General features: G+C 62.1%; 117 protein-coding genes, 1 tRNA gene and 1 pseudogene (2 of these 119 running past the window's edge). 62 read left to right on the top strand and 57 right to left on the bottom strand.

What is annotated here, in order from left to right; all coding sequences use genetic code 11:
- The 4 genes from ACZ41T_RS05785 to ACZ41T_RS05800 all read left to right on the top strand — a co-directional run.
- On the top strand, positions 1–895 hold the 3' portion of the coding sequence (locus ACZ41T_RS05785; RefSeq protein ID WP_464923527.1) for a TRAP transporter large permease. The gene continues 503 nt to the left of window position 1, outside the view; only the last 895 of its 1,398 coding nucleotides appear in the window; its start codon lies off the left edge, out of view; the stop codon is at positions 893–895.
- Between the two features lie 100 nt (positions 896–995).
- Entirely contained in the window at positions 996–1,322 is a 327-nt protein-coding gene (locus tag ACZ41T_RS05790; RefSeq protein WP_464923528.1) for an FKBP-type peptidyl-prolyl cis-trans isomerase, read from the top strand.
- A gap of 96 nt (positions 1,323–1,418) precedes the next feature.
- Positions 1,419–3,710, top strand: a complete 2,292-nt coding sequence (locus tag ACZ41T_RS05795; RefSeq protein ID WP_464923529.1) for a YgiQ family radical SAM protein — start codon at positions 1,419–1,421, stop codon at positions 3,708–3,710.
- Positions 3,711–3,751: 41 nt separating this feature from the next.
- A complete protein-coding gene (locus tag ACZ41T_RS05800) occupies positions 3,752–4,063 on the top strand; it encodes a DUF2288 domain-containing protein (RefSeq protein ID WP_464923530.1) in 312 nt (103 codons plus the stop codon).
- 236 nt (positions 4,064–4,299) lie between these two features.
- Here the strand turns inward: ACZ41T_RS05800 and mprF are convergent, their stop codons facing one another.
- Positions 4,300–6,882 carry a bifunctional lysylphosphatidylglycerol flippase/synthetase MprF gene (mprF, locus tag ACZ41T_RS05805; protein WP_464923531.1) on the bottom strand — a complete coding sequence of 861 codons (2,583 nt, stop codon included), beginning with the start codon at positions 6,880–6,882 and terminating at the stop codon, positions 4,300–4,302.
- A 247-nt stretch (positions 6,883–7,129) separates the two neighbouring features.
- Here mprF and ACZ41T_RS05810 point away from each other — a divergent pair, with 247 nt between their 5' ends.
- The 3 genes from ACZ41T_RS05810 (at position 7,130) to ACZ41T_RS05820 (ending at position 10,362) form a co-directional block, all read left to right on the top strand.
- Positions 7,130–7,426, top strand: a complete 297-nt coding sequence (locus tag ACZ41T_RS05810; RefSeq protein WP_464923532.1) for a DUF1840 domain-containing protein — start codon at positions 7,130–7,132, stop codon at positions 7,424–7,426.
- A gap of 358 nt (positions 7,427–7,784) precedes the next feature.
- Positions 7,785–9,896: a copper-translocating P-type ATPase gene (locus ACZ41T_RS05815; RefSeq protein WP_464923533.1), complete on the top strand. Its 2,112-nt coding sequence runs from the start codon at positions 7,785–7,787 to the stop codon at positions 9,894–9,896.
- 253 nt (positions 9,897–10,149) lie between these two features.
- A complete protein-coding gene (locus ACZ41T_RS05820) occupies positions 10,150–10,362 on the top strand; it encodes a hypothetical protein (RefSeq protein WP_464923534.1) in 213 nt (70 codons plus the stop codon).
- A 33-nt stretch (positions 10,363–10,395) separates the two neighbouring features.
- On the opposite strand, the gene ACZ41T_RS05825 is transcribed toward ACZ41T_RS05820, so the two are convergent.
- Complete coding sequence (locus ACZ41T_RS05825; RefSeq protein WP_464923535.1) at positions 10,396–10,836, bottom strand: helix-turn-helix domain-containing protein; 441 nt, start codon at positions 10,834–10,836, stop codon at positions 10,396–10,398.
- A 409-nt stretch (positions 10,837–11,245) separates the two neighbouring features.
- The gene (locus ACZ41T_RS05830; protein WP_464923536.1) at positions 11,246–12,121 is read right to left on the bottom strand and encodes an Lcl C-terminal domain-containing protein; all 876 of its coding nucleotides are present in this window, start codon (positions 12,119–12,121) and stop codon (positions 11,246–11,248) included.
- Between the two features lie 735 nt (positions 12,122–12,856).
- Here ACZ41T_RS05830 and pgm point away from each other — a divergent pair.
- The 22 genes from pgm to ACZ41T_RS05940 all read left to right on the top strand — a co-directional run bounded on the left by pgm (position 12,857) and on the right by ACZ41T_RS05940 (position 40,238).
- Positions 12,857–14,467 carry a phosphoglucomutase (alpha-D-glucose-1,6-bisphosphate-dependent) gene (pgm, locus tag ACZ41T_RS05835; RefSeq protein WP_464923537.1) on the top strand — a complete coding sequence of 537 codons (1,611 nt, stop codon included), beginning with the start codon at positions 12,857–12,859 and terminating at the stop codon, positions 14,465–14,467.
- Between the two features lie 38 nt (positions 14,468–14,505).
- Entirely contained in the window at positions 14,506–17,052 is a 2,547-nt protein-coding gene (glgP, locus tag ACZ41T_RS05840; protein ID WP_464923538.1) for an alpha-glucan family phosphorylase, read from the top strand.
- Positions 17,053–17,393: 341 nt separating this feature from the next.
- Positions 17,394–18,746 (top strand): alpha-amylase family glycosyl hydrolase, encoded by a 1,353-nt coding sequence (locus tag ACZ41T_RS05845; protein WP_464923539.1) that lies wholly within the window; start codon positions 17,394–17,396, stop codon positions 18,744–18,746.
- Positions 18,733–19,947 carry an acetate/propionate family kinase gene (locus tag ACZ41T_RS05850; protein WP_464923540.1) on the top strand — a complete coding sequence of 405 codons (1,215 nt, stop codon included), beginning with the start codon at positions 18,733–18,735 and terminating at the stop codon, positions 19,945–19,947. The genes ACZ41T_RS05845 and ACZ41T_RS05850 overlap by 14 nt, the downstream gene beginning before the upstream one ends.
- Before the next feature lie 3 nt (positions 19,948–19,950).
- Complete coding sequence (locus ACZ41T_RS05855; protein ID WP_464923541.1) at positions 19,951–22,317, top strand: phosphoketolase family protein; 2,367 nt, start codon at positions 19,951–19,953, stop codon at positions 22,315–22,317.
- A 210-nt stretch (positions 22,318–22,527) separates the two neighbouring features.
- Positions 22,528–22,833, top strand: coding sequence for a hypothetical protein (locus ACZ41T_RS05860; RefSeq protein WP_464923542.1), 306 nt, complete (start codon positions 22,528–22,530; stop codon positions 22,831–22,833).
- Positions 22,834–23,001: 168 nt separating this feature from the next.
- Entirely contained in the window at positions 23,002–23,364 is a 363-nt protein-coding gene (locus tag ACZ41T_RS05865; protein WP_464923543.1) for a SpoIIAA family protein, read from the top strand.
- Positions 23,365–23,482: 118 nt separating this feature from the next.
- The gene (locus tag ACZ41T_RS05870) at positions 23,483–26,560 is read left to right on the top strand and encodes a plasma-membrane proton-efflux P-type ATPase (protein WP_464923544.1); all 3,078 of its coding nucleotides are present in this window, start codon (positions 23,483–23,485) and stop codon (positions 26,558–26,560) included.
- Between the two features lie 93 nt (positions 26,561–26,653).
- A protein-coding gene (locus tag ACZ41T_RS05875) for an IS3 family transposase (RefSeq protein ID WP_464923545.1) occupies positions 26,654–27,738 on the top strand; the annotation gives its coding sequence in 2 pieces (ribosomal slippage) (positions 26,654–26,906 and positions 26,906–27,738; 1,086 coding nt in all).
- 262 nt (positions 27,739–28,000) lie between these two features.
- Positions 28,001–29,347, top strand: a complete 1,347-nt coding sequence (locus ACZ41T_RS05880) for a DUF2254 domain-containing protein (RefSeq protein ID WP_464923546.1) — start codon at positions 28,001–28,003, stop codon at positions 29,345–29,347.
- A 141-nt stretch (positions 29,348–29,488) separates the two neighbouring features.
- A complete protein-coding gene (locus ACZ41T_RS05885; RefSeq protein ID WP_464923547.1) occupies positions 29,489–31,069 on the top strand; it encodes a mechanosensitive ion channel domain-containing protein in 1,581 nt (526 codons plus the stop codon).
- A 114-nt stretch (positions 31,070–31,183) separates the two neighbouring features.
- Positions 31,184–32,635, top strand: coding sequence for a F0F1 ATP synthase subunit beta (atpD, locus tag ACZ41T_RS05890; RefSeq protein ID WP_464923548.1), 1,452 nt, complete (start codon positions 31,184–31,186; stop codon positions 32,633–32,635).
- Positions 32,625–33,014: a F0F1 ATP synthase subunit epsilon gene (locus tag ACZ41T_RS05895; RefSeq protein WP_464923549.1), complete on the top strand. Its 390-nt coding sequence runs from the start codon at positions 32,625–32,627 to the stop codon at positions 33,012–33,014. The genes atpD and ACZ41T_RS05895 overlap by 11 nt, the downstream gene beginning before the upstream one ends.
- Positions 33,007–33,345 carry an AtpZ/AtpI family protein gene (locus ACZ41T_RS05900; RefSeq protein ID WP_464923550.1) on the top strand — a complete coding sequence of 113 codons (339 nt, stop codon included), beginning with the start codon at positions 33,007–33,009 and terminating at the stop codon, positions 33,343–33,345. The genes ACZ41T_RS05895 and ACZ41T_RS05900 overlap by 8 nt, the downstream gene beginning before the upstream one ends.
- Positions 33,338–33,649: an N-ATPase subunit AtpR gene (locus tag ACZ41T_RS05905; RefSeq protein WP_464923551.1), complete on the top strand. Its 312-nt coding sequence runs from the start codon at positions 33,338–33,340 to the stop codon at positions 33,647–33,649. The genes ACZ41T_RS05900 and ACZ41T_RS05905 overlap by 8 nt, the downstream gene beginning before the upstream one ends.
- Complete coding sequence (locus ACZ41T_RS05910) at positions 33,639–34,334, top strand: F0F1 ATP synthase subunit A (protein ID WP_464923552.1); 696 nt, start codon at positions 33,639–33,641, stop codon at positions 34,332–34,334. Before ACZ41T_RS05905 ends, ACZ41T_RS05910 begins: the two co-directional genes overlap by 11 nt.
- A 31-nt stretch (positions 34,335–34,365) precedes the next feature.
- On the top strand, positions 34,366–34,647 hold the full coding sequence (locus ACZ41T_RS05915; protein ID WP_464923553.1) for a F0F1 ATP synthase subunit C: 282 nt from the start codon (positions 34,366–34,368) through the stop codon (positions 34,645–34,647).
- 3 nt (positions 34,648–34,650) lie between these two features.
- Positions 34,651–35,469 (top strand): F0F1 ATP synthase subunit delta, encoded by an 819-nt coding sequence (locus ACZ41T_RS05920; RefSeq protein WP_464923554.1) that lies wholly within the window; start codon positions 34,651–34,653, stop codon positions 35,467–35,469.
- Complete coding sequence (locus ACZ41T_RS05925) at positions 35,453–37,060, top strand: alternate F1F0 ATPase, F1 subunit alpha (RefSeq protein ID WP_464923555.1); 1,608 nt, start codon at positions 35,453–35,455, stop codon at positions 37,058–37,060. Before ACZ41T_RS05920 ends, ACZ41T_RS05925 begins: the two co-directional genes overlap by 17 nt.
- Positions 37,057–37,959 (top strand): F0F1 ATP synthase subunit gamma, encoded by a 903-nt coding sequence (locus tag ACZ41T_RS05930; RefSeq protein ID WP_464923556.1) that lies wholly within the window; start codon positions 37,057–37,059, stop codon positions 37,957–37,959. The genes ACZ41T_RS05925 and ACZ41T_RS05930 overlap by 4 nt, the downstream gene beginning before the upstream one ends.
- A gap of 79 nt (positions 37,960–38,038) precedes the next feature.
- Positions 38,039–39,298 (top strand): cation:proton antiporter, encoded by a 1,260-nt coding sequence (locus ACZ41T_RS05935; protein ID WP_464923557.1) that lies wholly within the window; start codon positions 38,039–38,041, stop codon positions 39,296–39,298.
- 52 nt (positions 39,299–39,350) lie between these two features.
- Complete coding sequence (locus ACZ41T_RS05940) at positions 39,351–40,238, top strand: ADP-polyphosphate phosphotransferase (protein WP_464923558.1); 888 nt, start codon at positions 39,351–39,353, stop codon at positions 40,236–40,238.
- Positions 40,239–40,535: 297 nt separating this feature from the next.
- Here ACZ41T_RS05940 and ACZ41T_RS05945 read toward each other — a convergent pair whose 3' ends face one another.
- Together ACZ41T_RS05945 and ACZ41T_RS05950 are read right to left on the bottom strand one after the other, a co-directional pair.
- Positions 40,536–40,931, bottom strand: a complete 396-nt coding sequence (locus ACZ41T_RS05945; protein ID WP_464923559.1) for a DUF302 domain-containing protein — start codon at positions 40,929–40,931, stop codon at positions 40,536–40,538.
- A gap of 182 nt (positions 40,932–41,113) precedes the next feature.
- Positions 41,114–42,382, bottom strand: a complete 1,269-nt coding sequence (locus ACZ41T_RS05950; RefSeq protein WP_464923560.1) for an EAL and HDOD domain-containing protein — start codon at positions 42,380–42,382, stop codon at positions 41,114–41,116.
- Here ACZ41T_RS05950 and ACZ41T_RS05955 point away from each other — a divergent pair.
- A complete protein-coding gene (locus ACZ41T_RS05955) occupies positions 42,374–42,649 on the top strand; it encodes a hypothetical protein (RefSeq protein ID WP_464923561.1) in 276 nt (91 codons plus the stop codon). The genes ACZ41T_RS05950 and ACZ41T_RS05955 overlap by 9 nt on opposite strands.
- Before the next feature lie 88 nt (positions 42,650–42,737).
- On the opposite strand, the gene ACZ41T_RS05960 is transcribed toward ACZ41T_RS05955, so the two are convergent.
- The 3 genes from ACZ41T_RS05960 to glpK all read right to left on the bottom strand — a co-directional run bounded on the left by ACZ41T_RS05960 (position 42,738) and on the right by glpK (position 46,398).
- Entirely contained in the window at positions 42,738–42,866 is a 129-nt protein-coding gene (locus ACZ41T_RS05960; protein WP_464923562.1) for a hypothetical protein, read from the bottom strand.
- Between the two features lie 350 nt (positions 42,867–43,216).
- Positions 43,217–44,851 carry a glycerol-3-phosphate dehydrogenase/oxidase gene (locus tag ACZ41T_RS05965; protein ID WP_464923563.1) on the bottom strand — a complete coding sequence of 545 codons (1,635 nt, stop codon included), beginning with the start codon at positions 44,849–44,851 and terminating at the stop codon, positions 43,217–43,219.
- The gene (glpK, locus tag ACZ41T_RS05970) at positions 44,848–46,398 is read right to left on the bottom strand and encodes a glycerol kinase GlpK (RefSeq protein ID WP_464923564.1); all 1,551 of its coding nucleotides are present in this window, start codon (positions 46,396–46,398) and stop codon (positions 44,848–44,850) included. The genes ACZ41T_RS05965 and glpK overlap by 4 nt, the downstream gene beginning before the upstream one ends.
- Before the next feature lie 454 nt (positions 46,399–46,852).
- Between glpK and ACZ41T_RS05975 the strand changes: the two genes are divergently transcribed.
- Genes ACZ41T_RS05975 through ACZ41T_RS05990 form a run of 4 tightly spaced genes read left to right on the top strand, consistent with a single transcriptional unit; the run spans position 46,853 to position 51,012 of the window.
- The gene (locus tag ACZ41T_RS05975) at positions 46,853–48,127 is read left to right on the top strand and encodes an ABC transporter substrate-binding protein (RefSeq protein WP_464923565.1); all 1,275 of its coding nucleotides are present in this window, start codon (positions 46,853–46,855) and stop codon (positions 48,125–48,127) included.
- A 5-nt stretch (positions 48,128–48,132) separates the two neighbouring features.
- Positions 48,133–49,032, top strand: a complete 900-nt coding sequence (locus tag ACZ41T_RS05980) for a carbohydrate ABC transporter permease (protein ID WP_464923566.1) — start codon at positions 48,133–48,135, stop codon at positions 49,030–49,032.
- Between the two features lie 3 nt (positions 49,033–49,035).
- Entirely contained in the window at positions 49,036–49,875 is an 840-nt protein-coding gene (locus tag ACZ41T_RS05985) for a carbohydrate ABC transporter permease (RefSeq protein ID WP_464923567.1), read from the top strand.
- 42 nt (positions 49,876–49,917) lie between these two features.
- Positions 49,918–51,012, top strand: coding sequence for an ABC transporter ATP-binding protein (locus tag ACZ41T_RS05990; RefSeq protein WP_464923568.1), 1,095 nt, complete (start codon positions 49,918–49,920; stop codon positions 51,010–51,012).
- Between the two features lie 181 nt (positions 51,013–51,193).
- Here the strand turns inward: ACZ41T_RS05990 and ACZ41T_RS05995 are convergent, their stop codons facing one another.
- The 4 genes from ACZ41T_RS05995 to ACZ41T_RS06010 form a co-directional block, all read right to left on the bottom strand.
- Positions 51,194–52,399 (bottom strand): SNIPE associated domain-containing protein, encoded by a 1,206-nt coding sequence (locus ACZ41T_RS05995; protein ID WP_464923569.1) that lies wholly within the window; start codon positions 52,397–52,399, stop codon positions 51,194–51,196.
- Positions 52,400–52,590: 191 nt separating this feature from the next.
- Positions 52,591–53,853, bottom strand: coding sequence for a hypothetical protein (locus ACZ41T_RS06000; protein ID WP_464923570.1), 1,263 nt, complete (start codon positions 53,851–53,853; stop codon positions 52,591–52,593).
- A 405-nt stretch (positions 53,854–54,258) separates the two neighbouring features.
- Positions 54,259–54,882 (bottom strand): 2-polyprenyl-3-methyl-6-methoxy-1,4-benzoquinone monooxygenase, encoded by a 624-nt coding sequence (gene coq7, locus ACZ41T_RS06005; protein ID WP_464923571.1) that lies wholly within the window; start codon positions 54,880–54,882, stop codon positions 54,259–54,261.
- Between the two features lie 79 nt (positions 54,883–54,961).
- Positions 54,962–56,050, bottom strand: a complete 1,089-nt coding sequence (locus ACZ41T_RS06010; RefSeq protein ID WP_464923572.1) for a TRAP transporter substrate-binding protein — start codon at positions 56,048–56,050, stop codon at positions 54,962–54,964.
- A 90-nt stretch (positions 56,051–56,140) separates the two neighbouring features.
- Between ACZ41T_RS06010 and glyA the strand changes: the two genes are divergently transcribed.
- The 3 genes from glyA (at position 56,141) to ribD (ending at position 59,051) form a co-directional block, all read left to right on the top strand.
- Entirely contained in the window at positions 56,141–57,385 is a 1,245-nt protein-coding gene (gene glyA, locus ACZ41T_RS06015; RefSeq protein WP_464923573.1) for a serine hydroxymethyltransferase, read from the top strand.
- Positions 57,386–57,509: 124 nt separating this feature from the next.
- Positions 57,510–57,959, top strand: coding sequence for a transcriptional regulator NrdR (gene nrdR, locus ACZ41T_RS06020; RefSeq protein WP_464923574.1), 450 nt, complete (start codon positions 57,510–57,512; stop codon positions 57,957–57,959).
- The gene (gene ribD / locus ACZ41T_RS06025) at positions 57,960–59,051 is read left to right on the top strand and encodes a bifunctional diaminohydroxyphosphoribosylaminopyrimidine deaminase/5-amino-6-(5-phosphoribosylamino)uracil reductase RibD (RefSeq protein WP_464923575.1); all 1,092 of its coding nucleotides are present in this window, start codon (positions 57,960–57,962) and stop codon (positions 59,049–59,051) included. It begins immediately after the preceding gene.
- On the opposite strand, the gene ACZ41T_RS06030 is transcribed toward ribD, so the two are convergent.
- The 3 genes from ACZ41T_RS06030 to ACZ41T_RS06040 are packed head-to-tail and all read right to left on the bottom strand — an operon-like array spanning position 59,048 to position 62,033.
- Positions 59,048–59,743, bottom strand: coding sequence for an anaerobic ribonucleoside-triphosphate reductase activating protein (locus tag ACZ41T_RS06030; RefSeq protein WP_464923576.1), 696 nt, complete (start codon positions 59,741–59,743; stop codon positions 59,048–59,050). The two genes, ribD and ACZ41T_RS06030, sit on opposite strands and share 4 nt — an antisense overlap.
- A 44-nt stretch (positions 59,744–59,787) precedes the next feature.
- Entirely contained in the window at positions 59,788–59,979 is a 192-nt protein-coding gene (gene nrdD / locus ACZ41T_RS06035) for an anaerobic ribonucleoside-triphosphate reductase (RefSeq protein WP_464923577.1), read from the bottom strand.
- A gap of 23 nt (positions 59,980–60,002) precedes the next feature.
- Positions 60,003–62,033, bottom strand: coding sequence for a ribonucleoside triphosphate reductase (locus tag ACZ41T_RS06040; protein WP_464923578.1), 2,031 nt, complete (start codon positions 62,031–62,033; stop codon positions 60,003–60,005).
- A 131-nt stretch (positions 62,034–62,164) separates the two neighbouring features.
- Between ACZ41T_RS06040 and ACZ41T_RS06045 the strand changes: the two genes are divergently transcribed.
- Genes ACZ41T_RS06045 through ACZ41T_RS06055 form a run of 3 tightly spaced genes read left to right on the top strand, consistent with a single transcriptional unit; the run spans position 62,165 to position 64,191 of the window.
- The gene (locus ACZ41T_RS06045; protein WP_464923579.1) at positions 62,165–62,620 is read left to right on the top strand and encodes a hemerythrin domain-containing protein; all 456 of its coding nucleotides are present in this window, start codon (positions 62,165–62,167) and stop codon (positions 62,618–62,620) included.
- Positions 62,621–62,628: 8 nt separating this feature from the next.
- Positions 62,629–62,871, top strand: a complete 243-nt coding sequence (locus ACZ41T_RS06050) for a DUF2249 domain-containing protein (RefSeq protein WP_464923580.1) — start codon at positions 62,629–62,631, stop codon at positions 62,869–62,871.
- Positions 62,872–62,904: 33 nt separating this feature from the next.
- A complete protein-coding gene (locus tag ACZ41T_RS06055) occupies positions 62,905–64,191 on the top strand; it encodes a hypothetical protein (RefSeq protein ID WP_464923581.1) in 1,287 nt (428 codons plus the stop codon).
- A gap of 34 nt (positions 64,192–64,225) precedes the next feature.
- On the opposite strand, the gene ACZ41T_RS06060 is transcribed toward ACZ41T_RS06055, so the two are convergent.
- From ACZ41T_RS06060 to ACZ41T_RS06085, 6 genes are all read right to left on the bottom strand, one after another.
- Positions 64,226–65,077, bottom strand: a complete 852-nt coding sequence (locus tag ACZ41T_RS06060; protein WP_464923582.1) for a universal stress protein — start codon at positions 65,075–65,077, stop codon at positions 64,226–64,228.
- An 11-nt stretch (positions 65,078–65,088) separates the two neighbouring features.
- Complete coding sequence (locus ACZ41T_RS06065; RefSeq protein WP_464923928.1) at positions 65,089–66,564, bottom strand: SulP family inorganic anion transporter; 1,476 nt, start codon at positions 66,562–66,564, stop codon at positions 65,089–65,091.
- Positions 66,565–66,843: 279 nt separating this feature from the next.
- Positions 66,844–67,449, bottom strand: a complete 606-nt coding sequence (locus ACZ41T_RS06070; RefSeq protein ID WP_464923583.1) for a TetR/AcrR family transcriptional regulator — start codon at positions 67,447–67,449, stop codon at positions 66,844–66,846.
- A 137-nt stretch (positions 67,450–67,586) separates the two neighbouring features.
- Positions 67,587–67,790 carry a YgaP family membrane protein gene (locus ACZ41T_RS06075; protein WP_464923584.1) on the bottom strand — a complete coding sequence of 68 codons (204 nt, stop codon included), beginning with the start codon at positions 67,788–67,790 and terminating at the stop codon, positions 67,587–67,589.
- 76 nt (positions 67,791–67,866) lie between these two features.
- Positions 67,867–69,015, bottom strand: a complete 1,149-nt coding sequence (locus tag ACZ41T_RS06080) for an OmpP1/FadL family transporter (RefSeq protein WP_464923585.1) — start codon at positions 69,013–69,015, stop codon at positions 67,867–67,869.
- Between the two features lie 27 nt (positions 69,016–69,042).
- Positions 69,043–69,525, bottom strand: a complete 483-nt coding sequence (locus tag ACZ41T_RS06085; protein ID WP_464923586.1) for a hypothetical protein — start codon at positions 69,523–69,525, stop codon at positions 69,043–69,045.
- Positions 69,526–69,954: 429 nt separating this feature from the next.
- Between ACZ41T_RS06085 and ACZ41T_RS06090 the strand changes: the two genes are divergently transcribed.
- Complete coding sequence (locus tag ACZ41T_RS06090; protein WP_464923587.1) at positions 69,955–71,199, top strand: nitronate monooxygenase; 1,245 nt, start codon at positions 69,955–69,957, stop codon at positions 71,197–71,199.
- 36 nt (positions 71,200–71,235) lie between these two features.
- Here ACZ41T_RS06090 and ACZ41T_RS06095 read toward each other — a convergent pair whose 3' ends face one another.
- Positions 71,236–71,643, bottom strand: coding sequence for an Rrf2 family transcriptional regulator (locus ACZ41T_RS06095; RefSeq protein ID WP_464923588.1), 408 nt, complete (start codon positions 71,641–71,643; stop codon positions 71,236–71,238).
- Positions 71,644–71,746: 103 nt separating this feature from the next.
- Between ACZ41T_RS06095 and ACZ41T_RS06100 the strand changes: the two genes are divergently transcribed.
- Genes ACZ41T_RS06100 through ACZ41T_RS06110 form a run of 3 tightly spaced genes read left to right on the top strand, consistent with a single transcriptional unit; the run spans position 71,747 to position 73,751 of the window.
- A complete protein-coding gene (locus ACZ41T_RS06100) occupies positions 71,747–72,001 on the top strand; it encodes a DUF2249 domain-containing protein (protein ID WP_464923589.1) in 255 nt (84 codons plus the stop codon).
- Positions 72,002–72,024: 23 nt separating this feature from the next.
- Positions 72,025–73,152 carry a hypothetical protein gene (locus tag ACZ41T_RS06105; RefSeq protein WP_464923590.1) on the top strand — a complete coding sequence of 376 codons (1,128 nt, stop codon included), beginning with the start codon at positions 72,025–72,027 and terminating at the stop codon, positions 73,150–73,152.
- Positions 73,149–73,751 carry an FmdE family protein gene (locus ACZ41T_RS06110; protein WP_464923591.1) on the top strand — a complete coding sequence of 201 codons (603 nt, stop codon included), beginning with the start codon at positions 73,149–73,151 and terminating at the stop codon, positions 73,749–73,751. The genes ACZ41T_RS06105 and ACZ41T_RS06110 overlap by 4 nt, the downstream gene beginning before the upstream one ends.
- Before the next feature lie 7 nt (positions 73,752–73,758).
- On the opposite strand, the gene ACZ41T_RS06115 is transcribed toward ACZ41T_RS06110, so the two are convergent.
- The 8 genes from ACZ41T_RS06115 to ACZ41T_RS06150 form a co-directional block, all read right to left on the bottom strand.
- A complete protein-coding gene (locus tag ACZ41T_RS06115) occupies positions 73,759–74,328 on the bottom strand; it encodes a YIP1 family protein (protein WP_464923592.1) in 570 nt (189 codons plus the stop codon).
- Positions 74,329–74,774: 446 nt separating this feature from the next.
- Entirely contained in the window at positions 74,775–75,224 is a 450-nt protein-coding gene (gene ubiT / locus ACZ41T_RS06120; protein ID WP_464923593.1) for a ubiquinone anaerobic biosynthesis accessory factor UbiT, read from the bottom strand.
- A 111-nt stretch (positions 75,225–75,335) separates the two neighbouring features.
- Positions 75,336–76,283, bottom strand: coding sequence for an IS110 family RNA-guided transposase (locus tag ACZ41T_RS06125; protein WP_464922210.1), 948 nt, complete (start codon positions 76,281–76,283; stop codon positions 75,336–75,338).
- A gap of 244 nt (positions 76,284–76,527) precedes the next feature.
- Positions 76,528–76,983 carry a 6-carboxytetrahydropterin synthase QueD gene (gene queD / locus ACZ41T_RS06130; RefSeq protein ID WP_464923594.1) on the bottom strand — a complete coding sequence of 152 codons (456 nt, stop codon included), beginning with the start codon at positions 76,981–76,983 and terminating at the stop codon, positions 76,528–76,530.
- A 20-nt stretch (positions 76,984–77,003) separates the two neighbouring features.
- The gene (locus tag ACZ41T_RS06135) at positions 77,004–77,897 is read right to left on the bottom strand and encodes a U32 family peptidase (RefSeq protein ID WP_464923595.1); all 894 of its coding nucleotides are present in this window, start codon (positions 77,895–77,897) and stop codon (positions 77,004–77,006) included.
- Between the two features lie 97 nt (positions 77,898–77,994).
- Positions 77,995–78,996 (bottom strand): ubiquinone anaerobic biosynthesis protein UbiU, encoded by a 1,002-nt coding sequence (ubiU, locus tag ACZ41T_RS06140; protein ID WP_464923596.1) that lies wholly within the window; start codon positions 78,994–78,996, stop codon positions 77,995–77,997.
- Positions 78,986–79,936, bottom strand: coding sequence for a tRNA modification radical SAM protein MnmL/YtqA (mnmL, locus tag ACZ41T_RS06145; RefSeq protein ID WP_464923597.1), 951 nt, complete (start codon positions 79,934–79,936; stop codon positions 78,986–78,988). The genes ubiU and mnmL overlap by 11 nt, the downstream gene beginning before the upstream one ends.
- Positions 79,933–81,102 (bottom strand): NAD(P)H-dependent flavin oxidoreductase, encoded by a 1,170-nt coding sequence (locus tag ACZ41T_RS06150; RefSeq protein ID WP_464923598.1) that lies wholly within the window; start codon positions 81,100–81,102, stop codon positions 79,933–79,935. Before ACZ41T_RS06150 ends, mnmL begins: the two co-directional genes overlap by 4 nt.
- A 216-nt stretch (positions 81,103–81,318) precedes the next feature.
- Here ACZ41T_RS06150 and ACZ41T_RS06155 point away from each other — a divergent pair, with 216 nt between their 5' ends.
- From ACZ41T_RS06155 to ACZ41T_RS06185, 7 genes are all read left to right on the top strand, one after another.
- Entirely contained in the window at positions 81,319–81,924 is a 606-nt protein-coding gene (locus ACZ41T_RS06155; protein WP_464923599.1) for a riboflavin synthase, read from the top strand.
- Positions 81,925–81,937: 13 nt separating this feature from the next.
- Positions 81,938–83,023 (top strand): bifunctional 3,4-dihydroxy-2-butanone-4-phosphate synthase/GTP cyclohydrolase II, encoded by a 1,086-nt coding sequence (gene ribBA / locus ACZ41T_RS06160; protein WP_464923600.1) that lies wholly within the window; start codon positions 81,938–81,940, stop codon positions 83,021–83,023.
- A gap of 21 nt (positions 83,024–83,044) precedes the next feature.
- The gene (gene ribH / locus ACZ41T_RS06165; RefSeq protein ID WP_464923601.1) at positions 83,045–83,512 is read left to right on the top strand and encodes a 6,7-dimethyl-8-ribityllumazine synthase; all 468 of its coding nucleotides are present in this window, start codon (positions 83,045–83,047) and stop codon (positions 83,510–83,512) included.
- Position 83,513: 1 nt separating this feature from the next.
- A complete protein-coding gene (gene nusB / locus ACZ41T_RS06170; RefSeq protein WP_464923602.1) occupies positions 83,514–83,951 on the top strand; it encodes a transcription antitermination factor NusB in 438 nt (145 codons plus the stop codon).
- An 88-nt stretch (positions 83,952–84,039) separates the two neighbouring features.
- Positions 84,040–84,993, top strand: coding sequence for a thiamine-phosphate kinase (gene thiL, locus ACZ41T_RS06175; RefSeq protein ID WP_464923603.1), 954 nt, complete (start codon positions 84,040–84,042; stop codon positions 84,991–84,993).
- Positions 84,974–85,462 carry a phosphatidylglycerophosphatase A family protein gene (locus tag ACZ41T_RS06180; protein WP_464923604.1) on the top strand — a complete coding sequence of 163 codons (489 nt, stop codon included), beginning with the start codon at positions 84,974–84,976 and terminating at the stop codon, positions 85,460–85,462. The genes thiL and ACZ41T_RS06180 overlap by 20 nt, the downstream gene beginning before the upstream one ends.
- A complete protein-coding gene (locus ACZ41T_RS06185) occupies positions 85,450–85,947 on the top strand; it encodes a CinA family protein (protein ID WP_464923605.1) in 498 nt (165 codons plus the stop codon). Before ACZ41T_RS06180 ends, ACZ41T_RS06185 begins: the two co-directional genes overlap by 13 nt.
- Positions 85,948–86,036: 89 nt before the next feature.
- Here the strand turns inward: ACZ41T_RS06185 and ACZ41T_RS06190 are convergent, their stop codons facing one another.
- A complete protein-coding gene (locus ACZ41T_RS06190; protein WP_464923606.1) occupies positions 86,037–86,927 on the bottom strand; it encodes a WYL domain-containing protein in 891 nt (296 codons plus the stop codon).
- 180 nt (positions 86,928–87,107) lie between these two features.
- Here ACZ41T_RS06190 and recA point away from each other — a divergent pair, with 180 nt between their 5' ends.
- The 4 genes from recA (at position 87,108) to ACZ41T_RS06210 (ending at position 89,119) form a co-directional block, all read left to right on the top strand.
- A complete protein-coding gene (gene recA / locus ACZ41T_RS06195) occupies positions 87,108–88,130 on the top strand; it encodes a recombinase RecA (RefSeq protein WP_464923929.1) in 1,023 nt (340 codons plus the stop codon).
- On the top strand, positions 88,114–88,566 hold the full coding sequence (gene recX, locus ACZ41T_RS06200) for a recombination regulator RecX (RefSeq protein ID WP_464923607.1): 453 nt from the start codon (positions 88,114–88,116) through the stop codon (positions 88,564–88,566). The genes recA and recX overlap by 17 nt, the downstream gene beginning before the upstream one ends.
- A 75-nt stretch (positions 88,567–88,641) precedes the next feature.
- The gene (gene relB, locus ACZ41T_RS06205; RefSeq protein ID WP_464923608.1) at positions 88,642–88,866 is read left to right on the top strand and encodes a type II toxin-antitoxin system RelB family antitoxin; all 225 of its coding nucleotides are present in this window, start codon (positions 88,642–88,644) and stop codon (positions 88,864–88,866) included.
- Complete coding sequence (locus ACZ41T_RS06210) at positions 88,850–89,119, top strand: type II toxin-antitoxin system RelE family toxin (protein ID WP_464923609.1); 270 nt, start codon at positions 88,850–88,852, stop codon at positions 89,117–89,119. The genes relB and ACZ41T_RS06210 overlap by 17 nt, the downstream gene beginning before the upstream one ends.
- Here ACZ41T_RS06210 and ACZ41T_RS06215 read toward each other — a convergent pair.
- Positions 89,110–89,847: a transposase gene (locus tag ACZ41T_RS06215; RefSeq protein WP_464923610.1), complete on the bottom strand. Its 738-nt coding sequence runs from the start codon at positions 89,845–89,847 to the stop codon at positions 89,110–89,112. The two genes, ACZ41T_RS06210 and ACZ41T_RS06215, sit on opposite strands and share 10 nt — an antisense overlap.
- 135 nt (positions 89,848–89,982) lie before the next feature.
- Between ACZ41T_RS06215 and ACZ41T_RS06220 the strand changes: the two genes are divergently transcribed.
- Positions 89,983–90,216 carry a FitA-like ribbon-helix-helix domain-containing protein gene (locus ACZ41T_RS06220; protein ID WP_464923611.1) on the top strand — a complete coding sequence of 78 codons (234 nt, stop codon included), beginning with the start codon at positions 89,983–89,985 and terminating at the stop codon, positions 90,214–90,216.
- A complete protein-coding gene (locus ACZ41T_RS06225) occupies positions 90,213–90,629 on the top strand; it encodes a PIN domain-containing protein (protein WP_464923612.1) in 417 nt (138 codons plus the stop codon). The genes ACZ41T_RS06220 and ACZ41T_RS06225 overlap by 4 nt, the downstream gene beginning before the upstream one ends.
- Positions 90,630–90,728: 99 nt before the next feature.
- Here the strand turns inward: ACZ41T_RS06225 and ACZ41T_RS06230 are convergent.
- A pseudogene (locus tag ACZ41T_RS06230) lies at positions 90,729–90,902 on the bottom strand (transposase); the annotation flags it as partial.
- 323 nt (positions 90,903–91,225) lie between these two features.
- Positions 91,226–91,690, bottom strand: coding sequence for a pilin (locus tag ACZ41T_RS06235; RefSeq protein ID WP_464923613.1), 465 nt, complete (start codon positions 91,688–91,690; stop codon positions 91,226–91,228).
- Between the two features lie 328 nt (positions 91,691–92,018).
- Between ACZ41T_RS06235 and ACZ41T_RS06240 the strand changes: the two genes are divergently transcribed.
- Together ACZ41T_RS06240 and ACZ41T_RS06245 are read left to right on the top strand one after the other, a co-directional pair.
- Complete coding sequence (locus tag ACZ41T_RS06240) at positions 92,019–92,300, top strand: BrnT family toxin (protein ID WP_464923614.1); 282 nt, start codon at positions 92,019–92,021, stop codon at positions 92,298–92,300.
- Positions 92,275–92,610 (top strand): helix-turn-helix domain-containing protein, encoded by a 336-nt coding sequence (locus ACZ41T_RS06245; protein ID WP_464923615.1) that lies wholly within the window; start codon positions 92,275–92,277, stop codon positions 92,608–92,610. Before ACZ41T_RS06240 ends, ACZ41T_RS06245 begins: the two co-directional genes overlap by 26 nt.
- Positions 92,611–92,783: 173 nt before the next feature.
- On the opposite strand, the gene ACZ41T_RS06250 is transcribed toward ACZ41T_RS06245, so the two are convergent.
- Together ACZ41T_RS06250 and ACZ41T_RS06255 are read right to left on the bottom strand one after the other, a co-directional pair.
- The gene (locus ACZ41T_RS06250; RefSeq protein ID WP_464923616.1) at positions 92,784–93,050 is read right to left on the bottom strand and encodes a Txe/YoeB family addiction module toxin; all 267 of its coding nucleotides are present in this window, start codon (positions 93,048–93,050) and stop codon (positions 92,784–92,786) included.
- Positions 93,050–93,307: a type II toxin-antitoxin system Phd/YefM family antitoxin gene (locus ACZ41T_RS06255; RefSeq protein WP_464923617.1), complete on the bottom strand. Its 258-nt coding sequence runs from the start codon at positions 93,305–93,307 to the stop codon at positions 93,050–93,052. The genes ACZ41T_RS06250 and ACZ41T_RS06255 overlap by 1 nt, the downstream gene beginning before the upstream one ends.
- A 208-nt stretch (positions 93,308–93,515) precedes the next feature.
- Between ACZ41T_RS06255 and ACZ41T_RS06260 the strand changes: the two genes are divergently transcribed.
- Positions 93,516–93,791, top strand: a complete 276-nt coding sequence (locus ACZ41T_RS06260) for a type II toxin-antitoxin system Phd/YefM family antitoxin (protein WP_464923618.1) — start codon at positions 93,516–93,518, stop codon at positions 93,789–93,791.
- The gene (locus tag ACZ41T_RS06265) at positions 93,788–94,123 is read left to right on the top strand and encodes a type II toxin-antitoxin system RelE/ParE family toxin (protein WP_464923619.1); all 336 of its coding nucleotides are present in this window, start codon (positions 93,788–93,790) and stop codon (positions 94,121–94,123) included. Before ACZ41T_RS06260 ends, ACZ41T_RS06265 begins: the two co-directional genes overlap by 4 nt.
- Before the next feature lie 80 nt (positions 94,124–94,203).
- Here ACZ41T_RS06265 and ACZ41T_RS06270 read toward each other — a convergent pair.
- The 17 genes from ACZ41T_RS06270 to ACZ41T_RS06350 form a co-directional block, all read right to left on the bottom strand.
- Positions 94,204–94,279, bottom strand: a tRNA-Lys gene (locus tag ACZ41T_RS06270).
- A gap of 102 nt (positions 94,280–94,381) precedes the next feature.
- Positions 94,382–95,557 (bottom strand): YeeE/YedE family protein, encoded by a 1,176-nt coding sequence (locus tag ACZ41T_RS06275; protein ID WP_464923620.1) that lies wholly within the window; start codon positions 95,555–95,557, stop codon positions 94,382–94,384.
- A gap of 332 nt (positions 95,558–95,889) precedes the next feature.
- Positions 95,890–96,558 (bottom strand): 7-cyano-7-deazaguanine synthase QueC, encoded by a 669-nt coding sequence (gene queC, locus ACZ41T_RS06280; protein ID WP_464923621.1) that lies wholly within the window; start codon positions 96,556–96,558, stop codon positions 95,890–95,892.
- Positions 96,555–97,214 carry a 7-carboxy-7-deazaguanine synthase QueE gene (gene queE, locus ACZ41T_RS06285; RefSeq protein WP_464923622.1) on the bottom strand — a complete coding sequence of 220 codons (660 nt, stop codon included), beginning with the start codon at positions 97,212–97,214 and terminating at the stop codon, positions 96,555–96,557. The genes queC and queE overlap by 4 nt, the downstream gene beginning before the upstream one ends.
- 146 nt (positions 97,215–97,360) lie before the next feature.
- Entirely contained in the window at positions 97,361–98,173 is an 813-nt protein-coding gene (gene ybgF / locus ACZ41T_RS06290; protein WP_464923623.1) for a tol-pal system protein YbgF, read from the bottom strand.
- 6 nt (positions 98,174–98,179) lie between these two features.
- Entirely contained in the window at positions 98,180–98,740 is a 561-nt protein-coding gene (gene pal, locus ACZ41T_RS06295; RefSeq protein ID WP_464923624.1) for a peptidoglycan-associated lipoprotein Pal, read from the bottom strand.
- 204 nt (positions 98,741–98,944) lie between these two features.
- Complete coding sequence (tolB, locus tag ACZ41T_RS06300; RefSeq protein WP_464923930.1) at positions 98,945–100,219, bottom strand: Tol-Pal system beta propeller repeat protein TolB; 1,275 nt, start codon at positions 100,217–100,219, stop codon at positions 98,945–98,947.
- Between the two features lie 598 nt (positions 100,220–100,817).
- Positions 100,818–101,708 carry a cell envelope integrity protein TolA gene (gene tolA, locus ACZ41T_RS06305; protein ID WP_464923625.1) on the bottom strand — a complete coding sequence of 297 codons (891 nt, stop codon included), beginning with the start codon at positions 101,706–101,708 and terminating at the stop codon, positions 100,818–100,820.
- A 7-nt stretch (positions 101,709–101,715) separates the two neighbouring features.
- Positions 101,716–102,126 (bottom strand): protein TolR, encoded by a 411-nt coding sequence (tolR, locus tag ACZ41T_RS06310; protein ID WP_464923626.1) that lies wholly within the window; start codon positions 102,124–102,126, stop codon positions 101,716–101,718.
- A 4-nt stretch (positions 102,127–102,130) separates the two neighbouring features.
- A complete protein-coding gene (gene tolQ, locus ACZ41T_RS06315) occupies positions 102,131–102,826 on the bottom strand; it encodes a protein TolQ (RefSeq protein WP_464923627.1) in 696 nt (231 codons plus the stop codon).
- Positions 102,823–103,230: a tol-pal system-associated acyl-CoA thioesterase gene (gene ybgC, locus ACZ41T_RS06320; RefSeq protein WP_464923628.1), complete on the bottom strand. Its 408-nt coding sequence runs from the start codon at positions 103,228–103,230 to the stop codon at positions 102,823–102,825. Before ybgC ends, tolQ begins: the two co-directional genes overlap by 4 nt.
- Positions 103,227–104,255, bottom strand: a complete 1,029-nt coding sequence (gene ruvB, locus ACZ41T_RS06325; protein WP_464923629.1) for a Holliday junction branch migration DNA helicase RuvB — start codon at positions 104,253–104,255, stop codon at positions 103,227–103,229. Before ruvB ends, ybgC begins: the two co-directional genes overlap by 4 nt.
- 9 nt (positions 104,256–104,264) lie before the next feature.
- A complete protein-coding gene (ruvA, locus tag ACZ41T_RS06330) occupies positions 104,265–104,843 on the bottom strand; it encodes a Holliday junction branch migration protein RuvA (RefSeq protein WP_464923630.1) in 579 nt (192 codons plus the stop codon).
- A gap of 13 nt (positions 104,844–104,856) precedes the next feature.
- The gene (gene ruvC / locus ACZ41T_RS06335; RefSeq protein WP_464923931.1) at positions 104,857–105,381 is read right to left on the bottom strand and encodes a crossover junction endodeoxyribonuclease RuvC; all 525 of its coding nucleotides are present in this window, start codon (positions 105,379–105,381) and stop codon (positions 104,857–104,859) included.
- On the bottom strand, positions 105,372–105,704 hold the full coding sequence (locus ACZ41T_RS06340; RefSeq protein ID WP_464923631.1) for a DUF5615 family PIN-like protein: 333 nt from the start codon (positions 105,702–105,704) through the stop codon (positions 105,372–105,374). The genes ruvC and ACZ41T_RS06340 overlap by 10 nt, the downstream gene beginning before the upstream one ends.
- Positions 105,701–105,925, bottom strand: coding sequence for a DUF433 domain-containing protein (locus ACZ41T_RS06345; protein WP_464923632.1), 225 nt, complete (start codon positions 105,923–105,925; stop codon positions 105,701–105,703). Before ACZ41T_RS06345 ends, ACZ41T_RS06340 begins: the two co-directional genes overlap by 4 nt.
- Before the next feature lie 33 nt (positions 105,926–105,958).
- Positions 105,959–106,690, bottom strand: a complete 732-nt coding sequence (locus ACZ41T_RS06350) for a YebC/PmpR family DNA-binding transcriptional regulator (protein ID WP_464923633.1) — start codon at positions 106,688–106,690, stop codon at positions 105,959–105,961.
- A 39-nt stretch (positions 106,691–106,729) separates the two neighbouring features.
- On the opposite strand from ACZ41T_RS06350, the gene ACZ41T_RS06355 reads away from it, so the two are divergent.
- Positions 106,730–107,740, top strand: a complete 1,011-nt coding sequence (locus ACZ41T_RS06355) for an ROK family protein (RefSeq protein WP_464923634.1) — start codon at positions 106,730–106,732, stop codon at positions 107,738–107,740.
- 275 nt (positions 107,741–108,015) lie between these two features.
- On the opposite strand, the gene ACZ41T_RS06360 is transcribed toward ACZ41T_RS06355, so the two are convergent.
- The 4 genes in view from ACZ41T_RS06360 to ACZ41T_RS06375 are tightly spaced (at most 41 nt apart) and all read right to left on the bottom strand, a layout consistent with a single transcriptional unit that may run on beyond the window.
- Entirely contained in the window at positions 108,016–108,732 is a 717-nt protein-coding gene (locus ACZ41T_RS06360; protein WP_464923635.1) for an urease accessory protein UreH domain-containing protein, read from the bottom strand.
- A gap of 41 nt (positions 108,733–108,773) precedes the next feature.
- Positions 108,774–109,577 (bottom strand): acyl-CoA dehydratase activase, encoded by an 804-nt coding sequence (locus ACZ41T_RS06365; protein ID WP_464923636.1) that lies wholly within the window; start codon positions 109,575–109,577, stop codon positions 108,774–108,776.
- Positions 109,574–110,851, bottom strand: coding sequence for a double-cubane-cluster-containing anaerobic reductase (locus ACZ41T_RS06370; protein WP_464923637.1), 1,278 nt, complete (start codon positions 110,849–110,851; stop codon positions 109,574–109,576). The genes ACZ41T_RS06365 and ACZ41T_RS06370 overlap by 4 nt, the downstream gene beginning before the upstream one ends.
- Positions 110,832–110,956: the final stretch of a 4Fe-4S binding protein gene (locus ACZ41T_RS06375; protein WP_464923638.1), read on the bottom strand. 862 nt of this gene lie beyond the right edge of the window; the window shows 125 of its 987 coding nt (coding positions 863–987); its start codon lies beyond the right edge, outside the window; its stop codon occupies positions 110,832–110,834. Before ACZ41T_RS06375 ends, ACZ41T_RS06370 begins: the two co-directional genes overlap by 20 nt.

Consider the following 110,956-nt stretch of genomic DNA (forward strand, 5'->3'; position numbering starts at 1 on the left):
GCTGGCCGACCAGCTCGGCGCCTCGGTTGGCGACATGTACAAGGGGGCGCTCGTTCCGGGACTGGCGCTGGTCGGGCTGTATCTGCTCTATGTGTTCGGCGTAACGCTGTTCAGGCCGCACGCCGCCCCCGCGATGCCGACCTCGGCGCGCACCCTGCACGGGTCGGCGCTGCTGCTACGGGTGCTGACCACCCTGGTGCCGCCGCTGGTGCTGATCTTCCTGGTGCTCGGCACCATCTTCCTCGGCGTCGCCACCCCCACCGAAGGCGGTGCGATGGGCGCCGCCGGCGCGCTGCTGCTGGCGCTGGCGCGCGGGCGGCTGTCCCGCCTGCAGCTGACGCAGGCGATGGACAGCACCACCCGGCTCACCACCTTCGTCATTTTCATCCTGATCGGCTCGACCATTTTCACTCTGGTGTTCCGCGGGCTCGACGGCGACGTCTGGGTCGAGCACCTGTTCAACCAGCTGCCCGGCGGCGTGCTCGGCTTTCTCATCGTGGTCAATCTGCTGGTGTTCACGCTGGCATTCTTCCTCGATTTTTTCGAGATTGCCTTCATCGTGGTGCCGCTGGTGGGCCCCATCGCCACCAAGCTCGGCATCGACCCGATCTGGTTCGGCGTCATGCTCGCGGTCAACATGCAGACCGCCTTCATGCACCCGCCGTTCGGCTTCGCCCTGTTCTACCTGAAGAGCGTCGCACCAAAATCCATCCGCACCGCCGACATCTACCACGGCGCGATTCCCTTCCTCGTCATCCAGCTCATCATGGTCGCCGTGGTGCTGGCTTTCCCGCAAGTGGTGCTGCGCGACCCGCCGCCGGACGCCAGCAGCGTCACCGAAATCCCCATCGACGTCGATCCCGACGCCTACTACCTGCCTGCCGAGTGGCGCTAAGTCGGGTTCGCCCCAAGTGGGAAACGTGAGAAAATGAACGCCTTCGCGCATCGCCTGTCCCATGCGCGTCCACCTCATCCACACTCCAGGAATTGAATCCATGAGCGAACTCATCATCGAAGACCTCGTCGCCGGCAGCGGCGACACCGCCGCCGCAGGACAATCCGTTTCCGTGCATTACACCGGCTGGCTCACCGACGGCCAGAAGTTCGATTCCAGCCTCGACCGCAACGATCCGTTCGAATTCCGCCTCGGTGCGGGCCAGGTCATTTCCGGCTGGGACCAGGGCGTGGCCGGCATGCAGGTCGGCGGCAAGCGCAAGCTCACCATCCCGCCGGAACTGGGTTACGGCGCCCGTGGCGCCGGCGGCGTGATCCCGCCCAACGCGACACTGGTGTTCGAAGTCGAGTTGCTGGCGGTCAGGTAAACCCTTTTATCCGCGAAGGGCGCGAAGGAACGCCAAGAAACGCTTCAAGTTTTTTCCTTCGCGCCACTTCGCGTCCTTCGCGGATAAAACTCTGTCATGACCCAGCCCCTGTTTTCCCACCGCAAGCACTGGGCGGCACGCCTCGGCACCGCACCCTTCCTGCCGATGTCGCGCGCCGAGATGACCGCGCTCGGCTGGGACGCCTGCGACGTGATTCTCGTCACCGGCGACGCCTACATCGACCACCCCAGCTTCGGCATGGCGCTGGTCGGGCGGTTGCTGGAAGCGCAGGGCTACCGCGTCGGCATCATCAGCCAGCCCGACTGGCATTCGGCCGACGCCTTCCGCGCGCTCGGCCAGCCGACGCTGTATTTCGGCGTCACCGCGGGCAACATGGATTCGATGGTCAACCGCTACACCTCCGAGCGCAAGACCCGCTCCGACGACGCCTACACGCCCAACGCCGAACCCGACAAGCGCCCCGACCGCGCGGTCACGGTCTACGCGCAACGCTGCCGCGAGGCCTTCCCCGGCACCCCGGTGATCATCGGCTCGATCGAGGCGAGCCTTCGCCGCATCGCGCATTACGACTACTGGTCTGACACCGTGCGCCGTTCGGTGCTGCCGGACTCCAAGGCCGACCTGCTGATTTTCGGCAACGCCGAGCGTGCGCTGCTGGAGGTCACCCACCGTTTGGCCCGCGGCGAAAAAATCGGCGACATCCAGGACCTGCGCGGCACCGGCTTCATGGTGGCGCGCGACTGGCTGCCGCAAGACAATTGGCTGGAAGTCCCCTCGACCGAGCTCGACACCCCCGGCGCCATCGACGCCCACGTCGACCCCTACGCGATGACACCGGCATCAGGCGACGCCGCCGCAGCGCCCGAGGGCGCCGACACGATCAAGGCCGACACGATCAAGACAGCACCGATCCGGATCACGTCCAAGGCCGAGCGCCTCGCCGCCCGCCAGGACATGCGCGCACGCACCGTGATCCGGCTGCCCGATTACGACCAGGTAAAAAATAACCCGTCGCTGTATGCCCACGCCTCGCGCGTGCTCCATCTCGAATCCAACCCCGGCAATGCACGCGCATTACGGCAGGCGCACGGCGAGCGCGACGTCTGGCTGAACCCGCCGCCGATTCCGCTTTCCACGCCCGAGATGGACGCGGTGTACGACCTGCCCTACGCACGCGCACCGCACCCGAGCTACGGCGATGCCAAGATTCCTGCGTGGGAGGTGATCCGCTTCTCGATCAACATCATGCGCGGCTGCTTCGGCGGCTGCACCTTCTGCTCGATCACCGAGCACGAGGGCCGCATCATCCAGAGCCGTTCGGAGGATTCGGTGATCCGCGAGATCGAGGCGATCCGCGACAAGACGCCCGGTTTCACCGGCGTGATTTCCGACCTTGGCGGGCCGACCGCCAACATGTACCGCATGGCGTGCAAGTCGAAAGCCATCGAGAGCGCCTGCCGCCGCTTGAGTTGCGTGTTCCCCGACATCTGCGAAAACATGCTGACCGATCACACGCCGCTGATCCACATGTATCGCCGTGCGCGCCAGATTCCGGGCATCAAGAAGATCCTCATCAGCTCGGGCCTGCGCTACGACCTCGCGGTGCGCTCGCCCGAATACGTCAAGGAACTGGTGCAGCATCACGTCGGCGGCTATCTCAAAATCGCACCGGAGCACACCGAGGCCGGGCCGCTGTCAAAAATGATGAAGCCCGGCATCGGCGCCTACGACCGCTTCAAGCTCATGTTCGAGGCCGCTTCCAGGGCGGTCGGCAAGAAGCAGTACCTGATCCCCTACTTCATCGCCGCCCATCCCGGCACCACCGACGAGGACATGCTGAACCTGGCCTTGTGGCTGAAAAAGCACGACTTCCGCCTCGACCAGGTGCAGACTTTCCTGCCGACGCCGATGGCGCTGGCGTCGGCCATGTACCACACCGGGAAGAACCCGCTGAAGAAGGTGCTGGGCGGCAAAGGCGAGGCGGTATCCGTCGTCAGGCAGGGTCGCGCGCGCCGCCTGCACAAGGCCTTCCTGCGCTACCACGACGCGGACAACTGGCCGCTGTTGCGCGAAGCCCTGAAGGAAATGGGGCGCGACGACCTCATCGGCAACAGCAAGAAGCACCTCATCCCGCTGTTCCAGCCCGCCGGCACCGGCAGGCAGCCTGAAGGCACACGCACGCCGCGCGCCGAAGGCAGCCGCGCCAAGGCTGGCGCAGGCAAACCCGGTGCGGGCAAGGGCGCACCAACCAAATCCGCCACGGACAAACCGACGTCGGGCAAGCCCGCCCCCACCAGTCGCGGCCGCCCGCCGCAGGTGCCCAAGCATCCGCTCAGCCAGCGCCGAAGCGGCGGCAAATCCCGCTGACGTATCTCTTGTAACGTGCACCTTGTAACGTGCATCTCGATATGGCCCCCAGCGACATCCTCCGCGCCAAGCTCAACCTCGAAACCGCCCAGCTCGGCTGGTCCGAACTCGAACGCCACTTCGCGCGCGGCGACGTCATCAAGGTCGCCGTGGGCGTGGACCTGATCGACGCCGCCCTGCACATCGCCGAGAACAACGCCGCCACCGTGGAAGCCTGGCTCGCCGAAGGCCGCATTGCACGCGCCGAACCCGCCGACGCCGAGGACTGGCACGCGCGCCAGCCGATGTTCTGGGCGGTGGTGGTGGCGCCATGGGTGCTGGTGCAGGAAGTGCTGAAGGAACTGGAATCCTAGCCCACGAAAAAGCCCGCAGACGCGGGTTTTTTTGTGGGCGTGGGGGTATTGCTGCGCAACTGGTACAGACCGCAAAAAACAGCCAGGAACGCGTCGTTTATATGCATCAAATCAGGGAATGTTGTTCAGACAACCGGAGCCACTTCTGTCGAAGAGGAGGTTACAGACGTCCGGAGTTCGGCCTTATGTGAAGCTCCACATAAGGCCGATAAACGGTCCGTCGCTATTCATTTTCCTCAACGACCGAACACGCCCTTGATGCCCCCTGCGATCAGGGCCGCCACATCCAGCAAGACCGACGGTAGCCCCAGCCCGCCGGGGGCGGCAAGATATTTGGGGCGCCAAACGGGCGCAAACTTGTTTTTGTAGGCACGCAGGCCTTCGAAGTTGTAGAAGTGTTCACCATGCTGGAAGATCAGGGTCCCCAGGCGATGCCACAACGGCGCGAGGGGATGGGACTCGAGACCGGACAAGGGGGCCATGCCCAGATTGAACTGGCCGTAGCCCTCGCAGGCGCCCTTCAGCATGAGTTCGATAAACAGATAATCCATGATGCCCTTGGGCGCCTCGGGCCGGTGACGCATGAGGTCGATGGACATTTCGCGCCGCCCGGCGGATGCCAGGACATTGGCAAAGGCCACAATCCGCCCGTTGAGTCGAACCAGCGCGCAGGGGAAATGCGCCAGGTACGCCGGCTGGAAATAACCCAGGGCGAAGCCCTTTTCCCGGGTGCGCTTCTCCGCCAGCCAGGCATCGGAGACTTGCCTGAGTTCGTCCATGAGCGCAGGTACCGCTGCAGGCGGCACGACTTCGAAGCTGAGGCCATCCCGCTGGGCGCGGCGGTGGGTCTGACGCAGTTCCTTGCGTGCGCTGCCCTCAAGTGAGAACCCTGCCAAGGGAACCACGCCCTCCTCGCCCAGCTTCATCGTGGCCAGGCCCAGATCCAGGTAGAGGGGAAGGTTCTCCGCATCCACCTGGTAGAAGACGGCGTTCCCGCCATGGCGATCCGCCATCTCCCTGAAACGCCAGGCCAGCGCCTCGCGGGCGCTCCCCGGCCCGACCGGATCACCCATGGCGATCCAGCTCTGGCCGCGCACCTGATACATGATGAAGGCCTCTCCCGCCGGGTCGAACAGCAGACGCTTGTCACCCAGCAGTGCAAGGGCGGCGCCGGTCTGGGGTGCGTCGACGACGATGCGGGTAACGCGTGCCATGTCCTTTTCGTCAGGCCTGCCGGGTTCGGGTGGCGCCGGCCGCAGCAGATGCATCAGAGCCAGACCGGCCCCCGTCAGGACAAGCACCAGGGAGGCGCGCAGGAAGCGCGGGGCATCGCCGTGCAGGGCGAACTGCCACCACAGTTCTTGGGAATAGTCGAGATGCTTGAAGGAGAACACCCCCAGCCAAAGGGTGGCGACCAAAAGCAGCCCCACCGAGAGTATCCAGCCCGGCGAGAAGCTTCTGGCGAAGAGCGAGGCCGGCCGATTGAAGACCTCACGCCCCAGCCAGAGGATGCCCAGCACCAGCATGGAAAGCAGTGCCTCTTCGTAATCCAGGCCCTTGATCAGGGAGGCCACCGCGCCCAGCGCCAGCAGCCAGAAGGCCAGGTGGTAAGCAGCATCGACCCGGCGGTACAAGGCTCGCGCCAGGATGACGAGGCCCAGGCCAGCCAGGCTGCCGGTCAGATGCGAGACCTCCAGCAGCGGCAGGGGCACAAAGTCCTGCAGCAGGGACAAGCGTTCCGGGAGCGCGGGCGTGCTCCCGGAAAACAGCAGCAGCGCCCCGACGATGAAGACTGCGCTGCTGACCGTCATCGGCGCCATCCAGCCGAAAACCTGGCGCGCCCGGTCCAGACCCTGGGCGAGCGCCGTACGGCGCGCATGCACCAGCACCCCGACGGCCAGCATCGCCGCCATCGCCAGGGGAGCCAGATAATAGATCGCCCGGTAGGCAAGAATGGCAGCCAGCAAACTGTCTCGGGGAACATCCGGCAGGGCCAGCAGCAGCACCGTCTCGAACACCCCGAGCCCGGCCGGTACGTGGCTGACGATACCTGCCACGACTGCTAGAACATACACGCCCAGAAACATGGGAAAAGACACCGGTGCATCCCCGGGCAGCAGCCAGAACAGGGCGGCGGCGGCGCAACTCAGGTCTGCCGCGGCCAGGATCAGTTGGCCCAGGGCGATACCGGTCCCGGGCAGATGCCACTGCCAGTTGCCCAGCCGGATGGCTGGGCGGCGCAACAGCCCGATACTCAGGTATGCGGCCACCAGGATGAGCAGCAGGGCGCCGATGAAACGCCCGCTATCTGCGGACAGGTGCAGGAGCTGCCCGACTTCCGCCGGTTCAAGCAGCAGGGCCAGACCGGCAGCAAACACCACCCCCACTCCGAAGGTCAGCCCGATCAGGGCCGTCAGCCCTGCCACCTCGGTGGCCGAGAGGCCCGCTGCCGTGTAAAGGCGCAACCGGACCGCTCCGGCGGAGAACAGCGCCATGCCAAGGTTATGCCCCACTGTCGTCGCGATGAAGGAATTCAGCGCCACGCGCGGATAGGGCAAAGCGTGGCCCAGATAGCGCAGGGCCATGACGTCGTAACCCGTCAGGGCCAGGTAACTGCCGAGCGTACCCAGCGCGGCCAGCAGCAAGCCACTGGCGGGAACCTGGTAAAGGGCCTGGCGGATGTCGGACAGGTGAATCGGCGCCAGCTCATGGTGCAGCATCGCCAGCGCAAATATGAACAGCGACAGGCCGACCACGGCCGCGAGAAGAGGGCGATGGGAATGGAACGCGGCCCTGAAATTCACGAGCGCGGCTTTCAAGGGCTAGCCCACCCATGAATCCGTCGCAGCCAAAGCGGGGTTGTCTGGCCACGATAAACTTGCCTGAAACTTTTCCATTTCTAGAGTCTAGACTCCAAGAGAAACCCTGAACAAATACTGCCGTATTTTTAAATCAGTTCATTCCTATTGACGTACATTTCACCATGAAAAAACTCAGCCTTTCCGTCATCGACTGTCATGTGCAATTGTGCAAGCCGTTCGTAATCGTTCATTCGAGGAGTGCTGCATGCTGGTAACTTTTACGACCAATGCGTACGCGGACATCACCATGTTCGGCGATGTCGCGCTTGCTATGCTGAAAATGATGGGACATAGCGCAACCGTGCCCGGCGCGATTCTGGCACAAGATGTTCCCGCGGCCCTGAATCGCTTGACGGCCGCGATCGATGCAGAAAAAGCCCCGCCGCCAACTGAGGACAAGGACGACGACGAGCCCGTGGTGAGCATGAAACATCGGGCGTTGCCGCTCCTGAGTCTTCTTGCTGCCGCTGCCAAGGCGGAATCCGACGTCATGTGGAAATGAATGGCCACCGGGTTTCTCCTGGCTGACGCCATGAAAAACCTGTCGGCACCGGCCCCGCTGGCGTTGATTTTATTGTCCTATAGTGCGCTGGAGATACACGCTTTAGCTTTAACGTACGCCAGCGTACATACACCATTGCGTATACGCGGGACAGTGCGTACGTCTCATGAACACTTCAAGCGCTGATGGGGCCGGCTCTTTCTGCCTGCAGCATTACGTCTAATGGGCGCTACACCTGAGCACAGGCAATTGAACTTCAACATATCGCAGGAGGTGCAATATGGAATCAAGTTCAGACAAACACGAGATGGCGCAAGAACACCCACCCCATCAAGACCATCAAAATCATCACGCCCACATGGCCGCCGATTTCCGGAAACGCTTCTGGATCGCGCTGGCGCTGACCCTGCCCATACTGGGGCTTTCTCCCATGCTCCAAAAGCTGGTGGGCTTGCGTGAGGCCATCCGGTTTTCCGGCGACCTGTATGTACTTTTCGGCTTGTCTTCTGCCGTTTTCTGGTACGGCGGCTGGCCGTTTCTGAAAGGGCTGTACGAGGAGCTCAAATCCCGGCAGCCCGGAATGATGACGCTGGTCGCGGTCGCCATCACCACCGCGTATGCCTACAGCAGCGCCGTGGTGTTTGGCCTGACCGGCAAGGTGTTCTTCTGGGAACTCGCCACCCTGGTCGACGTGATGCTGCTGGGGCACTGGATCGAGATGAAATCGGTGATGGGCGCCTCCAAAGCCCTGGAGGCATTGGCGAAACTCATGCCCTCCGACGCCCACAAGCTCATGCCCGACGGCAGTGTGAAGGACGTGCCGCTGAGCGATTTGGCGGTGGACGACAAAGTGCTGATCAAACCGGGGGAGAAAATCCCTGCGGACGGCGTCATCGTCGAGGGCGAGAGCGCGGTCAACGAAGCCATGCTCACCGGAGAATCGACACCGGTCAACAAGAAGACGGACGACAAGGTCATCGGCGGCGCCATCAACGGCGAAGGCTCGCTGACCATCGCGGTCAAAGGCACCGGCAAGGATTCTTTTTTGTCGCAGGTCATCGATCTGGTCAAGCAGGCTCAGGAAAGCAAATCGAAGACCCAGGACCTGGCCAACACCGCGGCGAAGTGGCTCACCATCATTGCGCTCGGCGGCGGCGCGATCACCTTCTTTATCTGGCTGAGCGTCATGGGCCGGGAGCTTTCCTTTGCCATCGAGCGCGCCGTGACCGTCATGGTCATCGCCTGTCCGCATGCCCTCGGACTGGCCGTGCCGCTGGTGGTGGCGGTCTCCACGGCGCTGGCTGCGAGCAATGGGCTGCTGATTCGCAATCGCCCCGCGTTCGAGAGCGCCCGAAAAGTCCAGGCGATCATTTTCGACAAGACCGGCACCCTCACCGAAGGCCGTTTTGGCGTGACCGAGACCCTGCTGTTCTCGCAGGACATCGACGAAGACACGCTGCATCGCTATGCGGCCTCGGTCGAAGCCCATTCCGAGCATCCGATCGCCCGCGCCATTGCCGACACCGCCGAAAATAAATTGCCCATTGAAAATTTCAGGGGCATTGCCGGCAAAGGCGCCGAGGCACGGGTCGAGGGCAAGGACGTCAAGGTGGTGAGTCCGGGTTACCTGCGCGAGCAAAACATCGACATGACCGACGCGCGCGTGGAGGAACTCAAGGCGCAAGGCAAAACCGTCGTATTCGTGCTGGTCGACGGGCAACTGCAAGGCGCGATTGCCCTGGCCGATATCATCCGCCCCGAGTCGAAGCAGGCGATTGCCGCGCTCAAGACAATGGGCATCCAGTGCATGATGCTCACCGGCGACAACAGGCAGGTCGCCGAATGGGTTTCGAACCAGATCGGACTGGACGAATTCTTCGCCGAAGTCCTGCCGCAGGACAAGGCCGCCAAGGTCAAGGAAGTCCAGTCCCGCGGCATGGTGGCGGCCATGACCGGCGATGGCGTGAACGACGCGCCCGCGCTGGCGCAGGCGGATCTGGGCATCGCCATCGGGGCGGGTTCGGATGTGGCGGTCGAAACCGCAGACATCATCCTGGTGCGCAGCAACCCGCTGGATGTCGTGGCGCTCCTCAAACTGTCGAAGGCCACCTATGGCAAGATGATCCAGAACCTGGTCTGGGCGACCGGCTATAACGCGTTCGCCATCCCGCTGGCAGGCGGCGCTATGTACGCCTGGGGCGTGCTGCTTTCCCCCGCACTGGGCGCGGCGCTGATGGCCGCGAGCACCGTGATTGTCGCGATCAATGCGCGCCTGCTCCGCCTATCACGGGGTTCCGATACCCCTACCGCGCTGCCGCAAGACAAGCAAGGCGGCGATCCACAACAACAAATTTCCAAGCGCGCCCATGAATTGTATGAGCAACATGGACGCCAGGATGGCCATCCGAAACAGGACTGGCTGCAGGCCGAACGTGAGATCAAAAAAGACGGGCCTCTAAGGAAGCACTGATTAATTCGATATGGCCGTCATTGCGACCGCGAGCGAAGCGCGGCGGGAAGCAATCCAGCATATCGATCAAGCGGGCATTTCTGGATTGCCGCGTCGCTGCGCGCCTCGCAACGACAAATTAATCAGCGGTTCCCTAACATGACCGGCCCCTATGCGCCGGGGGCAGATCCGCCGAACTATTTTCTGCTTCGTGTGCGTCAGCGCACTGCACATTTTGCAGAGGCGACAAACAATTTTCCAGGAGGCAAGAACCATGATGAACGGTGACAAGAGAGGAAAGCACCAGAGTGCAAACGGAAGCTGGGCCTCGCAAAATACAGGGTCTGCAACAGATGCTGTAAGGCCCAGAGCCTACACTGACGACAATGCCCGAGATGCGGCACTTGCGACGATGCAGGCAGCAGAATTTGCCAGCTTCAAACTGTTAATGGATATGCCGTCAGCTTCCACTTCAGAAAAGTTGTAGTGCTCAATCGCCACTGCGGTGCGTTCTGGTCCATCAATCCGCTTGCATCTGGTCAAGCCGTACCTTGACCTCGCGCTTGCCCATCTTCCGGACGGCCGCGATGATGGCGAGCTGCTCGGCTCTTGGGCGTGTCGTGCCGGCTTCCCAGTTGTAGATCGTTTGGGCTGAAACGCCCACCAGCGCGCCCATCTCCCGAGCGGACAGTCCGAGCCGCGTCCGCTGCGCACGCACACCCTGCGGCTTGAATCTCAGTTTGGTTTCGGAGTCCTTGTCGGCGGTAGGTGCGACCTTTTTCGGCGCCATTTTTTCGAGGCGGAATATCTGCTTCTCCAAGGCCTCGATGCGCCGCTTTAAAGCGGCGATCTCGGAGCGGTAGCGGCTCGATGCCTTCTTGATGCTTTCGGTTTCGCCTCGTAACTGCCTGCGAACCAGTCGGGTGATTTCTTCCTTGAGTACGGATGCGATGTTCGGCAATTGGGATTCCTCATAGCGTACAGGTTAGGGCAAATGATACAGGGATCGGCCTCATTCAACCGCGCTGATCGACGGCTATCGCCAATTCGGCCGCTGACACTGGGGATGATGAGCGGTCGATGTGGCGTAGCTTGCCGGGATTAGCTTGCCGAATCCGGCACGAAGTTCGGGCTAAATATCTGCTTTCGACAACGGCGAGGGACAGCACCCGACCCAAAGGAAGTCTACGTAGTCGGCTTCCTACGTCTCCTGTTCGGCCTTATGTAGCGCTCCACATAAGGCCGATAAACGGTCCGTCGCAGCCACCACACTGACGGTCCGTTCTGTGGCCAATTCCAGCCATTTATTGAAGCATCGGAGCCGACTGCGCCGGACGCCAGCGGCCTGACCAAGCCTGACCCAACAGAATTCAATCGAGCATTGCCACGGCCCACACTGAAAATTGTGCGAACCGCTTTTGTCCGACACCCGTCGCGCCTTTCTCCATATACAGGGCCCAGGCCCAGTCGGGCTCGAACAGGCTGCTGGTCGACGACCAGTAAATGTCCTGCACATCGGCGAAAGGGTGCCCGGACGACAAGGCCGGGCTGTGGGCGGCGCAATCCACCAGCGATTCCAGTTCGCCGATCGTTGGCAGCCGCCAGATAATCCCTGCACCTTCATGATTAATCTCGGCCACCGCGGCCAATGCCTCACCCCAGATCACCGGTTGCGCGGTGAGGTTCGCACTGCGACGCCAGAGCAGATTAGTGAGCCGATCCAGCACGCCATCCTGAAGCATTTCGAAGCGGGGTTCGGGCCACGCAGCGCCATGACGCCATTCGCCATCCTGGCCGGAACCGGCGCATGCAATGACTTTGCCGGCGACGTCGTAGCACAGGCTTTGGCCCGTACGCGGGATCACGCCCAGGCCTTCGCCGCGTACCGGCCACAGCATGAAGGATTGATCCTTACCGCCGTAAAACATGCGCGCGCCATCGAGCGCCACGTACCAGGCGTGCGCCGGGCTGATGGCCGCTGTCGTCGCAGTCCAGTACCAGCCGTTGAACACATCAAGGAACGGGTGCCGCTCAGGCAGGGCCGGTAATTTGGTTTGCAGGCTGAGCAAGCTGCGCAATTCACGACGATTAGGCATGCGCCAGTCGCGCTGGCCGAAACGCTGTTCGCGGTTCATGGCCGCAATGAAATCCAGCGCTTCCTGCCAGGCGAGGGGAAATTCCGCGAGATTGGCACTGCGGCACCAAATCAGGCCTGTCAGGCCATCCATAACCTCGTCGCCGCGCACGCCGAATCGAGGCTCCGGCCAGGGTATGCCGACAGCAAACGAGGCGTCCTGGCCGGAACCTTCGCACGGAATCTCGCGTCCATCGTCGGCATGGCAGGTGCGCTGGCCGGTATTCAGGTAATGCCGAGAAGTCATGATTGTCCCAATGGCAGATCGAACTGTCCCGTCTAATGATGGCTGGATTGTGCGCCACGTGTCGAAACAGCGAAACCGGTTTGCGAATGCGGGCGCTGCATATTAGGACGCATGACTGCCAAATGGGCGATGCCGGTCTATAGTGAATTTGCGATGCATTTTCTACTTACGTACGCCATCGCACATACAAGGTACGGTGTGCAAGAGACGCTCCACCCCGACTGAACGCGCACAACGGGGTATCTCATGGAATCCGGGCGATGACGTTGACGGTTTTAATAAGCGCGGGCCTGCCCGCCCGTACAAGCAATTCTTAAACGAAATGGAAGGCTCTTGCATCGTTATTTATTGGTATTGGCCGGCGCCGCAGGGTGCACTCTGTGCACCGATTGACGCACCGATGATGCACGGAGTGCACCCTACCCAAAGCATCTCGCTCTAATGAACAATCCGGGTTTATCGGTATTGACCAGCTCCTACGGCACCGCTTGCCGAAGGGTAGAGGCTTCATCAGAGGGAGCAAGACATGACTTCAACAATCAACAGTGACATAGCCAAATGAAAATAAGTCCATTCGCGGGAAAGCCCGCCCCGCCTGCCATGCTGGTCAATGTGCCCCGGCTCGTCACGGCCTACTACAGCCGGCTACCCGACCCGTCGGTACCCGCGCAACGCGTCGCGTTCGGCACCTCGGGGCACCGCGGTTCGGCGTTCGAAAACAGCTTCAACGAATGGCATGTGCTCGCCATCAGTCAGGCCATTTGCGATTACCGCACGCAGCAAGACATCGATGGACCGCTGTTTCTGGGGATCGACACGCACGCGCTTTCGGAACCGGCGTATGCCAGTGCGCTCGAAGTGCTGACGGCCAACGGGGTGGATGTCATGCTCGCGGACAGGGACGAATATACCCCGACTCCGGTGATTTCCCACGCCATCCTCACCTACAATCGCGGCCGCGTTGCCGGATTGGCGGACGGCATTGTCATCACGCCTTCGCACAATCCGCCCGACAGCGGCGGCTTCAAGTACAACCCGCCCAATGGCGGACCGGCGGACAAGGACGTCACCGGGTGGATCGAAGCCCGCGCCAATGCGCTGCTGGAAAAGCGCCTGAAGGGTGTGAAGCGCGTGACTTTCGAGCAGGCCCGGCGCGCCGCGACCACGCACCGGCATGACTTTCTCAATGCCTATATCGACGATCTCGGCAGCGTGCTCGACATGGAGGCGATACGCGGCGCGGATATCCGCATGGGCGTGGATCCGCTGGGTGGCGCCGGCGTTCACTACTGGGGCCCGATTGCCGAGCGCTACGGGTTGAATCTCACGGTGGTGAACGCAGCCGTCGACCCGACCTTCCGCTTCATGACGCTTGATTGGGACGGCCAGATACGCATGGACCCCTCCTCGTCCTACGCCATGCAGAGCCTGATCGATCTCAAGGATCGATTCGACATCGCCTTCGCCTGCGATACCGACCATGACCGGCACGGCATCGTCACCCAGAATGCGGGCTTGCTGCCGCCCAACCATTATCTTGCGGTCGCCATCGACTACCTGTTCCAGCATCGACCGGGATGGCGCAAGAATGCGGCGGTGGGCAAGACCGTGGTCAGCAGCCAGATGATCGACCGTGTCGCAGCGAGGCTCAATCGCACGCTCTACGAAGTGCCGGTTGGCTTCAAATGGTTCGTGGAGGGGTTGCACGACGGCTCGTTGGGCTTTGGCGGAGAAGAGAGCGCGGGCGCCTCGTTCGTCCGGCAGGATGGCAGCGTCTGGACCACGGACAAGGACGGCATCGTCCCGGCATTGCTGTCGGCGGAGATCACCGCGCGCGCGGGACGCGATCCCGGCGAACTCTACCGTGAGCTGGCACGCGAGCTCGGCGAGCCGGCCTACGAGCGTATCGAGGCACCGGCGACGCCGGAACAAAAGCAGAAGCTGGCGCAGCTCTCGCCGCAGCAGGTTCGGTCCGCCGAGCTGGCCGGCGAGCCAATCCAGACCATCCTCACCCAGGCACCTGGAAACGATGCGCCTATCGGCGGCCTCAAGGTGATTACCGAGAGCGGATGGTTCGCGGCGCGCCCATCCGGCACCGAGGACATCTACAAGATCTATGCTGAAAGCTTCCGGGGTGCGGATCATTTGCGCCGCATTCAGGTCGAAGCCCAGGCTATCGTCACCGATGCTTTGGCGGCGCCCCCGCAGTAGCCATGGATGGGAATCCAACATCAACTTGAAAGAAAACCATGAGCGAACACACACACATCAGTCACCCGAAGCAGCGTTATATTTCCCCGGACGTCGAGGGATTCGATGCGCTGACCGAACTGGCCCTGGATATGCGCTCGTCGTGGAATCACGCCACCGACCAGGTGTGGCGACAGCTGGATCCGGTACTGTGGGCGCGGACCCAGAATCCCTGGGTGGTGTTGCAGACAGTGTCGCGGGAGAAGCTCCAGCAGGTATTGGCTGAGCCAGCTTTCCGTAAAAACCTTGACGATCTGGTGCAAGCCCGGCGCGATGCGGCGGAGGCGCCTGCGTGGTTCCAGCAAGCCTATCCGCAATCTCCCCTCAACTGTGTTGCCTATTTCAGCATGGAATACATGTTGAGCGAGGCCTTGCCCATTTATTCGGGCGGACTCGGCAATGTGGCCGGCGATCAGCTCAAGGCCGCCGGCGATCTGGGCGTTCCGGTCGTCGGCGTGGGGCTGCTCTACCAGCAAGGCTATTTTCGCCAGGTGATCGACAAGGATGGCGCGCAGCAGGCCCTTTACCCGTACAACGACCCCGGCCAGCTGCCGATCACACCGCTGCGCAAACCGAATGGCGAGTGGTTGCGCCTGGAAATTTCCCTGCCCGGCTACTCGGCCTGGCTGCGCGCCTGGCAGGTTCAGGTCGGGCGCGTGACACTGTACCTGCTGGACAGCAATGACGCCGCGAATTACCCGGCGCATCGCGGCATTATCAGCGAACTGTATGGCGGCGGGCCGGAGTTGCGCCTCAAGCAGGAGGTGGTACTCGGCATTGGCGGATGGCGACTGCTCGCCGCACTCGGTATTGCGCCCGAAGTCTGCCATCTGAACGAAGGGCATGCCGCCTTTGCCGTGCTGGAACGCGCGCGCAGCTTCATGGAGGAAACCGGACTGAGCTTCGAGGCCGCGCTGGCGGCCACCCGTGCCGGCAACCTCTTCACCACGCACACGGCGGTGGCGGCCGGCTTCGACCGTTTCGCACCGGCGCTCATCGAGCAATACCTCGGCAACTATGCCGAACAGCATCTCGGTATCACCCGCCACGATTTGCTGGCGCTGGGCCGCCAGAATCCGAACGACGCGTCGGAACCCTTTAACATGGCTCATCTGGCGATTCGCGGCAGCGGCGCGGTGAACGGCGTAAGCAGTCTGCATGGCAGGGTGAGCCGGCACCTGTTCGGTCCGCTCTTTCCACACTGGCCGACCGAAGAAGTCCCGGTCGGACACGTGACCAACGGCGTTCACATGCCAACCTGGGACTCGGCCCCGGCCGATGCGCTCTGGACGGAAGCCTGCGGCAAGGACCGCTGGCTGGATGGATCGGGTCCCCTGGAACAGGACATCCGCCGGGTCTCCGACGAGCGACTCTGGGAATTTCGTATGGCTGCCAGCGTGTCTCTGGTCGACTACGCACGCGAACGCCTGTCCCGGCAGCTTACGGCAGCCGGCGTGCCGCCTGGAACAGTGGCCGAGACGAGGGGCCTGTTCGACTGTAATATCCTGACGCTGGGCTTTGCCCGCCGTTTTGCCAGCTACAAACGCCCCAACCTGCTGCTCCACGATCCGGAACGCCTGCTGCGCCTGCTGACCAATCCGCAACGTCCCGTGCAGCTCATCATCGCCGGCAAGGCCCATCCCGCCGACCTGGCAGGACAGGCCCTGATCCAGCAATGGATTCATTTCATCCGCCGCCCCGAGGCACGTCAGCATGTGATCTTCCTCAGCGACTACGACATGCACCTGACCGAATATCTGGTGCAGGGCGTGGATGTCTGGCTCAACACGCCGCGTCGTCCCTGGGAAGCGTGCGGAACCAGCGGCATGAAGGTGCTGGTCAATGGCGGCATCAATCTGTCCGAGCTGGACGGATGGTGGGCCGAAGCCTACACGCCTGAAGTCGGATGGGCGTTGGGAGATGGTCAGGAACACGATAGCGATCCCGCCTGGGACGCCATCGAAGCGGAAGCCCTCTATGACCTGCTCGAACGCGAGGTGATCCCCGAGTTCTATACCCGCGACGCGCAGGGCATCCCCACCGCCTGGGTGGCGCGGATGCGGGAAAGCATGGCGCAGTTGACGCCGCGCTTTTCCACCAACCGCGCGGTTTGCGAATACACCGAACAACACTACCTGCCGGCCGCTACAGCCTACCGTAAACGGGCCGCCAACCAGGGTGCCATCGGCGCGGAGCTGGTTGATTGGCAGCACGCGCTGGCGCAAAAATGGGCCGCGCTGCGTTTCGGCGAGATCAAGCTTGAAACCGCGGACGAGCAGCACGTATTTGAAATACAGGTGTATCTCGACGATCTCGATCCAGAGGCAGTGCGGGTCGAGCTTTATGCCGATGGCATTGCCGGTGTCGCGCCAGAGCGCATAGAGATGCAGCGCGTGCGACAACTGGTAGGCGCAGCAAGCGGCTACGCCTACCGTACAGAAATACCGGCAGCCCGCCCGGCGACCGACTATACGGCGCGGATCATTCCGTACCACGATGGCGCGGCGGTTCCTCTGGAAGCCGCGTATATCCTGTGGCAACGGTGATTCATGCGCAAGAGGACGCCTGAAAGCCCACTGCATGATTACATGGCCGAGCTTGTCGAACGCACTGACATTCGGCGGGGTGTTCCGTTACCTATGGGAACCCATGAAGACCAGGGGGGCGTCAACTTCGCCTTGTTCAGCCGTCACGCCAGCCGCGTTCGGCTGGACCCGAGAAAGGACATCGCTTCAATTTCAACAAGCTGCTCCTGGACCCCTTTGCGACGGCGATCGCTCAGATACCCGACTGGGACTTCGGACCGGCCCGCGGCTACGATCCGTCAGCGCCGGAGCGAGACCTGGTTTGCTCGAAAGTCGACGATGCCGGCGCCATGCCGAAATGCGTGTACACGCACGAACACTTCCATTGGCAGGACGATCTACCGCCCAGACATCCCTGGTCGAAGACCGTGGTTTATGAAATCCACATCCGTGGTTTCACCATCCATCCCGATGCTGGCGCGACACACTCCGGCACCTACCGTGGCCTGATGGAAAAGATCTCCTACTTGACGGAACTTGGCGTGACGGCGGTGGAATTGATGCCGGTGCACGAGTTCAACGAACATCAGGCGCCGGGCATCAACCCTCAAACCGGCAAGCCGCTCACAAATTACTGGGGCTACGATCCCGTGGCCTTCTTTGCCCCGAAGGCCTCCTGCTGCAGCGCAGGAGGCATGGGCCAGCAGAAGCTGGCGTTCAAGGAGACGGTGCGGGCGCTTCATCATGCCGGCATCGAAGTGATCCTGGACGTGGTGCTCAATCACACGGCGGAGGGAAACGAGCTGGGGCCGACCCTGTGCTTCCGCGGAATCGATAACGCGATTTTCTACATGCTCGCGCCGGACCGGCGCCATTACAGGAACTACGCGGGCACCGGTAATACCATCAACACCAACCATCCCGTGGTGCGGGATCACATCCTGGGGGCGTTGCGTCACTGGGTGGTGGAAATGCACGTGGACGGCTTCCGCTTCGATCTGGCGTCGATCCTTGGCCGGGATGAAACCGGCACGCTGCTGGCCGACGCTCCGCTGCTCGAACGGATCGCCGAGGATCCGATCCTGTATGACGTGAAAATCATCGCCGAGGCGTGGGACGCCGCCGGCGCCTACGAGGTGGGCAGTTTTTCGGAGCGGCGCTGGGCGGAATGGAACGGGCGCTACCGGGACGACATCCGGCGTTTCTGGCGTGGCGACGAGGGGATGCGCGGGCTGTTCGCCAATCGCATCGGCGGCAGCGCCGATATCTATACCACGTCGGGCAAAGGCCCCGAGGACAGCATCAATTTCGTCACCTGCCACGATGGCTTCACTCTGAACGACCTGGTGAGCTATCGCACCAAACACAACGAAGCGAATGGAGAGGACAACCGGGACGGCAACGTGCCCGACTGGTTTGATCCGCCGGCCAAACAGCTGGCTTGCCAGATACATGAAGACGAGCATGACAGACTGTCCCTGACGTTCAATGCCGGCAGCGAGCGCGTCGACTTTCGCGTGCCCGAGGCACCGGATGGCCGGCACTGGCATCGGGCGGTGGATACGTATCGTCCGGCCCGAGGATATTGCCTCGCCGGGCACGGCACCGCGTCTGAATGCGCCCGTGGCCTATCGGGTCGCACCACGCGCCGGCGTCATCCTCGTGACGCGAAGATGACGCCCACCCTGAGAATTCCGATCTATGCTAAAACCTGAAAAGGCCTTCGTCCTGTCGGTCAATGGTGGTTCGTCCAGCATCAAGTTCGCCTTGTTCGACACGGGAACGTCGCTGCATCGGGTTCTACAAGGCAGGATCGAGCAGATCGGCATGCCGACCGCCATGTTTACGGTGCAGGGAGCGAATCGTGCCGATGTCTTTTCGCGTTCCGTGTCTGCTCCGGATCACACGGCGGCGGTCGGCGTATTGATGGACTGGGTCGAGGAACGGATCGCAAGCGGGGCGCTGGCCGCCATCGGCCATCGTGTGGTGCATGGCGGGCCCGCGTACTGGGAAGCGCAGCGGATCACACCGGCGATGATCGAGACATTGCATCAGCTAAGCCCGTTCGACCCCGAGCATCTGCCGGAAGAGATTCTTCTGACCGAGGCCTTCCATCGCCATTTTCCGGATGTTCCGCAGATCGCCTGCTTCGATACCGCCTTCCACCATGACATGCCGCGTGTGGCCCGCTTGCTGCCGATCCCGCGGCGTTACGATGCGCAGGGTGTCCGGCGCTATGGCTTTCACGGCCTCTCCTGCGCCTACCTCATGGAAGAGCTCGCACGGCTGGAGGGCGTTCAATCTGCGCAGGGACGGGTAATCCTGGCCCATCTCGGTAATGGCGCGAGCATGACGGCCGTGCATGCAGGGAAAAGTATCGATACCAGCATGAGTTTCACGCCGACGGCAGGCCTGCCCATGAGCACCCGCAGCGGCGACCTGGACCCGGGACTGGCCTGGTATCTGGCACGCACGGCGGACATGACGGCGAAACAATTCCACCATATGGTCAACCATGAATCGGGATTGCTCGGCGTATCGGAGACCAGCGCCGACATGCAGGACCTGCTCGCACGCGAAGCGGACGATGTTCGCGCGGCGGAAGCGGTGGCGCTGTTCTGCTACCAGGCGAGGAAGCAGGTCGGAGCCTATGCCGCCGCACTGGGCGGGCTCGACACGCTGATCTTCGCCGGCGGCATCGGTGAAAACGCGCCAACCGTTCGTGCGCGCATAGGCGAGGGACTCGGCTTCCTCGGCATCGAGCTGGATGCGTCGCGCAACGCGGCACATGCAGATGTGATTTCAACGGACACCAGCCAGGTGACGGTTCGCGTCATCCGGACGGACGAGGAACAGATGATCGCAAGGTCGGTCTGTCGTGTTCTCGGCCTTGGTACCAGCAATGGAGGGGACTGAACCATGCATGCCAACCCACAGACACTCTCGCCGGAACTGCTGAGCAGGATGGACGCCTATTGGCGCGCGGCAAACTATCTTTCGGTCGGACAAATCTATCTCTATGACAACCCGCTGCTGAAACGGCCGCTTGAGATCACGGATGTGAAGCACATGCTGCTTGGACACTGGGGTACGACGCCCGGGCAGAATTTCATTTACGCGCACTTGAACCGCATCATCAAGCAATACGACCTCGACATGATTTACGTCTCCGGCCCCGGGCACGGTGGTCCGGCCGTCGTCGGCAACACCTACCTCGAAGGCACTTACAGCGAAATCTATCCCAACATCAGCCAGGATGAGGCCGGGCTGCAGAAGCTCTTTCTGCAGTTTTCGTTTCCCGGCGGTATCCCAAGCCACGCCTCGCCGGAATGCCCGGGGTCGATCCACGAAGGCGGCGAGCTCGGCTATTCGCTCAGCCATTCGTTCGGCGCGGTGTTCGACAATCCCGATCTTGTCGTCGCCTGCGTCATCGGCGACGGCGAAGCGGAAACCGGACCGCTGGCCACGGCGTGGCAGTCCAACAAATTTCTCGACCCAATTACCGACGGCGCGGTGCTGCCGATCCTGCACCTCAATGGCTACAAGATCAGCAACCCGACCGTACTGGCCCGCGTCGAGCATGAGGAACTGGAGCAATTCCTTCGCGGCTGCGGCTGGACGCCCTACTTTGTCGAAGGCGACCAACCGGAAGCGATGCACCAACTCATGGCCGCCACATTGGAAAAGGCCATCGAGGACATCAAGCAAATCCAGAACAATGCGCGCAGCAATAACGACACCGCGCGGCCACGCTGGCCGATGATCGTCCTCAAGTCGCCCAAGGGCTGGACCGGGCCGGAGGTGGTCGATGGCCTGCAGGTCGAAGGCACCTTCCGTGCACACCAGGTGCCGCTTCACCCCAGGGCGCATCCCGACCACCTCAAGCTGCTGGAGGACTGGCTCAAGAGCTACCGGCCGGAAGAATTGTTCGATTCGCAGGGCCGCCTGAAACCGGAACTGGCCGAACTGGCACCCAAGGGCGAACGCCGCATGGGCGCGAATCCACACGCCAACGGCGGCATGCTGCTGCGCGATCTGCGCATGCCGGATTTTCGCAACTATGCAGCCGTGGTGCCCGCGCCGGGTGCGCCCGGCATAGGCGACACGCATGTGCTCGGGTCTTTCCTGCGCGATGTGGCGAAGCTGAACCAAACACAGCGTAATTTCCGGGTATTTGGCCCTGACGAGACGCTCTCCAACGGCCTGGAAGCCCTGTTTGAAGTGACCCAACGCCAATGGGACGCCGCGACCGTACCAAACGACGAATGGCTCGCACCTGCCGGGCGCGTGATGGAAATGCTCAGCGAGCACCAGTGCGAGGGCTGGCTCGAGGGCTACCTGCTCACCGGACGGCATGGGCTCTTCAACTGCTACGAAGCGTTCATCCACATCATCGATTCGATGTTCAACCAGCACGCAAAGTGGCTGACGATCACGGCACACCTGCCGTGGCGGCGCAAGATCGCCTCGTTGAACTACCTGCTGACCTCGCATGTCTGGCGCCAGGACCACAACGGCTTCACCCATCAGGACCCCGGCTTCATCGACCACGTCGTGAACAAGAAGGCCGAGGTCGTGCGGGTTTACTTTCCGCCGGATGCCAACTGCCTGCTGTCGGTGATGGATCATTGTTTGCGCAGCCGTCATTACGTCAATGTGGTGGTTGCGGGCAAGCACCCGGCGCCGCAGTGGCTGACGATGGACGCCGCTGTCAAGCACTGCACCGAGGGTATCGGCATCTGGCAGTGGGCCAGCAACGACCAGGCCGTAGCGCCCGACGTCGTCATGGCCTGCTGTGGCGACGTGCCCACGCTGGAGACGCTGGCGGCCGTTTCCATCCTGCGCGAGCATCTGCCCGACCTGAAAATCCGCGTGGTCAACATCGTCGACCTGATGAAGCTGCAGCCGCCCAGCGAGCACCCGCACGGCCTCTCCGACACGGATTTCGACGAGTTGTTTACCAAGGACAAACCGGTGATCTTTGCCTACCATGCCTACCCGTGGCTGATCCACCGGCTGGTATACCGCCGCACCAACCACGACAACATCCACGTCCGCGGCTACAAGGAGGAAGGCACCATCACCACACCCTTCGACATGACGGTGCTGAACGACCTGGACCGCTTCCATCTCGTGATGGATACCATCGACCGCCTGCCGCAGACCGGCGACAAGGGTATCTACCTGAAGCAGCAGCTCAAGGACAAGCTCATCGAGCACAGGCAGTACATCAACAAGTACGGCCAGGACATGCCGGAAATTCGCAACTGGGAATGGAAAGGATGAGACGCCCATGATCCGGCGTTGCTTTCACGGGCCATGAAAGGTGCTGCCAGATGTGAAAACTGATTAATACGATCAAGGACAATTCACTTTCTACCGTCCTGCTCACGTTTTTCGCCATCTGTATTTCCGCGCAAAGTTTTGCCGGGTGGCGGGCGCCAAATGAAAATTTAGCGGCGCACAGGCAGGTATCTCTCGGGTATTGGCATCCCTTTGGGCATATCAAATGCGCAGCATCCCGAACACTCTGTACAGGGCCTGCTCGTCGACGAAGAGACCTGGGCGATTCGATATCTCATCGTGGACACGAGCAACTGGTGGCTCGGCCACCTGGTGCTCATCGCGCCGCAATGGATCCAGAAGGTAAGTTGGTCCGACAACACGGTGTCTGTTGACCTGACACGGCAATCCGTGAAAAACGCCCCGGCGTACGATGCGGCGGCGCAGCTGAATCGCGAGCAGGAAGTGAACATCTTCAAACATTACGGGCATCCCGGTTATTGGGATGACGAGGCGTAATGTGAAGCGGCAATATCACATCATAAGGTCTGTGTCAGAGCTGGACGCGGGGAAAGCCCCTTTCACTTCAGTTGCTGCACAGCACTGCCGCGTCTTGGCGGGTTGATTCGACAAATTTTTCGACGATCAGGCTGGTCCTAACCTAAAACTAAAGAAAAGGAGTTTCCAATGCCCATACAACTCAATGAAGAAAACAACGGCAAGCTGCTCGCCGTGCACGTCAGCGGCAAGCTGGTAAAGGACGATTACACGGAATTTGTGCCTGCATTCGAGCGACTCGTCCGGCAGCACAGAAATCTGCGCGTGTTGTTCGACATGACCGACTTCCACGGCTGGGAGGTCGGCGCGGCATGGGAGGACTTCAAGTTCGGCGTCGACCACTTCAGCGATATCGAGCGCATGGCGATGGTCGGTGAAAATAAGTGGCAGGAGGCTATGACGGTCTTCGCCAAACCGTTCACCAAAGCCCAGGTCCGTTACTTCGATCACGCCAAGGCAGCCGAGGCGCGGAAGTGGTTGAACGAAGCGTAGCGGCTTCTGCTGCGACGCAACGAATTCATACCGCGATAGCAGGGACATGGGCATGACAACAAATTTCCTGCAACTCACGAAACCCGGGGCCTCGCAACGACAGTAAGGAATACCCCTCATGAAACCCGATACCGACCAGTCCAAGGCGCCCGAAGCGAAGTCAGTTCCGAAGCCTGAATCGAAGCCCGATGCAAAGGATGATACGAAGGACGATCTGAAATCCCTGCCCCTGGCGGAAGTAGAAAAGAAATTGGGGTCATCACCGGACGGCCTCACGCAAGCGGAGGCGCAGAAACGGCTGGCCCAATACGGGCCCAACGAGATTGAAGAAAAGAAGACTAATCCGTTCCTGAAATTCCTCACCTATTTCTGGGGCCCCATCCCGTGGATGATCGAGGCAGCCGTGATCCTTTCGGCGGTAGCCCGGCATTGGCCGGACTTTGGCATCATCCTGCTGCTGCTCGTGGCCAACGCTGTGGTCGGATTCTGGGAGGAACACGCAGCGGGCAATGCCATTGAGGCCCTCAAGGCCAAGCTGGCGGTCAAGGCCCGGGTGATACGTGACGGCAAGTGGGGCAATCCGGCGGCGCGCGAGTTGGTGCCGGGCGATGTCATTCGCATGCGCCTGGGCGACATTGTGCCGGCGGATGCGCGCTTGCTGGACGGCGATCCCATGTCGGTTGATCAGTCCGCGCTGACCGGAGAGTCCTTGCCGGCCGAACGTAAACCGGGCGACGCAGTGTTTTCCGGTTCCATCATCCGCCGCGGTGAGAGCCGTGCGCTGGTGTACGCCACGGGCGTACATACCTACTTCGGCAAGACCGCAGAACTGGTGCAGGACGCGCACACCGTCAGCCATTTTCAAAAGGCGGTGTTGAAGATCGGCAACTACCTGATCATTCTCGCGGTGGCGCTGGTGGCTATGATCGTTGCCGTCGCGATCTACCGTGGTGACCCGATCCTTACCACGTTGCAGTTTGCCCTGGTGCTGACCGTGGCGGCGATTCCGGTGGCCATGCCCACAGTATTGTCGGTCACAATGGCGGTCGGCGCGCGTCTGCTCGCCAGGAAGGGGGCGATTGTCAGCCGCCTGGTGGCCATCGAGGAACTGGCCGGCGTGGGGATATTGTGTGCGGACAAGACCGGCACCCTGACCCAGAATAAGCTCACGCTGGGCGATCCGTTCAGCGTGGACAATGTCCCTGCCGAGCAGGTCATCCTCGACGCCGCGCTGGCGTCGCGCGCGGACGACAAGGACACCATCGACCTGGCCGTTCTGGGCGGCCTGAAAGATGACAAGGCCCTGAAGGGCTACCAGGTGGTGCATTTCCAGCCGTTCGACCCGGTGCACAAGCGCACCGAAGCGACCGTCAAGGGCGCGGACGGAAAACAATTCAAGGTGACCAAGGGCGCGCCGCAGGTGATCCTGGCGCTGGCGGCCAATGCCGGCGAAGTCAAGTCCGCCGTCGACAAGGCGGTCAACGACTTTGCAGCGAGCGGCTTTCGCTCACTCGGCGTCGCCCGTGCAGAGGAGAACGGCAAGTGGATGCTTGTCGGCGTGTTGCCATTGTTCGACCCGCCACGCGAAGATGCCAGGGCAACCATCGCGACTGCGCTGGCGATGGGCGTGAAGGTCAAGATGGTGACGGGGGACGCACTGGCCATCGCCAAGGAAACCGCGAAAAAGCTGGACATGGGCGCCAATATTCTCGATGCCTCCAGCCTGGGCGACTCGAAAAAGGACGAGACCGACGAGGTGGCCGAGTCCATCGAAAAGGCCGACGGCTTCGCCCAGGTGTTTCCCGAACACAAGTTCCACATCGTGGATGTGTTGCAAAAACGCAGTCATATCGTCGGCATGACCGGCGACGGGGTGAATGATGCCCCCGCGCTGAAGAAAGCCGACTGCGGCATCGCCGTATCGGACGCGACCGACGCGGCACGCGCGGCGGCGGCCATCGTATTGATGACACCCGGCCTGTCGGTGATCATCGACGCGATCAAGGAGAGCCGGAAGATTTTCCAGCGCATGAACAGCTACGCGATCTACCGCATCGCCGAGACGCTGCGCGTGCTGTTGTTCATGACGCTTTCGATCCTGATCTTCAATTTCTATCCGGTGACGGCGGTGATGATCGTGATGCTGGCATTGCTCAACGACGGCGCCATCCTGTCCATCGCTTATGACAATGTGCATTACAAGGATCAGCCCGAGGCCTGGAACATGCGCATGGTGCTGGGGATATCCTCGGTGCTGGGCGTCATCGGGGTCGTTGCAGCCTTCGGCTTGTTTTATCTCGGTGAACGCGTGTTTCACCTCGACCGCGCGCACATCCAGACGCTGATGTATTTGAAGCTGTCGGTGGCGGGACATCTGACGATTTTCCTCACTCGAACGCGCGGCCCGTTCTGGTCCATACGCCCCGCGCGGATTCTATGGGGGGCCGTGCTCGGCACGCAAATCGTGGCGACGCTAATCGCGGTTTACGGATTGTTCATGACGCCTCTCGGCTGGGGTTGGGCCGGATTCGTGTGGGGCTATGCGCTGCTGTGGTTCCTGGTGAATGACCGCGTGAAACTGCTCGCCTACCGGATATTTGATCCAGTCAAAGCTGGAACCAAGCCTGGTTCCAAAGGCGAGGACAAGCCCGAAGCAAAAGACAAGAGCAAGCCTGACACCCAAGCCGATGCCAAACTCGAAGTTAAGCCCGAATCCAAAACGGAGGCCAAGCCTGACGCCAAGGACGAATCGAAACCCGAGGCCAAACCCGAAACCAAAGATGCTGATACTGAGCCTGAAGCAAAGGTCGAGCAGAAGCCGGACGCCAAAGCTGAACCACAAACTCAAGCACCCGCTGAGGTTGAAGCCAAACCCGCAGTCGAGCCAAAACCTGAAGCCAAAGCCAAAACAACTTCCGATCTGACACCGCAGATCGCCGCACGGGCGTATGAACTCTATGAGGAGCAGGGCCGTCGGGACGGTCAATCAGTTCAGAATTGGGACAAAGCGGAACAGGAGATTCAGGAAGCTCAATCCAGGGAAGAACCTGAAATTGAAGCGAAAGACAAACCGCAATCCGAAGCAAAGGTAGAGCCGAAGCCGGAAGCCAACGCCAAGCCTAAACCTGAATCGAAAGCCGATGCCAAGCCTGAAGATAAAGCCGAGCCCAAACTCGAATACAAAGCCAACAAATAATCACCGCGAACAACGCGGCTGAAATTGACCTTTCCCCGAAATTTCGTCTTCCAGGGGTAACGTAGTATTGACGTTAATTTGGGAAGAGGGAAGATGAAGAAGATACCGAAACAAGAGTACACCGCCGAGTTCAAAGCGCTGGCGGTCAAGCGGGTAAAAGACGGGTTGACAGTAGGCGCTGCAGCTCGTGAATTGGGGTTGATTGACCAGACCTTGCGTAACCGGGTCAAGGCCACTGACGCGGGCAAGCTCAACGGGGCGGGCACCAAGCCGGTCACGCCTGAACAGATGGAGTTGACCCGGGCGCGTGCCGAGGTCATCCGGCTCCGGCGCAAGGTCGAAATCTTAAAAAAAGCGACGGCATACTTTGCAAAGGATGCGCTGTGAAGTATGCCTGGATCGACACCCGGCGCCCGTACTACGCCTTGACTGAAATGTGCCCCGTGCTGGCGGTCAGCGTCAGCGGCTACCGTGCCTGGAAACGCGGCGGCAAGGCTGATCGGTGTCGTCTGACCGACGCCCAGATGCTGGCGCTGATCCGCGCCATCCACGACGAACTCAAGGGGGCTTATGGCAGCCCCAGAATGGTCCTGGAACTGCGCGCACGCGGCTTCTCTGCCAGCAAGGGCCGCGTCGAGCGGCTGATGCGCGAGCACGGCATCCGGGCGCGTCACAAACGCAAATTCAAGGTAACGACGGACTCGAAACATAAGCTGCCGATTGCGCCCAATCTGCCGGATCGCAACTTCGCACCGGCTGCGCCGAATCAGGTTTGGACATCCGACATCACCTATCCGTGGACGGACGAAGGCTGGCTGTATCTGGCGGTTGTTCTTGATCTGTTCAACCGCGAGGGGGTGGGCTGGTCGCTGAAACCGCGCATGACGGCGGACATCGTGACGGATGTGCTGACGATGGCGTGGTTCAGGAGGAAGCCAGCGCCGGGTGTGCTTCACCACTCCGACCGGGGCAGCCAGGGCGGATTCAACAGCTTCAAGAACGAGCGGGTGCATGGCTGGCGCTTCGCGACGCGCGAGGACATGACGGCCACGGCCTTCGAGTACATCGAGGTGTTCTACAATCGGAAGCGGCTGCATTCGACGCTCGGTTACAAATCTCCGACACTGTTCTTGCAGGACTGGCTGACCGCTCAGCAGATGGAAAAACGGGTAGCATGAACACCGCTCGTTGGAAGACGAAAAACAGAGGGAAGATCACAATTCAACATGGCCGTCATTGCGAGCGCAGCGAAGCAATCCAGCGTATCGATTAAGTGGGCATTTCTGGATTGCCGCGTCGCTGCGCTCCTCGCAATGACAAATTAATCGGCGCTTCCCTAAAGAAGTGATCGAGCTGCCCTATAAAAGCCTTGTGGAGGCACTGTGAATCCGTTTATCCAGGACATGCCGGAGATTCACGACTGGAAATGGGAACTTATCCATGAATAAATTGAGACAAATTTGGAGCAATCTGCGGTCGAGCTTCTGGTTTTTGCCTTCGCTGATGGTCTTGGGCAGCGTTGTCTTCGCGGCAGCGTTGATCGAGGCAGACTCTGCCTGGAGCGACCGCTGGCTAACCCAGTGGCCACGCCTGTTTGGGGTCGGGGCGGAAGGCGCACGCCAGATGTTGTCCACGCTTGCCGGTTCGATGATGACCGTTATGGGCGTCACGTTCTCCATGATCCTGGTGGCGTTGGCGCTGGCTTCGAGCCAATACACCCCGCGCATCCTGCGCAACTTCATGCGCAGCCGCGTCACGCAGGTCACACTCGGTATCTTCGCCGGTATTTTTGCCTATTGCCTGATTGTGTTGCGCACCATTCGGGGGGGCGAAACAGAATTTGTGCCGAGCCTGGCGGTGTCCTTCGCATTTTTTCTGGCGCTCGGTGGCGTAGGCGCTCTCATTTTCTTTATTCATCACATCGCCTCGTCAATCCAGGCTTCCAACATCATCGCCTCGATTGCTCATGAAACCATCGCGGCCATTGAACGGCTGTTTCCGGAAAAAAAGGCACACGAACCCGATGAAGATGAGGGGCAGAGTCAGGTGCTTGAGGCTCTGGATGAGAGGACCTGGTACTCAGTGCCGGCAGCGGTGAGCGGCTATATACAGAGCGTGGATAATGATGTGTTGCTGCGCCTGGCGCGGGACAGCAAGACCATCGTGCGGATGGAACGCGGTGTCGGCGCATTCGTTGTGCAGAATACTGCGTTGGCATCGCTCGCCCTGACGTACCCGCCGGATCAGGAGATGATTGCTGCCCTGAACAAGGCTTACAGCATCAGCCGCCATCGCACGGCGGAACAGGATCCTTCTTTCGGCATCAGACAGATCGTGGATATGGCATTGAAGGCACTTTCGCCCGGTATCAATGACACCTCGACGGCCGTGATGTGCGTGGATTATCTGGCAGCGATTCTGACTCGGTTGGCCTGTCGGCAATTCCCGCCATCGCACCGCTACGATGGCGAAGCGCTACGTGTGATCTCTATCGTTCCGACCTTTGAAGGCCTGCTGGCGGAATCGTTCGACCAGATTCGGCGTAGCGCCGAAGGCAATGTCTCCATCATGGAACGTATACTCGGCGCCATCGAGACGATCGCCAGCCTGACGGTCAGCCCGTGTCACAGACGGGCACTCAAGGAACAGGTGCAGCGGATCGCCGGGTTGGCCGATCGTAGTATCGCGTCCACACATGATCGCGCGCAGATCAAAAGGCGGATGATTCACGTACGCGAAGCGCTCGAGGCCCAGCTTGCTTTGAACGCTGGGGAAGAGCGGGCATAGCGTTATAGCGTTATGAAGCCGAACAGAGAAATGCCACGCAAAGCCCGGTTAGCGAATTGCGGTGTGGTCGTTACAGTGCAAGGCGGGAAGGCACAGCTTTTTTGTGGCGCGGCGGAATTTACCTGTCAGTGGTTGTCTGCGATGCAGTTCGATCTCGGCACTTTTATCGAAAGCTTGGTCGGCAAGTACCGAAGCAGGAACCGCGATCCAGCGGCTCCGAGCGAGAGTGTTCCCGCGCAACGATTGTCTCGCAGTTGTCATAAGCTGTTTCTGAGGGCAGTGTTGCTCGGTTCTGTGTGCTGCGTGCTGCCATTGACGGTCGTGGCGCAGGAACCCGTCGGTAAGGCCGGCGAAGCGCAGAAGCTAACCGCACCCGCCAAACAAGAGCTCTCCTTGGCACCCGCAAAGGTGGACGTAAAACCCGTCGCGCACGATGAAGAGATCCGCATGAGACTCCAGCGTGTTCTGGATGCCACCGACTGGTTCACCGACCCACAAGTCCGGGTCGAGGAGGGCGTCGTCTTTCTCAATGGCAAGGTGGAGTCCGATGAGCTGAAAAAGTGGGCCGGCGATCTGGCACACAATACGCAGGACGTTGTCGCCGTGGCCAACCGGTTGCAGGTGACCCAGCAATCGGTATGGGATTTCCGCCAAGCCTGGGGTGGCGTAATGCTATTACAGCGCGACTTCATCCGCGCGCTGCCTTTGCTTGTTTTTGCTCTGCTCATTCTGGCTCTGTCGGTTGGCAGTTCCCTACTGACAATTCGCGGCGTCCAAGCGCTGCTGCGCCCACGGGTTCGGACCAAACTCCTGCAAAATGTGATCGCGCGTACGGTGGGCGGACTCGTTCTCATCTGTGGCGTCTATCTCATTTTGAGAGTATCCGGCTTGACGCAACTGGCTTTGACGCTGGTCGGCGGCACCGGTCTGGTCGGCCTGATCATTGGTATCGCATTCCGGGACATCACCGAGAATTTCCTGGCGAGCATCTTCCTCAGCACGCAGCCCCCGTTTGAAACCGGCGACCTGGTTGAGATTTCCGGCGTGACCGGCTACGTGCAGCAATTGAACATGCGCACCACGATCTTGATGACCCTCGATGGAAATCACGTGCAGATCCCGAACGCCAACGTTTACAAGGCCATCCTCAGTAATTTCACTACCAATGCCAACCGGCGCGAGGAATTTATCGTCGGTATCGGCTACGACGATGCGATCAACGAGGCTCAGGAGATTGCACGAGAGGTCTTGGCGAACCACCCGGCCGTTCTGAGTGATCCCGAACCCGCAGTGTTGGCGGACAATCTGGGGGCGGCCACAGTCAACCTGCGCGTCTATTTTTGGATCAACGGCCGCGAATACAGTTGGTTGAAGGTGCGTTCGTCGGTGATCCGGCTGGTGAAACGTGCCTTTCAGGAACATGGCATCTCGATGCCCGACGAGGCCAGGGAGGTGGTCTTCCCGCAAGGTATCCCCATCACCATGCTCGATGGGGAACCGGCAGAGGCGCACGCTGCAGCACAGGGGAAACGATTCTCCGCTGAAGCGCGGCATGAGGAACTCGATGTGGTGTCCACGAAAGCGGAAGCCGGTTTATACAGCGAGGCCACCGTCATCGAGGAACAGGCACGGCAGGCACAACCGCTGAAGGAAGAGGAGAATCTCTTGCCGGGTACTTCCGCAACCGCCGCCGAGAAACAGGCGAAAGAATCAAATCCATAATGAAAAAGACATGAGCGACACCACCTTGAGTCCCCGACGAAACATCAACAACGTTGGAGATCGCCAATTCGTTGGAGGAAGATAAGGCATGGTTTTATGAAACCGAACAGAGAAATGCCACATAAGGCCCGTTTAGCGAATTGCGGTGTGGTCGTCGCGGTGCGCGGCAGCGTCGTGGATATCCGTTTCGATACACAGTTGCCACCCATCCACACCTTGCTGCACGCGATGGCGGGAGAGATCGCCATCGAGGTTTTGGCGCAACTCGACGCGCACCGCGTGCGAGGCATTGCACTGACCCCCACCCAGGGCCTCGCCCGTGGCATGGCGGTGGATTCCACGGGCGGACCGTTGAAGGCGCCGGTAGGCAATGAAATTCTCTCGCGAATGTTCGATGTGTTCGGAAGCGCCATCGACCGCCAGACGGCACCGACGGATATCCAGTGGCGCACCGTCCATCGGGCCCCGCCGCCGCTGGCACGACGCTCTACCCAATCCGAGATCTTCGAGACGGGAATCAAGCTTATCGATGTGCTGATGCCGCTGGAACGTGGCGGCAAGGCAGGCCTGTTCGGCGGGGCGGGCGTCGGCAAGACGGTGTTGCTCACCGAGATAATCCACAACATGGTCGGGCAACAGGAAGGCGTGAGCATTTTTTGCGGCATCGGTGAGCGCTGCCGCGAAGGCGAGGAACTCTACCGCGAGATGAAAGCAGCGGGCGTGCTGCCGCACATGGTGATGGTGTTCGGCCAGATGAACGAACCGCCCGGCGCCCGTTTCCGCGTCGGCCATGCCGCGCTGACGATGGCCGAGTATTTTCGCGACGACGAGCATCGCGATGTGCTGCTGCTCATCGACAACATCTTTCGGTTCATCCAGGCCGGCATGGAGGTGTCCGGCCTGATGGGGCAGATGCCGTCGCGCCTCGGCTACCAGCCGACCATGGGCACCGAGCTGGCGCAGCTGGAAGAGCGCATCGCCAATACCGATACCGGCGCGATTACCTCGATCCAGGCGGTGTATGTGCCGGCGGACGACTTCACCGATCCGGCGGCGGTTCATACCTTTTCGCACCTTTCCGCGTCCATCGTGCTGTCGCGCAAACGGGCCAGCGAAGGACTCTATCCGGCCATCGACCCGCTGCAGTCCAGTTCAAAAATGGCCACGCCCGGCGTCATCGGCGAGCGGCATTACGCCCTCGCGCAGGAAATCCGGCGCACGCTCGCGCAATACGCGGAACTCAAGGACATCATCGCGATGCTGGGCCTGGAGCAGCTTTCACCGGAAGACCGCAACGTGGTGGGCCGCGCCCGGCGCCTGGAGCGCTTTCTCACCCAGCCGTTTTTCACGACCGAACAGTTCACCGGCCTCAAGGGCGCGCTGGTCAGCCTCGACGACGCGCTGGATGGCTGTGAACGCATCTTGCGTGACGAATTCAAGGACATGCCGGAGAGCGCGCTATACATGATCGGGACGATAGCCGAAGCCAAGGTGAAAGCCCAAGCCCAAGCCGGTTCAAAACCCCAAGCGGAAGTCGAGCATGCCGTCAGCGCGCATGAATCTTAAGGTTCTTCTACCTTTCAAAATCTTCGCCGAGAAGACCGCTGTATCGCGCATCGTCGCGGAGACGCGCGAGGGCGCATTCGGGCTTTTGCCCCACCGGTTGGACTGCGTGGCAGCACTCGTGCCGGGGATACTCATTTTCGAGACCGAAATGGAGGGCGAAGTTTACGTCGCCGTGGATGAAGGGGTGTTGGTCAAGACCGGCCCGGAGGTGCTGGTTTCCGTACGCCGGGCGCTGGCCGGAACGGACCTCAGCCAATTACGCGACGCAGTGGAGCAGGAATTTCTGACCCTGGACGAGCACGAGCAAAGCGTACGTTCGGTGCTGGCGAAACTGGAAAGCGGTTTTATTCGGCGCTTCGCGGCGTTTCATCATGAGTGAAAATTCCGAAATCAAGCCCAAGCCTATCGAGACGGAATTCAGCCAGCTGGTGGGCGAAAAGGCGGCACGCAAGCTCAAGGCGCAACGTCATGTCACGCAGACCGTCTGGTCCGGTTTGGGCATGATGGGCCTGGTGGGCTGGTCGGTGGCGATACCCACGTTGCTTGGCGCAGCACTCGGCATCTGGATAGACAAGCACCACCCGGGCAGCCATTCCTGGACACTCGCGCTGCTGGCCATCGGTTTAGGCTTGGGTTGCGTCAATGCCTGGCATTGGGTGTCCAAGGAAGACAGGGAAATACACGAGCAAGAGGAGAACAATCATGAGTGAGCTGTTGAGCCTGGCAGCCGCGTCGATTGCGGGCATCATGCTCGGCGCATTTTTTTTCGGGGGACTTTGGTGGACCGTTCGAAAGGGGATGGCGTCTGAACGGGTCGCACTCTGGTTTATCGGCAGCATGCTGCTCCGAACCGGTGTAGTCCTGCTGGGCTTCTATTTTGTCCTGGGGGACGATTGGCGGCGACTGGTCGCGGGTCTGCTTGGTTTTGTCGTTGCGCGCCTTATCGTGATGCGGCTCACCCGATCAGCGGCGAAACCAACCCCATTTATACAGGACGCCCGTCATGCACCTTAGTCCCGATCAGATCATCTTTTGGCAATACGGGATTTTCAAACTCAACGCCACGATTGCTTACACATGGGGGCTGATGTTCGTGCTGGCGGTCGGTTCAAAACTTGTCACGCGCAAGCTTGCCACAGGTCTGCAACGTTCGCGCTGGCAGAATCTGCTGGAGATCGTCGTCACCGGTATCGAGAAACAAATTGAAGAGGTCGGCATGAGTCAGCCCCAAAAATATCTCGGCTTTCTCGGTACCTTGTTTCTGTTTGTCGCGATGGCGAGCCTCTTCACCATCGTTCCCGGCTATGAGCCGCCGACCGGTTCGCTCTCGACCACCGCAGCGCTGGCTATCTGCGTGTTTGTGGCGGTGCCGCTGTTCGGCATCGAGGATCAAGGGATGGGTGGATATCTTAAGGAATATCTCAAGCCGACAATTATCATGCTGCCGTTCAACATCATCAGCGAGCTTTCGCGCACCCTCGCCCTGGCCGTCCGCCTGTTCGGCAACATGATGAGTGGCACGATGATCCTCGCCATTTTGCTGACCATTACACCCTTCATCTTCCCGATCGCGATGAGCGCGCTCGGCCTGCTGACCGGCATGGTGCAAGCCTATATTTTCAGCATCCTGGCCACGGTTTACATCGCAGCCGCCACACGCGTCCGCAAGCCCCAGCCAGAACCCGATGCATCACATTGACGTATGAACCACTTTTATTTAAGGAGATACCATGGATAGCATGACCATTATCGCGGTGGCATCAATTGTCACGGCTGGCCTGACCATTGCCATAGGGGTCTTGGGACCTTCGCTTGGCGAAGGACGCGCGGTTGCCACGGCGCTGACCTCGCTGGCGCAGCAGCCCGATGCCTCCGCCACCATCACCCGAACGCTATTCGTCGGCCTGGCGATGATCGAGTCCACCGCGATCTACTGCTTCGTGGTCTCGATGATTCTCATCTTCGCCAACCCGTTCTGGAATCTCGTCATCGCCCAAGCCGCTGGAAAATAAGCCATGCTGATCGACTGGTTTACCGTCGGTGCGCAAGTCGTCAACTTCCTCATTCTGGTGTGGCTGTTGAAGCACTTTCTATATCGGCCCATTCTCGACGCTATCGATGCACGCGAGAAGCGGATCGCCAGCGAGCTGGCAGACGCCGACGCGAAGCAGGCCGACGCGCAGAAGGAGCGCGACGAATTCCAGCATAAGAACGAAGCGTTCGAGCAGCAGCGCGCCACGCTCATGAGCCAGGCAAAAGACGAGGCCAAAACCGAACGTCTGCGGCTCCTGGACGAAGCGCGGCAGGCAGCCGAATCCCTGAGTGCCAAGCGGCAGGACGCGCTGAGGAACGATGCCCATCACCTGAATCAAGCCATCAGCCGCCGGGCTCAACAGGAAGTATTCGCCATCGCTCGAAAGGCGCTGACGGATCTCGCCGGGACAAACCTGGAAGAGCTCATGAGTGAAGTCTTGATTCGCCGCTTGCGAGAACTGGATGATCCGACCAAAGCAGGCCTCGCCAAAGCCTTCCAGTCAGGCTCCGAGCCTGTGCGCGTACGCAGCGCGTTTGAGCTGCCGGTGGCGCAACGTACCGCCATCCAGAGCGCGCTCGACGAAATCTTCTCGGCCGAAATCCACGTCCGGTTCGAGACCGCGCCCGATTTGGTCAGCGGCATTGAACTCACCACGAACGGACAAAAGGTGGCATGGAGCATTGCGGATTATCTGATGTCGCTGGAAAGGGGCGTCGACGAACTTCTGAAAGAGAAGGGAAAACCCGAAGTCAAAGCCGAGCCAAAGACTGAGCAAAGCACCAATGAAAATAAACCCTGAGAGCCTTCAGACCGTATTCGACAGCGCGTTTGCGGGAATTAGCCAGGCGCGGGAAGCCTTTGTGCCGCAGATCAGGCCACGGGAAGTGGGCATGATCACCAGCATCGCCACCGGCATCGCAAAAGTCTCCGGCCTCCCCGGCGTGGGATTCGAGGAAGTGCTGAAGTTTCCCGGCGATATGTATGGCATCGCATTCAACGTCGACGAAGACGAAATCGGCGTCGTTCTGCTGGGCGACTACTGGCACCTGCAGGCGGGCGATGAAGTCGAACGCAGGGGGCACGTGGTGGACGTTCCGGTGGGAGACGGCTTGATCGGACGGATCATCAATCCCATGGGCCGGCCTCTGGATGGCAAGGGTCCGGTGCTTTCCAGCACACGTCTGCCCGTCGAACGCCCCGCCCCGCCCATCATGGACCGCGCGCCCGTCACCGTACCGCTGCAAACCGGCATCAAGGTCATCGATGCGCTCATCCCGGTTGGGCGCGGCCAGCGCGAGCTGATTCTGGGCGACCGGCAGACCGGCAAGACCGCCATCGCGCTCGACACGATACTCAATCAACGCGACCAGAATGTGCTGTGCGTGTATTGCGCCATTGGCCAGCGCGCGTCCGGCGTGGCCAAGGTGATCGCCACCCTGCGCGAAAATGGTGCGATGGATTACACCGTCGTGGTCGTCACTGAAGGCAACGAACCCCCCGGCCTTGCTTATATCGCGCCGTACGCCGCGACCAGCATCGCCGAGCGTTTCATGGAGCAGGGCCGCGACGTGCTGATCGTTTACGACGACCTCACGCATCATGCGCGCGCCTATCGCGAACTGTCCTTGCTGCTGCGGCGTCCGCCCGGCCGGGAAGCGTTTCCCGGCGACATTTTTTACATCCACTCGCGCTTGCTGGAGCGCGCAACCCACTTGCGCCCGGACCTCGGCGGCGGATCGTTGACCGCGCTGCCCATCATCGAAACCGAGGCGCAGGATATTTCCGCCTACATCCCGACCAACCTGATTTCCATCACCGACGGGCAGATCTATCTATCGCCATCGCTATTCGAATTAGGCGTGCTGCCCGCGGTCGATGTTGGAAAATCTGTTTCGCGTGTAGGCGGCAAGGCGCAGCGTGCCGCCTACCGTGCCGTGGCGGGTGACCTCAAGCTCGCCTATGCCCAGTTCGAGGAGCTCGAAACTTTTTCCCGCTTCGGCGCCCGTCTGGATGAAGAGACCCGCAAGATCATCGAGCACGGACGGCGTATCCGCGCCTGCCTCAAGCAGCCGGAATTCGCCCCGGTTTCCGTGCCGGCGCAAATCGCCGTGCTGCTGGCATTGACTGCCGGGCTGTTCGATGGCGTACCGCCTGACCAGATGGACAATGCGGAGAATGCCGTGCGCGAGGCAGCAATGAATTTTCCGGATGAGGTGGTCGCGCGATTCGACACCGCCGATAAACTGAGCGATGAAGATCGCAAATCGATACTCGCAATCACGCGTCAGGCACTTGAGGCATTCGCGCCGGGACAGAAACCCGAAACCAATACAGATGCAAATGTCCAGGTCGGGATGAAGGCGAAGCCGGAAAGCAAGCCGGCGTCATGACCGAAACCGTGGCGAGCCTTCGCCGAAAGATCGCCGGTGCCGGTGATCTTGAATCCGTGGTGCGCACGATGAAAGCCATGGCCGCGTCGAGCATCGGGCAATACGAGAACGCGGTGCACGCTCTGGACGACTATTATCGAACCGTGCAATTGGGCCTGGCCGCGAGTTTCCGACAGAATGCATCTGCTACAACCGTGACAAGCGTGCCGCAAAAGGATATCGGGACGATTGGTGCCGTCGTGTTTGGATCCGACCAGGGACTGGTTGGCCAATTCAACGATGTCATGGCGGAGTTTGTCGTGCAGACACTGGGGAATCTGCCCGGTAAAAAAATAGTCTGGGCAGTCGGTGAACGCATTCAATCACGCTTTTCCGACACGGGCATGCTGGCACGGGAACACTTTGCCCTACCCAATTCCATTAACGCGATTACGCCGCTGGTCGGACAGGTCCTGATCGAAATGGAAGCGCAGCGTGAAAAAGGCGCGATCACACAGGTTTACCTGTTTCACAACCGCCCCAAGTCCGGGGCAATCTACACGCCTGTGAGCCAGCGGCTGCTACCACTGGACAACCTGTGGCGGCGTGATCTGGCTGCTATCCGCTGGCCTACCAATAATTTGCCCGAAGTCATGAATGGCAGGGAACAGACGCTGTCTGCCCTGGTTCGCGAATATCTCTTCGTTTCACTTTTCAGGGCATGTGCCGAATCCCTGGCAAGTGAAAACGCCAGCCGCCTGGCTGCGATGCAGCGTGCTGAAAAAAATATCGATGAATTGCTGGAGGATCTGAACCGGACATTTCACCGCCTGCGTCAAAGCGGTATCGACGAGGAGTTGTTCGACGTCGTCTCTGGCTTCGAGGCACTGGCCGAGTCCAGCACCCATCTGGCCCATTAGGCCTCGTTTTGACCCCTGCAATGCGATGAGTGCAGTTTTCCTATACTGATTATGCGGAGTCCCTCAGGGAAAATCATTCATGTTCGACGTTGCCGTTATATGTCTTGTGTTGACCGCTCTGCTGTCCTACCTGAATCACCGGTTTATAGGCTTGCCAACCACAATTGGCGTAATGGGCACTGCCTTGCTCCTTTCATTCGCGCTGTTGGGACTAGCCAAATTCGGTTTTGGCGCTTTGCGTGACTATGAGGTGTCACTCCTCTCATCAATCGATTTCTCGGAATTACTGATGCAGGGGATGTTGTCCCTCTTGCTATTTGCCGGAGCACTGCATGTCGATCTGAGTGAGTTGAAAGCGTACAAATGGCAAATCGGTATCCTGGCGGTGTTCGGCACACTGACATCGACCCTGCTGGTCGGCTTTGTCCTGTGGGCGATCCTGCCGTACCTTGGCATCGCACTGCCGCTTTCCTACTGTCTGATATTCGGCGCATTGATCTCGCCGACCGATCCGATTGCCGTGATGGGCATACTGAAATCGGCCGATGCACCGAAAAGCCTGGAGATCGTCATCGCCGGCGAGTCGCTGTTCAATGACGGTATTGGCGTGGTCTTGTTCACGTTGATATTGGCGATGATCGCCAGCGGCGAGCCTCCGACTGTAGCGCACGGTGCCCTGTTACTGCTTGAAGAAGGCGGCGGCGGGATCGTGTTCGGATTGGTGCTCGGCTATCTGGCCTATCGCATGCTGAAGAGCATCGACAGCTACCAGGAGGAGGTTTTGATCACGCTGGCCACCGTACTTGGCGGCTACGCGCTGGCGAATCATCTGCAGGTGTCCGGTCCACTGGCCATGGTGGTGGCCGGACTGATCATTGGTAACCATGGCCGCGCACTGGCGATGTCGGACAAGACGCGCGAACATCTGGACATGTTCTGGGAATTGCTCGATTCAATGCTCAATGCGGTGTTGTTTGTGTTGATCGGACTGGAAGTGGTCCTGATCGAGTTTTCGACCAGCCTGGCGCTGGCCACGGCAGTCGTCATTGTCATTACCCTGTTGGCACGACTGCTGTCGGTGGGCGCTCCCCTCGTTCTGTTACAACGTGTGTTCAATTTGCCACAAGGTGCATTACAGGTGCTTACCTGGGGCGGATTGCGCGGCGGTATTTCGGTGGCACTGGCACTCTCGCTTCCAAGCGGGCCACAACGCGATTTGGTGCTGGCTCTGACCTATGGGGTAGTGGTGTTTTCGATCCTGGTTCAGGGCCTGAGCATCGGTAAGCTGGTGCGCGCGCAGAGGGGTAATGCCAGTCAGCCCTGCCTGCATGCGGATTGACAGATAACTGCTTTTATCAAAAGCCGGTCTTGTTGTCGGCGGAAGGATAGCGATGAAAATCAAGTCAAAGGATTACCGGGTTCAGGAAGGCGACAAGGTCAATCTCAAGAAGTGGCCGACGCGTGTCGATCCGGCTTACAAGTCAAAGAAGAATTATCACAAAAAGCTAAAAAACCAGGTGGAGGAGTTAAGCGAACTGCAGCGTCTGCACTACGCGTCCAACCGCTATGCGCTGCTGCTGATTTTCCAGGCCATGGACGCTGCAGGGAAAGATGGTGCCATCCGCCACGTGATGTCCGGCGTCAATCCCCAAGGCTGCCAGGTGTTCAGCTTCAAACATCCTAGTGCGACGGAACTGGATCATGATTTCCTGTGGCGTACCACGCAGTCGCTTCCCGAACGCGGCCGGATCGGCATCTTCAATCGCTCCTATTACGAGGAGGTGTTGATCGTTCGCGTGCATCCGGAGATTCTTCGCAGCCAGGGGCTCCCGGATGAGGGGCTCGACAAGAAAACGATCTGGCAGGAGCGATATCGTTCCATCATGGGCCTGGAAAATCATCTTTATCGTAACGGCACCCGGATCATCAAATTCTTCCTCCACCTGTCGGAAGAAGAGCAGCGCAAGCGCTTCCTCGATCGCATCGACGAGCCCGACAAGAACTGGAAATTCAGTATTGCCGACATTGAAGAACGGAAATACTGGAAACAGTATATGCAGGCCTATGAGGCGTGCCTCGGCGCAACGAGCACAAAAAACGCGCCCTGGTATGTGGTGCCCGCCGACGACAAAAAGAACGCCCGGCTGATTGTCTCCCGGATCATTCTGGATACGTTTAATGCCCTGAACATGCACTACCCCGAGACCGACGCCAAGCGCCAGCAGGAATTGCTGTCAATCCGCCAACAGCTGATGAAGGAAGCGCCCGGTGGCAACTGAGCGCGGCCGCGTATGTAAAACCTCGATGATCTGTCATCGATCTATTGTGTTGAAAAACGGCTGAAGACCTGAAGGCGGTTACGGCATCGTTTGCCTCATGCAAGGACCCGCCCGCCACCGCTTCAGCCGGCCACAAAAAAGCGGCCGATCTTTCGATGGCCGCCTTCAGCATGCACCCACAGACGCACGTCTTGAATACTTTCGTTTTTCAAGCTTCAAGCGCGTCCAAAGCGGTTTCCAGGTTGAAGCAAAATCGCATGGGTCGTTTGGCAGCAACGCCCTGGCCGTTAAAACCGCTCAGGCGGCCAGGCTGTCCTTCACCCGCAGCAGACGGGTGCGCGCTTCGGTCGCGACATTGTGCACGGCCGGGTTGCTCACCAGTTTCTCCATGATGCCGGGGTCGAGAAAGGACACGGTCACCTTGCCGTCCGTTTCCTCGCGCACGACGACGTTGCACGGCAGCAGCATGCCGACATCGGGCTCGGCGCTGATGGCCTGGTGCGCCAGCGGCGGGTTGCAGGCGCCGAGGATGCGATAGGGGCGGCCGTCGATATTGAGCTTGGCCTTCAAGGTGGCCTGCACGTCGATGTCGGTCAGCACGCCGAAGCCTTCGGCTTTCAGTGCGGCGGTGACCTTGTCCACTGCTGCGTCGAAGGGGCCGCTGATCTGGGTGTCGAATCCGTATTCGCTCATGGTGTTGCTCCTGATTGGGGGGTCAATGAGGCATTTTACCTGCTTCGCCGTGACAGAGACCGCAATGCAATCAGGGTTCGGGCGATTGTCGCTCCATCTTCCACCACGGCTGGTATGCCTCGTCGGACCGCAGCGAAAAATGATTCGGCGACATATACGTATTGATGCTCGAATTGGCTGGCTTATTCCCCGATTTCCTGAGCCCAGAGCATGGCGTCGATATGGAAGCTGCTGACCCGCCAAAGATCCAGCCCGATGGCTTGCGCGAGCGCGGCCACATTGTCGTTATCGGATTGCTCGCAGGCGATGGCCAGGTCGAGGTAGGGCGCATATTTCCCGGCTTGATGGAGCAGCGCCTCGTCAACCCATGGCGGCAGGCTGACCTGCTTCAGCACATCCTCCATGGGCATGGACAGCACGACATCCAGCAAGGAAAACATGCCCGCCACGAACAGCTCATCCCGCTCCTCTGCGGACAGGGCGTCCCGGGCGCAAAGCTCGGCCAGCCGCGCACGGATGAGGGCATTTTCCATCACCGCCCAGTCCAGCCCCGTTGACTCGCCGCTGGTAAACAGCAAGAGCGTCAGCCAGCGATAAAATTTCTGCTCGCCCAGCACCATCAGCGCCTGCTCCAGGGTGGCGACCTTGTGCGTCAGCCCCGTTCCCGGGGAATTGATGTAGCGCAGCAGCTTGTAGGACAGCGCCAGGTTCTGCTTGATCAGGGCAGTCAGCTCGGACGCCCCCGCATCGCTTCGCAGCTTGTTCAGCAGCTCCAGAATCTTGAGGCGGCCGGCATCCATCTTCGGCGCGTCCAGCTTTTCCCGACTGGTGATGAAAGGCCCCTGGTAATACGCGAACGGCAGGCTGGCGCAGACGTTGTATTCCTCCAGGGTTTGAATGTTGGTCGCCACGAACCTGATTGCCGGGGCCAGCCTGAGCGCGGCATCCATCCGGTCGCTGATGACCGGGATATCGCTGTTGCCGATATCGATGAACAGGAAATCCGCCCGCGCCAGGAATGGCGCCATGCCCGGGAGTTCCATGACGTCTGCGCGCAGGCCGGTGCGATATCCCAGCGCCCGCAGGCGCCCCAGTCCGGCCAGGCCGGAGGCATGGTTTGCGACGAGCTGCGTGTTGGTGCCCACCACATACACGATACCCTGCGGCTGCGGCGCTTCGAGAAAAGGCATTTCCAGGGAGCTGGCCGACACATCGACAAAGGCCAGCCGGTAGGCCAGCAAGCGCTGAATCCCCATCTCCTGCAGATTGCGCACCAGCACCTTGTCGTACAGGCGCTGGATGCCGATGCTGGATGCCCGTACCCGCGGGTTGATCTTGTACCCCAGGCTCAGGGTATACCCCGCCACGCGCGTGTTCTTCCCCAGCACGGCCTCGCGGCGCACGATCGCCCTGGCGGGCGGGGATGCCAGCGGAGCGGTCGAATGAGTCACCACTTGGGCGGGGGTTTTATCCACTTCGCCCGCCAAGGGCGCAACGACATTCAGCTTGCGAAAGGCCGCCTGTTCGCGCTGCGACACAAACAGGCGGCCATGCTCGGCGTCTTTGCACCGCCGGGCCTTTTTCCCCCTCAACATTCCGATCAAGCGATCCAGCATCAAAAAGCCATTCCCATCAGGCATCCCCAAGCGACGGGCTTCGTTTCAGTCCCCGTCATCGGGCGGCGGCCCACTTTCGCCGGCTATTGTCGCGATTTTTGAAGCCATATGGGAAATCATGCCCCGACCGGGATCTCCGGACGTAAAAACGCCACCTCGACGGTGGCGTTTGTTTGGGTTCCAGCAAAGATCAGCGTTGGCCTTTTGTCGGCTTGTCTGCTTTGGGCGGGGTGATGAACGATCCGACCGGAACAACAACCTGCTTCGGTTTTTTGGGTTTCTTTGCTTCCTTGTTTTTACGTAACTGGCCTTTTGCCATGGGGGTCTCCTTGCAACAACTCCGGAAATACGACCGCGTTTGCAGAAGCAGACACGGCACGAAATGATCATAGACCCTTACGCGAGAATGAGTAGCTTTATATTAAGCCCAGATTGTCCATTCGGCACACGATGACGGTGCGACCGGGGGCGAGGTGGTTCGTAGGGTGCGCCGTGCGCACCGATCCATCCGCCATGGTGCGCACGGCGCACCCTACGCGCCACAAAGCGGCTAATGGACAATCTGGGTTAAGTTCACTTTGATGAACCGACAGGCCGTCTGATGGTCGCCGGTCTTTCTCCCGACGGGGAAGCGGCGCCGGCCATGTGCGGCCAGCCGCCACGTGGCCCCTATTTCGTGTGGCGCCTGCGCTGTGCGCGTGCCGCCAGCATCGACGGAAAATCCGCCGCCAGAATCTCGGGCGTCAGATAGCCGAGGGCGAACTCGGTAAACGCTGCCACCTCGTGCGTCTGCCAGGCGGCATCGCGGTCCAGTGCCCCGGCCAGCAAGGACGCCACCCGGGGCGCGGCCTCGATGCTGGCGCGCGCATCCAGCAGCAGCGCACGGGTGCGCCGCGCGAGCACGTCCTGCACGCTGCGCGCCATTTCGTGCTGCGCCGCCCACACCACTTCGGCGCCGATGTAGGGCAGCCGCGGATGCAGGCGCACGGCCCAGTCCGGCCGCGCCTGCTCGGACGCCAGCGCCTGCACCGCGCCGGCGTCCGCGCCATAGACCCGCAGCGGGGTCGGCGCGGCTTCGGGGGTGGCGCCATGCAGCGGCAGGTTCGCGGTGCGGCAGGGGCGGCCCGGCAGTTGCGCGACGCGGGCGGCGGCGTCGACGGTCTGCTCGGCCATTTCGCGATAGGTCGTCCACTTGCCGCCGGTGATGCTGACGAGGCCGGATTCCTCGCGCAACAAATGGTCGCGCGCCAGCGCCGAGGTGGCGCGCCCGCTGCCGGCGCGCACCAGCGGGCGCAGCCCGGCGAATACGCTCAGCACGTCCTGCCGGCGCGGCGCTTCCTGCAGGTAACGCCCGGCGTGTTCGAGCAGGAAATCGATCTCCGCCGGCTGCGCGCGCGGTTCGGCCTCGGCGTCCTCGACCGGCGTGTCGGTGGTGCCGACCAGCAGCCGGTCCTGCCAGGGAATGACGAACAGCACCCGGCCGTCGTCGGTCTTCGGCACCATGATCGCATTGCGGCCGGGCAGAAAGCGCCGCTCCAGCACGATGTGCGCGCCCTGGCTGGGCGCCACCAGCGCGGCGGCCCCGGGTTCGGCCATGCGCCGGATCGAATCGCAGAACACCCCGGTGGCGTTGACCACCACGCGTGCGGGGATCTCGTACTCGGCGCCGGTTTCGCGGTCGCGCGCCATTACCCCGGCCACCGGCGTGCCGGCGCCGCCGGCACGCAGCAATCCCGTCACCTGGCAGTAATTGATCGGCGTCGCGCCATGGTCCCAGGCGCTGGCCGCCAGGCAGACCGCGAGGCGGGCGTCGTCGAACTGGCCGTCGTGATACAGCACGCCGCCGCGCAAACCATCGGCGCGCAGCCCCGGCAGCTCGCGGCGGGTTTCGGCCGCGTCGAGCCGACGCGAGCGCCCCAGGCTGGCGCGCCCGGCGAGGCGTTCGTACACGCCCAGGCCGAAACCGTAATACAGGCTTTCGCCGCGCCGGTAGGTGGGGATGACGAAAGGCTGCTCGCTCGCCAGGTGCGGCGCGTTGGCCAGCACGCGCCCGCGCTCGCGCAGCGCGCCCATCACCAGTTTCAGATTGCCCTGGCGCAGGTAGCGCACCCCGCCGTGCAGCAGCTTGGTGCTGCGGCTGGAGGTGGCCTGGGCGAAGTCGTCGCGTTCCAGCAGCAGCGTGTCGTAGCCGCGCGTGGCGGCGTCGAGCGCGATGCCCAGCCCGGTGGCGCCGCCGCCGATCACGATCATGTCCCAGGGCGTGCGACGGGCGGCGAGGCGCTCGATGGCTTCGTCGCGATTCATGGCGTTGCTGGCCCTGCGTCCGGTTGCGCCCAGCCCTTGGAGCGCCCCACCGCGCGATCCCAGCCGCCGCGCAGGGCGTCGACCTGCTCGCGTCCCATCGCAGGCTCGAACACGCGCTCGACCTGCCATTGCGCGGCGATCTCGTCGAGCCCGCCCCAGTAACCCACCGCCAGGCCGGCCAGATAGGCGGCTCCCAGCGCGGTGGTCTCGGTGACCTTGGGGCGCACGACCGGCACCCCCAGCAGGTCGGCCTGGAACTGCATCAGGGTGTCGTTGGCGCTGGCACCGCCGTCGGCGCGCAGCTCGGCGAGGGTAAGACCGGCATCGGCCTGCATCGCGGTGATGAGGTCGGTCACCTGATAGGCGATGGATTCCAGCGCAGCGCGCGCCAGATGGCCGGCCGTGGTGCCGCGCGTGAGGCCGTGGATCGCGCCGCGCGCATACGGGTCCCAGTGCGGCGCGCCCAAACCCACGAACGCGGGCACCAGATAGATGCCGCCGTTATCCGGCACGCTCGCCGCAAGCGTCTCCACCTCGGATACGCTGCGGATGATGCCCAGCCCATCGCGCAGCCATTGCACCACCGCGCCGGCGATGAAGATGCTGCCCTCCAGCGCATAGCTCGGGCGCCCTGCGATGCGCCACGCGGTGGTGGTGATCAGGCGGTTGTGCGACGGGATCGGCGTCTCGCCGGTGTTCATCAGCATGAAGCAACCGGTGCCGTAGGTGTTCTTGACCATGCCGCGCCGGGTGCAGGCCTGCCCGAGCAGGGCGGCATGCTGGTCGCCCGCCACCCCGGCGATGGGAATGCGCCCGCCGCCCAGCAGGTCGGTGTCGCCATACATGGCGCTGGAGTCGCGCACCTCGGGCAGTATCGCGCGCGGCACCCGCATGACGTCGAGCAGCTCGTCGTCCCACGCCTGCCGCGTGATGTCGAACAGCAGCGTTCGCGACGCGTTGGTCGCGTCGGTGACGTGCAGCGCGCCGCTGCTCAGTTTCCACAGCAGCCAGCTGTCGACGGTGCCGAACGCCAGCTCGCCCGCCTCCGCCCGCCGTCGCGCATCGGGCACGTTGTCGAGGATCCAGCGCAGCTTGGTGCCCGCGAGATACGCGTCGAGCACCAGCCCCGTCTTGCGCTGGAACAGCGCCTCGTGCCCCGCCGCACGCAGCTCGTCGCACAGGCCTGCAGTGCGCCGGTCCTGCCACACGATGGCGTTGTGGATGGGCTGCCCGGTGCGGCGATCCCATACCACCGAGGTCTCACGCTGGTTGGTGATGCCGATGGCGGCGATGTCGCGCCCCGACAGCCCGGCGCTGGTGATCGCCTCGGCGGCGACGCCGATCTGCGACGACCAGATCTCGTTGGGATCGTGTTCGACCCAGCCCGGCTGCGGGAAGATCTGCCGGAACTCCTTCTGCGCGACGGATTTGATCTGCCCCGCGTGATCGAACACGATCGCGCGCGAACTGGTGGTGCCCTGGTCGAGCGCGAGCACGTATTTCATCTTCATCTCCGGATGTGAGCCATGAGCGACCCTGGTTTTCAATCAGGCGGCACATACGTGCGTGTCATATCGCCCGGACGGCGCTGACTGATTCAGCACGACCGGGACACACGTCGCGTCGACACCGCCTCCTGGCGAAAGACGTTCTGTTTTCATGCTAACACGGGATTTTTTCCGCCACGCGAGCGTACCGCACGGTACGTTTTGCGAGCGCCGAGCGAATGCGCAGGAAGGCGCAGCCTGTTTACGAAAGCCCATGGGCTTGTTGCATTTCCGTGCGGATGCTGTGAAGCTTGAGTCGAATTCGATCATGTACACGGTCAAGCAATTGAGTGACAGTCGCGGATGTGTTTGATGTCTGCACAAACGTCCCTGCTAAAAACGCACCCTGTGCATTGAGTCTAGGATCTCGCGTCTGCGGCGCCCGGCTGCTCACGTCAAACGCCGCTGGGTTGCGCGGGCACGTCAATAACAATCAATCGAGGATTCCCACACGATGCGGACACCGCTGCCCACGCTCCTGATTTTTCTGCTGATTCTTCTCGGCGGCAGCGGAACGGTGCGGGCGGCGACGCTGTCGATTTCCTGCGGCGCGGTCGGGGTGGAGCTACGCTTGTGCCGCCAGGGTGTCGAGGCCTGGGCACGCCAGACCGGTAACCCGGTCAAGGTCGTCTCGACGCCGAACTCGGCGTCCGAGCGCTTCGCGCTGTACCAGCAGATTCTGGCCTCGCATTCGTCCGACATCGACATCCTCCAGATCGACGTGGTCTGGCCCGGCACCCTGGCGCCGCATCTGGTGGATCTGTCGCAGTACATCGGCAGCGAGGCCACCCGGCAGTTCTTCCCCGCGCTGATCGCCAACAACACCATAGCCGGCAAGCTGGTGGCGATGCCGTGGTTCACCGACGCCGGCGTGCTGTATTACCGCAAGGATCTGCTGGAAAAATACGATGTACGTCCGCCCGCCACCTGGCAGCAGTTGACTGTCACCGCGCGCCGCATTCAGGCCGCCGAGCGCGCGGCCGGCAATCCGCGCATGCACGGTTTCGTGTTCCAGGCCAAGGGTTACGAGGGCCTTACCTGCGATGCGCTGGAATGGATCGACAGCTTCGGCGGCGGCATGCTGGTCGACGCCGACGGCACGGTGACGGTCGACAACCCGCGCGCCGCGGCGGCGCTGGAACTGGCCGCGAGCTGGATCGGCGACATCGCGCCGCGGGGCGTGCTGAACTACGACGAGGAGGAAAGCCGCGGCGTGTTCCAGTCCGGCAACGCCGTGTTCATGCGCAACTGGCCGTACGCGTGGGCGCTAGGCAATGCCGCGGACAGTCCGATCCGCGGCAGGATCGGGATCATCGCGCTGCCCGCGGGCGGACCGCACGGCCATCGCAGCGGCGTGCTCGGCGGCTGGCAACTGGCGGTGTCGCGGTATTCGAAACATCCACAGCTCGCCGCCGATCTGGTGCGCTACCTCACCCGCTACGCCGAGCAGAAACGCCGCGCGATCGAAGGTTCCTACAACCCGACGATAACAGCGCTGTACCGCGATCCGGACGTGCTCGCCGCGGCACCGTTTTTCGGCACGCTCTATCCGACCTTCGAGCATGCAGTGGCGCGGCCTTCGCGCATTACAGGCAGCAAATATGCACGCGTCAGCGCCGAGTTCTACTACACGGTGCACGACGTACTGAGCGGCAAGACGGCGGCAGCACCCGCGCTGGCGACGCTGCAGCGCAAACTGACGCGGCTCTCGCACGGGGGAAGCTGGTGAACAGCATGCGCGCGCACGCTCCCGTTTCCCGGCTGACGCGCCAGCGCGTGCGTTCGGCCTGGCTGTTCCTGACGCCGATGCTGGTCGTGCTGGCGCTGGTGGCCGGCTGGCCGCTGGCCAAGACCATCGCCTACGGCTTTACCGATGCCAGCCTGATCGACCCCGCTTCGGCCAGATTCGTCGGCTTCGACAACTTCGCCTATCTGCTGCTCGACGCGAACTGGTGGACGGCGGTGCGGAATACGGTCGTATTCGCCGCCATCTCGGTATCGCTCGAAACCGTTCTCGGCCTGGCGATCGCGCTCGCCCTGAATGCGCAGTTTCGCGGCCGCGGCGGACTGCGCGCGGCGATCCTGATTCCATGGGCGATCCCGACCGTGGTGTCGGCGCAGATGTGGAGCTGGATGTTCAACGACGTGTTCGGCGTCATCAACCATGTGCTGCTCGCGCTCGGCCTGATCGCCGAGCCGGTCGCCTGGCTTGCTTCGCCGGACACCGCACTGCTGTCGATTATCCTGGTCGACGTCTGGAAGACCACGCCGTTCATGGCGCTCCTGATATTGGCGGGGCTGCAGATGCTGCCGAAGGAATGCTTCGAATCCGCCCGCGTCGACGGCGTGCATCCGCTCAAGGTGTTCTTCCGCATTACGCTGCCCTTGCTCAAACCGACGCTGATGGTGGCGATCATTTTCCGCCTGCTCGACGCCTTGCGCATGTTCGACCTGGTCTACGTGATGAGCGGCAACAGCCGCGACACCATGTCGATGTCGGTGTATGCGCGCCAGCAGCTCATCGACTTTGGCGACCTCGGCTTCGGCTCGGCGGCGGCGACGATGATCTTCGCGATCATCGCGCTGTTCACCGTCGTCTATCTCACCATGGCCCGCGTCGGTCGGGAGAACTGAAGCATGCCCCGCAGATTGAAACACCTGATCGGGAAAAGCGCGTTCTATCTGCTGCTGATCGTCATCGGCCTCTACACCGTGTTCCCGTTCTACTGGGCCATCGTCTCATCGCTGAAATCGGGTTCGGCGCTGTTCCAGGTGGAGTTCTGGCCGACGCATCCGCAGTGGAATAACTACGTCGCGGTATTCCGCGAACAGCCTTTCGGCCGCAACATTCTCAACTCGGTGTTCGTGGCGGTTTCCACCGTGGCGTTATCGCTGGCGCTGGCGCTGGCCGCCGCCTACGCGGTCGGCCGCGTGCAGTTTCGTGGCCGCAGGTTGCTGCTGTTCGTGATCCTCGGCGTGTCGATGTTCCCGCAGATCGCGGTGCTGTCCGGCATGTTCGAGCTAATCAGCGCGCTCGGGCTGTACAACAATCTGCTGGCGCTGTCGTTTTCCTATCTGATCTTCACCCTGCCGTTCACGGTCTGGGTATTGACGACATTCATGCGCGAGCTGCCAAAGGAGCTGGAAGAGGCCGCGATCGTCGACGGCGCGACCCCGCTCACCATCGTCACGCGCGTGTTCTTGCCGCTGATGGGGCCGGCAATAGTGACCACCGGCCTGCTGGCCTTCATCGCGGCCTGGAACGAGTTTCTGTTCGCGTTGACCTTTACGCTGTCGAGCGACATGCGCACCGTACCGGTGGCGATCGCCCTGATTTCCGGCGCCAGCTCGCACGAGCTGCCCTGGGGCAACATCATGGCCGCGTCGGTCATCGTCACCGTGCCGCTGATCGTGCTGGTGCTGGTGTTCCAGCGGCGCATCGTCTCCGGACTCACCGCCGGCGCGATCAAGGGCTGATTGTTAATGCGTGAACTGATGCACAAAAGGAGACCGTAACCCATGGCTACCATTTCCGTGCAGGCTGTCGGCAAGCGCTTCGGCAAGACCGAAGCCGTCAGGAACGTCGGGTTCGATATTCGCGACGGCGAATTCGCCGTGTTCGTCGGGCCGTCCGGCTGCGGCAAATCCACGCTGCTGCGCCTGATTGCCGGCCTGGAGGATGTCAGCGCCGGCAGCATTGCATTCGATGGTCAGGACGTGACCGAATGGGCGCCCGCCGAACGCGGGGTCGCCATGGTGTTCCAGTCCTACGCGCTGTATCCGCACATGAGCGTCTACGACAACATGGCCTTCGGCCTCAAACTGGCAAAGGCCGACAAGCGTCGCATTGCCGACCGCGTCCGTGAAACCGCCCGCATCCTGCAAATCGAACCGTTGCTCGACCGCAAGCCGCGCGAGCTGTCCGGCGGACAGCGCCAGCGCGTGGCGATCGGCCGCGCGATCGTGCGCCAGCCGCGCGTATTCCTGTTCGACGAGCCGCTGTCCAATCTCGACGCCGCGCTGCGCGTGCAGATGCGCATCGAACTCAAGCGCCTGCACCGCGACCTCGGCACGACGATGATCTACGTCACGCACGACCAGGTGGAAGCGATGACGCTGGCCGACCGCATCGTCGTGCTCAACGCCGGCGCGGTCGAACAGATCGGCGCGCCGCTGGAACTGTATCGCCATCCGCGCAACCTGTTCGTGGCAGGCTTCATCGGCTCGCCGAAGATGAATTTTCTGGCCGCCACCGTCACCGGCTGTGACGCCGGCCAGATCACACTCGACCTCGGCAGCCGCCGGTCCGTCGCCGCCGCCGTCGCCGACACGACGCGTCTTCGTCCGGGCGCGAAGCTCACGCTCGGCCTTCGCCCCGAACACCTGACAACCACCGCCACCGACGCTGCGCAACTCGACGGCGAGGTCATCGCACTCGAACACCTCGGTTCGGAATCCTATGTCCACCTCGCCTGCGGCAACAACGAACCCTTGGTGATCAAATCCGCCGGCGACACCGCGATCGAAGTGGGGCAGCGCGTGTCGGTCGCCGTGCCGCCGCACGCGTGCTACCTGTTCGACGAAACCGGGATGGCGTTGCCGCGACTGGATTGAATACGCGCGACGGGATCGCCATCAATGAGCACTTTTCGGCCGGAACGGTCATTTATCGCTTGATGCAAAAATGACCGTTGCACCTCGCATTACTGCCATTTGAGCAGCTTAAAAAGAAACTTTGGGCCGACGCGAAACCTAGATGCCGCTTACCGATAGTTGCCAATCACCTTTTCGATCTTTAGCGGGCGAGCTGGGGCGTCTGCTCTGTTGCGTGCGACGGTTGTGGTGGCTGAATGTGGTCTGGCCAGTACCTAACGCTCTGAAGGTATTCGGTCGACTCAACATGCTCTGCAAACTCCAGCAGGTTTCCCAACTTTTCCGAAAGTACTGTGCGCACGTCAGCAGGAGAGGCAAAGAAGAACTCCTTTCGATTATTCGCCCAGTTCACGCGACGCCCCGAGAAGTGCCCGTGCAACTCGTTCTCAAGACTCACGGCGTCTTCCGAAAAGAAAATTGCGTGTACGTCAAAACGGAATGGGACCGACGCGTCTCCAAGTTCATTGATACGATCAAGCGGCTCTAGTCGGCGGGTCAGTCCAATCTTCACGACGCGTTCGCCGAATGCACCGCGATTAGAGATGACATAGACGTAGCCCGCTCGAATGTTAGCTGCGCGGTAGTCATTCAAAGCAATGGAACTATCGATATCCGCAAGCTTGCGATCTAGATCAGGGTCGCTTGAGCCACTTGCTCGGACCTTCTCGAGCACCGTCAGGATGTGGCTACGCTCCTTCTCAAGACGTTCTCGCGCAGCAGCCAGCTCTAGTTCTACCTTGCGCTCCTCGCGCAGCCGCTCTCGCTCTGCGCGCGCGGCTTCTTTTTCCTCCTCCTTTTTCATCAAATAGTCGGCTATGAGCTCGATCTCTTCGATGCGGAGAGCATGGAACTCGTCTCCAATACGCATCTCCATCATCTTGCCAAGTTTGGCAATCGCTGTTCTGGCGGCGTCAAGTCGCTTGATGGCCGTTACAGTGTTTCCTGCACGAAGGGACCGCCCGACGTTATCCGCTTCAGCGTTGTAGGCACGGAGCATCAGCTTCGCCAAGTCGTTCGTCATCGCGCGACCCTTCGCCAACGAGCCGTCGAAGGTGAACATGTTCGATTTTTCGATCGCCGCGCCTGCTTTGACCATTTCGGCTATTCGCGACGATATGTCATCGAGACGTTCCCGATAGGCAAGCGCGTTTTCAAGCGGATGGTGATATCGATAGATTCCGACGTCCTGAAGAATTCGTTCGTCGTCGAGAACAACTACGTTGGCTGGGTCTGTACCAAATGACTCCAAGCGTGCGCGCAAGGCCGAGTTCTCCGCCTCCAAGAGCGCAATCCGCTGGTCCCTATTTTCTGGTGACTGCACCTCAGATTCATCTTGAGACTTCTGCACCGCGGCGGCGGAATCTAAATTACTGCGGAATTCACTAGTCTCAATTGGGGTGTCGTCTGGTATCCAGAGCTTCCAACCGGGTGGCGGAGAAGGCCAAGCAGGATCAGGTTTCCAGCCATTCGGCGGGGTCCACCCTTTTGGGGGCTTTGGCCACCCCGGTGGTGGGTTAAAGACTAACCGATCGGATTGCGTCACGACCGACGAACTCCGGAGCGATCGGCGGCAACCAGGCTATATGGATTCTTTGAAACGGCAGCGCCGAGGCGTGCCAGCGTGAGTGCAGGCACAACTGCCGACAAATCGAACGCAAGGAACGTTTCGCGTTCAGCGGCAGCGATCACGAAAGGAACGTAGGTCTGCTGGCCAGTTGCAGGGTCAATTGTGTTGGTACCGACCTCCAAAGAAATTGTCTTAATGAGACCGCGACGATCAGACTCGAATACTTCGTGGAAAGATCTAAGCGCTACCTGATGAATCGCGCCGGTGTATCGGTCGCGACACTCCTTTTGTGAGAGCGTCGTCGAGGTAATCTCGTCAGCGGCCTTTGTGTATTTATATGACTTGATCGCGGGGATATCGCACGGTCCGGGCACCAGCACGCGAAGGCGAAGTTCGGCAGTTGATGGGTCGAATTCGAACTCATGTATCACTTGGAACTGGTCTGGGTATACCGAATTCGACAGAACTATAGAGATGTACTCTTGGATCGCGTCAGTAGTCCCGTACCCCAGATTCGTGATTAGTTCGTCAAGCCGCCTGTTATTGACGGCAGCCTCCGATTCGCGTTCTGCACACTCTTGGGCGTACCGCTCACGCTCGACCCTGAGCGTGTCAAGACGCCTCTCTTCATCGCGGGCTCGCGTATCTTTGGCATTCTGGCGACGTGTCACGACATCGCGGCACACACTGTGCCACTCGTTCAAAGCCTGCTCATGTGCCCACTGCGCATTGGCTAAGGCCTCGGCGTACTTCTTCTTACCGAAGAAACTGGCCAGACCGGAGGGCGGGGTGGGCAGAACCAGAACCGGCTTTATAGGATCGGGTATGTGGGTCGGCTGCGGAATTGGCACTTCAAGATCAGTACGATCGAATGGCGGCTGGGTCACTTCAATTCGAAGTGTGTTTAGATCAACGTAGTCATCCACCGCAAGCGTGGAGGCAAGCAGCGAGTCAATCTCTGCGTAAATCTGTTCGAGTTTTTCGTTTCGCTCAAGTATCACCGCTTCCATCTCGGCTAAATGAGCTTCGCGGGCCTCCTTCTCTAGACGCTTACGTTCAGAATCCGCCGCCTTCGCGATTTGATTCTGGGCACGCTCCGACGCCTTCTTCGCCTCTTCGGCCTGTCGAACCGCCGCGTAATGGCGCTGAACCGCTTCTCGCTCTGCCCGCTCTCTCTCTCGTGCTGCCACGCGAGACTGATGCTGAAGCTCCGCAAAGAATCCACGTCGTGCCATAGCGCCAATCCTATGTCTATCTCAATGCAATATCGTAACCTAGACGACCAAGAGATATTCCATACAAGTACCTGCAACATACGGAAATACGGCAAGGGGTAATAAACGGCCACTTTGATTCATCGGCACAAATTTCCTTTCAGATCAGTTCGAATGGCAGCAATGAAAAATGGAACGGGCATTTAAGCATCAAGCCATCAATGGCGGTTTCGGCCGAAAAACACTCAGCCGGTTCCGGGATATCAGCGGCAGTTCCACCCCAGATAGCTGACCATCATTGCTTCGAAATCTGAACGGCGGTTCCCGGCCGATTTTAGACCACCCAATATAAATGCTGACACCCGCCGTCAGGTCCAGACTGGCCCTTTATACGCATCGACAAGCATTTGGCCTTACCCGCACAAGCTAAACCCGACTGGCAGTCTGCCGCATTACATTGGCAGCAAACCGCATCGCCCACTTTACCGGCAACGGCAAGGGCGCCCCGCCATGATCGACCGCGGTCTGCGCATGCTGCGCTTCGTCGATCTTCATCTGCTCGACCACCGCCCGGCTTTTCGTGTCGGCTTGCGGCAGTTTCTGCAGATGGCCGGCGAGATGGGCCTCGACCTGGCGTTCGGTTTCGGCGAGGAAGCCGAGGTTCCATTTGTCGCCCAGCAGGCCGGCGGCGACGCCCATGCCGAACGCGCCGCCGAACCACAGCGGGTTGAGCAGGCTCTTGCGGCCGCCGAGTTCGTTGATGCGTATTTCGCACCAGGCGAGGTGATCGGTTTCTTCGCGGGCGGCCTGCTCGAGTTCGGCGCGTACTTTTTCATTTTTGGCGGTGAGCGCCTGGCCGGCGTAGAGCGCCTGCGCGCAGACTTCGCCGACGTGGTTGACGCGCATCAGCGCGGCGGCTTTCGCTTTTTCTGTATCGCTCATCTCGGCTTCCGGACCGGTGCCCGGATAGGGGCGACCGGCATGTGGGCTGGCGAAGACGGTGCGCAGGCCGAGGTCGAAGGTGGTGATGAGTTGGTCGAGTTTGTTCATAAGTGCCTCGGGATTCTCTTTAGGCGGCCGGGCCCTTCGACACGCTCAGGGCGAACAGATGGTCGAATGGACGCGCGCGTCATTTTACAAAGTAATTGAAGTTGGCATACGCCGCTTCGGCAACCTTGAACCACTGGAATTCAGTGTCGCGAAACTGCTTCCACGGCCGGTAGATGGCGGCGAAATCCGGGTTGGTGCGGGCCTCTTCCTCATACATCTGGAAGCTGGCGCGGCGCGCGGCGAGCATCACGTCCTTGGGATAGGCATGCAGCTTGACGCCCTGCCCCACCAGGCGCAGCAGTGCGGGCGGGTTCCTGGCATCGTATTGCGCCAGCATCAGCTGGTTGGCCTCGGCGGTGGCGACTTCGAAAGCCTGGCGGTAGACCTCGGGCAGAGCACGCCACGCGGCCTGGTTGACGTAGAAGGAGAGTTGCGCCTCGCCTTCCCACCAGCCGGGATAGTAGTAGTGCCGGGCGATCCGCTGGAAACCGAGCTTTTCGTCGTCGTAGGGGCCGACCCATTCGGCGGCGTCGAGCGCGCCGCGTTCGAGCGCGGGATAAATGTCGCCGCCGGGCAGGGTCTGCGGGACCGCGCCGAGCCGCGCCATGATCTGGCCGCCGATGCCGGGGATGCGCATTTTCAGGCCCTTGAGATCGGCCAGCGATTTGATCTCCTTGCGGAACCAGCCGCCCATCTGGGTGCCGGTGTTGCCGCCGGGAAACTGCACCACGTTGTACTTGGCATAGAGCGTACGCAGCGCCTCGATGCCGCCGCCGGCGTACATCCAGGCGTTCTGCTGGCGCGCGGTAAGGCCGAACGGCACCGCGCAGTCGAAGGCCAGCGCCATGTTCTTGCCGACGTAGTAATAGCCGGCCGAGTGCCCGCATTCCACGGTGCCGTTGCCGACTGAATCCAGCACTTGCAGGCCGGGCACCAGTTCGCCGCCTGCAAATATGCGAATCTGGAATTTGCCGCCGGTGAGCGCCGCCACTCTCCTGGACAGGGTTTCTGCTGCGCCATAAATAGTGTCCAGGCTCTTGGGGAAGCTCGACGCCAGCCGCCAGCGAATCACCGGCAGCTGCGTCAATTCGGCCGGCGCTGCCTGTACGGCCGACAACGGCAGCATGGCGGCCGCGCCGGCGCCCGCCAGAAAGTCTCGTCTTTGCATGATTCCACTCCGGTTTTGGCCGATTATACGAGCCGCTGCGAGAACCGCCGCGTGTTAAAATCGCGCTCTTTCAAGCCCTGTCCGACTGCCATGTTCAACCGCCAAGACACCCTCGCCAAGACCGATCCCGACCTGTGGACCGCGATCCGGAAAGAAGACCAGCGCCAGCAGGACCACATCGAGCTGATCGCGTCGGAAAACTACACCAGCCCGGCGGTGATGGAAGCGCAGGGCTCGCAGCTCACCAATAAATACGCCGAGGGCTATCCCGGCAAGCGCTACTACGGCGGCTGCGAATACGTCGACATCGTCGAGCAGTTGGCGATCGACCGCGTGAAGGCATTGTTCGGCGCCGAGGCCGCCAACGTGCAGCCCAACTCCGGTTCGCAGGCCAACCAGGCGGTGTTCATGGCCTTCCTGAAGCCCGGCGACACCATCATGGGCATGAGCCTGGCCGAAGGCGGCCACCTCACCCATGGCATGAAACTGAACATGAGCGGCAAGTGGTTCAATGTGGTGGCCTACGGCCTCGACGACAAGGAAGAAATCGACTACGCGCAGATGGAGCGCCTGGCGCACGAGCACAAGCCGAAATTGATCATCGCCGGCGCCTCGGCCTACGCGCTGCGCATCGACTTCGAGCGCTTCGCCAAGGTCGCCAAGGAGATCGGCGCCATCTTCATGGTCGACATGGCGCACTACGCCGGCCTGATCGCCGCGGGCGTCTACCCCAACCCGGTGCCGCACGCCGACGTGGTGACCTCGACCACCCACAAAACCCTGCGCGGCCCGCGCGGCGGCATCATTTTGATGCGCGCCGAGCACGAGAAGGCGATCAACTCGGCGATCTTCCCCGGCTTGCAGGGCGGTCCGCTGATGCACGTCATCGCCGGCAAGGCGGTGACGTTCAAGGAAGCGTCGAGCAAGGAATTCAAGCGCTACCAGGAGCAGGTCATCGCCAACGCGCTGGTGATGTGCAAGGTACTGGTCGAGCGCGGCCTGCGCATCATCTCCGGCCGTACCGAAAGCCACCTGTTCCTGGTCGACCTGCAGCCCAAGAACCTCACCGGCAAGGAAGCCGAGGCCCTGCTCGGCCGCGCCCACATCACGGTCAACAAGAACTCGATCCCCAACGATCCGCAGAAACCCTTCGTCACCAGCGGCATCCGCCTGGGCACCCCGGCGATCACCACGCGCGGCTTCACCGAACTCGAATCCGAACAGCTCGCCCACCTGATCGCCGACGTGCTCGACGCACCGACCGACGAGACGGTGATCGAGCGGGTGAAGGGCGACGTGGCGACGCTGGTGGCGAAGTTTCCGGTGTACGGGTGAGTCAGGATTTAGGAACTAGGGGATAGGGGTTAGGGGATGTTGCTTCGCGCCTTTTTCTTAAAGAACACGGCCGAAGGCCGCTCCTTCCCTAGCCCCTAGATCCTAACTCCCATCCCCTAAAAAAATGAAATGTCCCTTCTGCGGCTCCCTCGACACCCAGGTCATCGACTCCCGCGTCAATGAGGCGGGCGATGCGATTCGCCGGCGCCGCCGCTGCGCGGACTGCGACAAGCGCTTCACCACCTGGGAAACCGCCGAGCTGCGGCCGCCGCAGATCGTCAAGACCAACGGCACTCGCGAGGACTTTTCCGAAGCCAAGCTGCGCGAGGGCTTTCGTCGCGCGCTGCACAAGCGCCCGGTTTCGACCGAGCTGGTCGACGCCGCGGTCGGCCGCATCCGCCAGCGTCTGCTGACGCTGGGTGAACGCGAAGTGCCTGCGCGCGAAGTCGGCGAGCTGGTGATGACCGAACTGAAGAAGCTCGACAAGATCGCCTATATCCGTTTTGCCTCGGTGTACCGCAGCTTCCAGGACGTCGACGACTTCCGCGATGTCATCCGCGACATCGATCAGTAAATGACCAGGGTCGACCACTTCAGCGCCGCCGACCATGCCCACATGGCGCGCGCGCTGCAGCTCGCAGCGCGCGGGCTTTACACCACCAGCCCGAATCCGCGCGTCGGCTGCGTCATCGTCAGGGATGGCCATGTCGTCGGCGCAGGCTGGCATGAACGCGCCGGCACCCCGCACGCCGAAATCCACGCACTCAAAGCGGCCGGCAATGCCGCACGCGGCGCGACGGTGTACGTCACGCTGGAACCCTGCTCGCACCACGGCCGCACCCCGCCGTGCGCCGAGGCGCTGGTCAACGCGGGCGTGGGGCGCGTGGTGGCGGCGATGACCGATCCCAATCCCCTTGTCGCAGGCGGCGGCATTTCCATGCTGACGCTGGCTGGCATCGTGGCCGAGGTCGGGCTGCTGGAGGCCGCGGCACGCGCGCTCAATCCCGGTTTCGTTTCCCGCATGACGCGGGGCCGCCCGTGGGTGCGGCTGAAAACCGCATCGACGCTGGACGGCAAGACCGCACTCGCCAACGGCGCCTCGCAGTGGATCACCGGCGAAGCGGCGCGCGCCGATGTGCAGCGTCTGCGCGCACGCGCCTGCGCCATCCTCACCGGCAGCGGCACCGTGCTGGCCGACAATCCGCGCATGAACGTACGCGATTTCGACATTGACCGGCAGCCGCTCAGGGTCGTCGTCGACTCCGCCTTGCGCACGCCGGCCGACGCGGCCATCCTGCCCGCGCTCGTCGCCTGCCACCACGCCGAGCCCGATGCGCGCGCCGCACTCGAACAGGCGGGTGCGGAGGTGGTCGAACTGCCCGCAGCAGACGGCCGCGTCGATCTCGCCGCGCTGCTCGCGCTGCTGGCGCAGCGCGGCATCAACGAACTGCACGTCGAAGCGGGCGCCGCACTCAACGGCGCGCTGGTCAAAGCCGGGCTGATCGACGAATGGGTGGCCTACGTGGCGCCGATGGCGGTGGGCGATGACGCACGCGGGCTGTTTTCACAGCCCGCGCTCAGCGCACTGGCTGATGCCGCGCGATTCAAATTTAGCGATGTGCGGCAGATCGGCGGCGACCTGCGCCTGACGCTGCTGCCCGCTTAAGTCCCCCGGACCGAGAAGTTCTCGAACAAGCCGCTCAGTTCGGCACCGACTTCCTTCAGGGGACGTTCGCGCGTTGAACTCCGGCACACGCTTTCATTGCCGCAACCCTGACTGCGAAAAGCCTGTATCGCGTAGCGCTTGACGCCGCGTGTGGCCAGATCGCGGCCAACCTCGACAAGGTCAGAATCGGGCAGCAAGGCAGGATGCACGGTGGTGCGGATTTCATGGTCGACGCCGGATGCAATCAGCTGCTGCAGACCTTCGCGCGCACGCTCGCCGCTGCCCTCAACACCGGTGGTGAGCATGTAATCGGCAAACGGCGCCTTCACATCCATCCCCACCCAGTCGACCAGAGGCAACACCTCGGCCAGGCGCTTGGCATACATGCCGCCAGTGTGCAGCCCGATCTTGAATCCGAGTTCGCGCACCGCGCGCATGGCGTCAGGCAGGCCCGCCTGCGCGGTCGGCTCACCGCCGGAAAACACCACGCCGTCGAGCAGCCCCTGGCGCCGACGCAGAAACGCCAGCACGTCTTCCCAGGGGATTTCGTGGTCGCCGCGCGCGGGAATCAGGCCGGGGTTGTGGCAATAGCCACAGCGCCAGGGGCAGCCCTGGCAGAACACCACCGCGGCCAGCATGCCGGGCCAGTCGGTGGTGGAAAGCGGTGTCAGACCGCCCACGCGCAACGTCATGATGGTTGGCGTAGCGTCAGAATCGTGGGCGCGGCATGGCGGAATCAGCCGGGTGTGCAGCAGCTTTCGACGAAGTGGCGCCGCTCGCGATGCTCGCTCTGCTTGCCCTTGTTGAAGCTCGTCACCGGGCGGTGGTAGCCCATCACACGGGTCCACACTTCGCAGCGGGTGCGCTCTTCGTCTTTCAGGGCGGCAGCAGCGTTCAAAATTTGGGTCGGAATGGTCATATCGTTCATTTCAGTCTCCTTTATGGTTAGGGTCAAGCGGCAACAGCACGTTTACGGGACAGGGCTTCCTCGTCGCAGGTGGGGCAGAACTCATGCTCTCCGGCGAGGTAGCCATGTTTGGGGCAAATCGAAAATGTGGGTGTGATGGTGATGTAGGGCAGGCGGAAACGCGTAAGCGCGCGGCGAACCAGATTGCGGCAGGCATCGGCCGAGGAAATGTTCTCCGACATGTAAAGGTGCAGCACGGTGCCGCCGGTGTATTTGCGCTGCAAATCGTCCTGCCGTTCCAGCGCTTCGAAGGCGTCGTCGGTAAAGCCCACCGGCAACTGCGACGAGTTGGTGTAATACGGCGCGTCGTCGGTGCCCGCCTGCAGGATGTCCGGATAGCGCTTGCGGTCCTCCTTGGCGAAGCGGTAGGTGGTGCCCTCGGCCGGCGTGGCCTCCAGGTTGTACATGTGGCCCGTTTCTTCCTGGAAGGCGGCGATGCGTCCACGGATATGGTCGAGCAGCCGCACCGCGAAATCGTGGCCCCAGTCGGAGGTGATGTCGTGCTCGTCCGCGGTGAAGTTGCGGATCATCTCGTTGACGCCGTTGATGCCGATGGTCGAGAAGTGATTGCGCAGGGTGCCGAGATAGCGCTTGGTGTAGGGGAACAGGCCATTGTCCATCAGGCGCTGGATTTCCTTGCGCTTGATTTCCAGGCCGTTGCGCGACATGTCGAGCAGGGCGTCGAGGCGGCGCAGCAGGCCGGCTTCGTCGCCCTTGTGTTCATAGCCCAGGCGCGCGCAGTTGACCGTCACCACGCCGACCGAGCCGGTCTGCTCGGCCGAGCCGAACAGACCGTTACCGCGCTTCAACAGTTCCCGCAGGTCGAGCTGCAAGCGGCAGCACATCGAGCGGATGTGGTTCGGCTTCATCTCCGAATTGATGAAATTCTGGAAATACGGCAGGCCGTAGCGCGCGGTCATGGCGAACAACCGCTCGGCATTTTCCGACTCCCATGGGAAATCCGGCGTCATGTTGTAGGTGGGGATGGGAAAGGTAAACACGCGGCCCTTGGCATCGCCGGTGGTCATCACCTCGATGTAGGCGCGGTTGATCATGTCCATCTCGACCTGGAGGTCGCCGTAGGTGAACGGCATCTCCTTGCCGCCGACCACCGGTACCTGCTCGCGCAGGTCTTCCGGGCATACCCAGTCGAAGGTCAGGTTGGTGAACGGCGTCTGGGTGCCCCAGCGCGACGGCACGTTGAGGTTGTAGATCAGTTCCTGGATGTACTGCTTGACCTGGCTGTAGGGCAGATTGTCGTTGCGGATGAACGGCGCCATGTAGGTGTCGAACGAGCTGAACGCCTGCGCCCCGGCCCATTCATTCTGCAGCGTGCCGAGGAAGTTGACGATCTGGCCGACCGCGGAGGACATGTGCTTGGGCGGCCCTGCCTCGACCTTGCCCGGCACGCCGTTCAGGCCTTCATGCAGCAGAGTGCGCAACGACCACCCGGCGCAGTAGCCGGCCAGCATGTCGAGATCGTGGACGTGGATCGAGCCGTCGCGGTGAGCTTCACCGAGTTCGGGTGCGTAGACGTGGTTGAGCCAGTAGTTGGCCACCACCTTGCCGGAGACGTTGAGGATCAGCCCGCCCAGGCTGTAGCCCTGGTTGGCGTTGGCGTTGACGCGCCAGTCCTGGCGCGACAGGTATTCGTTGATCGACGTTTCCACGTCCACCACCGTCTTGCGGTCCTGGCGCAGCTTTTTGTGGGTTTCGCGATAGACGATGTAGGCACGCGCGGTGGCGAGGTGGTTGGCCGCGATCAGGCTCTGCTCGACCACATCCTGGATGCGCTCGATTTCCGGGGGCGAACCGCGGAAGCTGTGGATCAGCACCTTCGCCACCTGGGCGGTCAGCAGATCCGCCTCCGCCTCGCCGAATTCGCCGCTGGCCTGGCCTGCGCGCAGCAGCGCCGAGCGGATCTTTCCCGCATCGAAATCCGCCCGCTGCCCGTCGCGCTTGATCACCTCGTGCGGCAACATCGACACCACTGCACCCATCCCCACGTCCGACATCGTCATCTCCTTTTATCTATATTTTGTGTTGGCCACTCAGCAACCATACAACATGTAGATAAAACGTCAAGATGATTTGCCGGTTTGTTTGCCCTGATACACTCTGGCTTCAGCAAACACGGGAGAAACCGATGAGCACGATTGTGGATTTTATGGGCGGGAATCACCGCGCCTGCGACGATTTGTTCGCCGCCGCCGAAGTGGCCGCGTCGCAAAAAAACTGGGACAGTGCGCGCAGCCTGTTCGAGCGCTTCCAGGCTGCGATGACGCACCACCTGGCGATGGAGGAAAAGGTGCTGTTTCCTGCCTTCGAAGCCCGCACCGGCATGAGCATGGGGCCGACGCAGGTCATGCGCATGGAGCACGAGCAGATGCGCGGTCTGATACAGGAAATGGCTGGCGCGGTAGCCAGTGCCGATCACGACCGCTATCTCGGCCTGTCGGAAACGCTCAACATGCTGATACAGCAGCACAACCTGAAGGAAGAGAACGTGCTCTATCCCATGTCCGACCAGATGCTGGGCGGCGAACTCGACGACCTGCTCCGGTCGATGGAGGCCGTTTCCACAGAACCCGAAGCGCCGTAGGGATTCGCATGCCCTCCCCGACGGACGAAATTCTCGTCGACGCGCGCTGGCTGGAGCCGCCGGAGCCGATGGAAAAGGTCTTGCACGCGCTGGATCAGCTGCGCCCCGGCCAGTCGATCCGCATGCTGCTGCACCGCGAACCGTTTCCGCTCTACCCCGTGCTCGCGGAAAGAGGCTATCGCCACACCGCGCAGATGAACACCGACGGCAGCTACGTCATCCTGATCCACCGGGCCGACGAAGACCTATAAACCCGCGAAAACCAGTAAAAAAAGGATCGCGCAATGAGTCAGCAAGCCGGTCTCTCCTTCGAACAGGCGCCGTCCTTTGCGCTGCCGCTGCGGTTTTTTCTCACCGCCCCGCTGTTTCTGCTGGCGGCCGCAGGCTTGATCGTATGGGCGCCCGAGACGCTGGCCTCGCGCTGGACGCCGCAGGCGTTCGCCCTCACCCACGCGCTCACGCTGGGCTTCCTCGCCATGGCGATGCTGGGCGCACTGTTGCAGATGCTGCCGGTGGTGGCGGGTTCGTCCCTGCCTGCGTCCCGGTGGGTGGCGTGGTTCAGCCATGTACCGCTGACACTGGGAACCGTCGCCTTGATGACGGGCTTTCTGACGGCCGCGCCGGCCGCTTTCGATATCGGCATCGCCCTGCTCGGCGGCGGTTTCGCGGTCTTTCTGGCGGCGGCATCGATCAGCCTCGCACGCGCCGTGGCCAGCGTCACCGTAACCGGCGTGCGGCTTGCGATGGCGTGTCTGGGCGTCACCCTGCTGCTCGGACTGGCACTTGCGCTGTTACGCGCCGGCTGGTGGACCCCGCCCGCCACCGAAACCACGATCGCGATCGCCGCACATGCCGCCTTCGGCCTGCTCGGCTGGGTGCTGCTGCTGGTGATCGGCGTGGCCTACCAGGTGGTGCCGATGTTCCAGATCACGCCGCCCTATCCGCCGCGGCTGAGCCGCTGGCTCGCCGGCGCGCTGTTCGCGCTGCTGCTGCTCCACGCCACCGCGCCGCTGTTTTTCCCGGTCGCCGCCGCCATCGCCGATGCCGGCCTCGCCGGCGGCATCCTGGCATTTGCCGTCGTTACCCTGCGCCTGCAAGCGCGCCGGCGCAGAAAGCTGCCCGACGTCACGCTCGATTACTGGCGCCTCGGCATGGCCAGCCTGATCGCCTGCGTGGCGGTCTGGCTGTTGGCCCGACTGTGGCCGGCGTGGGCAGCCAGCGACACTTACCCCCTGCTGCTGGGGGTGCTGTTCATCGGCGGCTTCGCGGTGAGCGTGGTAAGCGGCATGCTCTACAAGATCGTGCCCTTCCTCGCCTGGTTTCATCTGCAGGCGCAGTTGCAAGCGCGGGTTGGCAGCATCCCCACCATGAAGGAAATGATTGCGGGGCGCTGGACACGCTGGCAGTTCCGCCTTCACCTCGCCGCCTGCGCGCTGCTTGTCGGCGCCACCCTGTGGCAGCAGCTGGCCATTGCGGCGGGCGGCGGGCTGGCGCTGTCGGCGCTGCTGCTGTGGCTCAATCTGCTGGCGGCAGCGCGGCGGTTTTCGCGCCACGGCGGGCGCTTTTCCTGAGGCCGGTTTCCGGTAATCGCTACCGAAACCGGCCTTAACGCAACAGCAGCAGCGGCACTCTGGACTGGCGGATCAGCTTGGTGGTGGTGCTGCCGATCAGAAACTCGCGAATCCTGGAATGGCCGTACGCGCCCATCACGATCAGGTCGATGGCGTGCTCGGTGCGATAGGCACACAACACCGCTTCGACCTCGCCCGGCAGGATTTCAGCCGTCACGTCGAAGCCGGCGGTTTCCAGATGGGTTCGCGCCCAGTCCAGCGATTCCTGCGAATCGGCCCTGTCCTCGCCAACCATCACCACATGGCAGGGCAGGCCGCGGAACAAGGGGCTCGCCGCAACCATCTCGACCGCCTTGCGGGTGGTGGCGCTGCCGTCGAAAGCGAGCAGAATGCGTTGCGGCTCGGTGTAATCGGACGGAATGACCAGGATCGGGCGATGCAGGGTGCGCACCACGTTCTCCAGGTGGCTGCCGATGTGCTCGCCGGCACTGTCGCCATGCTCGCCCTGGCGCCCCATCACCAGCAGGCGAATGTCGGTTTCGAGTTCGATCAGGGTGTCGACCAGTTCGCCGTGGCGCTGACGGCTGGTGGGATTCGGCACGCCATCCTCGACGGCGCGCGCCCTGGCGGCATCGAGCATCAACCGTCCCTGCTCCAGCGCTACCCTGCTGCGTTTTTCATCCAGTTCGGCCAGTTCCTGCAGCAGGGCATCGCGGCTGCCCAGCCCGATATTGCCGCTGAGGTCGGCAGGGATGGGATATTCCGACCGGCCCAGCACGTGCAGGAAATCCAGCGGGGCGTCCAGGCGCCGGCTGGCCCAGGCGGCGTAGTCGCACACCGCGAGGGTGATTCTGGAACCGTCGATACATGCGATGACCTGCGTCATTTTTTTATCCCTTAGTGGCCCATCAGATTATCCACGGCGCCCGGCTTATCGTGCGCCGCGAAGCGGTCGACGATGGTGGCGCTGGCCTCGTTGAGGCCGACGACCTCGACCTCGGTGCCCTCGCGGCGGAACTTGAGCACCACCTTGTCGAGCGCAGCGACGGCGGTGATGTCCCAGAAATGCGCCTGGCACAGGTCGATCGTCACCCTGTCGACGGCCTCCCTGAAATCGAAGAAGTCGACGAACTTGTCGGCCGAGGCGAAAAACACCTGGCCGAATACTTTGTAGGTACGGGTGAGGCCGTCTTCGCTCAGCGCCGAGTTGACGTACTTGTATTGCGCCACCTTGTTGGCAAAGAACATTGCCGCCAGCAGCACGCCGATGAACACGCCGATGGCGAGGTTGTGGGTGGCGACGACAAAAACAACCGTCGCCACCATGACGACACTGGTGCTGGCGGGATGCTTCTTCAGGTTGGCCAGCGAACCCCAGCTGAAGGTGCCGATGGAGACCATGATCATCACCGCCACCAGCGCCGCCATCGGGATCCGCGCGACCCATTCGCCGAGGAACACGATCAGCAGCAGCAGGAACACCCCCGCCGACAGGGTGGACAGCCGCGTGCGGCCGCCCGACTTCACGTTGATCACCGATTGGCCGATCATCGCGCAACCGGCCATGCCGCCGACCAGGCCGGAGGCGATGTTGGCGATGCCCTGCCCTTTGCACTCACGGTTCTTGTCGCTGGTGGTGTCGGTAAGGTCGTCGACGATGGTCGCGGTCATCAACGATTCGAGCAGGCCCACCACCGCCAGTGAAACCGAATACGGGAAGATGATCGCCAGGGTCTCGAAGTTGAGCGGCACCTCGGGCCAGAGGAAGATCGGCAGCGTGTCCGGCAGCTCGCCCATGTCGCCCACGGTGCGGATGTCAAGGTTCAGAAAAATCGCCAGCCCGGTCAGCACGACGATGGTCACCAGCGGCGAGGGGATCGCCCGCGTCACGTAGGGAAACAGGTAAATGATCGCCAGGCCGCCGGCGGTCATGGCATAGACGTGCCACGTCACGTTGGTCAGCTCGGGCAGCTGCGCCATGAAGATCAGGATCGCCAGCGCGTTGACGAAGCCGGTGACCACCGAGCGCGAGACGAAGCGCATCAGCGACCCCAGCTTGAGGATGCCGGCGCCGATCTGCAGCACGCCGGTCAAGAGGGTGGCGGCCAGCAGGTATTCCAGGCCGTGCGTCTTGACCAGGGTGACCATCAGCAGCGCCATCGCGCCGGTAGCGGCGGAAATCATGCCGGGGCGGCCGCCGACGAAGGCGATCACCACTGCGATGCAGAACGAGGCATACAGCCCGACCTTGGGGTCGACCCCGGCGATAACCGAAAAGGCGATCGCCTCGGGGATCAGGGCGAGGGCGACCACCATGCCGGCCAGGAGGTCCCCGCGGAGGTTGGAGAACCAGTCTTGTCGGATGGAATTGATCATTCTGCTGCCAGTAAATGAAGCGCAATGCATGCCACTTCCAGCCGAAAGGCGGACGCGGCCATGCACGAAATTTGTGGGGTGCGACGAATCGTGCCGGTGCAGAGCATCGAGCACAAAAAACGACAGAAGGAATTGTGGAAGGGCGTTACATTGGACGGCCGGGCGCTCGATATGGGCGTTCTCAGGCGCGCATTATTCCCGCTTGCCTGGCACCTGTCCAGAAACGGCCCGCGGCCGCACCTTGCATCCGCGCCGGAATGGGCGCTTGAGCAAGCCTTAAACCCGCGGCGCCCAGCCTTCGATAAAGGTCGTGGTGACGGCATCGACCTGCTCCGCCAGATCGAAGCGGTGGTCGGAGAGGATCCAGCGGAAAGCCAGTCCCTGCACTGCCGCGATCAGAATGCAGGCGTTCTGCTGGGGAACAATGTCCGAACGGATTTCCCCCTGCGCCTGCGCGGCGACGATCAGATCGGCGATAAAGTTCAGGAAGAACATCACCAGTTCGTTCATGCGGTCGCGGAAAATGGGGTCGCCGCTTTGCAAGGCCTCCGAAAACAGCAGGCGGGGAATGCCCGGCTGCTGCTGGATGAAATTCAAATGGGCGCGGATGACCGCCTTCAGGCGCTCCAGCGGCGTCATCTGCGCCAGGTCGAGCCCCGCCATCCCCTTCTGCAGCCGCTCCTGAATGGTGTCCACCAGCGCGACCAGGATGTGGCTCTTGTTGCCGAAGTGGAGAAACAGGGTGGGTTGCGCAATGCCGACCGCCTCGGATAGCGTTCGGGTGGTGAGCTTGCCCACGCCTTCATGGCGAATGATGTCCATGGCCGCCTCGATGATGTCGTGGCGGCGAACTTCCGCGGATTTTCTTTTTTTTACGGCCACTGTGTTTTGGCGCCCAAAGCAATACCAGCAAGCGAAATAGTACGTGCCGTCCGGGCCGGACAACATTGAACGCCTCCGCAAGAAGAAATGGCAGCAGCGCGAATGGCCGCTGCCGAAAGGTCAGCCGTCACATCAAATCAGGAACAACAACTGCCTTCTTTTACGCCGGATTTTTTGAGCATGAACGCCAGCGGACAGAAGCCGGTCACGCCGCTTTGCGCCAGGTTGGCGCCGACAAAAACGGCAAGCCAGATCCAGGTCGGGTTGGAAAAGTGGGCCAGTGCGATGCTGAACAGCACCATCAGGCCCGCCACCAGGTGCACGATACGGTCTACGGTCATGAGAAACTCCAGTTAGTGAACCGCCTCAAAGAGGCGGGAAATGCGGGGAACCCGGCCGTGCGGCCGGGCGTTTCGATCAGTACTTGTAGCTGAGCTGGAGGTTGACGATGTTCTGCTCCAGTTCGATCGTGGTGCCACTTCCTGTATTCGAGGTGATATCGTTGTGGAAAGCACGAGTGTAGGCCAGCGATCCTGATACCTTGTCGCTGAATTCACGCGTCATGCCGAGCGAGAGGTGTTTCTCGGTAATCGCCAGCGAGCCGATGTTGTTGTCCACGTCTTCCGCACCGATGGGTGACTTGCCATAGTTGAAGCCGGCACGCACCGTGGTCTTGTCGTTGATCGCCTTCTGCACGCCGATGGCGTAGACGGTCTGGTCACTCCAGCCGAAATTCATGCTGCTAGGGCCTCCCGGAGTCTGGAATGCAACCCGGTCAAGCACGTCGCTGAAGCCGATGTGCTTGATATCCGCCTCGATCAGCAGGCCTGGCATGGGCTTGAAAGCCACGCCCAGCGCAAAGATTTGCGGCATGTCCATGGTCATGGCGTAAGCACCGGCGGTGGTGTTCCACTCGAACTCTTGCATGTCGGTCTTGCTGGTCCAGCTTGCGCCCACCTGCACGGCATCATTGACCTTGTAGATCAGGCCGGCGTTCATGCCCGCCCCGTAGACCTGGGTCTGGGGCAAGGTGAAGCTGTTGTTGTGAATTGCCAGGCTCTGGTAACCGATCTGCAGCGCGGCGCCGACCGACAGCTGGTCGCTGACCTTGTAGGCGAAGCCGGGGGCAATCTTGTAGGACTGCTTGGTGGCGACAACTGCCTGCGTACCGAGAGCTAAAGGCTTCACGTCTGCAAAATCAACTCCGCTGCCGGAAACACCGCCCATGTTGAGGCCCAGAAACAGCTTGTCATTGACGTTGAAGGCAACCGCGCCTGCAGGCATCAGGTAGTAATCGGAATCGCTTTCCTGGCCATTGGCCTCGCGCGGCGGGTTGAGCACGCCCACGCCCATGTCGAAGCGCACGTCCTTGATGCCCAGGGTGGCAAGGCCGGCGGGGTTGTACAGGATGGTGGCAGCATCCTGCGGTGCGGCCACGATGGCGCCGCCCATGCCCCACTGGGTGGCAGTGACGCCCAGCATCTGGTCGCCGTTGGTGGCGTGGGCATTGAATGCAAAGGACAAAAGTGCCGACGATACGGCAACCGATACAAGCTGTTTTTTCATTTTCCAGATCTCCTCTGATAGTGGGTGTTACTTGGATTGCGGGGTCATCAGATAGGCCGAATTGCCGGGCACGCCGCGGAATTTCTGATGGCAGGCAACGCATCCGGTCATGATGTCGCTCATGTAGGAAGCGGCTAACGCCATGTCGCCCGCATCCGCGGCTGCCGCCAGTTTGAGCGCGCTGCCCTCGACGGCCGTGTTCATCGCCGGCAGTACACCCATGTCGTCGTCGTTGACCTTATCCAGCGGGAAATAGGCCAGCAAGCCGCCCTTGGGGATGCGGTGGCTGGCCAGGCGGCGCGCAGCTTCGGCTGCCTGCTCGGCGTTGTCGGTCGCCACTGCCGAGGCAATGCTCTGATATTCGGACAGGATTTCATGCATGATCTGGCGCAGATTCGTTTCCTTGGCGCGACGCGGATGGCCCGCATGCAGTTTCTGGATGGTGGCCTTCAATTCGGGCGATAGCGCCATCACCTTCTGACGCAGTTCCGGCGTGTACGCCTTCATCATGGTCTGCATTTCGGCAGGCATGGGGGCTGCGGGTGTGGGTGTTTCAGCTGCCGCAAGGCCTGTCGAAACGAGACAGGCAGCCAGTATCAATGGGGTAAACAGGGGGTTTTTCATACAGATATCTCCAGGAGGTGATGGCACAGAGTGAACACATGATCACACGATCACATGTTCAGGCGATTATATAAGACAACTTTGCTTTCTGTGCAAGCGGATCGTGAAGTTTTGAAATGTCGCTGCAGGCCTTCCGGCCGACCGCAAGGAATCTTTCCGGTGTCATCCATGCGGCGTGCGGATACAATATTTCGTTATTCAAGCTGTTGAGTCGCGGCCTGACGACATGCCGGCGTTCCCGCAACACCCTTGCCCCCGGGCAGGGTGCCGGGCTCGCTCGCCGTCCGGGCCAGCCAACGAAACCAGAGGGTCAGTATGAAACGCGTGGATGATTTCCGCCTGTGCTTCGGCAAACAGGAACTGGTGCCGATCGTCATCGGCGGCATGGGCGTGGACATTTCGACCGCCGAACTGGCGCTCGAAGTGGCGCGCCTCGGCGGTATTGGCCATATTTCCGACGCTTTGGTGGAGTCCGTGTCAGACCGGCGCTACGGCACCAAATTTGTCAGCGAGAAGCTGAAAAAGTACAAGGCCAACGTCGCCAGCAGCGACAAGTCCGGCGTGCATTTCAACCTCGCGGTGCTCGAAGAGGCCACGCGCAACCACGTGAGCCGCACCATGGAGGCCAGGCGCGGCAACGGCATGATCTTCATCAATTGCATGGAGAAGCTGACCATGAATGCGCCGCGTGAAACGCTGCGGGTGCGCCTGTCGGCCGCGCTCGACGCCGGTATCGACGGCATCACGCTCAGCGCCGGTCTGCATCTCGGCTCGTTTGCGCTGATCGAGGATCACCCGCGTTTTCGCGATGCCAAACTCGGCATCATCGTCTCTTCGGCGCGGGCGCTGGGGATGTTCCTGCGCAAGAACGCGCGGTTGCAGCGCCTGCCGGACTTTGTCGTGGTGGAAGGGCCGCTCGCCGGCGGTCACCTCGGCTTCGGCCTGGACTGGGCGAAGTACGACCTGCGCACCCTCGTCGCCGAGGTGCAGGCGTTCCTCAAAACCGAACACCTCGATATCCCGGTGATCGCCGCCGGCGGCATTTTCACCGGCAGCGATGCCGTATCCTTCCTCGAACAGGGCGTGGCGGCCGCGCAGGTGGCCACGCGCTTCACCGTCACCAGAGAGTGCGGCCTGCCGGACAAGGTCAAGCAGGAATACTTCAAGGCCAGCGAAGAAGACATCGAAGTCAACACCATCTCGCCGACCGGCTATCCGATGCGCATGCTCAAGGGCAGCCCCGGAATCGGTTCCGGCATCCGCCCCAACTGCGAAGCCTACGGCTATCTGCTCGACAGCAACGGCCGCTGCAGTTATATCGACGCCTACAACCGCGAAGTGGAACTGCACCCGGGCGCGAAGAAGGTGAAGGTCATGGACAAGACCTGCCTGTGCACCCACATGCGCAACTTCGACATCTGGACCTGCGGCCAAACCACCTACCGCCTCAAGGACACCACCCGGCGCCTGCCGGACGGCAGCTATCAGGTTCTCAGCGCAGAACAGGTATTCCACGACTACCGGTTCAGTATCGACCAGAAAATCGCGCTGCCGCCCTGAGCGGCCATAGCCTCGGCGGCGGCATCCGCCGCCCGGTCAAGGCTGGACGGGCAGCAAATCGGCCAGGGTGTAGCGATCCAGGCGAGCCAGAAAGTCGTGGCTGGCTTCCGCCAGGATGGTCTTGAGCGCGCAGCCCGGCATCAGGCGGCACGCGGATTCGCCCGGCCGGAAGCACTCGGCGATCTCGAACCCCGTCTCCATATCGCGCACCACATCGCCTATCCGGATCAGTTCGGGGCTGCGCGCCAGGCGGAAACCACCGCCCTTGCCGCGCGTCGTTTCGATGTAGCCCTTGAGACCCAGCTGGTGCACCACGTGCGTCAGGTGGTGGCGGGAAATGCCGTGCACGGCGGCCATCCCCGCCACCGTGGCCTGTGCGTCGGGATGGCGTCCCAGGTGGATCAGCACCCTCAGGGAGAAATCGGTGAAGCGGGTGAGCTGCATGGTGGCGGACTTTAGATGCAATTAAAAAACACATTATAAGCCCGATAAAATGGCATCCTGTGTTTATAATATGCATTCCATTTACATCTACAGGACGACTGCCATGAGTGCCCACCTCCATCTTCGCCAGGACAACGTCTACCCCTTCGACGCGCGCGGAATCGCCAAACGTTTCCGCCACGCGGCCATTTTCGGTGCGCTGGACGCGCTGAATTCGGGCGAGCGCATGCGCTTCGTCAACGATCACGACCCGTTGCCGCTGCTCGACCAGTTGCGCGCCCGCTATGGCGACGCCGTTGAAATCCAGTACCTGCTGCGCAACCCGGGGGAAATCGTGATCGACTTCATCCGCAGCTGAGCGCCAAGGTGTTGCCGGCGCTGGTGTTCATTGCACTGGTCGCGTTTGCCGCGGCCTTGCTGTGGGCGCCTCACGCCGGACGCCCCGCCGTCCTGCACCTGATTCTGGCGGTAGGGGCCATGCCGTTGATCTTCGGCGCCATGAGTCACTTCATCCCGGTGCTCACCCGCACCCGTGCCGCCGCCGCCGGACTGCACGGCATTCCCGTTCTGGCGCTGGCCGGCGGCGTGCTGGTAGTGGGCGCGTTCAGCATGCCGGACCTGTATTGGGGGCGTTATGCGGGCGCGCTGCTGGCGCTGACCGCAACTGGCGCGCTGCTCGCCTGGAGCCGGCGGCGGCGTGCCGGGATGCTGGGCCGGCCGCACCCCGGCCTGGCCTGGTACGACACCGCACTGGCCTGTCTCGTGCTGGCCCTGCTTGCCATCCTCGCGGGCGCGGTCTGGCCTCAACAGGCGATTGCCCTGCACCGCTTTCATCTGCATCTCAACACGCTCGGCTTCGTCGGGCTGACCGCCGTGAGCACCCTCGCGGTGCTGCTGCCGACCGTCGTCGGCAGACCCGACCCGCAAGTCGGCCCGCGGCTGCGCCGCGACCTGCCGTGGGCGACCGCCGGCACTCTGCTGGTCGCCATCGGCGCGGCCTGGTTCGGCCCGCTCGCCTGGATCGGCGGCGCCTTATGGGCGGTCCCGCTGGTGCGGCTGGGGACAAGCTGGCTGCGACTTTATCGCGCCGAGATCCTCGCCCTGCACGGCGCTGCACCGCTGCTCGCCGCCGCGCTGGCCGGACTCGCCCTCAGCATGATCTTTGGCGCCATGGCCCCGCTGGCTGCGGAGGGCGGGTTTCGCGCCACCCAACCGGCGCTGGCCTTCGTCGGCGGCTTCATGCTGCCGCTGGTGTCCGGCACGGCCAGCCAGTTATTGCCGGTCTGGCTGCGCCCGGGCATACAGAGCGACTGGCATGCCCGGCTGCGCGTCCGCCTGGGACGCTACGGCGGCGTCCGTGCCGTGCTATTTTTCCTGGGCGGAATCGCGGCCGGATTGGGCCGCGAGTGGGGCCTGCTGCTGGGTGCGGCCATGCTGATCTGGTTTCTGCTGCAGGCTGCCGCCGCGCTGCTGCAGGCTTTCGTCATTCAAAGAGGGAATCTGTCATGAGCTATCCGGAATTCTTTGCTGCCGTGCCCCGCCTCACCCTGCACGACGCTCTGGCCGAACTGCTCGGCACCGTCGAAAACGGCCGGATCGAGTACGGCTACACCGACGCGGTCAAACTCACCGGACATTCCTGCCCCACCGTGGCGGGTGCCTACCTCATGACCCTCAAGGCGCTGGCGAGGCTTTATCCGGACGGGCTTCCCGAGCGCGGCGGCATCCGGGTCGAACTAAATGCCGCGCAGGCGGATGGGGTTGCCGGCGTCACCGCCGCCGTGGCCAGCCTGCTCACCGGCGCAGCAGGCGACGGCGGGTTCAAGGGCCTGGCGGGCCGCTTCAGCCGCCGCAATCTGCTGGTATTCGGAGCCGCAATCGACGCCGAACTCTGCTTCACCCGGATCGATTCGGGCGCGCACGTGGCGGTCGCCTATCATCCTGATGTCGTGCCTGCGCCACCCGAACTATGGAAGCTGATGCAGAAACTGCTTGCCGACACGGCAAGCGCCGCAGAAGCAACCGAATTTGGCCGCCTCTGGCAGGTGCGGGTCAAGCGCATCCTGATCGACCATTTCGACGACCCGGCGCTGGTGGCGTTCCGGTAAATCCTGCTCAGGTAAGCGCCGGGACGAGTCCCAGCATGACCAGCAGCACCCACGCGATGAGGCCGAGCGCGGTGACGGTATAGGCGATATCGAAGGCGACCACGTCTTCCTCGACTTTCAGGATGCTCTCCACCCCGCGGAAGATCAGCACGACCGAAGCCGCCACGCCCAGCACGACCATGGCCACGATCAGGGCAATCTGGTCGGAGAAGAGCACCAGCGACGATAGCCAGAGCGGCACGGCCGCAACGGCGGCCAGCGTGAAGGCATCGAGGTAATTACAGGCGGTCCCCTTGCTGCCGGCCACTGACATGATCGCCCGGGCCATGAGCGGGACGGTAATCAGCTCGACAACGAGGAAGAAGAGCGCGGCCATGCTCCACGCCTGTGCGGCCGTGTTCGGGAACATGATGGCGCCAATATGATGGCCGGCATACTCCAGCATCAAGGGCGGAATCAGTGAAAATGGCACGGCCAGGAAAAAAAACAGTTTGAGTGGCGAGGCGTGCATGTGTGCCAGTTCATCCCATCCCTCGTCAGACGAAACGAACATTTTGTGAAGGCGCAGGATACTCATGTGAATCTCCTTTTCTCAATGTGGCGACCGTCCGCGACGGGCTTCAACCTGAACCGGCGTACTGCCGTGACTTATTTATATCACAACATGATATAAAAGCCAGTGAAAAACCAGCCGGCCAGCAACGGATAAATTATGCCCCTGCCTCCTGGCTTTGATTGGTTCGTTGAGCCGTCTCAATAGCGCGCTGTTCTTGATGGTTATTGATTCATTGATTCGGCCCACCTTGTCCGCACGCAAAGTGCGAGCATTCTGACCAAGGGCATAGCCAAAGAGAACGCGGTGCAGGCACCACCCTCATTTTCCGGCATCGACAAAGCAACCAGAACATGCCCCCCTCCTGGGCAAGGCGTCCAGAAAACCCACCCCGGAGGCGTGTACCTATATGGATGAGTGGACGGCCGACCCGTACCGATCCATCGACAAGAAGTCGACGGGAATCGGCCTTAAGCCGCCATCAAACGCTGGGCCGCGCGCGCCAGGGGGGCGGGCAAACGGTGCAGCACGGCTTCGGGGTCGAGGGCGTCGAGCAGATTCTTGACGGTAAGGCCGAGCTCGGTGTCGCCCTCGCTCACCAGACGACGGCTGAAGAAAAGGGTGTCGGGATCTTCGCGGCGGCTGAGCAGCAGCAGGAAATCGCGGGCGCTGGCGCTGATGGTGAGGTCGGGCGCGCCGCCGTCCGGCGCGAAGCCGCGCTCGGTGACGGTGAAGCGGAGGCAGAGCCCAAGATCCTTGACGCGGATGGCGTAGCGCCGACCGACCAGCGCTTGCCAGTCGAGCGTTTTCAGTGCCGGCCACAGCAGACGGTTTGCCGCCACCGAAAATGCCAGGCTGGGCGGTGCGGCCGGAAGCCGGCTGACGACGTTGGCCAGCAGCGGGGGAAAGGCTAGGTTCACGATGATTGCTCCATGATTCAATGGGGGACCGCATTCAATTTGTTATTGCGGGCCAGCATGGCCTTTATTAAAACGCTGATTTGCCGCGTTCGCAATGAACTGTGCTTCTCGTCAAGCATATTCTGTCGAAAAAGGCGCATTGGTCGTTGCCACCGCGAAGGCCTGCCTCAACAATTTATGCGCAATTGCGACGTTGATGACCTTCGGCGGCTTGCCCAGTGCTTTCAAGCGGGCATACAGTGCCCTGCAGGCCGGATTGCAGGTCTTCGCGGTCCAACTGCACAGGTAGAGCAATTGACGCATCCGCCCCTGCCCCAGCTTGGCGATCCCGCCTTTGCCATTGACCGAGCTGCCCGAGCGGAATGTCGTCGGGCTCACCCCGATATAGGCGCACAGCGCCTTGACGTCCTCGAAGCGCCTGAAGCCGTCCGTCACGATGATCAGCTCGATCGCCGTCTTGGCGCCGATCGAGGGAATCGTGAGCAGCCGCTCAAACAACTCGGTAAAAGACTTTTTTACCATCACCTCCAGATGCCGTTCGCATGTCTTGATCTGTCCGTCCAGTTGCTGCAACTGCGCTGCCATCTGCGAAATGACGAAGGCGTTGGGTTTGGCGTGGTGGGCATGGGCTTCGCGCCGGTTGAGCAGCCGGGTGCGCTCCCCGATCAGGTCGTTCAGCCAGCCATGCGCCTGCTGCAATTCAAGTACTTCATCCGTGGCGGGCGCCCAGGGCGACAAGGGCTGCTGTTCGCCATAGCGCCGGATCAACTCGGCATCCGCACGGTCGCTCTTTACCCGTGACAGCTGCATTTGGGAAAAGCGCTTGATGACCAGCGGGTTGACTACGCTCACTCGCCGCCCCGACTCATGCAGCCTGAGCGCCAAGCGCGCATGGTAGGTTCCCGTTGCTTCCATCACGTAGTGTGCCGCCTCGGGCGTTTGCGCCAACAACTGGCCGATGTCTTCATCGGTGTACTCAAAGCGCTGATGCCGGCCCTGACCATCCACCTGCCAGGCCGCATCAAACCATTTCTTGCTGATATCAATGCCTACAATCATCAATCACCCCTGAATCCTTGGAAATGTATGAAAAACCAGCCACTTACACTTTCCATCCATCCTGAATGCGGGGTCACGCCCCAATGAACTGTCCGGAATCAGTAAGGGCGGAGAAGGGCAACCACCATTGCGAACAGCCTCGAACGACTCATGACAACTTCGGCTTCAGACCCTACTCCTGGCTCGTCTCGAATATCCTATTCAAAACGAGTTGGCGCAAGCATAGGATGACAAGGTCCGGGACTTATTCGGCACGTCCCTGACGAACAGCGTCGGCCCAGTTGTTGGGCGTTTCGTACAGGCGCACCCGTTGCAGCCGAAGCTGGTTGCCGTAGCTGTCGAGATAGGCCGCATCGAGGATACGGAACGCTTCGGCCGCCAGGTTTTCCACGGTGGGGATCATCGGCAGCACGACGGTCTTGTGTTCGGGCAACGACGCCAGAAATTCCACCACCGCGCGGTCGCCCTGGTACACCAGGAAGGCATGATCCCAGTGGTTGACCAGCACCGTGTTGGCGACGGCCTTGACGTCGGAAAAATCCATTACCATGCCCTGCTCCGCAGCGCCTTCGGTACGGATGATCTCGCCGGACAGCGTGATTTCAAGTGCGTAGCGATGGCCGTGCAGGTGACGGCACTGGCTGGCGTGGTGTGGGATGCGGTGGCCGGCGTCGAATTCCAGTCTGCGCGTGATTAACATATCAAGCGTATCCCGGCATGTCAGGTGTGGTTCTCCGCGCTGTGCTCGAGACCCGCGCGGCCATGCCAGTAACCGTCGACCGCCGGGCCCGGCATGACGCGCGCCAGCTTTTCTGCGGCGCCGGTTTCGCCCGCCAGCGCCGCCTGGAAGGCTTCGACCACGCGCCCCATGTGACGCGACTGCGGCGACAGGCGCAGACTGGCGATGCCGAGTTCGCGCAGAGCGGGCAATTCGCCGATCAGGCTGTAGACGCCGGCGGACTGCGTCTGGATGCCGTTCAGGGTGAGGAAGGCTTCGCCCTCGCGGGTCGTCAGCGCCAGCCCGTCGGGATGGTCGAGGCAGCGGAACTGGCAATCGTCCTTGGGCAGGTTGTAGTGGCGCGCGGTGAAGCAGCGCGCCGAATACGCCAGCGGCAGCCGGCCGTAGGCGAAAACTTCGGTTTCCATTCCGGCCGGGGCGCGTTCGAGCAGCGCGGCCAGGGTGGTGCGCGACATTTCCACCGGCGGCAGCCAGCGTTGCGCGCCCAGCCCGGCAAGCACATCCAGCGTTTCCGGATTGTAGACATTGAGCGTGTGCCCGGCGACGAAGGGCACGCCGGCTCCGGACAGCAGCCGCACCGCGCCCCATTCGTTGGCCTCGACCCGGAAGCGGCCGTCGGCCACGATCCGGCGCAGCATCTTGAGATCGGATTCCGACTCGATCAGCGTCTGGCTGGAAAGCACCACTTCCTTACCGGCAGCGGCGAACTGTTCCGCCAGCGCCAGCCAGTCGGACAGGCGCAGCAGATGACGGCGCGAGCACACGCTCTCGCCCAGATACACGCGCGCCACGTCCCAGCTTTTCGCTTCTTCGTAGAAGGCGAGGACGTCGTCGCGCGACCAGTAATAAAGAAGGGGACCAAGAATCAGGTTCATGATGCGTGAGCCGTTAGGGGTAAGGGGTTAGGCGGGGACAGGCACGGGCCGAGGCTTTTCGCCTCACGCCTCACGCCTGACGCCTCTCGCAGGACACTCACTTCCATGGCCGGTGGTAGGCGCCCAGCGTATGGCTCTGCCCTTCCGACAACTTGTTGAGTTCGGCCTGCCAGGCGGGTTCCGGCTTGAAACCGGCGGCATTTTTCTTCACCGAATCGATGGCGGCGCGCCACACTTTCGTCACCTGCGCGACGTAGGCCGGGCTGCGCTGGCGACCTTCGATCTTGATGGCGGCGATGCCGATCTTCAGCATCTCCGGCAGCAGGTCGAGGGTGTTGAGGCTGGTCGGTTCCTCGATGGCGTAATAGGTTTCGCCGCCGACCGCGAAGCGGCCCTTGCACAGCGTCGGATAGCCGGCCTTTTCGTCCTTGCCGTAGCGGTCGAGCAGCACGCCGTTGAGGCGCGACTCCAGACCGGCCGGGGTGTCCGTCCACTGCACCGCTTTCGGCGGCGAGCACACGCCCGCCGTGTTGGGCGATTCGCCGGTGCAATACGACGACAGCAGGCAGCGCCCCTCGACCATCACGCACAGGCCGCCGAAGCCGAACAGCTCGATCTCGACGTCGGTGTGCTGCACCACGCTCTCCACCTGCGGCAGCGACAGCACGCGCGGCAGCACGGCGCGCTGGATGCCGAAGTGTTCGCGGTAGAAATTCACCGCCTCGTAGCTGGTGGCCGAGCCCTGCACCGACAGGTGCAGCCTGAGAGCCGGATGCTGCTTGACCGCGTAGCGCATCAGGCCGGCGTCGGCGAGGATCACCGCATCCATGCCGAGCTTCGCCGCACGGTCGATCGCGCCGGTCCAGCGGCTCCAGGTATCCGGCTGCGGATAGGTGTTGAGGGCGAGCAGCACACGGCGGCCGCGATCGTGCGCGTAGCGCAGCCCTTCGGCTGCCTGCGCCTCGTCGAAGTTGAGGCCGGGAAAGGCGCGCGCATTGGTGTTGTCGCGAAAGCCCATGTAGACCGCATCGGCGCCATTGTCGATGGCGGCCTTCAGGGACACCAGGCTGCCCGCCGGGCAGATCAGTTCAAGCGGCATGAGATTCCTCCTTCCAGGCTTGGCCCGCGCGCGAACCCTGGCGGCTGTCGCGCCGCGCCAGTTCGTCGGCGATGCCGTTGAGTACGTCCCACTTCTTCGCGCACCACGCAGGCGCCAGCAGAATGTCGGCCGGGGAGGTGCCGGTGACACGGTGGTAGATCACCTCCCACGGCGTGCGCTCGATCAGGTCGGCGGCGGTGCGCACGTAGTCCGCCTCGGCCAGCGGCGTGTATTCGCCGCGCTTCCATTCGATCGCCAGTTTGGTGTGTTTCACCACGTGCAAGGGATGCAGCTTGAGGCCGTCGACGCCGACCTCGAGCACGCGGTCGAGGCTGACATGGCTGTGGGAGGCGTCCTCGCCCGGCAGGCCGACGATGAGATGGCAGCACACCGGAATGCCGCGCGCGCGCGCCGCGCGGGTGGCGGTCTGGTATTCGGCGAAGCCGTGACCGCGGTTGACCCGCACCAGGGTGGCGTCGAAGGACGACTGCAGGCCGAGCTCCAGCCATACCTCGTGGCCACGGTCGCGGTATTCCGCCAGCAGATCCAGCACCGGCGGCGGCACGCAGTCGGGCCGCGTGCCGATCGCCAGCCCGATCACGTCGGGCGCGGCCAGCGCCGTGTCGTACAGCGCGCGCAGTTCGTCCACGTGCGCATAGGTGTTGGTGTAGGCCTGGAAATAGGCGAGGAAGCGCCGCGCCCCCGTGCCCCGCGCAATGCGGCCGCGCGCACGGTCGAACTGCGCGGCGAGCGGCGCCGGGTCGAGCGTGCCGGGGGCGAAGGATTTGTTGTTGCAGAAGGTGCAGCCGCCGATGCCCTTGCTGCCGTCGCGGTTGGGGCAGGTGAAGCCGGCATCGAGCGCGATCTTGTGCACCCGCTCGCCATGCCGCGCCAGCATGGCGCGGCCAAAGGTATGGATGCGGTCGGTGAGGATGCTCACGCTGCCGCGCCCCCGAAATCGGGTTTCATGCCGGTGAGCAGATAGTCGATCAACTCCTGCACGCTGCGGATCGCGCTGCTGAACGGCAGGCTCTCGCTGCCACGGAAGAACAGGCCCTTGTTGACCTCGCCCTTGAGCGCGGCGACCAGCTGCGAGTCGATGCAGAACTGCCCGGCTTTCTTGAGTCCGTCACGCAGGCCGCATTGGGTCAGGCAGTGCAGGCCGATGGCGCAGCGGTTCGGGTCGGCCTTCGCCACGGCCTGCAGCTTCGATTCGCGCTTGAGATAGTTGGCGAGCCACGGGGTCTTCACCGCGCGCGCCGGCAGCCCGGCAACGCTCATGAAGGTGACGATGTCCTCGGGTTTCGCATCGAGCAGCACGCGCTTGAAGTTGAGGTGGGCGTCGCCTTCCTCGGTGACGGCAAACGGCGTGCCGACCTGCACCGCGGCGGCGCCCAGCGCCAGCGCCGCCCGCACTTTTTCGTGGCTGTTGATGCCGCCGCCGACGATGATGGGAATCTGCTCGCGCGCGATGCCCATGTCGTCAAACACCCTGAAGATGCCGGGCAGCACTTCGGCCAGATCGAAGCGCGCGTTGGCGAGGTCGGCCGGGTTCGGCGCGCCGAGATGGCCGCCTGCGTACTGCGGATGCTCGATCACCATGGCATCCGGCAAGCGTCCCTTGCGCGCCAGCTTCTTCAGCACGATGGCGGCGCCGCGCGCATCCGACAGGATGGGGATCAGCGCAACCTCGGGATAGCCTTCGGTCAGTTCCGCCAGGTCGAGCGGCAGCCCCGCCCCCATCACGATGGCCTGCGCGCCCGAGTCGCAGGCCTGCCGCACATAGGCCGGATGCGCATCCACCGCCTTCATCACGTTGACCGCCACCAGCCCATGGCCCGCAGCGATGTCGAGCGCGGCTCCGATCTCGCGATCCAGCGCGATGAAATTCAGCCGGTTGAGCTCGTCCTTGTCGCGGCAGTGTTGCCCCTGTTCGGTCAGATCGGCGTGATGATGCCGCAGGTCGATGCTCGCAATCGTGCCCATCGCGCCGGCGCGCGCCACCGCACCGGCCAGCCGGTGCGCCGACACGCCCACCCCCATGCCGCCCTGGACGATGGGCAACAGGGCGTGGCCACGAATGGCAAATGATCTGGGCGTCGTCATGCCGATCCTGGAATCCTTGAAAAGCGATCATTATAGCAACCTGAAGACCCGCTTATCCCGATATGGCCGTCAGCCCGTGCCTGCCTGACGTGCGCCGGGGGCGCGGAATTGTCGATGCTTTAGCGTCTTACGACCACGGCCCGCCCCTTGCGGGTATTCACCCGCCCAGCCTAAACGCCTACAATGCCGGGTCTTACTCGCTGGCCTCTTAACCGCATGTTCACCGGCATCATTCAATCCATCGGCCGCATCCACGAATTTGAAGCCCGCGGCGCCGACGCGCGCATGGTCATCACGGGCGGCGGGCTGGACTTCTCCGACGTCAGCCTGGGCGACAGCATCGCGGTCAACGGCGTCTGCCTGACCGCGGTGGCGCTGGCGCCCGACCGCTTCACCGTCGATGTCTCGGCCGAAACCCTGCGCGTCACCGCGGACTTCGTGCCCGGCGCCGAAGTCAACCTGGAAAAGGCGCTGCGCCTGGCCGACCGTCTCGGCGGCCATCTGGTCTCCGGGCATGTCGACGGCGTCGGCACGGCGCACCGATTCGCCCCGGTGGGCGAATCCCACCTGCTGGAAATCGACGCCCCAGCCGAACTCGCGCGCTACATCATCCGCAAGGGCTCGATCACGGTGAACGGCGTCTCGCTGACGGTCAATGCGGTCGCCGGCGCGCGCTTCGCGCTGAACCTCATCCCGCACACGCTGGACATGACCACGCTCAAGCACCTGCAGGCCGGCAGCCGCGTCAACCTCGAAGTCGACATGATCGCGCGCTACGTCGAGCGCATGATGCAATTCATCAACGCCACCGACAAAGACTAAGGAACAAGAACCAATGAGCCTCGCCCCCACCCTGGAAATTATCGAAGAACTCAAGGCCGGCCGCATGGTCGTGCTGGTTGACGAGGAAGACCGCGAAAACGAGGGCGATCTGGTGATGGCCGCCGAGCATGTCACCCCCGACGCGATCAACTTCATGACCAAGTACGGGCGCGGCCTGATCTGCCTGACGCTGACCGACGACCGCTGCCGCCAGCTCGGCCTCAAGCAGATGGTCTCCGACAACCAGACGCCGCACGGCACCGCGTTCACCATCTCGATCGAGGCCGCCGAGGGCGTGACCACCGGCATTTCGGCGGGCGACCGCGCGGTCACCATCCTGGCCGCGGTGAAGCGCGACGCCAAAGCCACCGACATCATCCAGCCCGGCCACATCTTCCCGCTGCGCGCGCAGCCCGGCGGCGTGCTGGTGCGCGCCGGACACACCGAAGCCGGCTGCGACCTGGCGGGGCTCGCAGGACTGGTGCCCGCCACGGTGATCTGTGAAATCCTCAAGGACGACGGCACCATGGCGCGCCTGCCCGACCTGGTACCGTTTGCGCAGGAACACGGCCTGAAAATCGGCGCCATCGCCGACCTCATCCACTATCGCAGCCAGACCGAAAGCCTGGTCGAGCGCGCCGCCGACCGCCTGATCCAGACCGTGTACGGCGCCTTCCGCCTGATCGCCTACCGCGACAAGTGCGCCGGCGAAACCCATCTGGCGCTGGTCAAGGGCGAAATCCATGCCGACAAGGAAACCCTGGTGCGCGTGCACGAACCGCTTTCGGTGATGGACTTTCTCGACGTCACCGGCGGCGGCCATTCGTGGCCGATCATGGGTGCGATGGAGCGCATCGCCGAATCGCAGTCCGGCGTCATCGTGCTGCTGCACCGCCCCGAGACCGCCAGCGCCCTGCTCGAACGCATCAACCCGGCCCCCGTTGCCAGCCACAAATACGACCTGCGCGACTACGGCATCGGCGCGCAAATCCTGCGCGACCTCGGCGTCGGAAAAATGAAGCTGCTGAGCAGCCCGCGCAAAATGCCCGCCATGGACGGTTTCGGGCTGGAAGTCACCGGCTATTCTGAAAAAGCCTAACCATTTAACGAAGGAAGCACCATGGGAACCACCAGCGAGATTTCCGAACTCGACCCGATCTACCAGGGCAAGGGCCTCAAAATCGGCATCGTCATGAGCCGCTTCAACAAGGACATCTGCGAGGGCCTCTTGTCGGCCTGTGAACTTGAACTGGCCAAGCTCGGCGTCGCCGCCGAAGACGTGCTGCTGGTCGACGTGCCCGGCGCGCTGGAGCACCCGCTGGTGCTGCAGAAAATGGCGCAATCCGAAAAGTTCGACGCCCTGATCGCCCTCGGCGCGGTGGTGCGCGGCGACACCTACCACTTTGAAGTGGTGTCGAACGAATCCTCGCGCGGCATTCTCGATGTGGAACTCGAAACCGGGGTGCCGATTGCCAACGCGATCCTGACCGTCGATACCGAGGAACAGGCGCACGTGCGCATGGCCGAAAAGGGCCGCGATGCCGCCCGCGTGGCGATCGAGATGGCCAACCTGCTGAAACGACTCTGAGATGGCCGGCTCCCGCAAAATCGCCCGCGAATTCACCCTGCAGGCCGTGTACGCCTGGCTGATCGGCGGCGGCGATGTCACCCTGATCATCGCCAACCTGAAGGATGACGAGCAGTTCAAGCGCGCCGACGAAACCTATTTCCGCACCCTGATCTACGGCGTGATCAAGGAGGAAGACATGCTGGGCGCACGCGTCGGTCCCCTGCTCGACCGACCGCTCGCCGAGCTCTCCCCCATCGAGCGCGGCATCCTGCTCATCGGCGCCTATGAACTGCTGCACTGCCCCGACGTGCCGTGGCGCGTCGCCATCAACGAAGGCGTCGAACTCGCCAAAAAATTCGGCGGCACCGACGGCCACAAGTACATCAACGGCGTGCTCGACAAACTGGCGCAGGACGTGCGCACAGTAGAAATTGCGGCGGCAAGGGGCAAGGGGTAAGGGGTAAGGCGTAAGGCGCGAGGAAGGCGTGCTGGCGACCGCAGCATAACCTCACCCCTAACCCCTAACCCCTCACCTCTCACGCCCCATGGAATTCGACCTCATCGCCAAACACTTCACCCACGCTACGCCCGGCGCGGTACTGGGCGTGGGCGACGACTGCGCGCTGCTGGCGCCGACGCCGGGGATGCAGCTGGCGGTGTCGTCCGACATGTTGCTCGAAGGCCGCCATTTCTCGCCGCAGGCCAGTCCCGCCGATCTCGGCCACAAGTCGCTGGCGGTGAACCTGTCCGACCTCGCCGCGATGGGGGCGACGCCGCGCTGGGCCACGCTGTCGATCGCGCTGCCTGAAGCGGACGATGCCTGGCTCACCGCCTTCGCGCGCGGTTTTTTCCGCATGGCCGACCTGCACGGCATCGAGCTGGTCGGCGGCGACACCACGCGCGGCGCCTTGACGCTCGGCATCACGGTGATCGGCGAGGTGCCGCCGGGCCAGGCGCTGCGGCGCGACGGTGCGCAGCCCGACGACGACGTCTGGGTCTCCGGCACGATCGGCTCGGCGGCGCTGGCGCTCGCCTACCGCCAGGGCCGCCTGTCCATGACGCAGATCGACGCCGCCCGCGTGCTGCCCGCGCTCTACCTGCCGACACCGCGGGTGGAACTCGGCATCGCGCTGCGCGGCGTCGCCTCCAGCGCGATCGATATTTCGGACGGCCTCCTGGCCGACCTCGGCCACATTCTTGAGCGTTCGCAGGTCGGCGCCAGGCTCGAGTTCGCCGCCCTGCCGACGCTGCCGGTGGCGCAAGCCTATCTGCATGAAAAAGTGGCGCGCGACTGCGTGCTGGCGGGCGGCGACGACTACGAACTTTGCTTCACCGCGCCCGCCGAGCGGCGCGACGCGGTGGCGGCCGCCGCGCAATCAGCGGGCGTCGCGGTCACGCGCATCGGCCGCATCGGCGCCGAACCCGGACTTTCCGTCGTCGGGCCCGACGGCCAGCGGCTGCAATTCGACAAGGCCGGCTATGACCACTTTGCGACCTGATTTCAAGTTCCTGTTGGCGCATCCGGCGCACCTGATCGCGTTCGGCTTCGGCAGCGGGCTCGCGCCGAAAGCACCCGGCACCGTCGGCACCCTGCTCGGGCTGCCGCTGTACTGGCTGGTCGTCGCCGTCGCGCCCGACCTGCCGAACCGGATCATTCTGCTGGTCGCTGCCTTCCTTATCGGCGTCTGGGCCTGCGGCCGCAGCGGCCGCGCGCTCGGCGTCGCCGACCATGGCGGCATGGTGTGGGACGAAATCGTCGCCTTCGCGCTGGTGTTGCTGTTCGCCCCGGCCGGCTGGCTGTGGACTGCGCTGGCCTTTGCGCTGTTCCGCCTGTTCGATATCCTGAAACCCTGGCCGATCCGGCTCGCCGATACCCGCCTGAAAAACGGCTTCGGCGTCATGTTCGACGACCTGCTGGCGGCAGGTTACGCAATCGCCGCCCTGAAAGGACTGCAATGGCTCGTGTGAGCGATGAAGAACTGCACCAGCTCGCCACCGAACTCGGCGGCAAGCTGCACGCACGCGGCTGGATGCTGGCCACCGCCGAGTCCTGCACCGGCGGCTGGGTCGGGCAACTGATCACCTCGCTGCCCGGCAGTTCGCAGTGGTACGAGCGCGGCTTCATCACCTACGCCAACGCCGCCAAGACCGAGATGCTCGGCGTGCCCGCCGAAGTCATCGGCGAACACGGCGCCGTCTCCGAGGAAACTGCCAGCGCGATGGCGGCCGGCGCGCTAACCCACAGCCACGCCCAGGCCACGCTCGCCATTTCAGGCATCGCCGGCCCCGCCGGCGGCACCCCGCAAAAGCCCGTCGGCCTGGTCTGCTACGGCTGGGCGCTGGCCGACGGCACGCTCATGTCGTCCACCTGCCGCCTCGACGGCGACCGCGAGGAAATCCGCTCGCGCGCGGTGGCCGCGGCCATGCGCGGTTTGATCGATCTGCTTGGTTAGTTACAAGTTACAAGCGGTAAGTTGCAAGTCACAAGTTTTAAAAAACGCAGCGTGAGCCACCCATTCCTTGCGACTTGATTCTTGTACCTTTAATTGAAAGCCCATGCCGCGAACGGCTCGATCTCGTCCCGGTTCAGCAGCATCAGCTGGTAGGCGTTCGGGTTCAGCGTATGGTCCGGCGTGGTGTCGACGCTCAGGCGCTTCAGCACGTAGCCGAGCAGGGCGCGCCGCACGTTCACCTCGATGTCCTCTCCATTCGCGCCGTAGTCCAGCAGCAGGCTCTCGCGCCTCGCCGCATCGAGGCCGGCATGGGGCGCGAGACGCACGCTAACCGTTTCTTCCCAGTCATCGTCGTATTGTTCGCCCGATTCAGCCGGAATAGTCAGACATTCCGCCTCAACAATCCGCGACAGCACAAAGTCCCTGAAATCGCAGGTGTCCTCGCTGTAGGCCCGCACATGCCAGCGCAGCCCGGTGTTCACCAGGGTATGCGGTTCCAGCACGCGTGCAGCGTTACTCTCGCGCCGGGACAGGGAGCGGTAGCCGACGCGCAGTTTGCGCCGGCCGTGGATGGCGCGGGTGATCTGCGCCAAGGTCTGCTGGCTGGGCAGGCGGGCCGGCAGCGGTAGCGACGCGGTCGGCAGGCCGTAGATCAGCTCGCTCCCGTATGGTCCGTTCGCCACCGCCAGGTTGGCCGCGATGATCGGCAGCACCGCGGCGGGCGCAAGGTCGGCAAAGACGGCACTGAAGCCCTCGCCCGGCACAAAGCCGAACACGCTGTGGTTGTAGACGAGGTTGCCGGGCGCCAGATCGCCGTAGAGCTTGAGATCCTTGGTCGCAGCCGGATCGGACAGGCCAAAGGCACGGGCGACGTCGCTGCGCGTGACCACGCCGGTGTACCAGGCCATGACCTCGATGTATTGCAGCCGCTGGCGTGTCGCCCACTTCACGTCCAGGCGCATTTTTTCTTTTGAAAACATATTCTTCGCTCCGGGCTGGCCGTTGTTGGGAAAATTATAGGGGCGGGATGGGCCAGATACAAACAATTACGTCATACATTTTATGTAGGTGATATTTTTTATTGACACAAACAAATATACAACCTAAAGTTCGCCCATTCCAACCCATTCAGGAGACGCACCATGACCACCCCCAGCACCATGACCGAAGACAAGATGAAGGCGCTCAGCGCCGCGCTGAGCCAGATCGACAAACAGTTCGGCAAGGGCTCGGTGATGCGCCTGGGCGACCACGACGTGTCGCGCGACATCCAGACCGTCTCCACCGGCTCGCTCGGCCTCGACATCGCGCTCGGCGTCGGCGGCCTGCCGCGCGGCCGCGTGGTCGAAATCTACGGTCCGGAATCGTCGGGCAAAACCACGCTGACCCTGCAGGTGATCGCCGAAATGCAGAAAATGGGCGGCACCGCGGCCTTCATCGACGCCGAACACGCGCTTGATCCCAACTACGCCGGCAAGCTCGGCGTCGACGTCGACAATCTGCTGGTGTCGCAGCCCGACACCGGCGAACAGGCACTGGAAATCGCCGATATGCTGGTGCGTTCCGGCTCGGTCGACGTGGTCGTCATCGACTCGGTCGCCGCACTGACGCCCAAGGCCGAAATCGAGGGCGAAATGGGCGACTCGCACATGGGCCTGCAAGCACGGTTGATGAGCCAGGCGCTGCGGAAGCTCACCGCCAACATCAAACGCACCAACACCCTGGTCATCTTCATCAACCAGATCCGCATGAAGATCGGCGTCATGTTCGGCAGCCCCGAAACCACCACCGGCGGCAACGCGCTCAAGTTCTACGCCAGCGTGCGCCTCGACATCCGCCGCATCGGCGCGATCAAGAAAGGCGACGAAATCATCGGCAACGAAACCAAGGTCAAGGTCGTCAAGAACAAGGTCGCGCCGCCGTTCAAGGAAGCCTTCTTCGACATCCTCTACGGCCAGGGCATCTCGCACGAAGGCGAAATCATCGAACTCGGCGTCGCCCACAAGTTCATCGACAAGTCCGGCGCCTGGTACGCCTACAACGGCGAAAAAATCGGCCAAGGCAAGGACAACGCGCGCGAATATCTGAAGGAGCATCCGGAAATCGCGCAGGAAATCGAAGCCAAGGTTCGTGACGCCGTCGGCGTCCCCAACCCGTCCGCCGAAAGTGAAGCCGCCGCCTGAACCCGGCGAGCTGCGCGAGCGCGCCCTGCGCCTGTTGGCGCGACGCGAGCACAGCCGCGCCGAACTCGCCCGCAAACTGGAACGCGCGGGCTTTGTCCGCGGCGACATCGCCCCCCTGCTCGACGCCTTCGAAGCGAAAAACTGGCTCTCCGACCGCCGCTTCGCCGAAAGCTACGTCGCCGACCACCGCGCCCGCGCAGGCAGCGTCAAGCTCGCCTACGACCTGCGCCAGCGCGGCGTCGGCGACAGCATCATCGAATCAGTACTGGGCGACAACCGCGACAGCGAACTCGACCGCGCGCGTGAAGTGTGGCGAAAGAAATTTGTCACCGCGCCCGCCGATGCGGCCGAAAAAGCCAAACAGATGCGCTTTCTGCAAAGCCGGGGCTTCACACCCGAGGTGATCCGCCGCGCGATTTCCGGCGGGAATGATTGACACAGGACCGACGTAAAAAATAGTGTTTAATTTCAACTAAGATATACTTGTATAGCATTATTTTAAGGAGCCATCATGTTAGCCATTCGCTTGCCGGAAGACATAGAAGCCAGACTGGATAATCTGGCAAAGCGTACGGGACGCAGCAAGACGTTTTATGCCCGCGAAGCCATTCTGGAATACCTGGAAGACATGGAAGACCTTTATCTCGCCGAACAGGTCGTGCGTCGCCTGGACAGTGGCGAGGAACGCACCCACCCTCTAGAGGAAGTGGAGGCGCGACTTGGTCTGGCGGATTGAGATTGCCGAAACTGCCGAAAAACAACTCGCCAAACTGGACAAGCCTGTCGCCCAGCGATTGCGCAGCTTTTTAGTCGAGCGCCTGGCCCCCCTGGACGACCCCAGAAGCATCGGGCAGGCGTTAAGGGGGAGCGAATTGGGTGAGTTCTGGAAATATCGGATAGGCGACTGGCGTCTCGTCTGCCAAATCAAGGATGCAAAAATACTGATCACCGTAATCCGCCTCGGCAACCGGCGCGAGGTTTATCGCTGACCCGGCAAAATGGGGCAGTTCACACCTTTTCCCTCCCGCTTCCTCGGCCTCCCAACCCCCTTCGACGCCGCCCGCCTCTGCCCCAACGCCTCTATCGCATCCCTGAACAGCTCGCTGCCTAACGCCCAGCCCTTATGCGTGCAGTCACGGATTTCCGCCAGATCCCCCTGATCGATCGCCGAAACAAATAGCGCCCGGTAAGCCTCTTGCTTGGCCAAGTCATCCAGCCCCAACCGTATGTATTCCTCGTGCGGCGTCAGCCAGTCCGCATTCAGCCCGCCCTCGCCCAGCGCATTGCGCCCATAACTCGACCAGGGATAATCCTGCGGCGCGACCACCATGCCGGCACGCAGCGGATTCAACTCGATGTAGCGCATCAAGGTCAGCAGATAATGCTCGCTGTCCACCACCGTTGCCCGGTAGCGCCCCTCCCACAGCGTCCCGCTGCGTCTGTAGGTGTAATTGAAGTACTGCACATAACGCCGCCCCACCGACTGGAATGTCTTGCTGATGCTGTCTTCCAACGCAGGTGTCGCCAGCAGGTGGACGTGATTCGTCATCCACACATAGGCATGAATCGCCAGCCCGTACTTGCCCGCCGCCTCGACCAGCGCATCGCGAAAGAACTGGTAATCCGCCTCCGCGGCAAATATCGCCTGCCGGTTATTGCCGCGCTGGATGATGTGCTGCGGCTGGCCAGGAATCACGTAACGGGGGAGTCGCGCCATGAATGTTTACCGAGGCTGAAAACAAATCCATCATAGGACAAATATCGTGTCTGACCCCATTTATCCCTATTTATTTGACGCCATGCAGTCATGTGCATACAATGCTAGCAGATGACTGCACACAAAGGAGTGATTATGGCCAATCTAAGCATCCGTAAACTGGACGACGACACCATCGCGCGTCTGCGCATCCGCGCCGCCCGTCACCGGGTATCGATGGAAGAAGAAGCCCGGCGCATCCTTCGCCAAGCGGTCACCCCAGCCAAACAGCTGGGCGACCTTTCCATGCAGTTTTTTGGCGCCGAATCCGGGGTTGAATTGGAACTCCCGCAACATACGCCACACGACCCGCTGGGTTTTGTCAGATGATCGTTGTTGATACCAATGTGATTTCTGAAGTCATGCGCCCACAACCTTCGCCGGTTGTTCTTGATTGGCTGAACACCCAGGACAGCAATCTGCTATTCATCACCACGGTTACACTGGCCGAAATCGGGTACGGCCTGCGCGTTTTGCCATATGGCCTGCGCCGTCGGCAGTTGCAAACCCGGTTTGAACAATTCATTGCACGGGCATTTGAAGAGCGGGTGCTCGACTTTACCGCACCTGCCGCCCACGCCTATGCCGAAATCATGGGGCATCGCAAGGAAACAGGACGCGCCATGAGCCTGCCGGACGGGCAAATTGCCGGCATCGCCCTCGCCCACGGGTTTGCCGTAGCCACCCGAAACATCAAGGACTTTGAGGATTGCGGCATCGAGCTTATCAATCCATTTGTATAAACAGGGATGGAAATGGTGTCCGACCCCATTTATTGCCGACTGGAACGTCTTGCTGATGCTGTCTTCCAGAGCAGGCGTCGCCAGCAGGTGAACGTGATTCGTCATCCACACATAGGCATGGATCGCCAGCCCGTACTTGGCCGCCGCCTCGACCAGCGCATCGCGAAAGAACTGGTAATCCGCCTCCGCGGAAAATATCGCCTGCCGGTTATTGCCGCGCTGGATGATGTGCTGCGGCTGGCCAGGAATCACGTAACGGGGAAGTCGCGCCATGGGTGTTTACCAAGGATGAAAATAAATCCATCATAGAAATATCGTGTCTGACCCCATTTGTCCACATTTATTTTTGTGTCTAAATCGAGAGGGAAATGGTGTCTGACCCCATTTATTCTCATTTGTATAAACTAGGAAGAAAATGGTGTCTGACCCCATTTATTATTAATATTAATATCGTGTCTGACCCCATTTGTCCGGAAAAAGACGGGGTTTGTCAGCGGTCTGAGACCGCCGAAGCGGTCTCTTTGAATAGCTAACTTAATCAGGGGAAATTAATGGTGTCCCCTTTGATTCCTGGACTTGATCCTTTAAGATTGCCGTTAGGCTTTCGGCAGATACTTGGTAGCCAGTGTGCTAGTGCCACCCACCGTCCAGCTTGTGCTGCCTCCATTCACAGTACCAGTCCATTCGATAGTCTTGCCACCCAAGGGAGTAGGAATACTGCCGCCAGCTGCAGCGAAGGTTGCGGTAACAGTTGCCGTCGTTGCGCTCGTGCCAGCGATCGTTACTTTGGTCACATAATTGCCCTTGATAGTGGTGTCCAGCGCCACACCCAGCGCGTCAGCGCCAGCTTGGGTTGAGTTCTCGATAGCGGCGAGACTCCCATTCGCGGCAGCTTCGGCAACAGCTTGTTTTGCCGCTGCAATCAGGCTAGAAGCCTCAGTTGCCTTGGATTTAATGGTGTAGTCCTGATAAGCCGGAATCGCCACAGCAGCCAAAATACCGATAATCGCCACCACGATCATCAGTTCGATCAAAGTAAAACCTTGTTGAACTTTACGCATTTCAAATCTCCTTAAGTTTGGGCAAGTTGAACACGAGCCTCCCGTGTCTGGCACATTAACGTGCAGACGCCGTGCCAACTTTAGATATCGCCGGGAAAAATTGCGCCGACAGGCCGGCACGCCTTGATTCTGTTGCTGTTTTGCCAATGCGGCCAGGAATCGCTGCAGCCCCGTCCCGTCCAATCGCCCTGCCCTTCTGCGGCATGGACTGACAATTTCCGTCACCCGGCCATCGGTAAACGGAAAATAAGGAATAAGGTGTCAAACCTCGCAGACACTGAATTGACCCTGACTTGCCGGAAGTAGGCCAATGGACTACACTCGGACCATGAATTTCGAATGGGATGAAGCGAAGAGTGAAACGTGCTTTCAGGAACGCGGGGTCGATTTTGCTTACGCCGCCAGAGCCTTCTTCGACCCGGATCGCATCATTCAAGCCGATACCCGGCACAGCTACGGCGAAGAGCGCTATCAACTGATGGGCAAGATCGAACAGCGCCTGTTCGTGGTGGTCTACACCCCCAAACATGGCACCATGCGCATCATCTCGGCACGCAAAGCCAACCAACGAGAGGTCAAGCACTATGAAGACAGTACGCGTGACAATTGATCCAGCCGTCCCGGCATCATTGGTATCTGGACGCATTGACCCTGCGCGCGTGGACGCCGCCAGCGAAGAAGACATTGCCAGACAAGCAGCTGCCGATGAAGCCGAAGCCATGCAAGATGCCGCCAAGTTCGCGCGACGGGTTCGCAAGCGCCTTGGATTGACCCAGGCCGAGTTCTCCGAACGAATCGACGTTTCGCTCGACACCATCCGCAACTGGGAGCAAGGCAAGCGCAGCCCCACAGGCGCGGCCAAGGCTTTGCTCAAGGTATTAGACAAGGCCCCCGAGGCAGCGCTCGCCGCCCTTCATTAGAGGGTCATAGTGGATAGAGAAAAATGTAAACAAAATGGGGTCAGACACTGACCCTTCCCCTAAAATCAATCTTGTAAAATAATAAGTTGCGGAGTAAAAAGGCAAAATGGAAAGGCAAAATGGGGCAAAATGGGGTCAGACACCATATTCCGCGCCCGCTGTGTTTTCCAGCTTCAATTCGACCCATAGTGATAGCGGCACGCGATGACACGGATTTCTCCTTCCGTCGCCTCGTAAACCAACCGGTTCGCGTCGTCGATGCGCCGCGACCAAAAGCCGCTCAGATCGCCGCGCAGCGGTTCGGGCTTGCCGATACCGGTGAACGGATCGCGCGCGGCCGCTTCCAGCAACGCGTTGATACGCTTCAGCGTCTTCCTGTCCTGCCCCTGCCACCAGACATAATCCGACCACGCCGCTGGGGTGAACACGAAATGCCGCATCAGGCTTGCGCCAACGCTCGCTTCTTCGCCTTGCCGTCTCGAAGCTGCTTGATCGATTTCGCCAAGTGCGCGGCATTGGCGGGCGATTGCAGCAGGTGCAGGGTTTCCATGAGACTGTTGTAGTAATCGAGTGACATGACGACGGCATCGCCCTCGGCGTCACGACGACTGATAACGGTCACGTCGGCGTCCCGAATCACATCGTCCAGGACATTCTTCAAGGTGTTGCGGGCGTATGTGTAGGTCACAATGCGCATGGTGGGCTCCTTCCATACATGTTCAGTTAGCTGTACAACAATAACGCACAACGGGAGATCATGCAATTCAAACGAAGGTCAGAAACAAAAAACAAAATGGGGTCACAAAAAACAAAATGGGGTCAGACACCATATCCTCCCTCACTTATCCGCCTTAATTCGGACTACAATCAGTCTTGTCGGCGCTCGACCCGCCAGGAGCCAAACCATGAAATTTTCAACTCAAGTCAAGCCAATCAGTTATCTCAAGAGCCACGCGGCTGAAATCATCAGGGATATCTCCGCGAGCCGGGAACCCATGCTGATTACCCAGAACGGAGAAGCCAAACTTGTGGTGATGGATGTCCGCTCATATGAGGAGCAGGAGGAGACCCTGGCGCTGCTCAAGCTGTTGGCTTTGGGCAACCGCGAGATTGAACAGGGACAGTTCCGCACCGCCGATGCGGTGTTCGCCGATATCGACAATGAGGAAGCCGCTCAATGAACGTTCAGGTCGTGCTCCTGAAGTCGGCGGAGCATGACCTGAAGGAATTGAGAGGCTACTTGGTCAAGAACTTCGGCGAGGACGCCTGGCAAGCCAGTTACGCGAAAATTAAAGACGCCGTGAACACCATCGGAACATTTCCGCTTGGCGGCGATGTTCCCGAAGAACTCGAACGCCTCAACCTCACGCAATACCGTCAGCTTGTCTCGGGCATGAACCGAATAATCTATGAAGTCCGACAGGAAATCTGCTACATCCACATCGTCTGTGACACGCGCAAAGACATGAAGTCGCTGCTCACCAGACGGCTTCTACGCATCGTCAGCACCTGATCTCCTCGATCGTCAGGCAATTTCGACCCGGCAGGAGAAAAGCAAAAAGCCACGGTTCCCCGTGGCTTTTTGCTTGATTCTGGTGGGCCGGCCGAGATTCGAACTCGGGACCAATGGATTAAAAGTCCACTGCTCTACCAGCTGAGCTACCGGCCCGTGGACGGGGCTGAAACCCTGTCCGCGAAAGCGCGAAATTATAGCCGATGCGGCGTGCCGCGGTAAAGTGCCATGACGCTTTTTTGAAGCGCCATACTTATCCTAGCCGCGCATCATCATGAAATACTGCACTTTCATGGTGGCCGCGCTGCCGATCACGATGGCGATGAAGGTGAGGATGGAGCCCAGTGCCAGGGTGGAGAAGCCGGTGATGCCCTGGCCGATGGTGCAGCCCATCGCCAGCACGCCGCCAAAGCCCATGAGGATCGCGCCGGCCAGGTGATTGACGAAGTCGCCGGCGGAAACGAACCACTCGATGCGGAAGCTGCGCGAAATCAGCGACCACAGCAGGGAACCGGCGATGACGCCCGCCAGCGCCATGATGCCGAAGGTAAGCAGGGTGCGATCGAAGCCGCTCGCCGCATAGCCGAGGGTTTGCCCCATCGGGTTGATGAAGGTGAAGGATTGCGAGGCCAGCGGGCCAGCGGCGGCGGGTTTGACTGCATCGGCCGGCGCGTACATATCCCATTCCTGAACGTAGGTCTGCAGCGACATCATTTCGCCGTCGGCGTTCACTGCGATGTTGCTGGTGACATACCAGGCCGCGAGCACGGCAAGGCCGACCACGAGGCCGCCGAGGATATTGTCGAAGTTGCTGCGAAAATCGGCCGACTTGAAGGCCCATGCCAGCAAAAGAACGCCGACGATGCCCCCCATCGCCATCCGGCCAGTGGCGACGTTGTCGCTGAAGAGCATCGCGCCGAGGTCCTGGTGGGTGCTCAACGCAATCGCGGTCGGGTTTGTCCATGAATAAAACAGGACGGAATACAGGGTCTGGTCGCTGCCCGGGAAGGGGTTGATCATGAAGTAAGCGATGAGGGCGATGACCCCCAGCACCATGACCGATTTAAGGTTGCCGCCGCCGATGCGGATCAGCGTCTTGTTGCCGCAACCGGAGGCGAGCGTCATGCCGATGCCGAACAGCGCGCCGCCGAGCACGTTTTCGAGCCAGACCAGGTTGGTCTGGCGGTAGGGTGGGAAGGTGCTGGTGACGTTCACCAGACCGGCGGCCTCCAGTCCCATCACACCCAGCACGCCGACCGCGATGGCCAGCACCCAGGCGCGCAGGCGGCCGGTGTCGCCCATGTTGACCCAGTCGGAGACCGCGCCCATGGTGCAGAAATTGGTCTTGTTGACCACGGCGCCCATGACCAGCGCGACGACGAAGGTCGACCACAGGAAAAGCGATTGAGCGCTTGCGAAATTTTCGTGGATCATGGGTCTATCTCTCGTTTGGAAGGAGGGACGGCATGCACCGCGCGTACCCGGATGGCAGGCGGAATTTTAATGGTTCCGCCGCGAATGCAAACTGGATATTAAATACCATTACATCCGTGCCCCCGGACCCGTTTCAGGCCGCCTTGCTTTCAAATTCCAGCTGGCCGCAGGTCGGCAATACCTTGCCGACAATTACGCTTGGCCATGACGACGGGAAGATGTCCCGCCCTTGTATTGTGAAATAGTTGTTGTAGTACTCGGGTTTACCCGAGCGGGAAGACTGGATTGCCGCGCCGCGCGCGCAATGACCCGATCGAATTAACCCGCGTTCCTCAACCATACCGCGTCGGATCGGCAACGCCGGCCGCGCGAAACCCCTCGCGTCGCAGGCGACAGGCATCGCAGCGCCCGCAGGCCAAGCCTTCGGCATCGGCCTGGTAGCAGCTTACGGTTTGCGCGTAATCGACGCCGAGTTCGATGCCGCGCTGGATGATTTGCGCCTTGGACAGATGCTGCAGCGGCGCGTGGACGCGCAGCCGGGCGCCTTCGACGCCGGCGCGGGTGGCGAGGTTGGCCATCTGCTCGAACGCCGCGATGAATTCGGGCCGGCAGTCGGGGTAGCCGGAATAGTCGACGGCATTGACGCCGATGAAGAGGTCGCGTGAACCCAGCACTTCGGCCCAGGCGAGCGCCAGCGCCAGCATGACGGTGTTGCGCGCGGGCACGTAGGTGACCGGGATGCCCGCGGAGGGGCTTTCGGGTACGGCGATGGAGGCATCGGTGAGCGCCGAGCCGCCGATGTCGCCCAGTCCAATCCGGATCACCCGGCGCTCGACGGCGCCGAGACTTTTTGCCACGCGCGCGGCGGCGGCCAGCTCGGCCGTGTGGCGCTGACCGTAATCGAGGCTCAGCGCGTGGCAGGCGTACCCCGCCTCGCGCGCGATGGCGAGTACGGTGGCGGAGTCGAGGCCGCCGGAGAGCAGGACGACCGCTGGCTTCACTTGCCGGGGATGCTGCCCCACAGGAGCTTGTGCAGCTGTACCTGCAGGCGCACCGGCAGCCGGTCTTCGATGATCCACTCCGCCAGCTGCGCCGGCGGCAGTTCGTCCTGCACCGGCGAAAACAGGATCGGGCAGATTTTTGCGAGATTTTGCGCCCGCAGGACTTCGCGCGCCCACTCGTAGTCGGCGCGGTTGGCCAGCACGAACTTGATCTCGTCGTGCGGGGTGAGATGGGCGAGGTTCTGCCAACGGTTGCGCGCGGCCTCGCCGGACGCCGGCGGCTTGATGTCGACGATGCGCGACACTCGCGCATCGACCTTGCCGATGTCGAGCGCACCGCTGGTTTCCAGCGACACCGAATAGCCGGCGTCGCACAGCGCGGCCAGCAGCGGCAGGCAGCTCTTCTGCGCCAGCGGCTCGCCGCCGGTGACGCACACCGTCGGCACGCCATACGCCGCCACCCGCGCCAGCAGCGAACCCAGGGTGACGGTTTCGCCGCCCTGAAAACTGTAGGGCGTATCGCACCAGCGGCAACGCAGCGGACAGCCGGCCAGGCGGACGAACACCGTCGGCAAGCCGGCGCGGCTGGTTTCGCCCTGCAGGGAGTGGAAGACCTCGGTGATGCGGAGTGTTGCGGTTGACGCATACGACTCCATCCCGCGTTGCGGGACTTCAGCACATAGTGGATCGGAGTCCTTTAGGGCTTCAGCGCCTGACGGATCGGAATGCGTTCGTGGCGAGGACGCCGCGCCTGCAGAACCGGCCCCGATGGAGGGGCGCGTAATGGACGCTGACATGCTGCTTACTTGAGTGTGGCCAGCCGGCGCGCGGCAAGCGTGGCGGCGGGGGTGCCGGGGTATTGGGCCACCAGGCCTTCGAGCGTCTTGCGGGCGCCGTCGGGATTGTCCAGCGCAAGCTGGTTGGTGGCGATGTTGAGCAGCGCGTCGGGCACCTTGGCGCTGGCCGGATAGGCGGCCAACAGCTTCTGCTGATGCGCCAGCGCGGTTTTGTAGTCCTTCAGGGCGTAATACGAATAGCCGATCCAGTATTGCGCATTGGAGGCCAGCGTGCTGGCGGGGTAGGCCTTGAGAAAGCCGTTGAAGTCGGCAATGGCGCCCGCGTAATTGGCTTCGCGAAACTGCTTGAGCGCGGCTTCGTAGCTGCTCGATTCCGCCTGCGGGTCGGCTTGCGGCGGATCGCCCGCCGCCGCAGCCGGCGGGGTTGCGGGTTGCGCGGGCGCTGCCTGCGCAGCGGGTTGCGTCGCACCGACATCCGGCGCGGGCGGGACCGCCTTGGCGATATCTGCGATGCGCTGATCGAGGTCGGCATACAGGTCGTTCTGCCGCTTGCCCAGGGTGTCCATCTGATGGTTCTGGACGTCGGCCAGCCCGCGCAGTTTGGCGATTTCGGCCTTGAGCATTTCGATTTCGTTCAACAAGCCAAGCAGCTGCGGGCTTTGCTGAGTTGCGGCTTCCAGCCTGCCGAGGCGGCCGTCGAGTTCGCCCGTCAGCTGCTGCAAGGCCTGCACCTGGCGGGCGAGCTCGTCATTCGAAACTGCCCACGCCGACGGGGCCAGCGCAAACGTGCCAACCAGTATCAAGGCATAGCGTCGCATCAGGCTTTACTCGTCGCCATACACCACATCGGTGCGGCGGTTTTCAACGTATGCCGCTTCGGTGCTGGCCTCGTTGCGCGGCTTTTCCTCGCCGAAGCTGATCGCTTCCATTTGCGAATCGCTCACGCCCAGCACGGCCAGCGCACGGCGCACCGCTTCGGCGCGCTTCTGCCCCAGCGCCAGGTTGTATTCACGACTGCCGCGCTCGTCGGCGTTGCCCTGCAGGATCACGCGCGCATCGCGTTTCGACTGCAGGTAACCGGCATGCGCTTCGAGCATGGGACGGTATTCGGGTTTCACCACGTAGCTGTCGAAATCGAAAAAGACGCTGCGCCTGGACAAGGGGCTGGCCGGATCCTTGCGCGGATCGCCGGCATAGGGTTCGCCGGGCAGCGCGCTGCCCGCCACGCCGGCGCCGTCGAGGCCCGTGCTTTCCACGCCGCCCGCCGTGCCGGCAGTGGTCGCGGTCGCGCCGGTGCGGTCTTCAACCGTCGCTTGGGTATCGGGGGTGGTGCTGCATGCGGACAGGGTCAATGCAAGCAAAACTGGTAAAAAGATCTTGTTCATCTGTTTCTCCTTTGGTGATGATGAATAACAACGAATAAAGCACGTGCAACATGAACGGTTCAGCTTATGTAAATCTAACCGCCCCTTTCCATATTTTTATATGCCTCTGAACCATACGCAGGTGAGCATTACATTGCTTCACTTCCCCATTTTTCAAAGGGGGGGTAATCCACGCCCTGAGTAATGATGCGGTGGCACTTATTTTTATGGACCCCAAGCCGGCTCGCGGGCGTCCACACCCGGTTCCGACAGGCGGGTACGGGTTCTGCCGTCCAGGCTCACTGTGCCGAGAATACCGCGCCCGCCCTGCACGGTGGCATACAGCACGCCCTGGCCGTTCGGCGCGAAGCTGGGCGATTCGTCGCGCGCGGTATCGGTCAGTACGCTGGTCTGGCCCGAGGCCAGCTCGTGCAGCACCACGCTGAAACGGCCGTCTTCACGACTGATATAGGCCAGATTCCGGCCATCCGGGCTGATCGCGGGTGAAACATTGTAACTGCCGCTGAAGGTCACCCGCTGGGGCGCGCCGCCGCTGGCTGCCACGCGGTAAATCTGCGCGCTGCCGCCGCGGTCCGAGGTGAAAAAGAGGGTTTTGCCATCGGGCGAGAATACCGGCTCGGTGTCGAGATTGCCACCCCGCGTCAGCCGGGTGAGCCCGCTGCCATCGGCGTCGATCAGATAAATCTGCGAGGCCTGGTCACGCGTCAGCACCACCGCCAGACGCCGGCCGTCGGGCGCCCAGGCCGGCGCCGAGTTGGAGCCCTTGAATGCCGCGACCTTGCTGCGGCGGCCATCGCGCAGGGACTGCACATACACCACCGGTTTTCTGTCCTCGAACGACACATACGCCAGGCGCGCGCCGTCGGGCGAGAAGCGCGGCGAAATCACCGGCTCGTCGGAACGCACGACGGTGCGCGGGTTTTGCCCATCGGCATCGGCCACCCGCAGCTCGAAACGCTTGCCCTGTTTCTGCACATAGGCAATGCGGCTGCTGAACGCACCCGGAATGCCGATCAGCTTTTCGTACACGATGTCGGCAATCAGGTGGGCGGTGGCGCGCCATTGCGCCGCGGAAATGGTGTAGCTGAGGGCGGCAAGCTGGGTCTGCTTGATTACATCCAGCAAGTAGAAGCGGACTTCGAAACGGCCGCCGGGCAGTGTGGCCACCTGGCCGATCACCACGGCGTCCGCACCCTTGCCGCGCCAGACGCGGTAGTCGACCTGTGCCGGCGCGACAGGCTGCTGCATGCCGCTGGTGTCCACCCGCCTGAACTGGCCGCTGCGCTCGAGGTCGTCTCCCGCGATCGCGGTCAGTGCCGGCTCCGGCTGCCCCGGCATCGCCTGAAACGGTACCCATGCCACCGCAATCTTGCTGGCGGCCCCGCCGACCACCTGGATTTCCATCGCGGCGCGCGCGGAAAACGACGCGCTCAGCAAGGCCAGGCAAAGCAGGGGGAACAGCAGGACAGCGCGTAGCATGGAGTTGGGGGTCTCGATCAGAAGTGCTTGATTGGTGAGTGAGTTTAGCATGGTCGGCATGGTCGGTCGGCCGCCAGGGCCTCCCGCACACGCCCTCACTTTTTTTCATGGCGAGAAGTCCGCTTGCCGCGAATTGCCGTAGGTCGGAATACTTTGCCGACCATTGCCCGCCGGCCGCTACGCTCGATCCGGCCTCCCGACGGCTTGCCGCAACGTCTTTATTGATTCGGCCAGATGAAGTTTGAAGTGGCGTTAAGGAACCGCTGATTAATTTGTTCATTGCGAGGAGCGCCGCGACGTGGCATACGATTCCACATGGGCTTCAGCCCATAGTGGATCGGAGTCCTTTAGGGCAATCCAGAAATGCCCGCTTGATCGATACGCTGGATTGCTTCGCTGCGCTCGCAATGACGGCCATATCGAATTAATCAGTGCTTCCTTAAGGTTCAGCTTGCTCGGGTTGTGTGCGATAGCGAGGACGGCCGAATCAATAACCATCAAGGACAGCACTCTATTGAGACGGCCCTGCGAACCAATCAAAGCAAAATGCCGTGAAAATACTTTGTGACCTCAAACATCATCAGGCCGTCTCAATAGCTCACTCTTTGGGGCGATGAACGAAGGAAAGTTCCGGGACAAATGCGGCGCGCGCGTCGCGCTCGCCCGGCAAGGGTAGCGGCGAGGATTTCCAGATGCCGCGCACCACCGCCTCGTCGTACCCCGCGTTGCCGCTCGATTGCGTCACCCGCACGCTCTGGACTTCGCCGGTGGGGAGCAGCTTCACCAGGCAGCGCACCTGGGGGTTGCCGGCCAGGTTGTCGGGCAGGCGGGTGTTGCCGCGCACCTTGGCGCTGATAAGGTCGCGGTACTGCCCGACGATACTCGCCACCCCGGCCTGGCGCTTGCTGGCCGCCGCGGCCTCGGCCTGTTTGGCCTGCGCTTCGGCCTGTTTGGCCTGCATTTCAGCCAATTTGGCTTGGCGCATTTCGCTTGCCGCGACCTCGTCCGCCATCCGCCGCGTCAGGTCTTCTTCTTCCATCTGGCGCAGCAGTTCGCGTTTTTTCTGTTCGGCCAGCTGCTTTTCCTGCGCTTTCCTGGCGGCGTCGGCGCGGGCCTTTTCTTCGCTTAGTTGCATGGCTTGCAGTTTTTGCCGGCGTTCGGCCTCGACCTTCTTTTTTTCCAGCGCAATGTCGGGCGTCTTGGGCGGCGGCGGCTCGTCCACCACTGGCCGGGGGGCTGGCTTGGCTTTGACCGGCTTGGGCGTTTTCAGCGGTGCCCGCGTGGGTGGCCTGGCTGGCTTGGCCACGGAGGGGAGCGGCGGCAGCGCTTCCCACAAGTCGACCATCACCGGCGCAGGATGCTGGGTCTGCCACGACACACCGAACACCAGCAACAGCACGAAGACGACATGCACCCCCAGCGCCAGCGCGCCGGCGATAAGGTTGGAGCCGGGACGGGAGACGAAGGGTGCGTCTGCCGAAATGTTCATCCGAGGATCAAGGCGCCGGGCGCGCGAGCAGGCCGATACGGGTGATCTGCGCGTTCTGCAGCACGGTCATGGTGTTCATTACTTCTTCGTAGCGCACATTTTTGTCTGCTGCGATGACCACCGGCTGATCCGGCAAGGCGCGCTGCAGCGCAACAATTTCGGCCGCCAGCGCCGACTTTTCCACTACCCGTTCGGCGTCGCCGGCCGCACGGTTCTTCAGCAGGTATTCGCCCGATTCCTTGATGACGATTTCGAGCGGCTGCGCCGGCGTCTGCGAAGTCTTGCCGACGCTGGGCAGTTCGACCTGGGCGGGATTGATGAAGGGTGCGGTCACCATGAAGATGACGAGCAGCACCAGCATCACGTCGATCATCGGCACGACGTTGATCTGGGCGATCTGTTTACGGGTCCGTGCCACAGGCTTATTCCGACTTGGCCGTCACCTGCCGCTGCAGGATATTGGAAAACTCTTCCATGAAGCTTTCCATGCGGTTGGCCAGGCGGTCGATGTCATGGGTGTAGCGGTTGTAGCCGACCACGGCGGGGATGGCGGCGAACAGGCCCATGGCGGTGGCGATCAGCGCTTCGGCGATGCCGGGCGCGACCTGTGCCAGCGTGGCCTGGGCGACGCTCGACAGCCCCATGAAGGCGATCATGATGCCCCACACGGTGCCGAACAGGCCGACATAGGGCGACACCGACCCGACAGTAGCGAGAAACGACAGGTGCGATTCGAGGCTGTCGAGTTCGCGCTGGTAGGTGGCGCGCATGGCGCGGCGAGTGCCGTCGACGATGACATTGAGCGAAAGCCTCGTCTGTTGCCGCAGCTTCATGAATTCGCGGAACCCCGCCTCGAAGATGCGCGCCATTTCCCCCGCCTCGCTGCGCCCGGCGGCCACCTCCTTGTACATGGCGTTGATGTCACCGCCGCCCCAGAATTCGCGCTCGAAACGGTCGGCTTCGTGCAAGGCGCGCTTGAGGGAAAACAACTTGATGAAGATGAACCACCACGACATCAAGGACGCGCCCAGCAACAGCAGCATGACGAGCTGCACCGGCAATGAGGCATTAAGGACGAGGTGGAGGAGGGAGAGATCCTGGCTGAGTTCGGGGTTCACGTCGTGGGGCTCAGTGTATGAAGAATCGTTGCGGGCATTTTAACGGGTTTGAAATGGACCGCGTCAACGCAGGCCAGCTTGACTTCGGCTCTTGCCAGACAATCGGAACCCCGCATGAGTTTCTGCCGCACACTGAGACTGGCCCGCCCCATTTCATGCAGGCCGACCGATACGTCGAGCCGATCGTTGAAGCGCGCCGGCGACAGGTAGTCGATTGCCACCCGCCGCACCACGAACACCACCCCCGCCTCGTCGCGCAGCACGTCCTGCTCGAAACCGAATGCACGCAGCCATTCCGAACGCGCGCGCTCCATGAACTTGAGGTAGTTGGCGTAATACACCACGCCCCCGGCATCGGTGTCTTCCCAGTAGACGCGGACCGGCCAGTGAAACACCCTGCTCAAAACAGATCCGCGTTGGGTTCGGCGGGGGCGGCGAGGCCGAGGTGGCGATACGCCAGCGGCGTGGCGATACGGCCGCGCGGGGTGCGCTGCAGGTAGCCCTGCTGGATGAGATAGGGTTCGAGCACGTCCTCGATGGTATCGCGCTCCTCGCCGATGGCGGCGGCAAGGTTGTCCAGGCCGACCGGACCGCCCATGAATTTCTCGACCACCGCCGACAAGAGTTTGCGGTCCATCACGTCGAGCCCGGCACGGTCGACGTCGAGCATCACCAGCGCCGCATCCGCCACCGCGCAGGTAGCCTGCCCGCCCGCCTTGACTTCGGCGTAATCGCGCACCCGGCGCAGCAGGCGGTTGGCAATGCGCGGGGTGCCGCGCGAACGGCGGGCGATTTCCAGCGCGCCGGCTTCCTCCAGATTCATCTGCAGCAGGCCCGCCGAGCGATGGACGATGAAGCCCAGCTCTTCTGCCGAATAAAACTCCAGGCGCGCGACGATGCCGAAACGGTCGCGCAGCGGATTGGTGAGCATGCCGGCGCGCGTGGTCGCGCCAACCAGGGTGAACGGCGGCAGGTCGAGCTTGACCGAGCGCGCCGAGGGGCCTTCGCCGATCATGATGTCGATCTGGAAATCTTCCAGCGCGGGATACAGCACCTCCTCGACCACCGGACTCAGACGATGAATTTCGTCGATGAACAGCACGTCGTTCGGTTCCAGATTGGTGAGCAGCGCGGCCAGGTCGCCCGCCCGTTCGAGCACCGGGCCGGAAGTCTGGCGCAGGTTGACGCCCATCTCGCGCGCGATGATGTGCGCCAGCGTGGTCTTACCCAGCCCCGGCGGGCCGAACAGCAGCACATGATCGAGCGCCTCGCTGCGGTTCCTGGCAGCGTGAATGAAGATTTCGAGCTGCTCGCACGTCTTCGCCTGGCCGACGTATTCGGCCAGCGTGCGCGGCCGCAGCGCGCGCTCGACCTGCTCTTCCTGCGGACTGACGACAGCGGGGGCGATGAGGCGGTCGGTTTCGATCATGCCTGCATCTTACCCCTTGGACAGCAGCTTCAAGGCCTGCCGGATGGCATCGGACACCGGCAGATCGGCCGCCAGTTTCTGCATGACAGCGGTGGCCTCCTTGTCGTTATAGCCCAAGGCCAACAAAGCCTGGCGCACATCGTCGGACACGCTTATCTCGCCCGCCACCGCGGAAATCGCTCCGGCGAACACCGGCCGGCCCCTGAGTTCGAGCAGCAGGCGCTCGGCGGTCTTCTTGCCGATGCCGGGCACCTTGACGATGCGGCCGATTTCCTGCGCGGCAATCGCCGCCGACAGGTCGTTGACCGAGAGGCCGGACAGCACCGACAGGGCGGTCTTAGCACCGATTCCGGAGACTTTCAGCAGTTCGCGAAACGCCATGCGCTCGATTTCGCTGCCGAAGCCGTACAGCAGATGCGCGTCCTCGCGAATCGCCAGATGGGTGAGCAGACTGATTTTTTCGCCCAGCGCCGGCAGGTTATAGAAGGTGCTCATCGGCACGTCGATTTCGTAGCCGATGCCGTTGCAATCCACCAGCACCTGGGGCGGCTGCTTGGCGGCAAGCACGCCGGTAATTCTGCCTATCATCTGGAATCCCTGTTCATACGAGGCGCCCGCCCTTGACGCGATAGCCCGCGGTGGAGTGCGCGCCGAGGTGGCTACCGTGCGCGTGGGCGATGGCGCAGGCGAGCGCGTCTGCGGCGTCGGCTGTCGGCGCAACAGGCAGGCTCAGCAGGCGTTTCACCATTTCCTGCACCTGCTCCTTGGCCGCCTTGCCGTGGCCGACCACCGCCTGCTTGATCTGTAATGCGGTGTATTCCGCGACCAGCAGCTCCTGCGATACGGCGGCGCAGATCGCCGCGCCACGCGCCTGCCCGAGCAGCAGCGTGGATTGCGGATTGACGTTGACGAAGACGATTTCCACCGCGCAGGTATCGGGCTGCCAGGTAGCGATCACCTCGTTCAAGCCGGCGAACAGCACGCCCAGCCGCTGTGGCAGACTGCCCTCGCCGCTCCTGACGACGCCGCTGGCGACATAGGCCAGCTTCTGGCCGGTCTGCTCGATCACGCCGAAGCCGGTCAGCCGCAGGCCGGGGTCGATCCCAAGGATGCGGCTCAAGGCCACAACTCGACACACGTCGCGCCTGCTGCAAACGCTTCGTGAATAGTGTCCAGACGGTCAATCAATAAGCGCAGCACTTCTGACTTGTCGGGGTTATTGATGCGCAGCCACAGCACGACGGGCGGTGCGCCTCGGGTAAGGCTCAAATCATAAAAATCCGCATCGCGGGTAACCAGCACATAACCATGCTGGCCGGCGTGCTGCCACAATGCGAGATCGCTGGCCTGTTCCAGGCCCAGAAAAACAACCTGGCTCGACCCGGGATAGGCTTCCTGCAAAAAAGGCACAAGGCGTCTGGACAGGTTTTCGTCAAGCAGCAGCTTCATCCGTGCACCGATGCAAGCTGACGCTCCCGGTCTGCCGCAAAGGCGAGACAAGCCAAAATATCGTCGGCATCGAGTTCAGGAAAGTCGGCAAGAATCGCTTCGTGGGTCTGCCCTGCCGCCAGCATTTCCAGCACATCGTAGACTGTGATTCTGAGCCCGCGAATACAAGGTTTGCCGCCGCGTTTGCCTGGCTCGGAAGTGATACGGCTGTGGTAATCCATGCGCGACCCCTTCTCTGGATTTGGCTTGCGATTTTACTCCGGCAGCACCGCGTTGGTGTAGACCTCCTGCACGTCATCGAGCGCATCCAGCACGTCGAGGATCTTTTGCATCTTCAGCGCGTCGTCTCCGGTGAGTTCCGTTTCCGTCTCGGGGCGCATAATGATCCCGGCCACCGCTGGATTGAACCCGGCCTTTTCCAGCGCCTCCTTCACCGCTTCGAACGCCTTGGGATCGGGCGAGGTCAGCACCTCGATCGAGCCGTCCTCACTGGGGATGACATCCTCGGCGCCGGCGTCGAGCGCAGCTTCCATCACCGCTTCTTCGCTCGCGCCCGGCTCCAGGATGATCTGGCCGCAGTGCTGGAACTGGAACGCGACGCAGCCGTCGGTGCCCATGTTGCCGCCGTGTTTGTTGAAGGCATGGCGCACGTCGGCGACGGTGCGCGTCTTGTTATCGGTGAGACAGTCGACCATCACCGCGACGCCGCCGATGCCATAACCCTCGTAGCGCACTTCCTCGTAGTTGACGCCTTCGAGCTGGCCGGTGCCGCGCTTGACTGCGTTCTCGATGTTGTCCTTCGGCATCGACTCGGCCTTGGCCTTGTCGATCGCCAGCCGCAGGCGCGGGTTCATGCCCGTGTCGCCGCCGCCCATTTTGGCCGCCACGGTGATTTCCTTGATAAGCTTGGTGAAGATCTTGCCGCGCTTGGCATCCTGGCGCCCCTTGCGGTGCTGGATGTTGGCCCACTTCGAGTGTCCTGCCATATCGATTCCAACGCAAAATTAATGCATGATTCTAGCATTTTGGCCGCTTCCCTCCGCCTCGGCATCGACCTTGGCGGCACCAAGATCGAGCTGATTGCACTCGACCCCGGCGGCCGGGAAATCCTGCGCCGCCGCATGCCGACCCCGCAGAACGATCATCTCGCCACGATCGCTGCGGTCACGGCGCTGGTCCACGCGGCCGAAAGTGAACTGGGCCGATACGGCAGCATCGGCATCGGCACCCCCGGTGCGCGCTCGCCCGCCAGCGGGCTGATGAAGAACTGCAACTCGACCTGCCTCAACGGCAAGCCCTTGCAGCAGGACCTCGAACGTGCCCTGAACCGCGAAGTGCGGCTCGCCAACGACGCCAATTGCTTCGCGCTGTCGGAGGCGACCGACGGCGCGGCGGCCGGGGCGGAAACCGTGTTCGGCGTGATCCTCGGCACCGGCGTGGGCGGCGGCGTGGTGGTGCGCGGCCAGGTACTCAACGGCGCCAATGCGATTGCGGGTGAATGGGGACACAGTCCGCTGCCCTGCTTCCAGTTCGCCCACACCCAGGCCGACCGCCACAGCACCGGCGAGCATCCGGCCACCGGCGAAGCCATTTTGCATCCGTGGCCGAGCCCGCGTGAACTCGAGGCCGCACCGGCCTGCTACTGTGGCAAGAAAGGCTGCGTCGAAACCTGGCTCTCGGGTCCCGCACTCGCCGCCGATCATGTGCGCTATGGCGGCGAAGAATTGCCCGCACACGAGATCGTGCAACTGGCCAACGCAGGCTACGGCCCCTGCAGCGCCACACTGGCACGCTACGAGGAACGGCTGGCGCGCGCGCTGGCCGGGGTCATCAACCTCATCGACCCCGATGTGATCGTATTGGGCGGCGGACTCTCCAACATCGCCCGCCTGTACGACACGGTGCCACGCTTATGGCCGCGCTATGTGTTTTCCGACCGCATTGACACCCGGCTGGTACCGCCGAAGTACGGCGACTCCAGCGGGGTACGCGGGGCGGCGTGGCTGTGGGGCAAGGCCGCCGTCAAGGCAGCTTGATCGTCTCGGGAACCGGCAGGCCAGGAAGCGCAGAAGAAATCAGAAGACTATGTCACTGTTGGTTGTTGAAGTCATGTCTTGCCCCCTCTGATGAAGCCTCCACCCTCCGGCAGGCCGCTCCTACGGCGCTGGCCAATACCAATAAACCCGGATTGTTCATTAGAGCGAGAGGCTTTGAGTAGAGTGCACTCTGTGCACCGATTGACGCACCGAAGGTGCACGGAGTGCACCCTACGACGCTGACCAACACCAATCAATAACGATGACAGAGCCAATCAGAAAGCCCGGATGATCTGACTCATCCCGACCAGAACCAGCAGCCCGGCGCTGAGCGCCTCGATGCGCGGACGCCAGGGGCCCAACTGCTCGCGAAGGCGAGCGCCGAAATAGGCGACTCCGAGGCCGTATACCAGCGAAGGCACGACGATGGCGCCGAGGCCGAAGCCGAGGCCGAGCAGAAGTCCGCTGGCGGCATGGCCGGAGGCGGCAGCCGAAAAAAGTACCACGCCCAGCGGCCCGCAGGGCGTCAGTGCCATGCCAGCGCCCATCAGGAACAAGCCGCCCGGCAACAGGGGCCGTGGTTCGGCACCGAAGTCGAAGCGGCGCAGGGGCTGAACGCCGGCAGCGGGCACTGCCGCAACGGCACATGCTGGCCGTCGCTGCCAGAAGAGCGCGAGGCCGACCATCAGGGCGGCGGCGCCGACGAGCAGGTGCAGCAGCGGCGAAGCCACGGTGCTGTCCTTGACATAATGGCCGGCCCAGCCGGCCAGCGCGCCGAACAGCGAATAACCCGCAAGGCGTCCGAGAGACAGGGGCAGCACAACGCGCCAGGAGCGGCGCCAACTGAAATCGCGGGCGAGAAACACCGGCCCCAGGTAAGGCAGGCAGCTGACGAGGCACGGGCCGAGGCCATAGACCAGCCCCAAGGTCAGGGCCATGGGCAGGCCGACGATGGTTTCGACGGGCATCAGGAGAGGGGCGGAATCAGGCATGATCGCGTCAAGCATGGCCGGGTTTCTCCTGTCTTGCTGGTTCAGGAAGCATCGGCGAGAAACTCGTTGCGCGCCAGGATGGCCGCGCCGAAGGCGGTGGTGGTCTGGGGATATTCCGGCACCACCAGTTCGCGCCCCAGTTCGTCCTGGATGGCGGCAACCAGCCCCTTGTTCAGGGCTGGGCCGCCGTCGAAATAGACCCGATCCTCGATGCCGACGCGCTTTGCCAGCCTGACCGTGCGTTTGGCGATGGAGTAGTGGATGCCGGCAATAATTTCTTCCTTGCCGTGGCCGTTCGCCAGCAGGCCGATGATCTCGGACTCGGCGAACACGGTGCAAGTGCTGTTGATGGTCAGCGGCGCCCCCTTGCCGTTGAAGTGGTATTCGCCAAGCTCCTCCAGATCGATGTCGAGATTGCGCGCAGCCACGTCGAGAAAGCGCCCGGTGCCGGCGGCGCATTTGTCGTTCATGGCGAAGTTGGACACGTTGCCGGTGTCGTCGATCTGGATCGCCTTGGAATCCTGGCCGCCGATGTTGATGATGGTGCGCACGCCGCCGAATGCCTTGCCCGTTTCGTGGGCGCCGATGGCGTTGGCGGTGATCTCGCTGATGGAATCGTCGGCCTCCTTGAACAGCTTGCGGCCGTAGCCGGTGGCGATCAGGTAGCGCACGTCGTCCTTGGCCACACCCTGCTGGGCCAGCAGGTTATGCAGCGCCTCCTTGGCATTCTTGTGGAAGAGGCTGCCGGAAGAAGAAACGTGGACGCCGACAATCTTGCCGCCCTCATCCACCAGGGCCACCTTGATGGCGGTAGAGCCGATATCCAGGCCTGCGAAATAATTCATTTGCGGTTTCTCTTTCGGGTTTTCAGGGATTCCAGGAACGCCTCGATCCGGGTCGTGAGCTGGCCCATGTCGTCCGGGCTGTAGTCGGTTTCGATGTAGAGCATGGCGATGCCCTCCTTGTTGAGGGCATCGGCCACGCTTTTCTGCTCCATCTCGTACACCTGGCAACCGGAGAAAGCCTGGTACACCACGCCATCCACGGCGAAGCTTTTGGCCAGTTCCACCAGTCGGCGGAGACGGTCATCGTTGTTGGTGAAGATGGGGCAGGTGCAGGGCTTGAGGTACTTGTCCGCCAGGCTGTCGACCATGTCGTTGACCAGCCACTCGTCCACGGCGGTCATGTCGTACAGCATCCGGTTGGCCGAGCAGGTCTCGTCCGCCACCACCACGCCGCCGGATTCCTCGATCAGCAGCGGCAGCTTCAGGTTGGGGAAGATCGGCGGCGAACCGGTGAAAAGGATGCGCGGCGCCTTCTTCTGGGCGGCGCAAAAACCGTCCTGGTCGCGCCGGGCCAATTCGGCGTTGAGCTTTTCCACCGCCTCGGTCCAGCGCTCGATGTCGTCGAAGAAATAGGCGTTGGTGACCAGGAATACGTCCTTGCCCAAGACCAGCGAGGGCGACTTGCGGCGGAAATTGTGCAGGGTGCGGAAGGCGGCCTGGGCGCGGCTGGTCCTGGCCATGGCCGCCGTCAGGTTCTTGCGGGTGAGTTTCTTGCCGGTGAGCTGGCGCAATTGCTGAACGAACTCGCGCACCGACCGCTGCCAGTAAAGCCTGGCCTGCTCGCTTTCCTTGGCCGGGGGCAATTCCAGGTTGTACACCTTGTGCCCCATGCCCACCATCATGGCGCTGGCCTTTTTCTTCTGGTCGCAGGTGGTGGGGTTGACGATCAAATCCAGCTTGCCCACCTTGGGAATCACGTTCTCGGAACTCAACATGCCCAGGGTGGCCTTGACCAGCGAACAGGACTTGGCGGGCATGAAATCGGCGCCGACCTGGTCGTAGTGGTAGGAGCCGTTGCACAGGCGCACCGGCGTCGCCCCCATCGCGTAGATCAATTCCTCCGGAGCATGGATGCAGGTGGTACCCACCCGCACGCCCTCCCGCTCCAGGGATTCGCCCTGGCAATAGGCGCGCCGGAACAGATCGTAGAAATAATCCATTGCCGCCGGGTTGTCGTCGAAATCGTCGGTGAGGTGGTCGAGCATGGTCTCCGCTTCCCGCGCCTGGCGGCTGCGGTTGTAGGGAAGGGGTATCTTAGTGTTTGGGCTGTTCAAGGCCGACTCCCTTCTGGCTGCGTTTGATGAAACCGGCTTCGGTGGATTCGAAAAAGGTGATGCCAGCATAATTGGCCTTCAAGGCTCCAGGCTCCGGGCAGGCGG

This window comes from Thiobacillus thiophilus, assembly GCF_055378705.1.

What these genes read in the sequence shown, in the direction of transcription:
- tolB (WP_464923930.1), bottom strand. Translation starts at nt 100,219, where the DNA reads ATGCTACGCGCTGTCCTGCTGTTCCCCCTGCTTTGCCTGGCCTTGCTG.
- ACZ41T_RS05940 (WP_464923558.1), top strand. Translation starts at nt 39,351, where the DNA reads ATGAAAATCAAGTCAAAGGATTACCGGGTTCAGGAAGGCGACAAGGTC.
- ACZ41T_RS06185 (WP_464923605.1), top strand. Translation starts at nt 85,450, where the DNA reads ATGGCTCGTGTGAGCGATGAAGAACTGCACCAGCTCGCCACCGAACTC.
- ACZ41T_RS06050 (WP_464923580.1), top strand. Translation starts at nt 62,629, where the DNA reads ATGCCCTCCCCGACGGACGAAATTCTCGTCGACGCGCGCTGGCTGGAG.
- ACZ41T_RS06110 (WP_464923591.1), top strand. Translation starts at nt 73,149, where the DNA reads ATGAGCTATCCGGAATTCTTTGCTGCCGTGCCCCGCCTCACCCTGCAC.
- ACZ41T_RS06265 (WP_464923619.1), top strand. Translation starts at nt 93,788, where the DNA reads ATGAACGTTCAGGTCGTGCTCCTGAAGTCGGCGGAGCATGACCTGAAG.
- ribH (WP_464923601.1), top strand. Translation starts at nt 83,045, where the DNA reads ATGGGAACCACCAGCGAGATTTCCGAACTCGACCCGATCTACCAGGGC.
- thiL (WP_464923603.1), top strand. Translation starts at nt 84,040, where the DNA reads ATGGAATTCGACCTCATCGCCAAACACTTCACCCACGCTACGCCCGGC.
- ACZ41T_RS05800 (WP_464923530.1), top strand. Translation starts at nt 3,752, where the DNA reads ATGGCCCCCAGCGACATCCTCCGCGCCAAGCTCAACCTCGAAACCGCC.
- ACZ41T_RS06350 (WP_464923633.1), bottom strand. Translation starts at nt 106,690, where the DNA reads ATGGCAGGACACTCGAAGTGGGCCAACATCCAGCACCGCAAGGGGCGC.
- ACZ41T_RS06345 (WP_464923632.1), bottom strand. Translation starts at nt 105,925, where the DNA reads ATGGATTACCACAGCCGTATCACTTCCGAGCCAGGCAAACGCGGCGGC.
- ACZ41T_RS06260 (WP_464923618.1), top strand. Translation starts at nt 93,516, where the DNA reads ATGAAATTTTCAACTCAAGTCAAGCCAATCAGTTATCTCAAGAGCCAC.
- ACZ41T_RS06060 (WP_464923582.1), bottom strand. Translation starts at nt 65,077, where the DNA reads ATGACGCAGGTCATCGCATGTATCGACGGTTCCAGAATCACCCTCGCG.
- ACZ41T_RS06030 (WP_464923576.1), bottom strand. Translation starts at nt 59,743, where the DNA reads ATGACGTTGCGCGTGGGCGGTCTGACACCGCTTTCCACCACCGACTGG.
- glyA (WP_464923573.1), top strand. Translation starts at nt 56,141, where the DNA reads ATGTTCAACCGCCAAGACACCCTCGCCAAGACCGATCCCGACCTGTGG.
- ACZ41T_RS06080 (WP_464923585.1), bottom strand. Translation starts at nt 69,015, where the DNA reads ATGAAAAAACAGCTTGTATCGGTTGCCGTATCGTCGGCACTTTTGTCC.
- ACZ41T_RS05925 (WP_464923555.1), top strand. Translation starts at nt 35,453, where the DNA reads ATGAAAATAAACCCTGAGAGCCTTCAGACCGTATTCGACAGCGCGTTT.
- ACZ41T_RS06055 (WP_464923581.1), top strand. Translation starts at nt 62,905, where the DNA reads ATGAGTCAGCAAGCCGGTCTCTCCTTCGAACAGGCGCCGTCCTTTGCG.
- ACZ41T_RS06180 (WP_464923604.1), top strand. Translation starts at nt 84,974, where the DNA reads ATGACCACTTTGCGACCTGATTTCAAGTTCCTGTTGGCGCATCCGGCG.
- ruvB (WP_464923629.1), bottom strand. Translation starts at nt 104,255, where the DNA reads ATGATCGAAACCGACCGCCTCATCGCCCCCGCTGTCGTCAGTCCGCAG.
- ACZ41T_RS05865 (WP_464923543.1), top strand. Translation starts at nt 23,002, where the DNA reads ATGCCCATACAACTCAATGAAGAAAACAACGGCAAGCTGCTCGCCGTG.
- ACZ41T_RS06225 (WP_464923612.1), top strand. Translation starts at nt 90,213, where the DNA reads ATGATCGTTGTTGATACCAATGTGATTTCTGAAGTCATGCGCCCACAA.
- ACZ41T_RS05900 (WP_464923550.1), top strand. Translation starts at nt 33,007, where the DNA reads ATGAGTGAAAATTCCGAAATCAAGCCCAAGCCTATCGAGACGGAATTC.
- pgm (WP_464923537.1), top strand. Translation starts at nt 12,857, where the DNA reads ATGCTGGTCAATGTGCCCCGGCTCGTCACGGCCTACTACAGCCGGCTA.
- ACZ41T_RS05980 (WP_464923566.1), top strand. Translation starts at nt 48,133, where the DNA reads ATGCGCGCGCACGCTCCCGTTTCCCGGCTGACGCGCCAGCGCGTGCGT.
- ACZ41T_RS05855 (WP_464923541.1), top strand. Translation starts at nt 19,951, where the DNA reads ATGCATGCCAACCCACAGACACTCTCGCCGGAACTGCTGAGCAGGATG.
- queE (WP_464923622.1), bottom strand. Translation starts at nt 97,214, where the DNA reads ATGGAGTCGTATGCGTCAACCGCAACACTCCGCATCACCGAGGTCTTC.
- ACZ41T_RS06085 (WP_464923586.1), bottom strand. Translation starts at nt 69,525, where the DNA reads ATGATGAAGGCGTACACGCCGGAACTGCGTCAGAAGGTGATGGCGCTA.
- ybgF (WP_464923623.1), bottom strand. Translation starts at nt 98,173, where the DNA reads ATGCGACGCTATGCCTTGATACTGGTTGGCACGTTTGCGCTGGCCCCG.
- ACZ41T_RS06100 (WP_464923589.1), top strand. Translation starts at nt 71,747, where the DNA reads ATGAGTGCCCACCTCCATCTTCGCCAGGACAACGTCTACCCCTTCGAC.
- ACZ41T_RS06275 (WP_464923620.1), bottom strand. Translation starts at nt 95,557, where the DNA reads ATGATCCACGAAAATTTCGCAAGCGCTCAATCGCTTTTCCTGTGGTCG.
- ACZ41T_RS05920 (WP_464923554.1), top strand. Translation starts at nt 34,651, where the DNA reads ATGCTGATCGACTGGTTTACCGTCGGTGCGCAAGTCGTCAACTTCCTC.
- ACZ41T_RS05905 (WP_464923551.1), top strand. Translation starts at nt 33,338, where the DNA reads ATGAGTGAGCTGTTGAGCCTGGCAGCCGCGTCGATTGCGGGCATCATG.
- ACZ41T_RS05945 (WP_464923559.1), bottom strand. Translation starts at nt 40,931, where the DNA reads ATGAGCGAATACGGATTCGACACCCAGATCAGCGGCCCCTTCGACGCA.
- ACZ41T_RS05960 (WP_464923562.1), bottom strand. Translation starts at nt 42,866, where the DNA reads ATGGCAAAAGGCCAGTTACGTAAAAACAAGGAAGCAAAGAAACCCAAA.
- ACZ41T_RS05815 (WP_464923533.1), top strand. Translation starts at nt 7,785, where the DNA reads ATGGCCGCCGATTTCCGGAAACGCTTCTGGATCGCGCTGGCGCTGACC.
- ACZ41T_RS05955 (WP_464923561.1), top strand. Translation starts at nt 42,374, where the DNA reads ATGAGTCACCACTTGGGCGGGGGTTTTATCCACTTCGCCCGCCAAGGG.
- ribD (WP_464923575.1), top strand. Translation starts at nt 57,960, where the DNA reads ATGACCAGGGTCGACCACTTCAGCGCCGCCGACCATGCCCACATGGCG.
- ACZ41T_RS06360 (WP_464923635.1), bottom strand. Translation starts at nt 108,732, where the DNA reads ATGCCTGATTCCGCCCCTCTCCTGATGCCCGTCGAAACCATCGTCGGC.
- tolA (WP_464923625.1), bottom strand. Translation starts at nt 101,708, where the DNA reads ATGAACATTTCGGCAGACGCACCCTTCGTCTCCCGTCCCGGCTCCAAC.
- ruvA (WP_464923630.1), bottom strand. Translation starts at nt 104,843, where the DNA reads ATGATAGGCAGAATTACCGGCGTGCTTGCCGCCAAGCAGCCGCCCCAG.
- ACZ41T_RS05985 (WP_464923567.1), top strand. Translation starts at nt 49,036, where the DNA reads ATGCCCCGCAGATTGAAACACCTGATCGGGAAAAGCGCGTTCTATCTG.
- ACZ41T_RS06155 (WP_464923599.1), top strand. Translation starts at nt 81,319, where the DNA reads ATGTTCACCGGCATCATTCAATCCATCGGCCGCATCCACGAATTTGAA.
- ACZ41T_RS05930 (WP_464923556.1), top strand. Translation starts at nt 37,057, where the DNA reads ATGACCGAAACCGTGGCGAGCCTTCGCCGAAAGATCGCCGGTGCCGGT.
- ACZ41T_RS06340 (WP_464923631.1), bottom strand. Translation starts at nt 105,704, where the DNA reads ATGAAGCTGCTGCTTGACGAAAACCTGTCCAGACGCCTTGTGCCTTTT.
- ACZ41T_RS05880 (WP_464923546.1), top strand. Translation starts at nt 28,001, where the DNA reads ATGAATAAATTGAGACAAATTTGGAGCAATCTGCGGTCGAGCTTCTGG.
- ACZ41T_RS06045 (WP_464923579.1), top strand. Translation starts at nt 62,165, where the DNA reads ATGAGCACGATTGTGGATTTTATGGGCGGGAATCACCGCGCCTGCGAC.
- recA (WP_464923929.1), top strand. Translation starts at nt 87,108, where the DNA reads ATGACCGAAGACAAGATGAAGGCGCTCAGCGCCGCGCTGAGCCAGATC.
- ACZ41T_RS05790 (WP_464923528.1), top strand. Translation starts at nt 996, where the DNA reads ATGAGCGAACTCATCATCGAAGACCTCGTCGCCGGCAGCGGCGACACC.
- ACZ41T_RS05990 (WP_464923568.1), top strand. Translation starts at nt 49,918, where the DNA reads ATGGCTACCATTTCCGTGCAGGCTGTCGGCAAGCGCTTCGGCAAGACC.
- pal (WP_464923624.1), bottom strand. Translation starts at nt 98,740, where the DNA reads ATGAACAAGATCTTTTTACCAGTTTTGCTTGCATTGACCCTGTCCGCA.
- ACZ41T_RS06255 (WP_464923617.1), bottom strand. Translation starts at nt 93,307, where the DNA reads ATGCGCATTGTGACCTACACATACGCCCGCAACACCTTGAAGAATGTC.
- relB (WP_464923608.1), top strand. Translation starts at nt 88,642, where the DNA reads ATGTTAGCCATTCGCTTGCCGGAAGACATAGAAGCCAGACTGGATAAT.
- ACZ41T_RS06235 (WP_464923613.1), bottom strand. Translation starts at nt 91,690, where the DNA reads ATGCGTAAAGTTCAACAAGGTTTTACTTTGATCGAACTGATGATCGTG.
- ACZ41T_RS05915 (WP_464923553.1), top strand. Translation starts at nt 34,366, where the DNA reads ATGGATAGCATGACCATTATCGCGGTGGCATCAATTGTCACGGCTGGC.
- ACZ41T_RS06190 (WP_464923606.1), bottom strand. Translation starts at nt 86,927, where the DNA reads ATGTTTTCAAAAGAAAAAATGCGCCTGGACGTGAAGTGGGCGACACGC.
- coq7 (WP_464923571.1), bottom strand. Translation starts at nt 54,882, where the DNA reads ATGAACAAACTCGACCAACTCATCACCACCTTCGACCTCGGCCTGCGC.
- ACZ41T_RS05895 (WP_464923549.1), top strand. Translation starts at nt 32,625, where the DNA reads ATGAATCTTAAGGTTCTTCTACCTTTCAAAATCTTCGCCGAGAAGACC.
- ACZ41T_RS05870 (WP_464923544.1), top strand. Translation starts at nt 23,483, where the DNA reads ATGAAACCCGATACCGACCAGTCCAAGGCGCCCGAAGCGAAGTCAGTT.
- ACZ41T_RS06220 (WP_464923611.1), top strand. Translation starts at nt 89,983, where the DNA reads ATGGCCAATCTAAGCATCCGTAAACTGGACGACGACACCATCGCGCGT.
- ACZ41T_RS05820 (WP_464923534.1), top strand. Translation starts at nt 10,150, where the DNA reads ATGATGAACGGTGACAAGAGAGGAAAGCACCAGAGTGCAAACGGAAGC.
- ACZ41T_RS06010 (WP_464923572.1), bottom strand. Translation starts at nt 56,050, where the DNA reads ATGCAAAGACGAGACTTTCTGGCGGGCGCCGGCGCGGCCGCCATGCTG.
- ACZ41T_RS06215 (WP_464923610.1), bottom strand. Translation starts at nt 89,847, where the DNA reads ATGGCGCGACTCCCCCGTTACGTGATTCCTGGCCAGCCGCAGCACATC.
- ACZ41T_RS06075 (WP_464923584.1), bottom strand. Translation starts at nt 67,790, where the DNA reads ATGACCGTAGACCGTATCGTGCACCTGGTGGCGGGCCTGATGGTGCTG.
- ACZ41T_RS06245 (WP_464923615.1), top strand. Translation starts at nt 92,275, where the DNA reads ATGAAGACAGTACGCGTGACAATTGATCCAGCCGTCCCGGCATCATTG.
- ACZ41T_RS06090 (WP_464923587.1), top strand. Translation starts at nt 69,955, where the DNA reads ATGAAACGCGTGGATGATTTCCGCCTGTGCTTCGGCAAACAGGAACTG.
- ACZ41T_RS06125 (WP_464922210.1), bottom strand. Translation starts at nt 76,283, where the DNA reads ATGATTGTAGGCATTGATATCAGCAAGAAATGGTTTGATGCGGCCTGG.
- ACZ41T_RS06365 (WP_464923636.1), bottom strand. Translation starts at nt 109,577, where the DNA reads ATGAATTATTTCGCAGGCCTGGATATCGGCTCTACCGCCATCAAGGTG.
- ACZ41T_RS05965 (WP_464923563.1), bottom strand. Translation starts at nt 44,851, where the DNA reads ATGAATCGCGACGAAGCCATCGAGCGCCTCGCCGCCCGTCGCACGCCC.
- atpD (WP_464923548.1), top strand. Translation starts at nt 31,184, where the DNA reads ATGCCACATAAGGCCCGTTTAGCGAATTGCGGTGTGGTCGTCGCGGTG.
- ACZ41T_RS06240 (WP_464923614.1), top strand. Translation starts at nt 92,019, where the DNA reads ATGAATTTCGAATGGGATGAAGCGAAGAGTGAAACGTGCTTTCAGGAA.
- ACZ41T_RS05885 (WP_464923547.1), top strand. Translation starts at nt 29,489, where the DNA reads ATGCAGTTCGATCTCGGCACTTTTATCGAAAGCTTGGTCGGCAAGTAC.
- ACZ41T_RS05935 (WP_464923557.1), top strand. Translation starts at nt 38,039, where the DNA reads ATGTTCGACGTTGCCGTTATATGTCTTGTGTTGACCGCTCTGCTGTCC.
- ACZ41T_RS06115 (WP_464923592.1), bottom strand. Translation starts at nt 74,328, where the DNA reads ATGAGTATCCTGCGCCTTCACAAAATGTTCGTTTCGTCTGACGAGGGA.
- ACZ41T_RS06040 (WP_464923578.1), bottom strand. Translation starts at nt 62,033, where the DNA reads ATGTCGGACGTGGGGATGGGTGCAGTGGTGTCGATGTTGCCGCACGAG.
- ubiU (WP_464923596.1), bottom strand. Translation starts at nt 78,996, where the DNA reads ATGCCGCTTGAACTGATCTGCCCGGCGGGCAGCCTGGTGTCCCTGAAG.
- queD (WP_464923594.1), bottom strand. Translation starts at nt 76,983, where the DNA reads ATGTTAATCACGCGCAGACTGGAATTCGACGCCGGCCACCGCATCCCA.
- ACZ41T_RS06000 (WP_464923570.1), bottom strand. Translation starts at nt 53,853, where the DNA reads ATGGCACGACGTGGATTCTTTGCGGAGCTTCAGCATCAGTCTCGCGTG.
- ACZ41T_RS05850 (WP_464923540.1), top strand. Translation starts at nt 18,733, where the DNA reads ATGCTAAAACCTGAAAAGGCCTTCGTCCTGTCGGTCAATGGTGGTTCG.
- nrdR (WP_464923574.1), top strand. Translation starts at nt 57,510, where the DNA reads ATGAAATGTCCCTTCTGCGGCTCCCTCGACACCCAGGTCATCGACTCC.
- ACZ41T_RS06095 (WP_464923588.1), bottom strand. Translation starts at nt 71,643, where the DNA reads ATGCAGCTCACCCGCTTCACCGATTTCTCCCTGAGGGTGCTGATCCAC.
- ACZ41T_RS06135 (WP_464923595.1), bottom strand. Translation starts at nt 77,897, where the DNA reads ATGAACCTGATTCTTGGTCCCCTTCTTTATTACTGGTCGCGCGACGAC.
- ACZ41T_RS05810 (WP_464923532.1), top strand. Translation starts at nt 7,130, where the DNA reads ATGCTGGTAACTTTTACGACCAATGCGTACGCGGACATCACCATGTTC.
- ACZ41T_RS05975 (WP_464923565.1), top strand. Translation starts at nt 46,853, where the DNA reads ATGCGGACACCGCTGCCCACGCTCCTGATTTTTCTGCTGATTCTTCTC.
- nrdD (WP_464923577.1), bottom strand. Translation starts at nt 59,979, where the DNA reads ATGAACGATATGACCATTCCGACCCAAATTTTGAACGCTGCTGCCGCC.
- glgP (WP_464923538.1), top strand. Translation starts at nt 14,506, where the DNA reads ATGAGCGAACACACACACATCAGTCACCCGAAGCAGCGTTATATTTCC.
- ACZ41T_RS06150 (WP_464923598.1), bottom strand. Translation starts at nt 81,102, where the DNA reads ATGACGACGCCCAGATCATTTGCCATTCGTGGCCACGCCCTGTTGCCC.
- ACZ41T_RS05795 (WP_464923529.1), top strand. Translation starts at nt 1,419, where the DNA reads ATGACCCAGCCCCTGTTTTCCCACCGCAAGCACTGGGCGGCACGCCTC.
- nusB (WP_464923602.1), top strand. Translation starts at nt 83,514, where the DNA reads ATGGCCGGCTCCCGCAAAATCGCCCGCGAATTCACCCTGCAGGCCGTG.
- ribBA (WP_464923600.1), top strand. Translation starts at nt 81,938, where the DNA reads ATGAGCCTCGCCCCCACCCTGGAAATTATCGAAGAACTCAAGGCCGGC.
- ACZ41T_RS06250 (WP_464923616.1), bottom strand. Translation starts at nt 93,050, where the DNA reads ATGCGGCATTTCGTGTTCACCCCAGCGGCGTGGTCGGATTATGTCTGG.
- ACZ41T_RS05910 (WP_464923552.1), top strand. Translation starts at nt 33,639, where the DNA reads ATGCACCTTAGTCCCGATCAGATCATCTTTTGGCAATACGGGATTTTC.